Below are 115,343 nucleotides of genomic sequence, written 5' to 3'. Positions count from 1 at the left end.
TTAAATGTTGCGCGATCCTAACTCCCATATCATGCTCAGGATGGATAATTCGGTCTGCTCCTATTTTTTCGAGTACTTTGTGGTGATACGCGTTCTGTGCTTTCACCCAAACATTTTCAACTTCCATCTCTTTTAATACAAGAGTCGTTAAAATGCTCGATTGAATATTGTCTCCAATTGCAACTATGACATTTTCAAAGTTGCGAATACCTAGAGATTGTAATGAGTTTTCATCAGTAGAATCTGCAATTACAGCATGAGTAGAGAATTGTGCAAACTCATTCACCTTATGATCTCGATTATCGATCGCTAATACTTGGTGTCCCATTTTATATAGCTCTTTGCAAACACTACCTCCAAACCGGCCCAAACCGATAACAGCAAATTGTTTTTTTATATTTGCCATATTTCTCCACCTCTTTTGCAAAATAAAATAGACCATCACAAAGAAATGGTCTATGCCTCTTCTCTCTAAAAATAAAGCTGACTAGGTTAGTTGTCGGATTAGGGACTGAGAGAATCCCTTCTTACTAAGTAAAATTCACCCAAAGGTGGTAATTTAGCCACCAAGAATCGGTTACCTCGTTACCAGTACATTGATTAAAAGTTTCTATATGTTTTAACTAATAGAGAATTTACTCCTCTTTCTTCAGCTTGTCAATACATATTTTACTGGTTATCAGCAATAATAAACTATTTTGTAAAAGTTGGGTGCGCTGATCGAATACTGTTTTTTTTACTGCACAGTGGCTTCTTCATATTTTCTTAATAAATAAATGTTAATATCGTTACGGATGAATTAAGTTTTCACTAAAAGATTCTGTGACTTAATAAAGTGGGGTTAGTAGTATGTATGATGTATTTAATGCCATTAGCCGATTATTATATGACCCATTAATTCAACTGACGTATGGTACCGAGCACCTCCCAATTCTATCGGCGTTTGTTATAGGAGTGCTTGCTGCTGCTGCTCCATGTCAGTTTACAGGGAATATTGGAGCGATTACCCTATATGGGAATCGCTCCATTCAAAAGTCCATCCCTTGGTCAGAGGTGATTTTCTTTCAATTTGGAAAAGTTGTTGTTTTTTCAGGACTAGGGCTGATTGTCTGGATATTAGGGGCAGAATTTCAACAAGACCTAATTGGTTATCTTCCTTGGATCCGAAAAACTCTTGGGCCTATTTTTATCTTAATTGGTCTATATTTAGTTGGTGTAATTACGTGGAAATGGTCAATAGGCCTTAATTCAAAAATGATAGAGGGAAAAAAAGGAGGTAAGTGGGGGGCGTTTCTATTAGGCAGTAGTTTTTCCTTAGGATTTTGTCCAACAATGTTCTCTATCTTTTTCTTCTTGTTAATGCCATTAACACTTTCTACTTCATATGGGTTTATTTTGCCAACTGTGTTTTCGTTTGGTACTTCGATTCCTTTATTCATTACGATGTATTTGATCTGGACATTTGGTTTAAGTGGAGCATTTATGAAAAAAGGAAGAACGATCGGAAAGAGGATACAGCAATTTGCAGGAATCTTTTTAATTATATTGGGGGTTCTAGATACTATTGCTTATTGGGGGCTGTAAGCAGGTAAAAGGCTGGGGTGCAGTACCATGCTATGCTTTTCCCACTTAAACAGAAACAATGTGCATGTAACAATTGAACCTTCTATGCTTGTCTCAATTAAACCACCAATTAATATCATTTGTGTGAGGATAATCACATAAAATCTTCACATTTATTCGGTAAGATTTAAGAATAATATGATTCAGTTAATCTTTTGTAAAAGGGAGGTGTAAGCATGAGTAAAATGATGTTTTCTATTCAAGGTATGACATGTGCGTCTTGTGTGAATCGTGTTGAGAAAATGATATCTAAAGTTGATGGGGTGCATTCAGTCACGGTTAATTTAGCATCTAATCAAGCGCAAGTTGAAGGTGACGAAACATCTTTATCCTCAGAATTAATTGTAAAAGCGATTGAAAAGGCAGGTTATAAAGCAAGACGAATTGATCAAGATGAAACAGAAAGAAAAGTACTCTTGTCGGTTAAAGGGATGACATGTGCATCTTGTGTGAATCGTGTTGAAAAGGTAATTTCAAAAGTGGAGGGTGTACGATCGGTAAATGTTAATCTAGCTGCCAATCAAGCACAGGTTACAGGAGAAAAAGGAATATTGGACCAAGATGCTGTTATAAATCGAATCGCCAAAATAGGATACGAGGCATCCGTTATTGATGAAGACGATAAGAGGGAAGAGAATGATGATCAGGAGAAAGAAACGAAAAAGCTCTTAAAAGATTTTACGGTAGCAGGAGTATTAACGACGATTGTGTTAATTGGTAGCATTCCTCATATGATGCATGATTGGGGTGCATGGGTACCTGCATTTCTAGCGAATCCGTTATTTTTACTCATTTTAACAAGTTACATTCAACTCGTACCAGGTTGGAGATTTTATAAAAACAGCTATAAAGTGTTGAAAAATGGTTCAGCTGATATGAATGTGTTAGTAGCAATGGGAACATCGGCAGCATGGATATACAGTGGGGCAATGACATTATTTCCCACTCAGCTAAGTAGTATGGGCTTTCCTTATCAGCTTTATTATGATGTGACGACGGTCATTACAACGCTTATTTTGCTTGGACGTTACTTTGAAGCAAAGGCGAAGGGGCAAACTTCTACAGCGATCAAGAAGTTGATGAGTTTACAAGCGAAAACCGCAAGAGTGATAAGGGAAGGGCAGGAACGTGAAATTTCAGTTGATGACGTGAAGATTGACGATGAGGTAATTGTAAGGCCTGGAGAGCGAATTCCAGTTGATGGAGTTGTCATAAAGGGAAGGTCAACAATTGATGAATCGATGTTAACAGGTGAGTCAATTCCAATTGAAAAAACAGCTGGAGATGAAGTGATTGGTGCAACCATTAATAAGTCGGGGAGTTTTCGCTTCCGTGCAACAAAAGTTGGAAAGGAAACGGCGCTAGCTCAAATTATCCGAATGGTCAATGAAGCCCAAGGATCAAAGGCCCCAATTCAACGAGTCGTTGACTTGATATCTGCTTATTTTGTTCCAGCAGTTCTGATTATCGCTGTCTTATCATTTATCGTTTGGTATTTTGTCGGCCCAGATCCTAGTCTTATTTTTGCTTTGACGACCTTTATCGCTGTGCTCATTATTGCTTGCCCTTGTGCACTAGGTTTAGCAACGCCTACGGCAATCATGGTTGGGACCGAAAAAGGGGCTGAAAACGGCATTCTTATTAAAAATGCTACTAGCCTAGAGGGTGCCCATAAGATTAATACAGTTGTGTTAGATAAAACAGGTACGATTACAGAAGGGAAGCCAAAACTAACGGACATCATCACAACTGATATGGTAACAGAGGATGAATTATTACAAGTAGCAGCATCAGTTGAGACGGCTTCAGAGCACCCACTTGGAGAAGCGATCGTTGAGGCAGCAAAGCTTAGAGACCTTGCTATTAATGAGACAGACTCTTTTGAAGCAATCATCGGCCATGGTTTACTAGCTACATCCAATAATAAGGAAATTTTAGTTGGAAATTTAAAATTAATGAACAAATACAAAATTGATTTAGGGGATTACGAAGATAAAGCAACGAACTATGCTGATCAAGGAAAAACACCTATGTATGTAGCGATTGATGGCAGGCTTGCAGGTGTGATTGCCGTTGCCGATACATTAAAAGTAGGTACTATTCAAGCTGTAGAGGCTCTACATTCCATGGGAATTGAGGTCATTATGCTAACAGGGGATCACAAGCGAACCGCTAAAGCGATCGCTAAGGAAGCAGGAATAAAAACCTACATTGCAGAGGTATTGCCTGAGCATAAGGCAGAAGAAATAACAAAGTTACAAGGTCAAGGAAAAGTAGTCGCGATGGTAGGTGACGGTATTAATGATGCTCCAGCTCTTGCGCAAGCGAATATAGGAATCGCGATAGGTACAGGAACGGATATTGCGATGGAAACGGCTGACATCACGTTAATGAGAGGTGAAATTACAAGTGTCGTAACTGCGCTTAGACTATCGAAATCAACGATGAAAATGATTTGGCAGAACCTTGGTTGGGCATTTGGTTACAATATTGTCCTAATACCAGTTGCCGCAGGTTTACTGTATCCACTATTTGGAATTCTTCTAAATCCAATGTTAGCAGGGGCAGCGATGGCATTTAGTTCTGTATCAGTTGTCCTAAACACATTACGACTAAAAAAATTCAAATCAGCAGTTTAGTGTAATACTAAAATACTGTTTTACATTTTTGTTTAGAAAGGAACGAATAAGGTTGAAAAATTGGAAAATTAGTAAGTTTGGTTTATTTTTTACCGTGTTACTAGTCAGTCTTTTTATTGCAGCTTGTACTCAAGGGGAAGAAGAGGATGTAGCTCAAGGGAATGGTCATAGCGCCGATCATGCTGAAGAAGTGGAACATGGAGGAGATCATGGTGATCATGAATCACCAGTCGTTACAAACGATCGAAATGATTTCGAACAAGAAGCTGCAAAGGCTCCAGAACATATTAATGACTTGGCAATAGAAGGATTGAAAGTTGCGAATACAAAAAACATTACAAGATTAGATGAGGAAAATCCGATTCAACTGTCGATTCATGTATCTCAAACAGTTTGGCCAGCAACTCATGTAGAAAATCAACCAGGAACAGTTATTCTCGCACCACTTGATCAGTGGCAGTACTCTTTAGCGGCATTAACATTAGTTCATCATCCGAATGATGGCCCATTACTTTATTGGGATGGAGAAATTTCAGAGGATGTAGCAAACGAACTTGATCGCTTGCAACCAAAAGGCAATAATGAAGGAATTCAAGTACTAGTTGTAGGCGATCTTCCAGACGGGGAAATGAATAAATTAGATAATTATACCGTTGAACAAATTCAAGGTTCAAATGCAGCTGATTTTGCTAGTAAGATTGAAGAAGTATTTTCGGAAACAATTCATGAAGTTTACCCAAGTGTAATTATTGGCTCTTCAGAAGAAGAAGCAAAAGAATATACAATTCCAGCAGGAAATTGGATTGCTCATATGAACGAATCATTGCTATATGTTGATAATGATGGAATACCACAAGAAACTGCCGATGCTCTTACTAAGAGAGAGGATGGGGTAATGATTTATCTTATTGGACCTGAAGATATTATCTCTAAAGACATTGCAGATGAATTAGAAGCTTATGGAACAGTACTGCGCATTGAAGGAGATAATCCAGTTTCACAATCAATTGAATTTGCTTCTTTTAAAGATACTGAAACTGGCTTTGGTTGGGGAATTAAAAGTCCAGGGCATGGATTAGTTTTTTCATCTACAGCAACACCAGAACTTGCGATTGCTGCAGCTCCTTTTGCTCATTTAGGAAAGCATGCACCTATGATTTGGTTGGATGAAGGAAATATTCCAACTGAACTTTATCACTATCTAGCCAGTTTAAAGCCGGCATTTAGTGAAGATCCAACTGAGGGACCGTATAACCATGGGTATGTAATCGGAACTTTCGATATGATCACATTTACAACCCAAGGGATACTAGATGAAAAATTAGAAATCGCGTCAATTAGTGGTGATGATCATGGAGGACATGGACATTGATTGACATAGAAAGGAAGGCGACGTAGCCTTCCTTTTTTGTGTGGGGATTAAAGAAAATTCACTTTTAAAGTTTATTTTGTCCACAATAGGAATAATTTTGTTAATATGTTAATTAGGAACAAGATTAAAGGGTGTGTTTATATGTTGCTTAAAGAGTTTTTAGAAAGTGAGTCATCAAAAATACAAGAATTAAAGCAATTGTATCTATTTATTCAGAGAAACGGACCGATAACAAAGGCAAAACTAATGGAACTTACAAAAATCAAAAAAACAAAACTAAACAGAATGATTGATGAATTATTAAAAAATAACTTTTTAAGAGAGTATGGGATTGGTGATACCTCTATCGGAAGACCTCCCACTTACTATGATATCGTGCTAGAAAAGGATTATATTATAGGTATTCATATCTCAAGAATGGCTGTAGAAGTTGTTTTATGTAATGTACGTTATGAGATTATTGAAGAAGAGAGCTTCGTTATAACATCCATCCATACCCTAGATTTTATAATGAACAAGATTAAAAGCATTATAAGTAGATTAATGAAGGATCATAAATTACACATTGAACATCTATTAGGTATAGGTTTTGCTACTGTTGGTCCAATAGATAGGGAAGAAGGAAAGATTATAGTTAGAGAACCGGCTCTTGCCCCAAATTGGAAAAATACAGCTGTAGTTGAAATGTTACAAAATGAATTTCCAGTGAAGGTAATGCTTGAATTAGCCACGGAAACAGCAGTCGTTGCTGAATATGAGGCACATGATGCAGTGCATAAAAATATCCTCTATTTAATTTCTGGTGCTTGGGGATTAGGGTGTGGAGTTATCTTCAATGGAGCCGTTTTGCCAGGACAAAACTATAATTATGAGCACATGATAATAAACTTTGATGGGAAATCATGTTCATGTGGAAAAAGAGGATGTTTGGTTGCTTATTCTTCATTTAATGGGATTATTCAAGAGCTAAAAAATAATAATTCAATTGGGGAGCTAAGTAATGCACAAGTTCAACAAGCATCAGTAAATGATCTAATCGAATATTTTAAGCAAGGAGATGAAAAAACAAAAGAAATTATCTTGAATACAGCTGATTTTTTAGGAATTGGCTTATCTAATTTAATTAACATCTTTCAAGCGGAATTAATTATTCTTAATGGTCCTTTAATTTATAATTTTGACGGCTATTACAATCGAGTAGTAGAAAGTGCATTACAAAATTTAAAAGATAAAGGAAACAACCATATTTTCACAACAGGAAAAAGGAAAAATAGAGCGATGGTTGTAGGTGCGTGTATTACTCTCTTTGAGTCATACTTTCCAAAAACTTTGTAAAAAAACCCTTCATAATATATTGACTTTTCTGCAAATTCGATATATTATGAAGTTGTAATTAAGTCCGAATGGGGAAAAAGTAAAGATATGAACGAAGTGAATGTTCTTATTTTATTCATTTATTACCGAAACGGTCAAAATGTTTAGTGATGATTTTTATACTAATAAAGAGAAATTAAAATATAAAAAAGGAGTAATCTATGCAAACTAATTTAGTAATTGGAGGAAAAGAAATAAAGACTGACCATGAATATGTAGCACATGCGATCAACATCAATAAGGGAATGAACTGAAGTAATATAATGAAAATCAAAGTAGTTTATACATAGGTTTGTAAGTTCCGAGTTTTTAAATATAGAACTATGTTTTTCTGAAAAAATGTAAGCGCTTATAATTTCAATGAATCATTTTGAATTGATTTTAGTAAGGAGGTGGTTTGGGGGTTAAGAATCTAAAATGAAATATTGTTATTTCGAGAAAATGTAAGCACTTACAATTTAGATCTAAGAGGAGGGGAGATTTTGATGAAAACAATAAAAGTAGGATTGTTTTATATCGTATTCATGTTAATTGTCAGTGGATGTTCTGCAGGAGCGAATTCAGAATCATCTAATAAAGGGCCAGAAAACAAAGGGGAAGGCACAAGTGAGCAAACGGAAGTTATTCATTTGACGGCAAGTACTTATACACCGCAGGGAATTCCGGTTACTGTTGGTTTTGACACTTTGTTAGATGAGATTGAAGAAAGAAGTGAAGGTCGAGTCAAGTTTGAAAGGTTTTATAACGGATCATTGACAGATGCAGAGGATACAATTGATTCGGTTCAAAACCGGGTAGCAGATGTTGCCTTTATTATCCCGGAATTGCAATCGGGGAAGGTATCTTTAAGTACTGTTTCGACTAATCCGGCTATTTACGAAAACGTATGGACCGTCACTAAAGCACTTCATACTTTGTTTGAAGAAGAACCTGCAGTTAAAGAACAATGGGAACGTCATGGTGTGAAAAAAATAGGGATATATGCCGCTCCTCAATACCATGTTCTGTCAACTAAAGATGTCTCTAGTTTTGAGGATTTAAAAGGATCACGAACTTTGACAACCGGTAGATCTCAGGCTTTACTGGCTGAAGGACTTGGTATGATTCCCGTTCCAATGGTACAAACACAAGCTTATGAAGCTATGTCTAGAGGGACAATTGACAGCATGCTCATGAATTTTTCAGGGGGAGTTGCCGTTGGGGTTGATGAAGTAATTAATTCTGTTTGGGAACTACCAGTTTCGGGGCTAACTAGCATTATTGGCATGAATCTTGATGTGTGGGAATCTTTGCCTGAAGATATCAAAGAAATTATTGACGGAGTTCAACAGGATTTTGATGCTGAAATGCACCATGAACTTTTTATTGATTCGGATGAAAGGTCAGCGCAAACATATGCTGAACAAGGCGTTATCGTCAATGAAGCTTCGGAAGAGGATGTAAATAGAGTTAGAGAAATAGCAGCAGAACATGTATGGGAAGAATGGGTGAAAGAACAAGAAGATCTAGGTTTGCCAGGTCAAGAAGTCTTGGATACCTTTGTTGAACTAATTGAAAAGTATGAGCAAGAAATTCCTTATTAAACAAACCTACGTTAAAAATTGTTGGCCTCTCTTTGAAAAGATCACATTTTTGAGTGCCAAGATAACTATAAAATTAATTTAAATTATTTGGAGGATGATCCTATGAAAACCACTGTTGAATTGCCTAAGTACCATGAGTTGAGTGATGCTGAATTGAACCAATGGACACCCGAAGAATTTACACAAAAAATAATTGATAAATCTACCCAATTTGCTGAAGCGTTTTATCATGTTAATAATTGGGAGAAAGTTAATCTTGGTGAAGAGGAGAGAAAACAGAATTTAATGAAATTTTGTTCGCGAATCGGATGGCGTGAATTCTATCTAGGGGTTCATCCACCTTCCAAACAAATTGTGTTGCTCGAAAGTAACCCTGATGATATAGGGATACGCATTAGACTTGCCCAACAGATCATTGATGAAGTCAAGCACCAAAGAATCTGGGGGAAATGGGCTAAGAAATACGGAGGAAGTTCTAGAATTCAGGATTATGAAGTTGAACCTGACGTCTTGAAACAATTTCAATCAACAAGTGATTATGATGATCCAACTAAAATTGCTATAAACTTGCAATTGACTTCAGAAGTGACTTTACCTTACTTGCTTGGTTACGGAACTTTATCACCAGAAGAAAACATCACAGCTCAGATAATGCCAGAAGAATTGCGTGAGGGAATTAAAAAAGAGGTAGTAGATGATGAACCACGTCATATTGCAGTTGGCAGAGATATCATGATTAAGTATTGTGGGGATGCAGATAAACGAAGAACACTATTAGAGTTGCATAATACTCGTCTTAAAAACACAATGATATTGCAGTCAAATGAAGTGAATTTGCTAGGGGCGGAGAGAACAACTCCTTATCCAAATATCTAAACATAAGGTCGGTGTATAATATGTTCGATTTTGAAAATTGGAGTAAACAAGTTTTTCAGCTCACTTCACTGTTAGAAGATACTGATTCAACACTTGATAAAGAAAAAATTAATAAGTATCAGTCGGATCTACAAAAGTTGTGGGATGAAATGATACAAGATGAAGACGTGGGAGTTCATTTTTTAAAAATGTCACTAAAGATGTCAGAAGATTCACTTAAAGGCGAATTGTCGACAGAGCAATTAACAGAAACAATGGCTGCTATGAGGGAAGAAGCTATTTCAAAAGAATCATAAGTGGATATTTTTTAAAGGACAGTTTAAAGTTACTAATATTACAAGAAACTCTTCTCTTCGAGGGGCTGTAGAAGATCAAATCTTTTGAACGGTTATTGCTACCATCTCTCCACGAACATTTGGTTGTTCGTGGAAGGATGGAGTGAAAGCCAACTATTTTAAAATATTATATTTAAGAGCTCATTTAGTAAGGTGTTGAAGCTAAAAAATTATTTGAATATTCAGTATTTATAAGAGCGTACTAGAAAATAGAGTATGAAACATTGAAGGTTTTACAAATATTTTGGAACTTATATTATTCTTATATTTTTGAATAAGATTCTTTTTTCCAAAGAGAAAATAATGAATTGTTGGACGATACTAAACGATTTGAGAGACATTAACGTACGGGAGGGATCTCATGAATCTACTTTTTTTGAAAATAGATTATCAGTTAAGAAAGGTAGAATATTTCTTTGCATTAGTTGCAGGAATCATTGCTTTGCTTGTCATGTTCATGGTGACATTGGATGTATTATCTCGTAATTTATTCAATGTGCCTATAGTGGCTGTTTACGAATTAGTAACATATTCATTTATTGGAATGATTGCTCTTGGTTTTCCTTATGTACAGGCTCAAAATCAAAATGTTGTGATCGAAGTTGCCACAAGCTCTTTGCCAGCGAAGTATAAAAATGTTCTTGACTTAATTGGTACCCTGATAGGTCTGCTTGTCATCGGTGTCATTGCGTGGCAAACAGGGATTTCCACCATATCTTCTTTTATAGGAAAAGAGTATAGTTCTGGGTTAATAAGAATACCCATTTGGCCGGCCAAATTAGTTCTTTTCATAGGAGTAACATTTTTGGCTATAAGACTTTTGCTTGACTTTTTCCTAATCGCAACTAACTCAAAGAATAAAAAAGACGAATCTGAAACTACTACGATCCAATAGCTGCAAAAGTAGATAGGAAGGTGCTGTCGATTGTTTGAGTCTTTATAAATGAGTTAATACCAGCACGGGGGAGGATGAATATGACATTAGATCCACAGATTATTGGTTACGTCGGCATCATCGTGATGATACTGTTAATGTTTTTAAGAGTACCTGTTGCGTTCGCTATGGCTACTGTTGGTTTTGTAGGCTTCTATTTGATTAATGGGTTAGTCCCTGCTTTAAATATAATGCAAACGACTTTTTATGGAGTATTGAGGAGTGAAAGTTTTGTTGCTGTGCCTTTGTTTATCCTTATGGGTTACTTTGCTTATCATTCAGGTATTGTGACTAATCTGTTTAAAACCGCTGCGAAGTGGGTAGGGCATGCTCCCGGAGGTGTAGCACAAGCCACTATTTTAGGAGGAGCGGGATTTGGAGCTACGACTGGATCGGGTTTGGCATCCACTGCGACATTAGCCAAAATTGCATATCCGGAAATGATTAATGCAGGGGTGGACAGAAAGTTAGCTTATGGAGCTATAGCTTCAGTCGGGCCACTTGCTGTTATGATACCACCGAGTATTTTAATGATTGTCTTTGCTATTATCACACAACAGTCAATCGGGAAGTTATTAATTGGAGGTCTAGTGCCTGGTCTATTGGCAGCCGTGGTCTACATGGTGCTGGTTTATATTTTGGTAAAAAGGAATCCTGCGATTGCACCATCAGTTGCTAAGCCTCCTTTACAAGAACGGCTACAATCATTAAAAAATATATGGGGATTTTTCATTTTAGTATTTGTTATTCTTATCGGGTTATATTCTGGATTTTTTACACCAACTGAAGCTGGATCGATAGGTGCCTTCGTTGTTTTTGTTATGTTACTGTTCATGAAAGGTTTCAAATGGCAGATCATCAAAGATTCTATTATACAGACAATTATGACATCAAGTATGATCTTTTTGTTGGTATGCAGCACTTATATTTTCAGTTACTTTATTACGGTGACTAGAATACCTACCAATTTATCAAATCTTTTGGTTTCACTTCCAGTTGACCCCATTGTGATTTTGTTAGCTGTCATCCTTATGTATTTGATCATGGGGATGTTCATGGATATGATGTCAGCTATGTTCCTAACTCTGCCTATTCTATTTCCTTCCATTATTGCTTTGGGATTTGACCCGATTTGGTTTGGGGTTATGCTAGTATTTTTGGTTGAAGTAGCATTGGTCACACCACCATTTGGACTCAGCTTGTTTATTCTTAATGGTGCGGTACCAGGCAGTGATATGAAGGAAATTTATCGAGGGAGCATTCCGTTTATTATAGCTGACTTCTTTATTATAGCATTATTTATCATGTTTCCACAGATTATTACCTTCTTACCTTCATTGATGTAAATGGGCTTAGTTAGATGGATCAATTATATAACAAAAAACGAATTTATAATATGTAAGGATGATTTTTCTTATCAATAAACACAACAGAAATACATTTTATTAAGAAGGAGTTTTTGACATTGAATATTAAAGCAGCGACTACTTTTGATAAAGGTTCTGAATTTACGATATCAGATGTCTCTCTTGATAAACCAAAACATGGAGAAGTACTAGTTCGAATAAGTGCTACTGGAATCTGTCATACGGATCTTAGAGCGCGCGATCAACTTAGGCCAGTACCACTACCTATTATACTCGGGCATGAAGGTTCTGGTATCGTTGAAGAAATTGGTGAAGGGATCAGTAATCTAGAGCCTGGTGATCATGTCATTATGAGTTTTAATTCCTGTGGAACCTGTGATGACTGTTTAAAAGCAAAACCTTATGCTTGTGAAAACTTTCCTCATTTGAATTTTTCAGGGAAAATGAAGGATGGGACCTATAGGCATTTCATTAATAATGAACCGGTAAACACTTTTTTTGGCCAATCTTCCTTTGCAACTTATTCTATTGTATCAGAAAGAAGTATTGTGAAAGTTGATAAAGAAGTACCAATCGAATTATTAGGTCCACTTGGTTGTGGGATTCAAACCGGAAGTGGAACTGTTATGAATAAATTAAAGCCTAATGTTGGGGAATCAATTGCCATCTTTGGTTGTGGAACTGTTGGTTTAAGTGCACTGATGGCTGCTAAGTTCTTAGATTGTGGAGAGATTATTGCAGTAGATGTTCACGAAAATCGTTTGAATTTAGCAAAGGAGTTAGGTGCAACACAAACGATCAATGCTAAAGAAGTTGATGTTGAAGAAAGAATACTTGAGATTACGAAAACAGGAGTAGATTATGCAGTGGATTCAAGTGGTTCTCCAGATGTTTTGACCCAAGCAATGAATAGTGTTTCTCAGTCTGGGACTGTAGCAATGGTTGGTGGAGCGTCTCCTGGAACAATGGCTCAAGTAGATATGGGGAAGCTATTATTTGAAAGAACTATCACAGGTGTTATTGAAGGAAATAGCATACCTCAGGTGTTCATTCCTAAACTGATACATCTATATAAAACGGGTAAATTCCCATTTGATAAATTAATTCAATTTTATAATTTTGATGATATTAATTCTGCAGTACATGATATGGAAGCTGGGAAAGTCATTAAACCTGTGATCAGATTAATATGATGCTTCAAATGAATAGCAATTACTTATTAAGAACGAACCCTTTTCAATGCTAGTTCAAAAGTAGAAATGATTGAACTAGGTCAAGCGATTCATGATATGGAATCTAGAAAGACTATTAAACTAGTTAGTTTATTTTCATACTAATGATGTGGAGGGACAACAAATGAAACTATTACTTCAAAATTTCACAAAACAATTCATTAACGGTCAATGGAAAGAAGGATCAAGTTTAGGTACCATCCAAAACTATAATCCGTATACTGGGGAAGAACTATTAACCATTCGAGCTGCAAATAATGATGATTTAAATGAAGCGTATTCAGCAGCTGAACAAGCTCAGCTAATATGGGAGGCCATGCCTTTAGGTGAGAAGCAACAGCTATTTGAACGTTTAGTGAAAGTGCTAGAAGAAAAAAGAGAGGAGATTATTCAATGGCTTGTTCAAGAATCTGGAAGCACGCTTTTTAAAGCAACGTTTGAATTCGAAGCTTCCGTTACCATGGTAAAAGAATCTGCGAGTTTATTGACGCGCATCACGGGAGACATTTTGCCTTCTTATGTACCGAATAAAGAAAATCGCGTTTACCGAACAGCAAAAGGAGTAATTGGTGTGATTGGCCCTTGGAATTTCCCATTTCAATTAACTATGAGGTCAGTGGCTCCTGCCATCGCTACTGGTAATAGTGTTGTGATTAAGCCTGCTTCTGAAACGCCCGTTACCTCAGGATTATTGTTTGGTGAAATATTTGAAGAAGCTGGTTTCCCCACAGGTCTAGTAAACGTCATTGTAGGCCGTGGCTCTGAAATTGGGGATGCATTTGTCACTCATCCTACACCATGCATGATTTCATTTACAGGATCGACTGAAGTAGGTCGTCGCATCGGAGAATTGGCTGGGAAAAATTTGAAGGAAGTTGCCCTTGAACTAGGTGGTAACAATGTGATGGTCGTTTTAAAAGATGCAAATATCGAACGTGCCGCAAAAGCAGCTGCTTTCGGTAAATTTTTGCACCAAGGTCAAATTTGCATGGCGTTAAATCGGATCATTGTGGATCAAGCTATTCATGATGAGTTTGTTGAAAAATTTACGGAAATCGTGGAAACGCTTCAAACAGGTGATCCCACTGATCGATCGACATTCGTTGGCCCCCTTATTAACAAACAACAGGTCGAAATCATTCAACAAGACATTCAAGATAGTGTTGACCAGGGGGCGACGATTCATTTTAAGGGAGTAGTGGATAGTTGTTTAATGCAGCCAGTGATTTTAACTAATGTCACAAACGATATGCCGATTGCTAAAAACGAAATTTTTGGTCCGGTTTCTCCTATTATTAAAGCAAAGGATGAAGAAGAAGCCATTAAAATTGCCAACGATTCACCTTATGGTTTAAGTGGCTCGGTCTTTACAGAAGATCTTCATCATGGTGTAGAGGTTGCGAAAAAAATCAAAACAGGTATGATTCACATCAATGATCATTCTGTGAACGCTGAAGCACATGTCCCATTTGGAGGCGAAAAAGCATCCGGTATTGGTCGCTTTAACGGTGAATGGGCGATTGATAAGTTTACAACCGTAAAATGGGTTAGCGTACAAAATGGTTATCGTGAATATCCCATTTAAAACTAGTGGGACAACTGGCTAAGTCATTGATATTTTTAAAAGAAACGATGTTTGATATCATTAAAACGTCATATTAAAATATTGCTCATTTAACAGTATATAAAACTGGAGGGAATGATAATGGCTAAATACACAATTGTAGATCAGGAAACATGTATTGCATGTGGAGCATGTGGAGCAGCCGCCCCAGATCTTTATGAATATGATGATGAGGGAATTTCGTTTGTCCTTTTAGATGATAATCAAGGAACAGCAAAAGTTCCAGAGGATTTATATGAAGATATGGAAGACGCTCAAAATGGATGTCCAACAGATTCAATAAAAGTTGACGATGAACCTTTTGATGGAAACCCATTGAAATTGGAGATGGAAATTTCTTCATAGAGAGTTACAAGCAAACGTTCAACATTAATAAATGAAACGATTCTTAAAATTCAGTATAATACCGATTTGCTAGTTGATGTCGAAACCATTTTCCGGAGTAAGAAACATAGTTATGGTGCGAAGGAGAAAAGCGAAATAAAACCCTTAAGTAAGTCAGTCGAATCTTTGGTTCGACTGACTTTTAACTTTCTCATGTTCTTCTTTCTTTTTTACGCTAAGCAAATTTCAACATAAATATAGCCAAAGTCTGTATTTTAAGTAATTTGGCTTATATATAGATTAATAATTTAATGTTCTTAGTTTATTAGCTGATATTGGTTTTGAATCAAATTTATGGTCTCCAAGAAGGTTGATATGTTCCTTGGGGAGGTTTAAGATTGAAAGAATCTAAATAAAACATAAAGAGGTAATGAATTATGGTTGAAATGGAAATTTTATTTGCGATCATCATTGTATTATTGGCAGCTATTATGCAAGGGCTAACAGGATTTGGTTTTGCGGTTGTTGCGGTTCCTTTACTTTCTTTGTTCCTTCCATTACAAACCGTTGTTCCTTTGGTGATGTTAGTTGCAACCATTATTGTTACGATGATGACCATCAAACTATGGAGACATATTCAATTTAAAGAAATGTGGGTTCTTTTGATAGTCGGAATTGCTCTTACACCATTGGGAGCTTATTTATTAATTATTATTGATGAAACGATTTTTAAAGTTGTTATTGCAATCATAACCCTCGTATTTAGCATTTGCTTATGGAAGGGATTAAGGGTTGTTATTAAAAATGAACGAATGGCATTAATCACCATAGGGGCATCAGCTGGTTTATTAAATGGGAGTTTAGGGCTAGCAGGTTTAGTTATTGCGCTATTTTTTAATAATAAAAATGAGGATAAAACCTCTTTTCGTGCAAATCTCTCTTTCTTTAACTTGTCTTTAACCGTCTTTGTAGTGATAAACTATTTATTGTTGGGTCTAATAGATAAAACAGTTATAGAATTTTCCGCCTGGTTATTACCAACATTAATCATTGGTTTATTTATTGGTTACAAAGTTGAAACGATTCTTGAACAAACAAAGTTTATGAAAGTTGTCCTTGCTGTTATTATGGTGGCATCCGTATCTACCTTCGTCTCAGTTTTTTAAGTGGAGGATGAGATATCTAGCTTCAAATAGTTAGAAAAGGGAATTTGAGCGTACTCAAATTCCCTTTTCTCTTTTTACGTGTAAATTCTTCTATTATACGATTTTAATAACTGATAAGTTTTATTGAAACCAACAATAAAATAACAGCAATGAACGAAGTGGAGTCAGGAAAATTTAGAGAAACAAGAAGGATAATTAGACTATTCTAATTAATATCAATAATACAAATACAGTACAAAAGAACTAACTAATAAATAATTCTGATATACTATTTCTCGAGACTCGTAGTGGAAAGGGAGATAAGGGGAGAATGTTCAGAAAAATACAAACGAAAATAATGTTTTTGATTGCAGCTATATTAGTTGTAACGATTGCAACAGTTTCATACATTACATACAATCAAACTCAAAGCGTCATTGAAAGAAATACACAACATGAAGCCAGCAATGTTGTGTATGAAATAGCAAAGTACACAAGTCAATATTTCGAAAATTTCTCTAGTCAATTAGTACTGTATAGCACAGATGAAAGAGTGATAGATTATATAAGGGCCATCAATCAGGAAGATTCGGCAACTATATCGTCATTTCAAGATTTTATCTCTGAACGTTTTACCTCTTACATGGATTTAAATGAAAGTATAGAGTTAATATATATCGGAAGTGAGAGTAAAGAAATGGACAGCACTCCTACTGTGAACCTGCCAGATAACTTTGATCCAACAAGTAGACCTTGGTATCTGGATGCAACAGAAAAGCCTAATGAGGTTATCTGGACTGCTCCTTATGTTACAGAAGATGGTGGTGGTATGGTCGTAACTGCAGCAAAAGCCGTTTTGGACCCTGTAAATAGTGACCTCTTAGGAGTGATAGGGTTTGATATTTCTTTAGATGGCTTAACGAGGATTATTAATGAAGTTGATATCAACTACCAAGGTTTTGCAGCTCTTTTTGATGCAAACGGTTCAGCTCTTGTGCATCCATCAAGAGTGGGAGAGGATCTTTCAGAAGATGAAATGCAACAAATGCTCTCAGGAAATGATAGTGGATACATTTCTTATCGATTTGATGGTATAGATCGCTTTATGTACTATAGTACGATACCAGAAACTAATTGGATAGTTAATGCTGTTTACGACTATAATCATATGCTCAGTGATTTGCATGACATCCGAAACAAAATTGTTTTGATTTCAATGGTTATGTTGGCTCTTTCTTTATTTTTAGGGTTTGTAGTTTGCAGAAACATTACCAATCCTATAAAACAGTTAAAAGAGCAAGTTAGCCAAGTTGCATTAGGTGATTTAACTGTACATGCAACGACAAGTTCACGTGATGAAGTAGGTCAATTAAGTAATGATTTCAATGAAATGATATTTAAAATGAAGAGTTTGATTGAGACTGTTCAACATTCAGCAAATGACGTAAATGAATCTTCTGAAAGTTTGAGTGCTCTTTCAGAAGAAACGATTGCCTCAAGTGAAGAAGTGTCAGCGGCTGTTGTTGAAATTGCAACCGGAGCATCAAAACAAGTAGATGATGTAGAGGGGACTCAAAAGCGCACAGTTGAACTATCTGCACAAATTGAAAAAGTAACAAATGAAACGTATCGTATAGAAGAACTTTCAACGGATTCAAAAGGTGTTAGTGAAAAAGGGACTATAAAAGTCGAAATATTACAGGGTAAGACAGATGAAGCTAATCTTGTACTCCTTAATGTTGAAAAGGTGGTTAGTGGACTGTACGCGAAAATAGCAGAAGTTGAACATGTGATCGGTACAATAAACGGGATATCAGAGCAAACGAATCTATTAGCTTTAAATGCTAGTATTGAAGCAGCTAGAGCAGGTGAACACGGAAAAGGATTTGCCGTTGTTGCTGCTGAAGTACGTAAATTAGCTGAACAATCTTCTAAGGCAACAGTTGGAGTGAGTGAAACGATCAGTGGAATTGTGTCTCAATCAGAGAAAGTAGTTTCTGAAATAAACAAAACCAAAGAAATATTTAACCTGCAAATGAATGCTGTTAATGATACGCACCTCGCATTTAACCAAATTGCGTCTTCTATTGAAAAGATTGTTTCATCACTTTCGATGATTCGAAGTGAAGTAGAAACGATGGCAAATCATAAAGATATGGTTGTTGATAGCATTCAAAATATATCTGCGGTAGCCCAAGAGGCGTCAGCTTCAGTAGAAGAAGTGAATGCTGCGAGCGACCAACAGGTTGATGCTCTTACACAAGTCGCTAGTTCGGCAGAGCAATTAAACGTTGCAAGTACGCAGTTATCTGATTTAATAAAACAGTTTAAAGTGAAGTGATAAAAAGTTACATACAACCATTTCTTACCATTACATATGGATGAGGGATGGTTGTTTTTTAATAAATAATGGCTATTTAAAGAACGTTATTGTGGCGATAATGTAAATAATGTTTAGGAAAAGATTGAATGGCATCCAAGTGATTTATACTTGAGTGGGAAGGTATATGTTGTAAGTTTAAGATAGTTTTAAAGAGGAGAGAAACATGCAAGATAAATTATTTGGGTTTAGAGTTGTTGAACGTTTGCAAGAAATTGAAAAAGACATTAAAACAAATGAACTTAAATATCATAATAAGAGAGTTCTGGTTAGCAAAGAGTTTACATTTGATGCTGCACATCACCTACATTGCTATGAAGGGAAATGCAAAAACCTTCATGGTCATACATACAAGGTAATCTTTGGATTAAGTGGTTATGTTAATGATGTAGGGTTGGTCATTGATTTTGGAGCTATAAAGAAAATTTGGAAAGAGGATATCGAAGTGTATCTCGATCATCGCTATTTGAACGAGACCCTTCCGAACATGAATACGACTGCTGAAAATATGGTTGTGTGGATTTATGAGAAAATGAAAGAGGCCTTGGAAAAGAGACAAGAACAGCATCGAGGAACTAGAGTAGAGTTCGTAAGGCTATTCGAAACACCAACTAGTTATGCAGAGATTAAAAGAGAGTGGATGGAGATTGATTAAGGGTCTAAATCGGCCGATTCATATTCATATGAACCGGTAAAAACGGCCCGTTTCTTATTGAGTATATAATTTAATCCTAAAAAGGTGTACCAGTTGGTATGCCTTTTTAAGTGTTGTAATGAATAAAGTCCTCACACATAGGAAAACTAAGCTTAAGAGGTGAGGAAAAAAATGGGATTACTTAATTCTATTAGTCAATGGATGGAAAAGCGAAAAGAGCAACAAATTGAACGTTCAAGGTTACAAGGTACCTGTCCAGAATGCCAAGGAAAAGGATTTAACTTGTTAGGAAGTGAAATGTATGTAGTGAACTCTCATTATTATGATTGTTCTGGTTGTAATGGGAGTGGTTCATACTCTGATTGGGTCGAATTACATTAATTCTTGGTAATCATATTGCCGAATGACCACTTTTTATTAGAAGTTTTGTCAAGTAGGAGGAAAATGGTCATATTCGTATCTAATATGTACCTCAAACAATTATTTTTTAAAAATAAAAATGAGGTGGGCATATGGCTAAAGAACAAACAAAGTACACGATCAAAGAGGTTTCGAAAACCTTAAAAATACCAGTGGGAAAGCTAAGAGAATGGGAGGAGTTATTTTCGAATTCTCTTGTTGTTCAACGCACGAAATCAGGGGCAAGGTTATATACAGATGATGATATCGAGATGTTGAAGAAAATAAAAATATTAAAGGATAATAATATAAACGAAGAGAAAGTTAACTTTATTCTTGATACGAGAAGTCAGACTGCTGGTACGAATAATGAGATTATGCATGAAGAAGAAGACAACAGCGACGAGAAAGAATACTATACGCTCTTATCTTTACAACATGAGACAATTGAAAACATTCAAAAATTAAATGAATCATTTACAGAGCTAAAAGATGAGGTCATTCAAGATGTTAAAGAAGAATTAAAAACGGAAGTGACCACTGGTCATAACAAAACGAAATCACTTATCCAATCGTATTCAAATATGGTCGCAACCACAGCAGAAAACACACAAGAAGAATTAGTGCGTTTAAGACAGGATATTCATCGTGAGGAAGAAGAGAAACTCTTTATTCAACAGAAACTTGAAGAAAGGGAAGAACAATTTCAAGAATTTGTACTTGCATATAGAGAGGCTGCTGCCACAAAACAAAAACCTCGATTTGCTAATTTATTTAATATGTTCAAACCGAAAAAAGATCATACGATTGAGTCAATAAGTGGTACAAATCCTAAATTCTAATGTATTAGCAGTCCTTTCCAAAAGTATTTAACTACTTTTGGAAAGGACTTTTCTATTTCATTTTGCCAAGTGAATCCAGTGAAATTTGCTCTATTCTACACCAGGGAACCAGCCAGGAGTATTAACGATTATATTCCAAAGTGGGTCCGGGATGACAAGTCGCGCTTGGCCATTGAGGTCTATTTTCTGTTCAATCTCGGATTCTTGTCCTTCTTTTATTTTCTCAACCCAATCTGGATCGATAATCAGTTGGCGTCCTACTGCTACTAACGGAACACCCGTATTCAATACTTTTAAGGCATCATCTGCAGTTTGAATGGCACCTACTCCAATTACAGGTACTCTATTAGCTGCTTTTTCTTGTACTAACTCAAGGCGTGACTTCTTGCTTTCTACCCCACGCCGTGGTTTTGAATCAAATTCCATTAATGAAATATGAAGGTAATCAAGTTCCTTGTCAGCTAATGTATCGACTAATTCAAGTGTATCTGCCATTGTAATTCCTGGTGTGGTTGGTTCTTCTGGAGAAAAGCGATAACCAATAATAAAAGGATCTTTCGCATGCAGATCAACTATCCTTTTTACCTCACCTACAATTGCTAAAGGGAATGCCATTCGATTTTTTAAACTGCCCCCCCAACGATCTTCACGACGGTTCGAGTGTGGAGAGAAAAACTGTTGAACCAAATAGCCATTCGCCCCATGTATCTCTACCCCATCAAAGCCCGCTTCTATTGCACGGCGAGTCGTTTCTCCGAAAGCTTTGATGATTTCTTCCACTTCTTCTTCATGTAAAGCCGTAGGAACATGACCTGTACCACCATCTTCAAGTTCTGCAGCAATGGCACTAGCACTGACAGTCTCACCCTCAGGTACTAATTCGGGAGGGCACATACGACCTCCATGAAAAATTTGCAGTACTGCCTTTGCTCCTTGTTCTTTTATAGCAGTTGCTAACTTATGAAAGCTTGGAATGACCTCGTCAGAGTCACCTGCGAATTCCCCGGGAAACCCCTTGCCGTTTGCTGTAACATATGTACATGCTGTTATTACCATGCCGACTCCTTTAGAACGACGACTATAATAATTCACTTCATCATCTGAAACTGTACCGTCTAAATTTGCTGAGAAGGTGGTCATAGGAGCTAAGACAATGCGATTTTTTAACTGATGGCCCCTTCTGAAATCGATTGCACTGAATAATTCACTGTATTTTGGTTTCATATAAATTTCCTCCAATTAAAGCTTTGTCTACTTATAACTCGCTCTTAAGATTTTGGTCATAAGTAAATGCTATATTAGGCTTCCCTTAAGCGATTAGTCAAATAAACTGCTTGAGTAATCTTTGTAGCACTTAGGCGACTACAGATTCCAATCATGCATCCTGTTCTCGCCAGTCCTTTTTGTAGAGCAAGAGAAACAGGAGCCTTGGCTTTTGGAGAGAGCTTTGTTCAAGTTGACCCTTTTTGGATTGATATCTATAGATTGAGTGGTCTTTTTGACGTGAATGAGCAGGTAAGAATATTAACCAATCTTCAATCAGCTTTAGAGAGTCAACCATCGCCTGGATATAATAGAGTAATCATCGCTCATAGTTTTCCACCAGGGGTTGGATTAGGACGGATTCCAAATATGGGGACGGTCGTGGTCAAACCAAATGGACAGGGGAATGGTTTTGAAGTAGTTGCACAAATAGCATTAGAGAATTTAATTAGTGAACTTGGGTGAAAAGGATACGACTATAAAATTAAAAGCATCGAAAGGCTACTGAAATAAGTTGAACTACACCTTATTCGTAGCCTTTCTTAATTGTTTATTCAGAAGTGATTATAAGGAGCTTCTCTAAAGGGGACAACTCCTCCTTTGTCTACAAAAAACACTTATTGTATGTTTCACTTCTAAATCTCAATAGCTCCACCATTAACACGTCTATAGCCACGTACCTTTGATAACTCTTCAACAAAATTTAGAGCAGCTTTATCCTTTCCTTTTGCTTCTATCATTATGTCAGCAGACTTGTTATAAGATTTTAATGCTTTAATAAAAGGAAGAGCGAAATCTAAGTCTACATACTCGGCATGTGCTCTAAAATCTTTATCGGATTTTGGTGAGGAGAGATGAAACTTTGGTGGATAATTTGTCGCCTCCCACGTCGCGAAAATTCTCGGCAGCATGTCTGCCAGTTCTTCCTTTCCAGGGTTAGCCCAATGGTGATGATAATCAAATACGAATGGGAGTGAATGATACTCGCAAACATGTAGGGTTTCTTTTGCTGTATAAGTTTTATCATCGTTTTCAAGCGTTATTTGCGTTCTAACTGGCTTCTCTAGTTTGCTGAAATTATTATGAAAGCGATTAATCGCAGCTTCTTTATCACCATAAGCTCCTCCGACATGGATATTCATCGTTGCATCTTCGTTGATTCCCATTAATGAAAGCATCTCGTAATGATACTTCAGATCGGTTATCGCATTTTCTGTTATATGCTCTTTTGGACTTGTAAATAATGTGAATTGATTAGGGTGGAAGCTAACACGCAAAGCGAAACGTTTAACCAATTCTCCTATCTCTTTAAAAGTAGATTTAAAAGGAGTTACATAATCCCATTTTACCTCTGGATGGGTAGCAAGAGGCACAATAGATGAAGACATTCGATAAATGGAAATTCCGTGAGCGATATTGTAATAGAGTGCGCGAAGTGTGTTTTTTAAGTTTTGCTCTGTTGCATAATACAGTTTTTCCTTACGTTGATCAAAATTCAACTTTTTCCAGTTTGTAAAAGTTAAAGTGCGTGAAGGGGAGGCTTCCCACAAGCTTAGAGCTGTTGATACATATCCGAACCTAAGAATCATTGTGTCATTCCACCTTATATCATTAAAGATATCCTTTAGTATGAACGATCGATGGAAGTTCATGAAAAGAATATTTGTGTTTCTTGATAGACAAGAAAAGAATAACAATGTATTCGTTCTATTCAGTTATAATATCCACTGTTGGTATATCGGCAGGTGCCCACTCAAGGTCTTTTAGTTTGTCTTTTGAGAGCCATTGAATTTTACGATGTTCTTTTGCGACAGGTACTCCCGATTTATACAAGCACCAATACGTATATAAAAGCACTTCTACATCATCATAACGGTGTGAAACCTCTGTGATTTTATCTTTGACATAGATATCAACACCTAACTCCTCATGAATTTCCCGAGTTAAAGCTTTTTGGTGACTTTCTCCAGTTTCTACTTTGCCACCAGGAAATTCCCAGTAATTAGCTTGGCTCATTGTTGGTGAACGTAAAGCGCATAATATTCGGTTTTGTTTATCTAGGATAACAGCTCCTACTACTGTTACTTTTTGCATAGGTAAGACCACTCCTTTTTAGGGTAGAGACGATAAATTATGGTCTCCCTCTAAACGAAATACGTTTATTTTTTGTTGTTTTTTCCTTTGAATTTTATAAGCACAAAGATTATTATAGGCTACTTTTAAAGACGATATTTGCATCTACAAAAAATGTTGGAAGAGGGATTTGCTATCTCTTTCTATTAAAGAGTGTATAATTACAGTTGATATTTAAAGAAAATATGGAATAATGGAAATAAGTTAAATAGTAAAATAATAGTTTGGGGGAATCACTTTGTCAACAATTAACTCAGCCATTGTCGTAGGTGGTGGTATTGGAGGGCTTGTTACTGCTTTGAAACTTCACCGCGTTGGTGTGTCAGTGCGTGTGTTTGAGAGTGTGGAAACAGTTAGAGAACTTGGAGTGGGGATTAATTTGCTTCCTCATGCTGTTAGAATTCTAACAGAACTAGGATTAGCAGAAGAACTAGAGAATACCGGAATTCCTACTGCAGAACTTATTTACTATAGTAAATACGGTCAAAAAATATGGCAGGAACCTAGGGGAATAAATGCTGGTTACCATTGGCCACAATATTCAATCCACCGAGGGAAGTTACAGATGCTGTTATTAAAGGCAGTAAAGGAGCAAGTGGGAGAAGAATCCGTATATACGGGACATCATCTAGCTGGATTCGAAACAGTTGGAGATACAGTCTTTGCTCATTTTGAAAATCGAAAAACAGGTGAACGCATTGGTACCTATAATGCTGACATCATGATTGCAGCAGACGGGATTCATTCAATGGTGCGAAAATTTTATTACCCTAATGAAGGATTACCGAAATTTAGTGGCAGAATTTTGTGGCGAGGGATTACTGAGACGGATCCATTTCTAACAGGTAGAACGATGATTATGTCTGGTTATCAAGATCAGAAGTTTGTTGCTTATCCCGTAAGTCCAGAGTCAGCAAAAAGAGGGCGTTCACTTGTGAATTGGATTGCTGAATTGACTGTCGGTGATGAAATGCCTTCGCGTGCTGATTGGAATAGTAAAATTGATAAGCAAAAATTTGCACCAGCTTTTTCTAACTGGGACTTTGGTTGGTTGAATGTTCCTAAATTGATTGAGGAAACAGATGTAGTCTATGAATTTCCGATGGTTGATCGTGATCCACTTACGAAATGGACGTTTGGCAGAGTAACATTACTAGGGGATGCAGCACACCCAATGTATCCAATTGGATCAAATGGTGCATCACAAGCGATATTAGATGCCGATGCATTAGGAGAAGCGATACTCGAGCAATCGCATGCAGAAACAGCCTTGAAAGTTTATGAAAAGGCACGGTTAGCACCAACGGCGAATATTGTTATGACCAACCGAAAAAATGGTCCAGAGGTAGTGATGCAAATTGTTGAGGAGCGTGCACCAAATGGATTTGAACAGCTACATGATGTCATTAGCAAGCAGGAGTTACAGGATATTGCAAATAAATACAAACAGATAGCTGGATTTGATAAAAAAAGTCTTAATGCAAAAGTGGGAGTAGGGAAGTAATGGTCGAACATATTGTTTTATTGAAATTTTCATCAGAAACGACTGGACTGCAAAAAGAGGAATTAATTCGCAAAACTTATGCATTAAAAGAGGAAATTCCAGGAATTATTGATCTGCAACAAGGGCTTAATTTCTCAGAGCGTAGTAAAGGATATGATGTTGGGTTGACGGTTCGCTTTAAGGATCGGGAAGCGTTAAACAACTATTTGCCACATCCGAAGCATCAAGAGATCATTGCTTATGTAAAAGAAATTGGAGTAGAAGACACAGTGATTGTTGATTTTGATATTAAATAAATAACTTTTTTACGGTCGTGCTTTAAAACTCTAAAGCGACTACTCTTGAAAGTGTTGAATTAATTTTTTCTAGTACCTTCCATTTATTAGTGGTAAGGTACTTTTTTTGCATAAGACTCTCCTTTAATCGCATTATTACCTTTTTGGATTGTAGTGAAGCATAAGTTATTTTCCTTGTTATGTCTTACAATCATTGCTGATTTTTAATGTCATATTGTTAATTATCTCCTTTTTCTAAAAAAAAAGGGTTGTATCAAAAAACAATTAGTGGTAACATACTATTTAATTTACTGTATAACACATTTTGGGTATTACAAGAATTAGTATGACATATTTAGGTTTGGTAAACATTATAAAACACTATTAAAAAAGGGGATGAACTTTAGTAGATAGATTTATAAATATAGAGCGAAACATTATTTGTTTCAATGATTAATAGAAGACAGAAGTCAAAAAATAGAATGAAGACTCCAGTGCTAGTATTCATTATTTTTTCTGAATTGAGCTACATATTATAAGGCTGCGACTAAAAAATACTGTTCATGTAACATCGAACACACATCGGAAAAGGGGAATCGGTTGTGAATCAGGAGGAGATTGTCTATGTCGTTTCCGATTCAGTTGGGGAAACGGCTGAGCTAATGGTAAGAGCTGTTGCATCACAATTCAATGGTGGAAAAGTTGAAATTCAACATGTTTCTTACGTAGAGGATATTCAAGATCTTAATAATGTCATAGCTGCTTCAAAATATAGCAATTCTATCATTGCTTATACACTTGTGATTCCGTCTTTAAAGAAATATCTAGACGAGAAGGCGAGAGAAGAAGGGATTATTGCAATAGATTTAATGGACCCATTAATGAAAGCGTTTTCGACAAAGTTCAACAAAGATCCCAAAAGACAACCAAGGCTAATGAGGAAATTAGATGCGAACTATTTTCGGAAAGTAGAAGCGGTTGAATTTGCCGTGAAGTATGATGATGGGCAGGATATACGTGGGATAAAACGTGCCGATATTGTACTAATTGGTGTTTCTAGAACGTCGAAGACACCTCTATCTATGTATTTGGCTCATAAGAGATTTAAAGTAGCTAACGTTCCTTTAGTGCCAGAGGTATCACCACCTGATGAACTTTTTGAAATTTCTAAAAACAAGTGTGTAGGTTTAGTGATAACACCAGACAAATTAAATGAAATCCGTAAGGAACGACTTAAGAATCTAGGGTTATCAGTTGCGAAATACGCTGATTTAGATAGGATTTTAGAGGAGTTAGAATATTCCGAGAAAATTATGAAGCGGATAGGTTGTCCAATCATAAATGTTTCGAATAAAGCAGTAGAAGAGACCGCCGATTTAATCTTGGCTATGCTAAAAAAGAGAGGGGTATAAAAATCATGAATAAATTTGTTTATATGTTTGATCAGGGAAGTGGCGATAAAAAAGAACTCTTGGGAGGAAAAGGAGCAAATTTGGCAGAGATGACTCGAATTGGCTTGCCTGTTCCTTATGGTTTTACGATTTCAACGGAAGCTTGTAATGCTTATTATGATGCAGAGAAATCAATATCTCCAGAAATTAAATCACAAGTATTAGAAGCGCTTACTACTCTTGAAGAACAAACAGGTAAAAGATTAGGAGATCCAGAGAATCCACTTCTTGTTTCCGTTCGCTCAGGCGCTGTACATTCAATGCCAGGAATGATGGACACAGTGTTAAACCTTGGAATGAATGATGATACGGTTGAAGGAATGGCAAAGCTGACGGACAATCCACGGTTTGCTTATGACTCCTATCGTAGATTCATTCAAATGTTTAGTGATGTCGTTTTGAAAGTAGATGGCTTTTATTTTGAGCAATTACTAGAAGAGATCAGGGAAAAGAAGGGGTATCAAACAGATCCTGAAATGTCTGCAGAAGATTGGCAAGAGGTGATTAAGGGCTATAAAGAAATTGTGAAAAGTCATACAAAAAGAACGTTCCCTGAAGATCCAAAGGAGCAGCTATTTCTCTCGGTTAGCGCTGTATTTGATTCTTGGAATAATCAGCGTGCTATTGTTTATCGTCGCCTTCAAAAAATTCCGGGCCATCTCGGAACAGCTGTTAATATTCAAAGTATGGTCTTTGGTAATATGGGTGATGATTCTGGTACGGGAGTTGCATTTACGCGTAACCCTTCTACGGGTGAATCTAAACTTTATGGAGAGTATTTGATCAATGCGCAAGGGGAAGATGTTGTTGCTGGAATTCGCACACCACAGCCTATCCTGACTCTGAAAAATGAAATGCCAGAGGTGTATCAGCAGTTTGTAGATACTTGTCAATTACTTGAAAACCATTATCAAGACATGCAGGATATAGAATTCACTGTTGAGCGTGGTAATTTGTTCATTCTTCAAACGAGAACGGGAAAAAGAACTGCTCAAGCAGCAATCAAAATAGCAGTTGGCCTAGTCGAAGAACAAATTATTGATAAAAAAGAGGCGATTTTGCGAGTTGATCCTGAACATTTAAATCAATTGCTGCACCGGAGAATTGATGATAATGCTGAGCGTTCCTCTTTAGCGAAGGGCCTTCCAGCTTCACCAGGAGCAGCAACAGGTCAAGTTGTATTTGATGCTGATGTAGCAGAAAGGTTAGCAAAGGATGATAAGAAAGTTATCCTTGTACGTCCCGAAACGACACCTGATGATATTCATGGAATTGTTGCAGCTGAAGCAACGGTTACGAGTCGTGGAGGAATGACAAGTCATGCGGCAGTTGTGGCTAGAGGAATGGGGAAAGCTTGTATATGTGGCTGTGAAGCTTTAAAAATTGATTTGAAAGGGAAACAATTTAGAGTAGAAAATACAGTCGTGAACGAGGGAGAAATCATTACGATCGACGGTTCAACTGGTGAAATCTTCTTAGGTGAAATTGAGATGATTGAACCACAGCTCTCTGATGAGTTTCAATTGCTACTTAGCTGGGCAGATGAAGAAAGGAAATTGGGTGTTAGAGCCAATGCTGATAATCCAGAGGATGCGAAAAAAGCTTTTGAATTCGGTGCAGGTGGGATTGGGCTATGCCGTACAGAGCATATGTTTATGGATGCAGCTCGTATCCCGATTGTACAGGAGATGATTCTTGCTGACACTTACGAGCAACGTGAAGTTGCATTGAGTAAACTTTTACCAATGCAACAAGGCGATTTTGAGGGGATTTTTGAAGCAATGCAAGGTTATCCTGTTACGATACGTTTATTAGATCCCCCGCTACATGAGTTTTTACCGGATAAAGAAGAACTTCTTGTTGAAGTGACCAAATTACAAATGACTAATCCAAGCTCTGAACAATTGAAAGAAAAGGAACAACTGTTACGAAAAGTACGTCAGTTAGACGAATTTAATCCAATGCTCGGTCACCGTGGTTGCCGACTAGGGATGATTTATCCAGAGATATACATTATGCAGGCAAAAGCAATTTTTTACGCGATTGCTAATGTATTGAGAAAAGGCATTGACGTTAAACCAGAAATTATGATTCCTTTAGTCGGCCATGTAAATGAATTAAAACAAATGCGTCAACTAGTCATTAATGCTGGTCAACAGGTGAAAGAAGAAACTGGAGAAAATTTCAATTACCTTATTGGTACGATGATTGAAGTTCCAAGAGCTGCATTAACAGCTGATGAAATCGCACAAGAAGCAGACTTTTTCTCTTTTGGAACCAACGATTTAACACAAACAACGTTTGGATATAGTCGTGATGATGCTGAAGGCAAGTTCCTTCAAGCCTATATTGAAAACAAAGTGCTTCCAGAAAATCCATTTGCTACACTAGACCAAGATGGCGTAGGCAAACTAGTAGAAACAGGTGTGAAACTTGGTAGAAATACAAAACCAGAATTAAAAACAGGCATTTGTGGCGAACATGGTGGAGAAAAACAATCAATTCTATTCTGTCATGAAGTAGGCTTAGATTATGTAAGTTGCTCTCCGTACCGGGTTCCACTAGCGCGTCTTGCAGCTGCACAAGCTACAATTATACATGAACAAAAAAGCTCAACACCTAAACTTCAAACACAACAATAAAAATGCAGAAGCTGCCTTAATTGGGGCAGCTTTTTTTGTGCTTCTTTAGAACAATTCTAAGGAATAACGTTCGATTTTTTTCCTAATGATAAGTTTTCCTTTCATACCATGCATGAAGAAAAAAGAATAACAAATGGCAAAAAGCGAAAAAGTAAACAGACGAGGAGTGTATGTGTTATGAGATCATTGTATGAGAAGTTGATGAGGAAAACGTTAGAAGTTAGAAATGAGAATGATGTAAAAGCAAATGATAAAGAGGGACAAGAAAGAAATGAGTTTATCACGAAAGAGGCGATTGAACAGGAGTATGAGAACGTTGCTGATTTTACCAAAATGGAAATTGAGTTAAGTGATGAACGAGTCCAATTATATTTTTTGCAATCAATTATCGATGCATCGGTATTTCAGAAACATCTCCTCGTTCCTTTAAGTAAGTTAAAAGTCGACCAAGAGGTGAAAGAGGCCCTTCCTAATGCAGAGACAGTTGTTGAAAATGAGCTTACTCAACTTATTAGCGATATTAGCAATGGTTTTACAGTCCTATTTTTTGATAATAAGAAACTAATATTTAAGGTGGATACGTTTGGTCCTCCACAACGAGCTGTCTCAACATCTGATTCAGAGACGAACATGCTGGGACCAAAAGATGCGTTCACTGAATCATTACAAACAAACATTTCGCTTATTAAAAGAAGGATTAAAAGTCCTAAGCTAAAATCAAAAGAGTTTGAAATCGGTACTGAAACAAGAACAAATGTAACATTCATGTATCTTGATGGGATAGCCAATGAAGAAAACATTGAACAAGTAGATAAAAGGTTAAAGGATATTGACATAGATGGAGTGCTCTCAACGAGTGTCTTAAAGCAAATGATAGAGGATCAACCATTTTCATTGTTTCCTGTTTATTTATCTTCAGAAAAACCTGATGTCGCAATGTCTGCTTTGTTGGATGGCAGAATTGTAATATTGATGGACAATTCGCCAGAGGTAGTTATATGTCCAAGTACATTTGTTAACCTCTTTAATGCAACAGATGATTTCTACACACGATGGACGGTTGCAAATATGGTTAGATTAATTCGTTTTGTTGGTTTTTTTATTACGATATTATTAACTTCGACATATGTTTCTGTCTTGACGTTCCATCCGGAAATGCTACCACCTCATTTGTTGAACTTGCTATCAGAGTCTCGTTCTCAAGTTCCTTTTCCACCTGTTATTGAAGTAATCGGTATAGAACTTGTTATTGAAGTTCTAAGGGAAGCGGGGGCTCGAATGCCAACAAAGGTTGGTTCGACGATTGGTATCGTTGGAGGGATTGTTATTGGAACCGCAGCTGTTGAAGCAGGGCTTGTTAGTAATATTTTAATCGTAATTGTAGCAATCAGTGCACTAGTTTCTTTTTTACCTTCTAGCTTTGCAATGAGTAGTGCAATTAGGTTCATTCGATACTTTTTCATTGTTAGTGCTGGATTTTTAGGAATGTATGGACAGTTTTTAGTTTTAGCTTGGATGATTATTCATTTGACGAATTTAACATCCTTAGGGACACCCTATTTTGCTCCAGTCATTCCACGAAAATGGACGGATTATTTACGAGATGTCTTTAGAGTTCCTTACTTTCTTATTAATGTTCGTACGGGAGCATCACGAGCTAAAAAATTTCTCATTCGTCCGTATGGAGATGATTAGATGGATAAAGGAAGAATGCAAAAGTTAAACAATTATCACGTTCTATTTCTGGTTCAAAATGTGATGATTTCGATGAACTTTATCAGACTCCCACATGTCATACACGAAGCAGGTCATGATATGTGGATGATTCCTCTTGTTATGGGAATTATTGTTCAACTATTTTTGATACCGATGTTTTTGCTGTGTAAGAAATTTCCAAATGATACGTTGTTCACTATTAATAAGAAGATATTGGGGAAGATAATTGGTACGGTACTAAATGTACTGGTCGTTAGTTATGTGCTTATAGGTGTAACTAGTATCGTCGATAGTTTTATCCAAGTCATTCAAACTGTTGCATTGGCGAGAGTGAATAAACTTTTATTGTTCGCGCCTTTAATATTATTGGGATTATATATATTATCGGGTGGAATTAAAACTGTCGCGAGAATGTGTATTATCGCTTTTTTTATGACCATTTGGATGATTTATTTTCTAAAATGGACCTTTGATTTAGATAAAATAACAGCAATGATTCCATTGTTTGAAGTTGGAGCAAGAAATTTTTTTCAATCTTTATGGCTGGGATTTGAATCAATGCTAGGGTTTGAGATTATCTTATTTATTTACCCATATATTATGAACAAGCGAGAAGCATTTAGAAGTGCTTCGATCGGACTTTGGTTAACGGTCTTTTTATATGCACTAGTTAGTTTGTCCTGTGTGATATATTTTTCAAAATGGCAGTTAGCCAATATCCGTTACCCTATATTAAATATTTTTCGAGCAGTTGAATTCTCATTTATTGAAAGAATTGAAAATCTAGGAATAAATTTATGGGTTGTTTTAATTCTTTCAACAATCAGTGCTTATTTATGGGTTGCAAAAAGGGGAATCTCAGATATGTGTAAGGGGCGAAATCAATCATGGCAAGCTTATTTAGTGGTAACAATTGTTACAGTCCTGTTTTTTTCACCAATAGATAGCATAATCCGAGAAATGTTATACGATTGGAATCGATATTTTGGATTTGGGTTTGCATTATTATTGCCTTCCTTTTTGTTGATTATAAACAAGTTGAAGGGAGGGAGACACTTTGAAAGCTAATTGGTTTTACGTGATTTTCATTATGATCATAGCCACCGTAAGTGGATGTGGAGAAGAGGGCATGCAGCAGTTGTCGATTGAAAACTACGGGTTAGTCGGCGTTATTGGCTATGATCTAGAAGAGGATACTAAAAACTATAAAGTAACTGTCGCGCTCCCTCAGCCCAATCCAGAAGCGGAGGAGTTGACGCAGACGTATACGGTTTCGGATGAAATAGCATATGAAGCAATATTAGAAATTGCTAGAAAAACAGATCAAGCTTTAGACTTCTCTCAATTGAGGGTGATATTATTCTCAGAAGCATTAGTTCGAGAAAGAGGAAACAGAGAAATAATGGAACGACTATATCGCGATCCAAATATTGGGGCGAATGTTTATATTGGTATTACAAAAGGAGAGACAGAGGAAATTATTAAAGGAGAGTACAAAGACAAACCTCAAGTTATTATTTATTTGCATAAATTAATGGAGCCTCATCTTGAAGCGACTTTTCGTCCGTTTACAAGCATACATGATTTTATCTTTGAGTCAACGGATCAAACAACAGACCCTAAGGTGCCTTACCTAGAAAAAGTTGGTGATTCAGTTGATATTTCCCATGTTGCTTTGTTTAACGATGATAAAATGGTCGGCTTGTTAACGCCAGATGAGAGTAAATACATGCAGGCTATGTCTAGGATGAAACGTTTGCCAACCATTGGGTTTAACGTTCCGGAAGAAACAGGTGAGGAGCCATATGTTGCCTTAGATTTAATCAATTCAAGGAGTGAGATTAAATCAAATGGTGATTTAAAGAACCCTAAAATTCAAATCCAATTAAGTTTAGATGGGATGTTAATGAAATATACAGGAAGACAAAATACAGAAAAAGCGAGATCACGAAAAGTTGTAGAGGATGCCATTGCAAAACGAGTAGAAGAGGAATGTAGGAAGGTAATTGAAAAACTCCAAGAGCTAAAAGTTGATCCAATCAGGTTTTCAGAAGCATTCAGAAGCAGAACGAGGGGAGATTGGTCAAAAGAAGAGTGGATGAACAGGATATACCCTGAAACAATGTTTGAGGTGGATGTTCATGTAGAAATTAGTTCTACTGGAACATTGGAATAAGCTCGGATTAGCAAACCTGATTTCCGATTTTTAACAAAGGAAAATTTATACCAAAAGATGTTAATCTGTACAACAAGTTGGGCATACTTTAGGTAAAAGAATCCGAAGTGAGGAGGGGCATACCTTGAAAGTGCCAACAAAGCCATGGACATTGTTGTATAAAATCTATCGCCAAGTAATACCGGACGCACATCAGTATTTAAATGAGTGGAGGAAGATGGCAAATAAGATCCCTAATGACGAATTACGAGAACAAGCGTTAGCAAGTTTGAAAGACAAGGCTTTTCACTGTGAGGGTGGAGCGGTTTATGGACTATTAGCTCGGGAAAATTGTCAGAAAGTTATTCGTTTTATCGTAGCTTATCAAACGATAAGTGATTACCTTGATAATTTATGTGATAGAAGTACTTCTTTAGAGGAAAAAGACTTTAGGGCGCTACATCAATCTATGCATCATGCCTTGAGTCCAAGCGCAGAGCCGGTAAATTATTATCGATATCGAGATGATCAAGATGATGGAGGATATTTGGTGGCCCTTGTGAGAACATGCCAAGAGGTTCTCAGTGAGCTGCCCGGCTTCAAAAATGTGCAAGATGCAATGCATCAATTAGCAGGATATTATTGTGACTTGCAGGTTTTCAAACATGTGGAAATACACAAACGTGAGGAGTTATTAGAGGAGTGGTTTGAACGACATAAACATGAGGTACCTCCTATGACATGGTATGAATTTTCTGCGTGTGCAGGTTCAACCTTAGGCATTTTTTGTTTTGCTGCTTATGCGTCTAAAGGTACGATGACAAAACAACAAGCGTCTGTTCTTAAAAATGGCTATTTCCCTTGGGTTCAAGGCCTTCATATTTTACTCGATTATTTTATCGACCAAGAGGAAGACTTGGAGGCAGACGACCTAAATTTCGTTTTTTATTATGATACGAAAGAAAAAATGGTAGATAGAATCAGGCACATAAGAGAAAAAGCAGAGGAAAGTATTCAAAGTCTCCCTGATTGGAAATTTCATCGTTTAATTAATAAAGGATTAATTGCAATTTATTTAGCTGATGAGAAAGTACAAGCGCATAAGGAAATTAAAAAAACAGCCAAACAATTTATTCGTTTTGGAGGATTGCCGACTGTATTTTTTTACGTTAACAGCTGGGTGTATCGTAGAGCTTAATGGAACTGTAGCTTTAGTATATGAAAATATAACAGACTAATCTTTACAAAGATGGTGTACCTAAAAATTTGGTACACCATCTTCTTTATCTTCATATACTGTATTATTTGTACTCGATCAAACATTCATTTGATTATTTGATTGACAATTATTTGTACTACTACATATAATTTAATCAAATGATCATTTGATTAAAGGTGTGTAGAATATGAGTCAAAAAGTTAAGAAAAGCCAAGATGTATGTGAAATTTTTTGTTTCGATGAGACAAAAGTGAACCGTGTTACCTCACTACTACAAGAGGAGAATCTAACTCCCGTTGCAAATATTTTCAAGGCTTTATCAGATGAAACAAGATTGAAGATTGCTTACGCGTTACTGCAAGAAGATGAGCTATGTGTATGTGATGTAGCTAATATTATTGGCGCGTCAATGGCAACGGTCTCACATCATTTGCGCCACCTTCGTAATTTGGGGATAGCAAAAAGTAGAAAGGAGGGAAAGCTAGTTTTCTATTCTTTAGACGATGATCATGTGAGAATGATTGTAACAACAGCAATTGTTCATGGAAATGAGGTGAATGATCGTGCGTGAAGAAAAAGTAATAGAGAACGACAAAAAAGTTTATCGTGTTGAAGGATTTACTTGAGCAAGCTGTGCAAATACGTTCGAGCAGAACGTAAAACACCTGGATGGTGTTCGGGAGGCAAAAGTAAATTTTGGTGCTTCAAAACTAACCGTTTATGGCGAAACAACGATAAAAAGGTTAGAAGAGGCTGGTGCATTTGAAGGCTTGAAACTCGTGCCTGAGAATCAAGAAATTCAATTTCAAGTAAAGAAAGAACCGTTTATAAAGAAATATTTTAACGTTATAATGGCAACCATCTTTGTATTGATTGGATACATTACTCAATTGATGTATGGAGAAGGCCATGTTATCTCAGTTTTCTTTTTTGTTGCGTCCATTCTAATTGGTGGTTATTCACTATTTAAAGTTGGTCTTAATAACTTGATCCGTCTGAAATTCGACATGAAAACATTGATGACTGTAGCGATCATCGGTGCAGCCATAATTGGAGAATGGACAGAAGGTGCGATTGTTGTAATCCTATTTGCGATTAGTGAGGCTCTTGAGCGATTCTCGATGGATAAAGCCAGACAGTCCATACGCTCCTTGATGGACATCGCACCAAAAGAAGCGTTAATTCGTAGAAATGGTCAAGAGATGACAGTGAATGTTAATAATATAAAAATTGGCGACATCATGATAGTTAAGCCTGGACAAAAAATCGCAATGGATGGAGTAGTTAGAAAAGGATACTCCGCTGTGAATCAGGCTGCGATTACAGGTGAATCTGTACCAGTTGAAAAAAGAGAAGAAGATGAAATTTTTGCCGGTACCTTAAATGAAGAAGGGTTGTTAGAAGTTGAGGTAACAAAACACGTAGAGGATACAACGATTGCAAAAATCATTCATCTTGTTGAGGAAGCACAAGGGGAACGTGCTCCTTCTCAAGCTTTCATAGACAAATTTGCAAAGTATTATACACCAGCAATCATGGTTGTCGCTCTATTAGTCGCGATTTCCCCCCCTATATTATTTCAAGGAAGTTGGGAAGCGTGGATTTATCAAGGATTAGCCGTTCTTGTAGTAGGTTGTCCTTGTGCTCTTGTCATTTCAACACCGGTTTCGATCGTGACAGCGATAGGCAATGCAGCTAAAAATGGAGTTCTTGTTAAAGGTGGTATTTATTTAGAAGAAGCTGGGGCATTAAAAGCAGTTGCTTTTGATAAAACTGGAACATTAACAATTGGAAAGCCAGCTGTCACAGACTATATTTTGTACGGGGAGAAAACCAATAAGCTAGAACTGCTATCTATTATTGCTGCTATGGAATATCGTTCTCAACATCCTCTGGCTTCAGCTGTTATCAAAAAGGCTAAACAAGAAAATGTTTCATTTACCGAAATTGCAGTTGAGGAATTTGCCTCGATTACGGGTAAAGGGATCAAAGGAACTATTAATCAGACAGACTATTACATTGGCAGCCCTTCGCTGTTTAGCGAGTTAGTAGAAGGCAATTTATCTTCGCAAGTCGAAATAGATATCAAAGCACTTCAAGAACATGGGAAAACAACTATGATTGTTGGGACAGCATACGAGGTTTTAGCTGTCATTGCTGTGGCTGATGAAGTAAGAGAAACGAGTAAAGAAGTCATTAGAAAGTTACATGAGTTAGGGATTAAAAAAACAATTATGCTTACTGGTGATAATAAAAAAACAGCTGCTGCAATTGGCAATTATGTTGGAGTGACTGATGTGAAGGCAGAACTCATGCCAGCAGATAAACTCGAATCTATCAAACAACTCCGTTCTGATTATAAGAACGTTGCGATGGTTGGAGATGGCGTAAATGATGCACCGGCTTTAGCTGCCTCTACTGTTGGAATTGCAATGGGGGGAGTTGGAACAGATACTGCATTAGAAACTGCAGATGTTGCATTAATGGGAGATGATTTAACAAAACTACCATATACAGTTAAATTAAGCCGAAAAGCGTTGAATATTATTAAACAAAACATCGCCTTCTCTATAGGTATTAAACTATTAGCTTTATTGTTAGTGATCCCAGGTTGGTTAACACTTTGGATTGCTATTTTAGCAGATATGGGAGCAACTCTCCTCGTAACATTAAATGGGTTACGTCTATTGAAGGTAAAAGATAAATAATGTTAATAAAAGAGTAGGAGGATCCTGCTCTTTTTACAATTTTGTTTATAAGTTGCAATTTAATTAATGGTTTCATTAACAACTTTTTTAGTTTTACGTTGTAGTTATGAGAGTGGAGGAAACTGTAAAATCTAATAAGTATTAAAATACCATCTCAATGACGGAAAGGAAGAGTATATTTGATATGAGTGTTAACTGGGAAACAAATATTACGCAACTTGTTCACTACCTGAAAACATCTTCACAAACAGTTATTCTTACTGGGGCTGGAATGTCAACGGAAAGTGGAGTGCCAGACTTTCGATCAAAGTCAGGATGGTGGGAAGACATTGACCCACGTAGTGTTGCTACAATTGAGGCTTTGGAGAATGAGTACGACGTTTTTCATGATTTTTACAGCATGCGAATAAAAGCTCTCTCTCAACTAAAACCCAATAAAGGACATCGCATTTTAACAGAGTGGCATAAAATTGGCTTGATACAATCAATCGCCACCCAAAATGTCGATAACTTCCATCAACTTGCCGGATCTGCTAACGTCCAAACTCTACATGGATCGATTCGATCATTTCGCTGTCATGATTGTGGAGCTGATTCGAGTGAACATGCCTTTCTTAAAAAGGAGCGATGTTCGAAATGTGAAGGGAAGCTTCGACCAGAAGTGGTCTTATTTGGGGAAATGCTACCGGTAGATGCTTGGGAAAAAGCATTACATAATATTTCTAGAGCAGAGCTTGTTGTTGTAATTGGAACAAGCTTAGAAGTATATCCAGTAAATCAACTACCAACAATGACAAACGCCATCACTGTCTTGATAAATTTAGATAAGATCGAAGGAAATGATTACTTTGATTTAACGATTCATGGAAAGGCTACGGAAGTGTTGGAGAGAGTAGATGAATTACTGAATATAGATTAGTGTGCAAAGCAGTGGCGAGTTCCCCTCATTATATCTCTCAAACAAATTTTCGCTTGAACAACTTCTTCAAGACGATAATCAGCGAAAAAGGCAGATATACCGATCTGATTTCGTTTTCATACGATTTGTTTTCGTTTTCATCGAAAATGTTGCCGGTTCCATGAACATTGAGAATGAAGATAAAATATTTCATAATATAGTCACAAATAATAAAAAGGAAAGTGATCATCTATGCTGAAAAAAGTTGTTGAGTCTTTTAAAGAAGGATTTGAACTTTACGCAATTGCGTATAGTAAAATTGAAGCAAAAGGTAAAATAAAATAAAAGAAGAAACAAAGATGTATCTGGTCGAAGCCATAAACGTAAGGGTGATTCTATGAATGTAATCCAAGTAATACAAAGTGACCCACTCACCGATTCTCATTTCTAAATAGAGAATCGGTTTTTTGTTTGTAGTAGCCATTATTTACCGAAAAATGAAAGCATGGTATGGTAATGAAAATAAAGATTACGAATCAAGTCAATTATAATAGGAGGGGTATATTAGTGGAGATAGGTGTAAGCACATTTGTAGAAACAACTCCGGATGTAAACACGGGTGAAGTAGTAAGTCATGCACAGCGATTACGAGAAGTGGTGGAAGAGATTGTCCTAGCAGATCAAGTAGGGTTAGATGTCTTTGGTGTGGGAGAGCATCATCGTAAAGATTTTGCAGCCTCAAATCCAGCGATTGTTTTGGCAGCAGCTGCGTCACAAACAAAACAAATACGTTTGACGAGTGCAGTAACGGTTCTTTCTTCAGCCGATCCTGTACGTGTTTTTCAAGACTTTGCCTCGCTCGATGGTATTTCAAATGGGCGTGCTGAAATTATGGCAGGGCGGGGTTCCTTTATTGAGTCATTCCCGTTATTTGGGTATGATCTTCGTGATTATGATGAATTATTTGAGGAGAAACTCGACTTGTTATTAAAAATAAGGGATTCAAAGAAAGTGACTTGGACGGGAAAACATCGTCCGGCAATTCATGATTTAGGTGTGTATCCACGTCCGATTCAGGAACCTTTACCAGTTTGGATTGGCAGTGGTGGTAACTCTGAATCAGTCGTTCGGGCAGGGCTACTTGGCTTGCCACTCGTACTTGCGATTATTGGAGGCCATCCATTGCAATTTGCGGCGCTTGTAAAGCTATATAAGAAGGCGGTTCTTCATGCAGGACATGACATTTCCAAATTAGCAGTGGCATCACACTCACATGGATTTATTGCAGAGGATGCTGAACTTGCAGCTGATAAATTTTTTCCGTCAACGCAGCAAGTGATGAACAAATTAGGACAAGAACGTGGATGGCCTCCTTATGATCGAACTAGCTTCGATGAGGCTCGCAGTTTTGAAGGGGCGTTGTATGTAGGTGATTCAGACACGGTTGCAGAGAAAATCATTCACTTAAGAAAAAATGTAGGGATTACACGTTTTATGTTGCACGTACCTGTCGGCTCGATGCCACACGATGATGTAATGAGAGCGATTGAACTATTAGGAAAAGAAGTTGCACCAAAGGTTCGAAATGAGATAGCTAAGTGGGAAGCTGAAGATAAAGACAAGTAGGCTATTGTCATAAACCATAGTTATGTCTAAGTATACAGTAGAAAATAAAATCAAGTGTGTAGAAGCGTTTAATCATAGTTATTAAAGCTGACTTGGACTGGACATTATGAGCAATGGAATGCTGAAGGTGAGACTAAGGAAAAGTTAAAGCAGAGCTTTTTTATAAAAGAGACTCTGCTTTATGTATGCACGATAGAAAACAGATGCAAAGACAGGAGCCGTTTATTAATATACATATCCTAAACTATTTGATAATTCTTTTGCTGTTTTTAATAATTCTATTGTTAAATCAGAATCGGGCGATATATCTATAACGCTCGATAGACCAACTACGCTAAGAGCGGCCACTAATTTGTTGTTTTGGTCAAAAACTGGAGCTGATACCGCAGCAATTCCAGGAATATACGTTGTAGTATATGCATAACCTGCATCTTTTACAGAAGTTATCATGTTAGTGACATCGGCTGGATCAATATCTAAATGGCTAATTTCTTTCTCTATAAAGCTTCTCGTTTTCTCTACGTCGAAATAAGCAGCAAAGATGTTTCCACTAGCACTAGTAATTAAAGGAGCAGATGAACCTACTTTTACATTTACATTAATTGGCTTTTTACTTTCTTCCCAACTAATAAAAATGGGTCCCACACTATCAACCCAAATGGCTAAAGAGACGGTTTCATCTACTAAAACATTTAATCGTTTAATATATGGCAAAGCTTTTAAGCGAATATCGACTTTTTCTAATCCTCTTAAACCAATTAATGCTAGTTCACTTCCTAAAGAATAGCGTAAGTCTTCACTTTTTTCTAAAAATCCAATTCTACATAAACTAATTAAATATCGATATAGCTGGCTTTTTGGCATGTCGCATAATTTTGAGATCTCTGTAATCGTTAATGGATCACTTGCATTCGATATTACTTTAATTATTTGAAATCCAGATTCAATCGATTGGATTCCTTTTTTCTTTGACTCTTCCACTATATTTTCCCTCCTTGCATATATAAGACTGTTAAAACCAACTTTATCATATAGTTAAACATAGGTAAACAAAACATATCTTTGTTTAACAAAAGTTAGCGAAAAGTATTTTATTGTTGCCGAGGGAATATTTCGAAAAGTAAAAAAACAGAATTGACGTTTCGAGACTCGCTCTATATACTTTGATTAACAACATATAGTTAACTATGATAACTATTGTCAAAATAACATACTGTGGTTGGCTTCGAGATGAAAAGACGCAAGTTTATTTGTGGATGAAACAGAGACCATGATCCGACGTCATATTGTAATTAGGGGGAGAGAAAAATGAAGCTAATTAAAAGAGATATAAATTTTGATAATGCTTATTTACTCCTCATTTTCGCAACCTTTTTTTGGGGAAGCAATTTTGTGCTGGGGCAGCAAATTGTAGAGGTAGTTCCCCCTTTTCTTCTCACACTGTTTCGATGGATAGTAGGATTTGTCATTCTTACTGCTATTGTAAAGATGGATTGGGTTCCATATTTTGATGTAATGAAAAAGAATAAATTACGATTATTTATTCTTGCGTTGACTGGAATCGTTGGATTTAATTGTTTCATATATATAGCAACTCAACATACATCCTCTATCAATGCTTCTTTAATCAATTCATTGACACCCATTTTACTTGTGCTATTTGCTTCTTGGTTTCTAAAGGAACATTCCATATGGGTCCATTATATAGGTACAGTTATATCATTAGTGGGTGTTCTTTGGATTGTTTTGGATGGTCAGCTAACAAGATTACTAACATTATCGTTTAATGTTGGTGATGTATATATTATTATGGCTGTTTTATCTTGGTCTACATATTCGCTCTTGTTAAAGAAGTGGGGAGCTTTCTTACCACCAAGGATCTCGTTGCTTACTACGATTGCAATTGGAATTGTAATTTTACTTCCTTTTTCCATAGTAGAAGCATACATTTCTTCTTTCTCACTAACTCAAGTTTCATTAAGTGCTGTAGTAGGAGTTATATATTTAGGTATTTTCCCAAGTGTCATTTCATTTCTTTGTTGGAGTAAGGGAGTCATGCAAGTTGGCCCGGCAAGAGCTTCAAATTTTTATCATTTAGTAGTTTTATTTACGATTCTTTTAGCTGTTCTTGTAGGTGAGAGCTATACTTTTGTTCAATTTGTTGGAACGGTGCTTATTTTGATAGGGGTTTTGTTGTCGACAAACGCTAATATGATTCAGACATTTTTGAAAGAGTCAAAAAAGGTGGATCGGAGTGTTTCATAGCTTTTGCTTTAAAGGCAAAACAAAAAATAATGTCTTTTCCAAGAAAAGACATTATTTTATTATTAAATCCAAATAATTTAATTTGATAAATGAACTATTAAAATAGTGAGAAAATTATGTTTCTAATCCCTTTTCATCTTTAAATTCGAAATTTTAGTTAGATCAGGAATTCCAGAAAGTGCAAGGGACACTTCTGTTTCTTGAATAAATCGTTCAAGTACTTTTTCTACCCCTGGTTGCCCAAATGCAGCTAGACCGTATAGAAATGGTCTTCCAATTAAAATCCCGTCTGCACCTAAAGCTAAAGCTTTGACTGCATCGATTCCTCGTCTGATACCACTGTCTAATAATACAGGAATCTTGCCATTGATAGCTTCCACGATAGTAGGTAATGCATCAATGGACGCAATAACCCCATCAAGTTGGCGACCACCGTGATTTGAGACAATAATTCCATCAACCCCGTATGTCATCGCTAATTTTGCATCATCAGGATGTAGTATTCCTTTTAGTAAAACAGGTAAGTTTGTACGCTTTTTAATCTCAGCAATATTCTCCCAGGTTAGGGAAGGGTGTTGGATATTTTCTAAAATCCCCTTTATGATAGTGTCTGGATCTTGGTTAGGCAAGGAATTCATGAAGACAGGGTCGTTTAAATAATTCCCTTTGCCAAATCCTTGTGATAATGGGGAGAGCTTACTTCGGATGTCTCCTTCTCTCCAGCCGGCCATCACTGTATCAACGGTAATGACAATGGCTTCATAACCGGCTTTTTCTGCCCTTTCTACCATACTATAGGAGATGGCAGGGTGATGACTTGAAAAGTATAGTTGAAACCATTTAGGGCTGTTCGGAGCAGCCACTGATATTTCTTCTATCGAAAAGCTTGAGATGGTACTCACGATAAATGGTACGTTGAAAGTCGCTGCCGCTTTTGCCGTAGCAAGCTCCCCTTGTTCATTTGCAAGCAGATGCATTCCGATAGGAGCCAGGAAAAATGGAGTATCATAACGGCGACCGAAAAGAGTAATACCCATATTTACATTTGAAACATCGTTTAACATTCTCGGTACGATCGCCCATTTAGAAAAAGCTTCTGAATTTCTTTTTGCTGTTTCTTCTCTGCCAGCACCAGTGCTTGCGTAGCCGTAACCGGCGCGCATGTTTTCAGCTGCTTTTTGTTCCCATTCTTCAAAAGTTAGTGGGAAATCTGTTTCTTTGCTTATATTCATCATTAGCATATCGCGGTTTTCAATAGTCATTTTCAACTCCTACTTTCTACATATCATGTGGTTCTATAGCTGTGTGAAAAAAATTCATTCGTCTGATCGATTTTTTAGTAAAAACAGAGGATAGTTCCCTGTTTTTCTTATGTGTTAAGTGAACTGCTGCTCAGCAAATTCACGGTACAATGGGTGAGTATCGACTAATTCTCGATGGCTGCCCATTCCTGTTATTTGGCCTTTTTCGATGAACACAATTTTATCAGCATTAACTATGGTGGATAAGCGATGGGCAATGACGAAGGTTGTCCGACCTTCCATAAGTCGTGTTAAGGCTTTTTGTACAATTGCTTCAGATTGACTGTCTAGACTAGCTGTTGCTTCATCCATCATGAGAATCTTTGGATCCCGTAGAAAAGCACGAGCGATAGCAATTCTCTGTCTTTGACCTCCGGAGAGCTTAACGCCACGTTCGCCAACTTCTGTATCTAACTGTTGTGGAAACTCTTTAATAAATTGATCAGCGAAGGCCATTTTCGCCACTTTCCATAAGTGGCTATCTGATATATTTGTAGCATTTTTCAAGCCATAGCAAAGGTTTTCACGAATGGTCCCTGCCATCATCGGACTATCTTGAGAAACATATCCAATCTGACTTCGCCATGAATTCATTGATAACTCCCTTATAGGCGTAGTGCCAATCCGAATTTCACCAGAGGTAGGTTCATAAAAGCGCTCAAGCAAGCCAAACATTGTTGTTTTCCCTCCACCACTCGGGCCTGCGAACGCGAGCATATTCCCAGGTTTGACCTCAAAAGAGACATTTTTTAAAACTTGCTCTTCCTCACTATAGGCAAACGAAACATTATCAACTTGAATAGGCAGGTTGGTTATATCCATTGCCAGTCCTTGTTGTCCTTCCTCTACTTCGAGATTTAAAATTTCAATGATTCGTTCTGTTGCACCTTTTGCTTTTTGAAGCTGAGTAAAAAACATCGCAAAGGATGTTATAGGGAAAATGATTTGAAACAGATAAAGTAAAAAGGCAACGAGAGAGCCTGTAGTCATCGTACCCTCAGACACACGAATACCACCATAGCCGATAATAATTACAATGACCACCATTATGATAAGGTAAATCAATGGTCCAATGAGTGCAAAGATACGCGCTTCTTTTAGCCCGTACCCCAGTAATGCGCCGATCCCTTTCCTTCCTTTAGCTTCTTCAACATTCTCAGCATTGGAGGCTTTCATTAAGCGAATCTCGCTAAGTGTTTGTTGAATGTTCCCGGTAAATGACGCAGTTTCATCTTGAAGACCACGCGAGATTTTCGCCATTTTCCGTCCAAGTGGAAACATAATGAATGCAGTGATAGGAACGGCAATTATTAGGAGGAGTGTCATTTTCCAATCCATTATCGCTAAAATAGTAATCGCACCAATGATCGTAATAATACCTGTGATAAATTGAGGGAAATGTTGTGATATAAGATCTTTTACGATGCCAGTATCATTTACAACACGACTGACGGATTCGCCACTTGTTTTTTTATCGAAGTATTTTACAGGTAAGCGTAAAAGTTTGAACCACATTTGTTCACGTAATTTGGATACAATCTTCTGCCCTGTATATGCTAGTAAATAGGTTGAGAAACCATCTATCACAGCCTGTACGATAAAGACGACCCCAATTAGCCCGATTAAGAGCCAGTTTAAAGACCCTATAGCAAACCCATCTACCATTTCTCTTGCTAACAGTGGAATAGTAAGGCCGACAAGAGTCGTAATAAGACTTCCGATTAATCCAAAAGAAAGGGCTAGCTTAGGAATGTTTGTTGATAAAATGAGAGACAAAAATGGCTTAAGGTTGGTAGTTTGTTCTTTTTCCATTAGGTAAACTCCTTATATGGTGTTCTAACTTTATCATCATAACACGGAATAAGGATGAAACTATATTTTGGTGTGCCTAGAAATTAGTACTATGGAATACATGATTTTATTCAATGTTGTATATCTTACAACTAATCACCAAATTACATTATGGAAGGACCTTCTTGTAATGAGAAATAGAAGATCTAATAAGTATCCCTATCTTATATTAGGGATTATCCAAGCTGTTTTTTTAATACTTGTTTTTATGAAAAGCAAAGAACGGAAGAAACATATAACCCTATTGTTCTCATATACTGGATTTGCTTATTTCTTTGATTATTTTGTTGTTGCTCTTTTTAATGGATATGTCTATAAGCCGGGCTTTGTAAAACAGAAAGAATTAGATAATATATTAGGTTCTGTTGGGTCACAATTTTTTTATGTACCTATTGCAGCGTTATTTATAAATGTTTTTAAGCTTGGATGGAAACTAAAGTTGTTCTGTAGTTTGTGTTTTGTATTAATTGAGAAGCTATTTTTACGATTAGGAGTATTTCAACATAATTGGTGGCGAACAAAGTACACATTTATTTTAATATTTGCTTCCTTTATTTTTAATGATTTATGGCAAAAAGGGTTAGAAAGAAAAAATCCGTTTATATTATTTGTTTCTTTTTTTAATATGATCCAAACAACGTGGATGAATATGGTTTTTTTATTCGCTTTACTAGGGAAGGTTAAGTACGGGAAAGGGAAAAAGTTTAATTGGAAAGAACACTTTATAGTTGCACCTATTATTGGTGTTGTTGTTACTGGGTTAACTGCATGGTTGTTAAAAGGTAAAGAAAGTAAAAGAAAAATAACCACCTTTATAACAATGTTGTTCATTGATGTCTTTTTAATGCGCATAGGGATATTGAAAGTAAGGAATTTATTTGTGCTTCCTTGTATTTATCTAGTTACTATTTTTTCGGCTATTTATTCCAGAAACCTGGTGTTTTCTCAGGTGGGAAAACAATCTGATTAAAAAGGCCAATCATCTATCCATTAGTGAAAAACTACTATTAAGGCTCATGTCGAAAGTATCCTTTGACAAGAGCTTTTTTACGTTAATCACCTAACAGACTATTAGCTCGAGTTAAGCTTCATACTATACATTAAAAAAAACATAAAAACTTCGCAACAGATGTGGCTTTTATTGTGATGCACCTCACTATCTATGATCGGCTAGAAGCTTATAATAGAAGTGATCTGATAGGAGGGACCCAGATGTTTAATCGTGATTTCAACAAAAATCCATTTATTGTTATATGGGAACTAACAAGAGCATGTGAACTAAAATGTCTTCATTGTCGAGCAGAAGCTCAGTACCATCGTCATCCACTTGAACTAACATTTGATGAAGGAAAAAAACTGATAGATGACATAGTTGAAATGGATAATCCAATGTTGGTGTTTACTGGTGGAGATCCACTTATGCGTCCAGATGTATATGACATTGCAGAATATGCAATCAAAAAAGGTGTTCGGGTTTCAATGACTCCAAGCGCAACTCCAAATGTCACTAAAGAAGCTATTCAGAAAGCGAAGGAAGTTGGGCTTGCTAGGTGGGCATTTAGTTTAGACGGACCCACAGCTGAAATACACGATCATTTTAGAGGGACGGAGGGTTCGTTTGAGTTAACAATGAACGCTATTTCCTATCTGCATAAGCTGGAAATTCCAATTCAAATAAACACTGTCGTTTCTAGGTATAATGTTGATGTACTTGAAGAGATGGCGAAATTAGTAGAGGAGCTAGGATGTGTACTTTGGAGTGTGTTTTTCCTTGTACCAATAGGTAGGGGAAAAGAAAACGATATGATTTCACCAGCAGAACATGAGCAAGTGTTTCGCTGGCTTTACAAGCTAAGCAAAAACGTTTCATTTGATATTAAAACAACTGCGGCTCAACATTACAGACGTGTCGTAATTCAAGAAAAGATGAGAGAATCCATCACTCCTGATCAAGTGATTCATTATGAGGACGCATTGACAAAAGGTCTGACTGGACCATTTGACGGGTTAGGAAGAGCGCCAAAAGGAGTCAATGATGGAAATGGTTTTGTATTTATTTCACATACAGGAGACGTATTTCCGAGTGGATTGTTGCCAGTAAAAGCCGGAAATATTCGTACTACTCCATTGGCTGACATTTATCGGGATTCACCTATTTTTAAAGACTTACGTAATCCAGATAAATTTAAAGGCAAGTGTGGGGTTTGTGAGTTTCGCCAAGTGTGTGGGGGATCTCGGTCTCGAGCATATGCGATGACTGGGGATTACATGGAAAGCGAACCGTTCTGTGTATATATTCCTAAAGTAATGAGGAAACAGAGGAAGAGAGAAAAAATAGGGCATGGACAATAGCGTCCATGCTTTTATTATGTGAATCAAATAGATCGAGAAATTACAAAAAGGATCGTCAAATGATAGACAATCCTTTTTGTATTGTGAGAATAGATTGTGGAATAACTAGTTAGTAAAAACTTATGCTTCAGCGATTGCTCGTGGGAACAACACATTATTTTCTAAATGAATATGTTGGAACATATCTGCTTCAAGCTGTTCAAGACGTTGATAGACGAGACGATACGTACCACACGCTCCTTCTGGAGGATTGAAATCATCTGTAACGTCACGAAGTTTCTTTAGAATGTCACCAGCGTGACTATGTTCGTTTTCAAGCTCATCAACGACTTTTTGTAACTTTTGGATGTTTTCTTCTGTGCGATTTTGTTCAACTTCTAAAATAAGTGGGAAATCTTCCGTTTCCTCTTTAATTAGGTGTTGCTCCAGTTCAACACGTAACTCATTGAACAAGCGATGAATGTCAGCTAAATGTGGCTGCGCTCCACCATGCACACGTAGTACTTTTGTGACATAAGGACTTAATTGAGGCAATTCTTCCTTAAGGTAGCGATGATGTTTGTGAATAATGTGGTCAATTAATTCACTATACGATGCCTTTTCCCATTCGATTCTAGATGCATGAAGAGCTGATGTTTCTTGATAAAGTTTATTTAGGTTATTTAATACTTCCTCAGGAGATAATTGTCTCTCATTAATTGCATCTATAAGTGGACGGTTTCCCCCACAACAAAAATCAATACGATAAACTTTAAAAAGGTCACCAGCCTTTGGGAATTTTGTGACGATATCGCCTACAATCGATGTTTCAGTAAATGTATGTTCCATGATAATTCCTCCATAAATTAAAGTTTTGGATGTAGCTTTTTGGATCTAGCTAAAGAATAACAATAATTTATAAAAGACATTGTGAGATAGATCACTGGTCTAGAATTCGCTAGTACTTGAAAACATTCATCTTACAAACAGTGACAGTGATCACAGTTTTAGCTCTGTTAAGTTAGTACAATTGAAGGTAAAATGTAAGCTGCTTGCTAATAAGGGGGTTTAAAGATGAAGTTAGCAATGATAAAAAAACATTTACAAGCTGTTTCGCTCTTTAAAGAGCTTTCGGAAACCGAGATCCAGCCAATCGTTGATATTTCACAATTACGGACATATACAGCCAGATCATTTGTTTTTATGCAGGGAGAACCATTAGATCGAGTGTTTTTTATCCATTCTGGTAAAGTGAAAATACACAAAACAGATTTATCAGGAAAAGAACAAATTGTATCCATTCTCCAAGCCGGTGATATGTTTCCACACGCAGGCTTTTTCCGGAAAGGGGACTTTCCAGCGCATGCTGAGATTCTTGAAACTGCTGACTTAATTGTCATTCCGGTTGAACAGTTTGAAGCAATCCTACTTAAATATCCAGAACTATGTATTAAAATGTTCAAAGTGTTAGGTGAAAAGATCGTTGACCTTCAAAATCGATTAGAACAAAAAATTTTACGTGACACGTATGAACAAATTGTGATGTTATTCATCCGTTTAGGTAAATCAAATGGAATAAAGTTTAATGAAAAATACAAACTCACTTCACAATTTACGAATCAAGAATTAGCTAATATGATTGGCACATCAAGAGAAACGATGAATCGTACGATTAATCGTTTGCGAAAAAAAGAACTAATCGACACCGATGAAGAAGGGTATTTCCTTATCCATTCAAAAAAATTAGAAGAAGAAATTATTTAAAAGGCTCCGGAAAAAGGTTGACTTTCACCTTTTCCGGAGCCTTTTGTAAAGAACAAAAAAGGTCGCTTTATAATCGGATTTATTAAAGGAATGGTAACGTAGAAGCCCTTGGGAACATCATTGTAAAGAGAGGGAATACTAACGTATGAGACAACCAAATATGAAGCAAAAGGCCGGACTGAAGCCTTGAAAGTGCAGAAAAAGAGAAAAGAGGGACACAGAAGGCCGGAGTGATACCCTTAAGATCCAAGATAAGATAAATCAAAATAAGCTAGTGTGTTCTTCCTAAATCTATGTCAGAATAGTATAATATATTGTCTAATTAATCATTTATAAATTTATTTGGATTTTAAGAAAGGAGTTCTTTGTGAAGAAGATTAGAGTTGCTTTGTTACATCTATTGCCTATAGCCGGTGATATAGCCTACAACCAAGATCTGATTGAAACAGCTGTATTGGGTGCAGCAGAGGAAAAGGTTGATTGGATTATAACACCAGAGCTTGCTACAAGCGGGCTACAATTTTCTCGGAAGGTTGGAACGGATTGGATTAATGAACAACCGGATAAATGGATGACACACCTTCAGAACATTGTTAAATCGATAAATGCAACTGTATTCTTAGGTTGCGCAGAAAGATCGAAGGCAGATGAATTATACAATACTGTCTTTGTGATTAATTCAAAAGGTGAATTAATTGGCAGTCAGAAGAAAGTCGCTAAAGTAGATAACTGGTCTACATCAGGTGAGGTTGTTGAACCGGTTGAATTAGAGGATATAAAAGCTGGTGTTTTAATATGCGCAGATGCATATACAAAAAATGTGGCTGATACATTATTGGCAAAAGGAGCGAAGATTCTAGTTGCTCCTTCATCATGGGGGCCTGGTTTACATGGGCCGAATGGTGAATGGGAACAAAGGTCGATAGATACAGGCTTGCCCGTATTTGTTTGTAATCGTACTGGGGAAGATGAAACAGTCTCCTTTTGGGAAGCTGAAAGTTCTGTAATTAAGAATGGGAAACGACTGCTTTCCTATAAATCAGCTGAATCGGCAATTATCATTTTTGAATGGGATCTAGAAGAGATGAACTTAATTTCTGCTAATTTTAAAGTTATTAAGGTTAATTAAAGAATGTGTGTATCTCTAGTCAGCATTCATCAGTTCCTATTTCATTCTTAATTAATATTTCTACATATTAATTAAATGCTATTGTTTTTTTGAGTATTCGATTTGTCTTCAGCTTAGTAAATTAGTTAGAATTAATGTAAAGATTAAATAGTTAGGTAGGTCTTTCATGATATATGAATACATTCTTGTTTTTCTAGCTGCAGCTATTCCATGGTTTGAGATAGCCTTAGTGATCCCGGTTGGAATTATCCGGGATTTATCGCCTTTTTGGGTAATGCTTCTTGCGTTTTTAGGTAATTTGAGTACAGTTATTCCATTAGTAATCGGGTTTGAAAAGGTAAAAGTCTGGTTCGCAAATCGTCAAAAAAAGAAGGGAAAAGCACAATCAAAACGTAGTATGCGTGCAACAAACGTATGGAATAAGTACGGGCTGCCAGGTCTTGCTTTGGCAGGCCCTATTTTAATAGGTATCCATATCGCTGCTTTTATTGGGTTATCTTTAGGTGCGACTAAAAATGGAACATTAATTTGGATGACAGTCAGTTTAGCATTATGGACATTGATTTTTGGGATTATTACGATGCTTGGTTTTGACTTGTTTGTTCAATGATTGTAATAGATAGATAGCTGCTTGATAATAAAATGCTAAAACCTCCTGTCTCAATTCGTTAACTCGTTTTGAAGCAGGAGCTTTTTGCTTTAAAGAGGATTAAAAATTGCTAACTGTTTTTTTATACTACCCATACATATTATAAATTTTACTTATTTTGTCTTGTAAAGAATCTAAATGTACAAACCGAGCTTCTCTTATAAATTCTTTTCCTTCAACATATAAAAGGAGGGCGGGTACAGTAAATATGGAAAGCTCTCCAGCTATTTCTTCAACATGATCAGCATTAATATAACCTAAATGGATAGTAGGAAATTGTAACAACATTTCTTTTACTTGGGGTAATAAAGCTTGGCATACCCCACAATTAGTTCTTGATATGTATAAAAAACTAAGCGAATTTCTGCTAATAAATGTTTTTACCATGTTGAGTGATGTTAGTTCATTCATTGAATGTTCCCTCCTAATTCGCTTTCATTGTGTTAATTCTATTTAATTTTACTTATTTGGATTGACGGTTAAAACTTAGAATAACTCGCCTTCTTAGTAAAGCGTACTTTCAATTGATTTTATGATGTATGTCATTCAATGAAAAAATGCAATAAAATTTTTTTTTAGCATGTAAGAACATTCATTGAACATGATTGTAGAGACGAAAGATTGTTTATTATAATGAATATAAATATTAAAAGGAGAGTGTGTGCTATGAATGAACAACAGCAAATGGTAACAAATTATCTTATTAAACATAAAGAAAAGCAATCGATAGAAGAATTTGCAAGCTTTCTTGAAACGATTGCTCGCAAGTTAAAGGAAAATGGAGAGTTTGTATTTGTTCAAGACGGAGAGGAAATTAAGGTTGCACCAACCCAGGTTGTCAAAACAGAAATCGAGTACACGCAAAAGGGTGACAAGCATTCGTTTGAAATAGAATTTGATTGGTATGAAGGGGATAACCAAGGGCCTGGGAAAATTGAAATAAAATAATAGCTCAAAAAGGTAAACAACAAGATAAAATTTTGCAGGCACATTATTAATTTCTATAAAAAACCAATCAAGTATTGACACATCAGAATTATCGGATTAATATAATGTAAATATCAAATTTATTTATACTTGAGCTGATTGGAAAAACCAAAGGCACATACTTCTTCTTGTAAAAAGTATGTGCCTTTTTTTATTCATAAATCATAGTAAATCGATATGAATTACCAGTATAGTATTTGATTTGATGAGAAGAGAGAATTTACATATAGAGATTGTGAAAGATTGGAGAGAGGGAAATGACTATCGAAATAGCACTTGTCATAATTGTGGTCCTTGGAATGCTTGTCTGCTTAATGAAAGAAGTGGCTAGGCCCGATTTCATTGTTTTTTGTGCACTTGCTGTTCTTCTTTTAAGTGGTGTATTATCACCCTCTGATGCGTTAAGGGGTTTCTCGAATGAGGGGATGCTGACTGTCGCACTTCTTTTTATTGTTGCAGGGGCAGTAAAACAAAGTGGCGTTTTAAATCAAATCGTTACAAAATCCTTAGGTGCGGGAAAGAGTCCGAGAAAATCCCTATTTCAAATGATGGTTCCACTCGCAGGTTTATCTGCATTTTTAAACAATACACCGATTGTTGTTATGTTTACACCTATTGTCCGTAAGTGGTGTAAAGAAAAAAATATTTCACCGTCAAAGTTTTTAATTCCACTTTCTTATGCGACTATTTTTGGAGGGACCTTGACATTAATTGGTACATCCACAAACCTTGTTATACATGGATTTATGCTAGAGCAGGGTTTGGGTGGATTTTCGATGTTTCAATTAGCAATTGTGAGTCTCCCTGCAGGTATTTTAGGGATAATCTATATAACTACAATTGGGTATAAGCTTTTGCCAACTAGAAAAACATCTGAAGAATCTTTTAATGAAAGTTCAAGAGAATATCTTGCAGAAGCGTTTATTGAGCCTAACTCACCTTTAAAAGGGAAGACCATTGAAGAAGCTGGGTTAAGAAGTCTTAGTGGATTATATTTAATTGAATTAATTAGAAATGGAGAACGGACAGCTTCTGTGCCTTCTTACAAAAAGCTTATGGAAAATGATAAGCTGATCTTTACAGGAGTTTTATCAACGATTGTAGAGTTACAAAACATAAAAGGTCTAAGGGTAGAGACCGGAACAAATTTGAAACTAGAAGATTTGCAAAATGGAAGTGCTTCTTTAGTAGAAGCAGTTGTTTCCCATCAGTCTTCATTAATTCAAAATACAGTGAAAGAAAGTAAATTTCGCAGTAAATACGGTGCAGGAATTGTTGCTGTACATCGAAATGATGAGAGAATTAACAACAAAGTCGGTGACATTGTATTAAAGCCGGGAGATACATTACTACTGTTAGGGAGTAAGGACTTTGTAAATAGTTGGTCTAACTCTAGAGATTTTTATTTAATTTCTCCACTTGAAGATCCGGAAATTAATGATCCGAGAAAATCGATCATTGCCATGGCAACATTGGTGATCATGATCTTGCTTGCAGCCTTTAATATTTTACCGATGTTTAATGCAGCACTATTAGCAGTTATTGTCCTTTTCTTAACAAAGACGATTACTTTTGAAGGTGCCAAAAAATATATTCATTTTGATGTACTCCTACTAATTGCTTGTGCGATAGGGATAGGGATTGCGCTTGATCAAACAGGTGCAGCAGCACTTATAGCTAATAATTTTGTGGGCATAACAAAAGGAGCGGGTGTACTAGGGGCGATTATAGCTGTTTACCTCCTAACAACGCTATTTACAGAAGTTGTTACAAATAATGCAGCAGCAGTCCTGATGATACCGATCGCGTTAGAAATGGCTAATCAGTTAGCCGTTGAGCCGATGGCGTTTTTTGTGACGATTGCGATTGCAGCGTCTGCTAGTTTTGCGACGCCGATTGGTTATCAAGCTAATTTAATAGTGTACGGACCAGGTGGTTACCGTTTTTCTGATTATCTGAAAGTGGGAATACCTCTTAATATTTTATATTGTATTGTAACGGTAGTGGTTGTAAATATCGTATGGTTAACTTAATGGTAGTAGGCAACGCTTCATTTTTTTGAAGTGTTGTCTTTTTATATATTAAAGGAAAAAATTGAAACATTTTCTTATTACAAAGCGTAATTATAGTAACTGTGTATTTTAGGGTAAAGGAGGGAGCTAACATGAAAAGAACAATGGTACTTTTTGTGATGGTTATCATAGTTCTTGCTGCATGCTCTACTGATGAAGTGATTAACTATGAATATACATTTAAAGGGGAAGGTGAGTACTGGGAAGCTGAATATCTTTTTGAAGGCACCCAAATATGGGGAGAAGATGACGGGAAAACGACTTACACTCATGAAAAAAGCGATATATTCTCAGTAACATATATAGGACCGTTAGAAAAGTTTGAATCAATCGAAAAACTTGAATACTTCTACGAAACGTCAGCTGGAAGTGGGGGTGCTTATCGGGAATTTGAGGAACCACCTAAAGAGGTTACATTTAAAATGAGCGGTGGTGGGACCGGAGCGAAAGTGAGTGAAGATGAGATGGTTCAAGTAAATGTGAAGTGGAATGATAATGAAGAATCATTCGAACTTATGAATCAACAACTTAAATGAAGAAGGAGTGATACTTGTGAAAATGCCTGCGTGTTGGTCTTGTCATTATGGTTTTAAGTGGAAAGAGTTATTGTTTGTAATTGACGGCCGAAAAAAGTGCCCCCATTGTGGGAGTAAACAATTTATGACCACTCACGGTAATTGGAGAACGGGTATTGCTGGGCTTCCTTTATTGATTTTCCCTTTTATAATGAGACTACTTAATTTGTCTTGGATTTTTATTGTTTTAATCACTTTTTTGGCAATTATCATTTATATTGTTCTTCTGCCATTTCAATACGAATTCACAGACAAAAAGCAGCCGTTGTTTTAATGGATGTAATTTACATACTTGATGTTAATAAGGAGGTGTTACTTTGAAAGTAAAGACATTTAGTGGATGGACCGAACACGGGCTGGATAAAAAAATCAATACATTCCTAAAAGACAAATCAATTGAATTAATAGATGTGAAATTCGCTTCACCTTTTTTTACCTTTAGTGCGATGATCTTATACAAAGAAATAGAGGAATGAGTAGATTGAAGGAGTTAGGATTATTTAAAGATATTGACTGTACACGTATAGTATATTTACTATTTGCTGTCTTAACTGCTTTGTTCTCATTGGGTAATGGTAGTTATGTTTAACAACCTTTGTAATTTGGAGTGTTTATGCAAATGACGAACTGAAGAAAGAGATATACAAAGTATTGAGCGGTTTTCTTGAGGAGTGTTTGTTATGAAGGGAAGCACATTTCTTTTATTCATTATTATCATCATGCAAGTTTCAACGCTTATTAACATTACTGTCTTTAATGGGGAGTGGAACGGGATTATTATAGCGTTACATACAATCTTGTTTATCTTGGCAATTGGGACTTACTTGGAAGGGAAGCGTCATAAAAGTTAGGTGAAAACGAAAAGTGAGAGGTATTTCACAATCGCAGGTCACCAAAGAATAAAATAAAAATGAAAGCTTACCGTAATTATAAAATTTTGATTATAAGTATATATTTTCACTGAGGAATAAGAGATAAGAAATTTAATAAGTGTGAGAAAGGCGAATTGCTTGGTCAGCAATTCTCTTTTTTTGTCGTTAAAGAAAAAAACGATATGATTCCGCATAGAAGAATAATAAGTTTCTCTTTTTTATAAGGCGTGTTAATATTCTAAATAAATGAAATAACATGTAATTAGCGCTAAGAATGAAAGCGCTTTTTTAGAAAGGGAGTTGGAATAAGATGAGTGATATCGTATTAGTAGAAGGAGCGCGTACCGCTTTTACTGAAATGTCTGGGACATTTAGAGGCATTTCTGCAACAGATTTAGGAGCAGAGGCAGCAAAGGGAGCGATTCAAAAAGCGAATATCAATCCTGAGGACATCGATCAAGTTGTGTTTGCAAACGTTCAGCAGTCTAGTAAAGATGCGCATATACTTGCTCGTCATATTGGGTTAAAGGCGGGACTTCCTATTCATGTTCCTGCTATTACTATCAATCGTTTGTGTGGGAGTGGAGTAGAAGCAATTTTAACAGCGGCTCGTTATATTATGACTGGGGAAGCAAAGGCGGTGCTTGCTGGAGGAACAGAAAGTATGAGTAACGTCCCACATGTCATTCCAGGTATGAGATGGGGAAGTGGACTTGGTGGACCTCAAATTGAAGATTGGGTTTGGGATGGATTATACGATACCGTTGGTGGCTGCAGCATGGCTGAAACAGCTGAAAATTTGGCAGCAAAATATGAAATCCCTCGCGAAGAAGTTGATAAGCATGCATTAACAAGTCATGAGCGTGCGCTAGCAGCGATTGAAAAAGGCTATTTAAAAGAAGAGATTGTGCCAGTCACAGTCAAGGGAAGAAAGGGTGACCAAGTTGTTTCTGAAGATGAACATGTCCGTCAAACGAGCATGGAGAAGCTTGGGAAACTAAAAGCTCGTTTTATTAAAGACGGTGTGGTAACGCCTGGAAATGCTAGTGGAATGGTAGACGGAGCAGCAGCGGTGATTGTCACGTCAAGTGAATATGCAGCTGAAAAAGGGTTAAAGCCAATTGCAAGACTTGTTTCTTGGGATGTCGTAGGGGTTGATCCAAAATATATGGGGATTGGTCCAGTACCAGCGATTCAAAACTCTTTGAAAAAAGCTGATTTGAAATTAGAAGATTTAGATTTAATTGAAATCAACGAAGCTTTCTCTGCACAATATTTAGCGTGTCAAAAAGAGTTAGGGTTTGATTTAGAAATAGGTAATGTAAATGGTGGAGCGGTTGCTTTAGGGCATCCACTTGCAGCAAGTGGCACAAGAATTACACTTTCTCTTGCTTATGAATTACAAAGACGTAATGCGAAATATGGTGCTTCTGCTGTCTGTATTGGTGGAGGACAAGGCATCGCATCGATTTGGGAGCGTTTATAATAGGTCAGATTCTTATTGCGTGAAACTTGTGGGTTTCCACAAGTTTCACGGTTTACTAGATGTCAGAATATATTTAATATTGAATTTAAAAAGGAGCTATGCTAAGATGGTAATTAATCAGTATGCTGAATAATATTTAAAATGTATTAAAGTTCTACCAAGAAACAAACAAATTAATTGATAGGAGTCATTTTGATGTTTGAACTAGACGATAGTTTATCTTTTTTGCTTTCTAAGTGTAATCAAAAAGCTTTGGCGCTTTCTCAAGAACGATTATTAGATTTTCAACTTACACCGGCTCAAGCAGTAGCACTTACTTACCTTTTCAAAAAAGATGGAATTAACCAGTTGCAATTAGGAGAAATGATTCAAAAGGACCGTACTACGATTAGTGGTATCTTAAATAAACTTCAAGCGTTAGGTTATGTAAGGAGAGGAACGAATCATTCTGACAAAAGGTCTAGTTTGATCTACGTAACAGAGAAAGCACTTGAAATTAAAGATGAAATGATGGCCCAAGCCGTTGAGGTTAATCAAATGTTAGCAGAGGGCTTTACCGAAGAGGAGAGACAATCTTTAATCAGCGCTCTTAGAAGAATAAGGAACACAAGGTAAAAATTAAAAATTGGTCATTTGATTAAAATATTTTAAACCCAATTAGTCAGTATACTGATTAATTGCGATAATATAAAGGGGAGTGAGTATGATGGCAAGTGTATTTGATAGTCCTAATAAAATGCTTTTTGGCAGTGGAACTTCTGAATCTGTAGGAGAAAAGTTGAAAGAATTGGGTGTTGCGAAAGTTCTTTTTATCTATGATAAAGGCATTAAATCTGCTGGAATCGTTGATAAAATAGCTGACTATGTTTCCTCGAGTGGAATAGAAATTATTCACTATGATCAGGTTGAAGCCAATCCTCCTGACTATTCGGTAAATGAAGCTGGGGAACTTGGGTTACAAGGGAAAGTAGATGGTATTGTAGCAATAGGAGGGGGAAGCTCGCTTGACACGGGAAAAGGGGTAAGGATCCTCTTGTCATACCCCGGTCCCATTAGTAACTATTATGCAAAACTAGATTCCAAACCTTTAGATGAAACCATTATGAAACCTCTTATTGTTATCCCTACAACTGCGGGAACTGGAAGTGAAGCGACACCTGGTGGCGTTATCACTGATACAACCACTCATACTAAGAAACCGATTATATGTGGAGTCAGTTTAGCAGTTATTGATCCGACACTTCATGTTAAGCTCCCACCGTCGATTACGGCAACAACTGGATTTGATGCCCTATGTCATGCTGTAGAGGCAGTAACTTCAAAGCGTCATAATAAACTAAGTGAAGTGTTGGGGCTTGAGGCCATCACACTTGTTGGAAAACACTTACGTACAGCAGTAACAAACGGTACCAATATTGAAGCGCGTGAAGGGATGGCTTTGGCTGCCACTCTAGCCGGTATGTCACTACGAGGGCCGTTTGGAGGGATTCCACATGATTTAGGTTCACCTCTTAGTAATATTTATCCAATCCCACATGGAACAGCTGTAGCTTTTCTGTTAGCTGAAGCTCTTTCTTTTATCGCACCTGCAACTCCAGATAAAGTTCAATTGGTTGCAGAAGCTTTAGGAGCAAACATTCCAGCTCAAGCATCAGCCGAAGAAATAGGCGACATTGCAGCTAAAGTTATAAGGCGTTTGTATCAGGATGTGAATATGCCAACGATGCAATCATACATCTCGAGTAAGGAAGAGATGCTTGCTAACATCGACGAATTCTACAAACCTTCTGTATTTTCTCCAAGACCGTTAGAAAAAGAAGATGCAATACACATTCTATCTGTCTCTTATGATAAAAATTAACGAATTAAGAGGAGGACAATCCAATGTACAATAATATTGATTACACGGGAAAAAAAGTAGTGATTACCGGAGCTGCATCTGGTATGGGGGAATCTGTTACAAGGCTAATAGGTGAATTAGGTGCTGAGATTTATGCACTCGATATAAAACAAGTTGAGGGAAAAATCAAAAAGTACATTCCTATTAATTTAGGAAATCAAGCTTCCATAGATGCGGCAGTAGCAGAACTTCCAGAATCTATTGACAGTGTCTTTCATTGTGCAGGTATTGCTGGCAGCACGTACTTAGGAAAAAGGTTTGCCCCTCTTGATGTAGTAACGATTAATTTTATAGGAGCAAAATATTTTGTTGAACAACTAATACCTAAAATGCCGGAGGGGTCTTCAATTGTTCTTGTATCCTCTATCGCTGCAATGAACTGGAATTCTCATATTCAAGATTATTTAGAATTTGTGAAGCTAGATGATTGGAATTTCGCTCAAAACTATCTGTTGGAACGGAAGGATGATCCTTTATTCGTCGGAGGTCCGGAGAAAGCAAATAAGCCATATACGTTTTCAAAAGAATGTATGATTATTTATTCGACTCTTCGTTGCTGGGAATTGGCAGCTAGGAAAATACGAATAAATACGGTTAGTCCAGGAGCGACAAAGACACCGATGCATGACGATTTTAATGAGATTGTGGGGAAAGAAAGAGGATCGCAAATGCCTGTTTCACCTGTTGGATATGAGGCTAGCCCCGAACAAATGGCGTCAGTGATGTTGTTTTTAAATAGCGATATGGCTAACTATGTAAGCGGTGTCAATGTAGGTGTCGATTATGGCATGGTAGCAGGAATTACAATGAAAAACGAAGCCCCTTCACCTGTTATGAGTGATCGTAAATAAAGACTTTATCATTTTGATTAATAAAAACAAAAAACAGAGAGTGGTGAAGTAAATTGGATAATACTAATAATTTTATTCAACAAATTGATATACGGATTAATAATGAAGATGTGAAAACAGATCAATACCGAGAAGTTGTTGATCCTGGAAGGTTAACAGATGTTGTTGGGCTCGTTGCTGTAGGAAATCCTAGTCATGTCGATCAAGCAGTTGAAGCAGCCCATCAAGCATTTCTTTCTTGGCGAGATACGACTCTTGAACAAAGGAGCCGGCTACTTTTGGATGCAGCAGATATCCTAGAGCAAGGTAGGGATCATTACGCTACCTTACTAACACGTGAAACGGGCATGCTTTTTTCTGGATGTACCGGAGATATTCAGATATCTATCATGTCAATTCGTGAAACGGTAAAAATTGCACAAGATTTTTTCGAACCACAACAAGCTGAAGATGATCACACGCATATTAGTATTGAAAAGGTTCCACTTGGGGTAGTAGCTGCGATTACCCCTTGGAATGTCCCGATGGCGATAGCGATGAGCAAAATTGTACCGATTTTGATTACAGGAAATACGGTTGTTTTAAAACCATCTCCAAACGCTTCAATCGCTGTTTCTATAGCCTTAAGAGAGATCTCTAAATTATTCCCACCAGGTGTCATTAACATTGTTCATGGGGATATTGATGTAGGTGAAGCATTAACATCCCATCCACTTGTTCGAAAAATCACATTGACTGGTGGGGAAAACACAGCTACTAATATCATGAAATCCGCTGCTGATTCGCTAAAGCGAGTGCATTTTGAACTAGGTGGTAATGATCCGGCTATTATTTTAGATGATGTGAATCTTGAAAAAGTATTACCTGAAATCGTAAATTTGACATTTAGGCGATCTGGTCAAGTATGCGTTGCTACAAAAAGAATTTATATTCCAGAATCAATCTATGATGAAGCATGTTCCATTTTTTTAAATCTTGTCGACCAATATAAAATTGGCCACGGTCTTGATAAAGAGGCGACATTCGCTCCTGTTAATAATAAACAGCAATATGACTACGTTACTACACTCATACAAAAAGCAAAACAATATGCAAGAGTAACGGAATTGGGTACTAAATTAAATCCAGATCAGTGGAATAACGGTTATTACATTCAACCAACAGTCATTACTCATGTGAAAAATGAAGAAGAGGTCGTTCAATGTGAACAGTTTGGACCAGTTGTACCATTAGTATCCTATAAAAATGAAGATGAAGTAATTCAAATGGTTAATGATACTGAATATGGCCTTGGTTCATCTGTTTGGACATCTGATTACGAAAGAGGCTTACGTATTGCAAGGAAAATCGAAGCTGGTTGTACAGGAATAAATGGAAGTGTCGATTCTCCTCTTGGAATGAATCTAGTTCCGTTTGGTGGTGTTAAAAGAAGTGGAATCGGCTGGGAAAGAGGTATTTCTGGCTTGAATGAGTATGTGAACTATCATAGTATTACGTATCATAAAAGTTTGGAGTAAGATTACTAGTATAGGTTAATAGATGGGAGGGGCAGGGGTTCTTTCTTCCCCTTAGCCACCTCCTTATTAATAAAGTAAACGCTTCATTTTAATGAAGAATACCTCGTCGAAACAGCTCGGCAACAGCTTGTGTACGATTTTGTGCATTTAGTTTCTGAATAGCTGATTTTACATACTGCTTAACGGTTGCTTCACTTATATACATGGAAGCAGCCATTTCTTTTGTACTCTCTCCAGAAGCTACTCGTCTCATTACCTCCATCTCTCTTCTGCTTAATAAAACTGTATCTTCTGATCGATAGAAATCCTCTAATGTCTTCCCAACAAGTTTTCCGTACAAGGTACATGCAGATAGAACCCTCTCATCTATTTTTGATCCCTCAACAAACTCATTTGTGCATATATAGCCAATTGTCATTGAGCCGAAGAAGATAGGAGTAACAAGTAAGGAGTTAGTAGAGCTTGATAATACATATTTACTGCTTATATTAATGAAATGTTCATACCCTGTACAAAACTTTGCTTTTCTTTCACGAATTGATTTATAGATGATGGGTAATGACCTAATATCATCGCGAATGTCTCTAATTTGAGTAAGACCAGATGTAGAAAAGGAAATAATACCTTCCCCAAGGTAGCCTAAAGGGGAGAACCTAAATAAATATGCATTCGAAACGGGGAAAAGGTCCAAATATACTTCAAGAGCTTGGTACAATTGCTCTTCTTGACTAGAAGCAGTTTCAATTTTTCGCACAGTTTCCTGAATGGTACATTGGGACGTCACCTATATCATCTCCTTTTTGAGGTAGTAATATATTCAAAATTAGGAATATTTTTATTATACAGAAAATTATATTATTTAATTAAGCAACTTAGACTAACCTGACTATAAAAAATCCTGATTAATTTACTAGAAAGGATGATTTCGATGGCTAATTTAGACCCACAAGCAAAGGCTTATTTGGAGGCTTTTAATGCAATGCCAGCTTTACATGAAATGGAGGCGCAAGCTGTAAGAGATATGTTCGCACAAGCCCCACCGGTAGAAGTAGAGCTAGCACGACTTGCAAAGGTAGAAGACCAGCTTATTTCCGTCAGCGATGATGCTGAAATTAAAGTAAGGATCTACACACCAGAGGGTGAAGGGCCTTTTCCAATATTTGTCTACTATCATGGTGGAGGCTGGGTCATTGGGGATCTTGAAACATCGGATGCAAGCTGTCGAATGATTGCAAATAAAACGGGTAGAATTGTTGTTTCTGTAGATTATAGGCTTGCTCCTGAATATAAATTTCCGGTTCCTGTGGAAGATTCTTATAGTGCCTTGAAATGGGTAAGTGAACACGCTGCGTCATTAAACGGAAGCGCTTCCAATTTGGTGGTTGGTGGAGATAGTGCCGGTGGGAACCTTGCTGCAGTCGTATCGTTGATTTCAAGGGATAACAACGGTCCTGAAATTGCAGGTCAAGTTTTAATTTATCCAGTGACAAAGCTCAGTTATGATACAGGATCTTATCAGGAATTTGAAAAAGGTTTTGGTCTTGATCGGGATTTGATGATTTGGTTTGGAAATTATTATATTAACAATGATGAAGATACGCAAAATGTTCATGTCGCCCCGTTATTAGCTGATGATTTAAGCAATTTACCTCCAGCTTTTGTGATCACAGCAGAATGTGATGTTCTTCGCGATGAAGGAATTGAATATGCTAATCGCCTTAAAGAGGCAGGAGTGAAAGTTGCAACGACTTGCGAGTTAGGATTAGTTCACGGGTATTTTACTAATATGGCTGTATTCCCAGACCGTATTAAAGGATCTATAGACAAAATGAAGCAGTTTTTACGTGAACTAAAATAGTAAATAATAAAATGTAAGGGCTTACAAGCGAGGAACAAGTGATCAACTAACAATGCAAAGTTCGGGAGGTAGGTAGAATGGCAAAGAAAAATAAAGTTATTAACTTAGATGCAGTTGTTGTTGGGGCGGGGTTTTCAGGTCTTTATATGCTTCACCGTTTACGTGAGGCTGGCTTTTCTACCCGTGTTTATGAGGCAGCAGATGGTGTAGGTGGTGTATGGTATTGGAATCGCTACCCAGGCGCTCGCTGCGACTCTGAGAGTATCTATTATAACTACACTTTTTCGGAGGAGCTTTACAAGGAATGGACATGGTCTTCTCGTTATCCGGCACAACCTGAAATTCTTCGTTATTTAAACTTTGTAGCTGATAAATTTGACTTGAGACGTGATATTCAGTTTGAGACGCGTATTACATCTGCCCGTTATGATGAAGAAAGAAATAGGTGGTATATCCAAACAGATGATGGAGTTTCTTTGTCAGCTAAGTACTTTATAACAGGAGTAGGCTGCCTTTCTACTTCTAATATTCCTAATTTTAAAGGTTTAGATAACTTTAAAGGGGAATGGTACCATACCGGGCGTTGGCCGAAAGAAGGTGTAGATTTCAAAGGGAAGCGTGTTGGGGTTATCGGAACCGGATCAACAGCTGTTCAAGCGATTCCAGTCATTGCTGAAGAAGCTGGACATCTTTCAGTTTTTCAAAGAACTCCACAATATACGGTTCCAGCACGAAATCACCTATACGATCCTGAATATATACAAAGAGCAAAAGAGAATTTCCAAGAAATTAAAGAAACCATTCGTAAGTCAACAGGTGGACTTCCGACAAAGCAGCCAAAGCCTTCTGCGATAGAAGACTCTGCAAAAGAGCGTGAGAAGGTTTATGAGACTGCTTGGCAACACGGGGGGTCTGGATTTTTCACAGAAACGTATCAAGATATAACGATTAATGAAAAATCAAATGAAACTGCTGCTGAATTCATTCGGGCTAAAATTAAAGAAACTGTTCATGACCCTAAACTTGCTGAAAAACTGTTACCTACTTACTATTATGGTACGAAAAGGCCAATTTTAGATACAAATTACTATGAAACTTTTAACCGCGAAAATGTATCATTGATTGATGTAAAGAATGCGCCGATTGTGGAAATTACAGAAAAAGGGATCCGAACGGAGGAAGCTGAATACGAACTAGATGTTATTGTGTTTGCGACAGGCTATGATGCGATGACAGGAACATTATTTAAAATGGACATTCGAGGCAGGGATGGGATTACGCTTAAGGAAAAATGGGAAAACGGAGCCGCAACAAGAACATACCTTGGTATTACAACAGCTGGATTTCCAAACATGTTTATGATTACTGGCCCTGAAAGTCCTTCTGTTCTAAGTAACATGCCTGTATCAATAGAGCAGCATGTAGAATGGATTTCTGATTGTATAGAATACCTTAGAAAAGAAGATATCGGGACAATTGAGGCAAAAGTTGAGGCAGAAGAGGCATGGAGTAAGCACTGTAGAGAGGTTGCTGAAGCAACACTGTTTACTAAAACAGACTCCTGGTACACCGGACAAAATATCCCTGGTAAGGCACGCAGGTTTTTAATCTACCTTGGAGGAGTTGGAGCTTACCGCGAAAAATGTAGTGAAGTTGCAGCTAGGGGGTATGAAGGATTCTCGTTAGTAAATAAATCTAATACAGTGAAGTAAGGTAATATTATGTGAACTAACCAAGTTTTCTTGGTTGGTTTTCTTTATTAATCTACTTCTAAAAGTTACTTAGAATAGAGTAAGCTTATTGTGGTAGTACTTTAGAGATCTATTTTCTATTTAAATTGACCTTTCTTTAATTATTTTCAAAAAAAGGTTGCTAATGCGTTTTTATTATATTAATATGTTTTGTGTCGGCTTTTAAATTTGAAAAAAAGTTCTAATGATTGATTTAATTGCTGAAAAGTACTTGCGTGGAATTTTGTTTTATGCTAAGATTAATTTTGTCGTCGCAATAGACTTTTCAAATGCATTTCTAGAGAGGACCCTTAGCTCAGTTGGTCAGAGCACTCGGCTCATAACCGATTGGTCGTAGGTTCGAGTCCTACAGGGTCCACCATTCAAATGGAGGATTAGCTCAGCTGGGAGAGCACCTGCCTTACAAGCAGGGGGTCGGCGGTTCGATCCCGTCATCCTCCACCAGTTATTATTGCTTTTTGGCAAAAATGTGGAGAAGTACTCAAGTGGCTGAAGAGGCGCCCCTGCTAAGGGTGTAGGTCGGGCAACCGGCGCGAGGGTTCAAATCCCTCCTTCTCCGCCATTAATCTTTTCGGTTTTTATGGCCCGTTGGTCAAGCGGTTAAGACACCGCCCTTTCACGGCGGTAACACGGGTTCGAATCCCGTACGGGTCACCAACTTTTTAAAACATAAGGTATAACAACTATACATACCGTGCTAGATGGGGAGATGGCGGTGCCCTGTAATCTGCAATCCGCCTTAGCAGAGTTGAATTCCATCCAGCGGTTCGTTACATGTAAGGTTTGCCTTATGCAAGCGGTGTTGACAATTGGGGTCTACGCAACAGAAGCCTATGAACTTGGTCAGGTCCGGAAGGGAGCAGCCATAAGTAGATTATTCTGTGTGCCGTAGGTAACCCTGATCGAGCTGGCTGCATAAGTAACGCTTATGTGTGCGAATCAATGGTTGGTGCACGGTTATAATTTCTTGGGGCCTTAGCTCAGCTGGGAGAGCGCCTGCCTTGCACGCAGGAGGTCAGCGGTTCGATCCCGCTAGGCTCCACCATTACAATTGATTGCGGGTGTGGCGGAATTGGCAGACGCGCTAGACTTAGGATCTAGTGTCTTATGACGTGGGGGTTCGACTCCCTTCACCCGCACCATTTTGCGCTCTTAGCTCAGCAGGATAGAGCAACGGCCTTCTAAGCCGTCGGTCAGAGGTTCGAATCCTCTAGGGCGCGCCATTATGCAATTATACATAAATACTTTTGAAAAGGTCAGCAAAAATTGGCCTTTTTTGTTTTGTCGTAATAAGGTGTACTTATTACTAGGGTAGTGAGTGGAAGTAGACGCAAACTCGGAGTAGATCGGAAGGGACCGGAAAACAGAACCGGAAGAACGAATTGAGCATCAATTTTAATTCGAATTGCGATCGTCATTCAATCAATGGGTGTTCAACTTCGAGAGGTAGTAATAAGGTTGAAGAGTGATTAGTGATTTTAAAAAAGAGCTTACCTGAATTTTTCGGGTGAGCTCTTTTTGGACTTGTTGATTGAAAACTCGAGTAATGATAATACATTGCTAATTTATTTCAATTCTAAATGCGAAAATTCCACGCTTTTAGTAGTTGACCTAACTATGCAAAAAATAACCCTGCAACATACATTGATAATGCGAGGGTGATACTCGCAAAAAGTGATGAAAGGAGGGCTTGGAATGTCTCACGGTTATAAACCAGCTACAGGTTTCGCGTTAATCGTAGTGCTGTTTATTCTATTAGTTATCGTTGGTACAGCGTATGTTTACTAGTAAGATGGAATAGTGCACGCCACTTCCAGGTAAGAGTCGATCATCTCCATTAGAAAGTAAAAGGCAAAGTCATTATATGGCTTTTGCCTTTTAAATTGTCATTGTCTTATGTTCACTTTTGGTTGCCCAAACAAAGCTTGTATTAGCAATTTAAAATTTGTAGCTATATGTATAAATCTGTCGCAAGTTTGAATTTTCAAAAATTAATAAATAAAGCAACTCCTGTGTTATACTCCTTATGTAAGCGCATACACATCAAAAACCTTGGGGAAATGAGTGAGTTGCTATGAAAGTAGAAGATCTAATTAATCGTTTTGTACTAGTTGAAAAGCGTGAGCCGTTCGATGAAAATGAATTATTAGACCATATTCAAAAAAGTTATATTTTCGGGCAATTATCTTTAGTGGAATACAAAAACCTATTTTGTGAACTTGACAAACGTGGAGCCAAAAAACCAGACTCGCTGTATTTTAAAACAGAGTTTTTATATTTTGATGAGGTAAATTAAAGCTAATTATTACTCAGGGGGAGCGATGCTTCGCCTTTTTTGTTTCTGAAATTATTTGTAATATGAAGAGGCAGAGCTTCGCCACAGGCTCTGCCTTTTAATATCTCTATAATCCCCTTAGCATAGTTGCTAAAGTTATCATTAATATACTTTATCTTCAATTGAGACACCACTCGGTTTATAATGAATCTTTATATTCGTGATACATTCAGATGCGCCGGTGTTAATTCCTAAAGTTTGTGCTTCCTTAATGACGTCAAATACTTCATGTAAATCACCCTCTATAACGGTCTCCATTGGACCGATATAAAATTCAAGACCTGATTCTTTTACTAAATTCAGGACTTCAGGAATCATTCCATCAGTGTACATATCTTTTCCGTTCGGCAAAACTTGGAATCCAGCAGTAACGGTAGCCATTCTATACCAATCCTTTCTATAAAATTACTTTCTATTCTTTAGTTTTTCTTTAATGGATCTTGGATCTTTTATGAAATTGTTTTTCGGGCTTAATGCCGAATACAGTGTGGCTGGTAAACCAACTCTGTGTAACTGTAAGAATTACGACGCTTTTCTGATGTTGTTTTACGACCAACCCCTTTCTTTTTGTATATTAGTTTGATACCCTGTCTGATAGTTGTTAAACCTCTATAGAAAAAAGTAGAAACGTTAAGAAAGTAATGGACGAAAGGGGAATTAGATGAAGACAATGTTATTGATGGCATTACTATCAATTTTAGTAGCTACAGGTTGTAGAGTAGATGAGAATCTATCGACTGAAAAAATACTCGAGCATACAATTGAAAATATGAATGAAGTAGAAAGTTATCTTTTTGAAATTAATTCCGTGTATATTGATGGGGTTGGGAATGAAACGGTTTCGCACTTACAAGGGGAGACGCTTGTTTCGCCATTTAGAGCATTTTTAGTGAAAGAGCATGACCTATTTCTATCAGAATTAGAAGTGTATCAATTAGGGAATGAAATTTATTATAGGGAAGCATCAAGTGAGGAACCGTTATTAAAAGCTGAGAATAATCAGCGACCAGACCACATGATTGATGGCTTAGAAAAATTCAAGGTTATGTTGGATCAATTAGAGTTTACCGAGGAAGAGCAAGAAGAGTATTACAGCTACGGATATTCCGTGAAAAATGAAAAGAATAAAAACTTATTTTCCTCGTTTTATCCTTACTTTATTTCAACCGATCCGATGGAAAAGTCAATTAATGATCTTTATTTAGAGCATAGTGAAATTGAGGATTTGAGTATCGTGGTTTTCATAGATAAGCAATCATTTTTAGTTAAGGCTATGGAGATTAACTATGTGCTTCAATATGATTTGTTAGATAGTGGAGATCCGGTACAGATTTCTGAAAAGATCGATATGACATTTAGTGGATACAATGAAATTGAGGAAATTCAACTATCTGACGAAGAGATTGAATCAGCATTGACGTTCCAAGAATATCTTGAACATATTGAAGAGGAAGTAAAGAAAGATAGGGAGAATCATGAACCTGAAGTGATTGACGAGGATCTTGGCAACTCTGGTTCCAATTTAATGAATGATGGACGTTTTACAACGGATGGCGAGTGGATCTATTACTCTTCAAGAGATGAAGGTCTATATAAAATGAAACTAGATGGTAGTGAAAGACAGCAGCTATTTGAAAATGAAGTGGCCAATCTGAATATTTCTGATGAGTGGCTTTTCTTCATCGATAAAACAAGAGGGAATCAAGTGTACAAAATGAAAACTGATGGTACAGAAAGTAGACAGATTACTGATACATTCACAGAAAACTTGGTGGTTGTTGATGATTGGATGTACTTTAAGCCAATTACGAACACACCAACAGGAGAAACAAGAGTTTACCGTTTGCAGACTGATGTAACGAAACATGAAAGACTGCTGGATGATGCTTATCAATTCATTGTGGGTCAAGGGTATTTCATTTACCAATATGAAAGTGGGGGAAATTTGTATTTTCTGGAGTTGGATGACGTTGATTTAGTGCCTGTTATGCTACTAGGTGTTGAAGCAAATCAATTTTCTATTTCGGGTGGGTGGCTCTATTTCGAAAGTGTTGATGATAATAGTCGAATCTATAGACAAAGTGTAGAAAGTGGACAAACCGAGCAGGTGACAGTTAATGGAAGTCAAGGTTTCAATGTACAAGACAATCTTGTTTTCTATAAAAATACAGATGATAATCAAAGTCTTTACCGATACAATGTGGCTACTGCTGAAAATACAAAATTGGAAGATGAAGTGTATTACCTTCATATTATTAATAATCAACTTTACTTTGCCAAGGCTGTTACGCGTAATAAACTAGAATGGTATAAAATGAATTTTGATGGAACGGGCAAAGAGCGAATCAGTTTTTAGTCCTATAAATAGAAGTGAGAATATTTATTATACAGCTCAATGATTGCATAATAATAGATCCCGAAAGAACAAAATATTTTGTTCTTTCGGGATCTATTCATGATTTTTACAAAATAAGATTAGTTTATTTTAACAAATCGACGAGAATGAAGCACTGATCATCACTTTTATGGTGGGAGTTTTTCTCTTTAGTTAGTGCTGTAATTATTTTACTCTTAATCTCTTTGATGGAGATTGATTGATTTTCCTTTAAAAGATTACATAGCTGCTCTGAACCGAGAGGCTCTGATACTCCATCAGTGTATAGAAGTAGTCTACCTCCGTTGGTGTAAGAGAGGGTATTGGTCTTAAAGTTAATACCTTCAAACGCTCCGATGGGAGGTGTTTTAGACTCCAACTGGTTCAATTTTCCGTCGGAGTCTAGCCAGAACGCGGGTGGGTGGCCTGCGTTGATATAATGAATTTCTTGTTTTTGGGTGTCAATTAAAAGATTAATAGCCGTACAATAATGCCATGCTTCTTCGTTATTTTGAAATAAGCTGTGGAGATGGTTATCCAACTCTTTCATAACAGTCTCGGTATGAACTCCTTTTGAGATCAGTCTTTGAAATAGAGAGTGCAGAGACATTGTAATCAATGCTGAAGATATTCCATGACCCATTACATCTAGTAAAATAATTCCGTAACGGTATGGGTCTAGTTCATAAAATCCATAAATATCACCAGATAATTCGTTAGATGCCTCGTAAAACGACTCAATTTGAATATGATCGTTCTCGATAGGTTCAGTCAATGATGTTTCTTGTATCTTTCTAGCTAGTTCTAATTCTTTTTTTGTGTTTGCTTTGTATGCTTGATTTTGCTTATTTAGCTCTAGTAATTCTTTTTGTTTGTATTCTAAATCCCTCAGAGTTGCTTCTGCTTCTTTTTTGGCTTTTAACAGTTCAGTTTCGTACTCATTTCTTTTACGCGTAGGGATAAAAATACAATTGATCTCCGTACGCTCATTTCTATTCATTAGGAGAGCGTTCATAATGACTGGAATTTCTTCCCCTTCAGAGGTTTTTAATGTTGTGTGCATTTCCTCAATGTGCCGTTCCAATTTAATAAGTGGAACAAAATAAAGTTGATGAAAAAGCTGGCCAGGTACTGTAAGGATGGAGTTGAGATGTTGTCCGTTTACCTGATCGAAAGTATAGCCGAGTAGTTTTAGTAATGTTTGATTTACTGATAAAATAAGCCCTTCATCTGATAAAGTCAGAAAGCCACAAGGAGCATGATTCAATTGTTCGTCCATTACATGTTCTCACCTCTGCTATTTTGTAATTCTGTTGAATGATTCTTTAAATAATTACGGATTAACTGTACAGTTTCCTCGGGATGACTCATATGAGGACAATGTCCGGTTGCCTCCATCTTAGCTAAGGTACTATTAGGAAGATGTTGATGAAGATATTCGCCTACTACATTTGGAGCTATTATATCATCTGAACATTGTAAAATAAGGGACGGTACTGTTACGTTTGCCAAATCTTCGCGATTGTCTGTAAAAAAAGTAGCTTCAGCAAATTGACGTGCGATAATAGGATCGGTTGAACAGAAACGATCTTTCAAATCACTCTTTATCTCCGGTCGATCAGGATTATTTATTAATGTGCCGGCGAAGGCCGTTGCCCAACCGATGTAATTTTTTTCCATCATTTCAATTAACCCCAATAGTTGTTCTTTTTCAAAACCACCATAGTATTCAGGAGGATCATTCAAATAGCAAGGTGAGGGAGCGAGCATAATGAGCTGAGAGAAATGTGTAGGATTGTTCAGTGACGCCAACATTCCGATCATACTTCCAACAGAATGGCCAATAAGAATTGTTTCTCTAAGGTTCAAAAAGGAACATACATCAAGTATGTCTTGGGCATAGCCATGAAGGTTACTGTATCGATCTAGATTATAGGCCTGTAAGTCGGAATTCCCTGATCCGACATAATCAAATAAAATGGTTTGATAGTCGTCTTCAAAAGCTTTGACAACTGACCTCCATACGCTTTGATCACAGCCGAATCCAGGCGCAAAAAGTATTGGGCGTGTCCCATTGCCAGTAACCTTAACGTTGTTGCGAGATAAAATGTTTTGGTTCATTAACGGGCTCCTTTGATATTTCATATATGAGATACTATAAACTATCATAACATTTAATGGTTTTTAGCTGTATCGTTTTGTTTTAAACCCTCTAGAGTAAAATACTTACCTTATAAAGTGAAGTTCATTATGTAATAAAGGGCAAGAGGAAAGTATCAGGTTTTTAAAATCTTTTTATACGCAGAATAAAATTACATAATGTGATTTATTCTTTTATTTTAAAGTTTACAGTGGGGTTAATTGCGTAAGAATTTATTCTGTGTTAGTGTAATTGTTGGCGCTATGGGCATATTCTGCAACGTGCGTTTTCTCTTCCCCTTTAGGATTGTCTTTCTATGTTAAAGATGACTACCAAGGGTGAACTTTCGATAGGTAAGTAACAATATAACCATTTTTCCACATTAGTGTGTTAGGGGCAATTAGACAAAATACGCATCTAATTCAAAAGGCCGAAAGGGTAATGGAGTTGACCTTGTTCTTTTAAAGAAATTAAGAAGACCTATATTTGTTGTTTATACTATATTAATGATAATTAACAAGATTAACTGATATAATAATAGAAAAGAAAATAGGAAGGGAAAAGTGGGGAGAAAAATGGAACTAAAAAAGAATGAAGAAGTGAAAAGTCAAAATGGTTCTTTAAGATCGAACATTAGACAGTTAGTAGAACATAAACATTTTCAACCGATTATTATTGGTATTATCTTATTAAATGGTCTTATTATCGTTAGTGAAACGTATTTAACTGGTAACAGTCTATTGCTGGCTTTAGATAGAATCATAGTCTGGGTGTTTGTGCTAGAGCTTATCTTGAAAATTATCGGTCTAGGTTTCAAAGGCTATTTCTCTGATAGGTGGAATATATTTGATTTTAGTATTGTAGTAGGAAGCTTAGTATTTTACGCAACACCATTCGTAAGCGTCTTGAGGTTAATAAGAGTATTACGTTTGATCAGAATGATTCCGGCAATTCCTGCATTGCGAAAGATAATCGACTCATTGATGAAATCTGTGCCAGCATTAACGGGAATTTTAGGGTTATCGATTTTAATCTTTTCAATTTATGCGATTATAGGAACAACTTTTTTTAGTGATGTTCTTCCATATGAGTTTTTTGGAAGTTTTCATACAGCTTTGTTCACTTTGATGCAAGTTGTAACGTTTGAATCTTGGGCTAGTCAGGTAGCTAGGCCGATTATCAATGAAATTCCGTGGGCGTGGGCTTATTTTGTGTCATTTATTATTATTGGAGCACTGGTCATATTAAATCTTGTTGTTGCAGTGATATTAAGTTATTTAGGCCAGGATGATGAAGCAAAGCGAGAAGAACAAATGGACAGATTATACAAAGAAAATCAGGACTTGAAAAAAGATATTCAAGACATTAAACAACTGCTGCTTAATAATAAAAATTTTAACGGATAGATAAAAGAAGGTGCGATCTTATAAGATCGCACCTTCTTTCAAATAAGCGATAATAAAAATCCACCAAATGCCCCTGATAATACAATAATCCAAGGTGGTAATTTCCAAAACAACAACATACTAAATAAGACTGCTGCAAATGCAAAATCAATTGGAGATAAAATTGAACTAGTCCAGATAGGATGATATAGTGCTGCAATTAAAATACCCACAACTGCTGCATTAACTCCCATTAGAGCCCCTTTAATTTTAGGATTGCGACGTAATGAATCCCAAAACGGCAGCGTACCAAGAATAAGGAGGAATGCAGGTAGAAAAATAGCTACCGTTGCTTGTAGTCCACCTTGCCAACCGTTTATCATGGCACCGATATAGGCGGCAAATGTGAATAAAGGTCCAGGTACAGCTTGAGCTGCACCGTATCCGGCTAGAAATTCTTCTTCTGAGAGCCATCCAAGTGGAACAAATTCCCGTTCAAGTAAAGGTAGTACAACATGTCCTCCACCAAATACAAGCGAACCCGCACGGTAAAAGCTATCAAACATGGCGATCCAATTTAGGTTTGTTGCTTCTCTAATAAACGGGAGAGCAATCAGCAACCCAAAAAATAATGTTAAACAAATAATTGCAAAGCGTCGGGAGATTGGAAAGTGAACGTCATTGGATTTTTCATCAAGAACTTGTTGACGGTAAAGTAGAAACCCAATCAAACCAGCTATTATAATAACCCCAACTTGAGTAAAAGCGGTTTGCCATAGCAAAGTCACGACAACAGCAAATAATGCGATGGTTTTCCTTTTAACGTCAGGAGTTAAGTTTTTCGCCATCCCTAAAATAGCGTGAGCAACAACGACTACAGCAACAATTTTCAAGCCCTGTATCCAACCGGAATCAGTAAAACCGAAACTATGAAGAAGTAATGCAAAGATAATGAGCGCAGCCACTGATGGTAGGGTGAAACCTAGAAATGATACGATGCCACCTAAAACACCAGCTCTCATAATCCCAATTCCTATCCCGACTTGGCTGCTTGCAGGCCCAGGGAGAAACTGACAAAGTGCAACTAAATCAGCATAACTTTTCTCATCCATCCATTTTCTTCTGCGAATGTATTCTTCATGAAAATAACCCAAATGAGCAATAGGGCCACCAAAAGACGTTAGCCCTAGTCTTGTAGAAACAAGCAATATTTCAAGCAAAGTCTTTAGTTTATTCTTTTTTTGTAACTGCATATTTTCACCTCTTTTGGTTGTCGAGTAGTATTTTCTTATTTTCCTCCCACTTTTTGCTCTTCCTTACTTAAAAGTCCGTCAGCTTCCATGTTGTAAAAAAATAGGATACAAGGTTCCTGCACTTATGTCATAACCATGTTCTTTTAATTCTTCCAGCATCCATAAACCGAAAATAGGATGCTCCTTTGCGTGATGAAGTATATGTATTTGAATAAAACCTAAAAACAGCTTACGTAAAACTCTGTCATCCAAAGTATCACCTTCTATTATCCTTTTTCGAAAACCAATATCGAAAATCGATATAGAAAATGCAACAAATTTCTGTCTTACAAGCAATAACGTTATAGCGATCTTAATAAAAGCTTTACAAAGTCATTTTACTATCGTTCCAGTCAGAAATCATACAATGATTCATAAAATTGTTTAGTGTCATGCAAACATAGTTATGAAATAATTGAAATGATACTTTCAAGAATACATTTTGATACAGACCGATTGGGGGCGAAATCATGGGTGAGAGAGCAGACCGTTTTTTGAGTGCTTTTAATTTGATTGAAAAGATGATGCAACAAGAACTAAAGATGAATAAGCACATCCCATTCCAATCATTAGTTGATAGGTTGAAAAAGAAACATCCAATTATAGAAAGATATGAATTTGATTTAAAACAGTATACGAAGCTTCGAAATGCAATTGTCCATGAAAGGACTGATTCATCTTTTGTGATTGCTGAACCTCATCAACAAACAGTCGAAAAGATTGAATTTATCATGGAGTGTTTGCTGAATCCGGAAAAAGTCATACCGAAATTTCAACGAAAGGTCCTTTCGTTTGATACATCGGAGCCAATTGAACGGATCATGTATTATATAAAAAAATTTGGTTATACCCAATTTCCAATATATAATGACAAGCAATTTATTGGACTTTTGACTGACAAAGGAATTTCGCAGTGGGTAGCCAACAATATTGTCTACTCATATGATCATGACTGTTCTATATCACTTGAAACAACTATAAGCGATGTAATAGCATATGAGGAAAATTCTTTGGAAATAAAATTTTTTAATAGAGAAAAAACTGTGTATGAAGCGAAAGATGCATTTCTTAAGCATTATGATCGTAGTATGGAGAAACTTGAAGCGATCTTAATAACGGAGAATGGCCGGAAAAATGAAAGATTGCTAGGGATTATCACTCCATATGACGTTGTAACAATTATATGAAATAAGTTGCCCACTGATACAGATATTTATACGCCAAAGTTCCTATAAATAAGGTTCATTATAAAATGAATAAGTTAATAAATTAATGAAAAACTAAGATGAATAACGTAAAGGGGGGATTACTATTGGCTACTGGAAAGAGCTTTAACCATAAAAGAAAAGGTCATCCCGGTGCATTTCCAAAAGGAAGTGAAATGAAAAAACCGAAAAACAATATAGAAGAAGATGGATACTTAGTTACGAAAGAGGCTTTTCGCAATCGAGTAACTGAGGAAGAGTAAAGAACCTTAGCATAATTTTCCACTAGTATGGAACAGAAAATCCACTAGTGAAATGTTTTCCTGCGCAATCTGGGTTGAGATTGTGCAGGTTTTACTTCCCTAATCTAAGGTTTCTATTGGTTCCTAAACAGTCTCTAAACATTTGGCAAATCGCCTAATAGCCTCTTTCATTTCTTCCTTCATTAATCTTATGTAGCTAAAACGAACGTACCCTTCAGTAGCTCCAAAGACACTGCCAGGCATAAAAAGAATGTTGTTTTTAATTCCCTCTTCTATTAATTTCTGATCATTAACAGTTTGATTGATCTTACACCAAATGTGAAATCCACCACTTGGTATAGTGAATTCTACTTTTTCACCCAATATCTCCTTAATGGTGGCTACCATATAACTTCGCTTATCATCTAAATCTTTACGAAGAAACCTCAAATGATTAGTGTAATTTTTTGTCGCTAAAAATTCATTAGCAATAAGTTGTGGAAAAACACTTACGCCAAAATCCATTTGTTGTCTAGCATCAGCCAACCTTTGTATAACAGAATTAGGGGCAATAATCCATCCGATTCCTAAGTTAAATGCTACAGTTTTCGCCAAAGAACCTACAAATATAATGTTTCCATTCTTATCATAACTTTTAACTGGTTGGTGATCTTTTGCAGAGGAAGCAAGGATGCTGTATGGGTCGCCCTCAACAATTGGGATGTTTAGTTCAGAAGAAATCTCTGCAATTTTTCTTCTGCGCTGAACTGTTAGAACGGTTCCTGTAGGGTTCTGGAAAGTTGGATTGATAAAAATCATTCGAATACCATGTTTTCGATGTAGCTTTAAAATATCATCAGGATTCACTCCGTTTTTATCTACTGGCAGACCAAAAATACGAATTCTAGCTGATTGAAATAATGGAAATGTATACAAGTAAGATGGTGATTCAATGGCAATTGCATCTCCTGGATTTAATAAACACTGTGCGATTAAATACAGAGACTGCTGTGTTCCAGTTGTTACAAGAATAGAAGAACTAGTAGTATTTACGTTATAAAATGTTTTCATATGTTTCGCTAGTGTTTCTCGAAAAACAGGATGCCCTTGTGAATAATCATGGCCAATATCAAAATGAGCTAACTGTTCAAGGTCTTTTAAAGATGTTTGCCACAAATCAGGAGGTGATAAATCAATAGGCAGTTCATTACTTGCTAAATCAAACCCGTCTTTTAACTTGATTGCCTCTGAATCGACAAGCTTTTTAAGAGGTACCATTGGCAAAATTGACCCACTTTTAATGTAGTGGTCCCAGTTTGTCACTTTTGCTGGAGCTATCCCCCATTTGTTTGAACAGACCCTCGTACCACTTCCTTGCTTTCTTTCAACCAGGCCAGATGCTTGAAGCTCGTCATAAACACGAACAATTGTCATACGATTGACCCCTAGTTGAGCTGCTAGCTTACGTTCAGGGGGCAACAGACTATCCGGTGGCAGCTCTCCAAAAAGTATTCTACTTTCAAAATATTTTTTAACTTGAATATAGACCGGGGTTTTTTCATTTCTCTTAATTTCAATCTCCAAAACAATCGCTCCTTTCTATAAAAAATATATAAGGGTTCGAGTACATTTAACGTGAAAGTGTAAATTGTCTTAAGATTTCAAATTGGATTAATAAAAAAACATCCAATTGGATGATTACTGTAAAAACATTGTACTGTAGGATTGTTGTAAGCGCAATCAATAAAAAGAATTTTCTAATAAATTAATTGAAGAGGAGGGTTAATTATGTCTAGAAGAGATATTGAAGAAAAAATGTTAGTGCAATCAACTGATGAAATTATAGTTCCTGATACAACCCTTATAAATATTTTTGAACAAACAGTTATCGAATTTCCTAGCAATCAAGCTATTTCTTACTATGGAAAAACATTGTCGTATTCAGAATTAAAAGTACAGGTTGATGCTTTTGCTTCTGCACTTCAACAAAAGGGGATAAAAAAAGGGGATCGGGTTGCAATTATCTTACCTAATTGTCCTGAGTATTTGATAGCTTACTACGGAATTTTACGTATAGGTGCTATTGTTGTTCAAATTAACCCACAATTATCAGTTCGTGAGTTACAGTTTATCATTGAAGACTCAGGAGCAAATATAGCTATAGCAATGAGCTCTTTAAAGGTAAAGTTTAAAGAGATGGAAACAAGAGTCGATGTAGATGGTATTTTTGTTCAGGTCGAGCCAGGTAATGAGGTAGACAAACAAAGTTATGAGACTTTTATAAAGCAAAGTGTTGGACTTATTGAAGATGTATCGATAAAACCAGACGATATTGCCATTATCCAATATACAGGTGGGACAACTGGGCGATCAAAAGGAGTTATGTTAACGCATCGCAACTTGGTTTCTAATGTAGAACAGCACAATGAATTGTATAAGGGAATGTTAGACCCAGGGGTTGAGAGAGTACTAACAGTTCTTCCGTTATTCCATGTTTATGGGATGACAATTTGTATGAATTTAGGTATTAGACAAGGGTCATGTTTAATCCTTTTGAATCGTTTTGACCTTGAGGAAGTTCTTCAAACAATTAAAACTGAAAAGCCAACACGCTTTCCGGCGGTACCAACAATGTATGTTGCGATTAATAGTCATCCTCGCTTGGAGGATTATGGATTAGAGAGCATAAAATTGTGTCAATCAGGGGGAGCGTCCATCCCGGTAGAAGTAGTTGCTGAATTTGAAAGAAAGTCAGGAGCAATCATTTCTGAGGCATATGGATTGACAGAAGCAAGCCCAGGTGTAATTGTTCAGGCCCCTCAAAAAGTAAGAAAAGTTGGTTCAGTAGGTAAACCACTTCCACTAACAGAAATAAAAATTGTTGACCTAGCAACGGGAAAAAAAGAAGTTCAAAAAGGAGATGCAGGCGAGCTATTAATTAAAGGACCACAAGTAACAAATGGTTATTGGGAACTAACGGATGAGACTAATGCTGTACTTACCGATGGTTGGTTACATACAGGAGATGTAGCGAAAATGGATGAAGATGGCTATATCTATATTGTTGATCGAAAAAAAGATCTTATTATTGCTAGTGGCTTTAATGTTTACCCTCGTGAAGTTGAGGAAGTCCTGTATGAACACCCAGCAATTTTAGAGGTTGCAGTTGTTGGAGTTAAAGACGAGTACAGAGGGGAAACTGTCAAAGCTATTGTTGTTAGAAAAGATGGTCAAGAAGTATCCGAACAAGAGCTAGTTGAATTTTGTAAAAATAACTTAGCGCCTTATAAAGTCCCAAAAATAGTAGAGTTTCGTGCAGAGCTTCCAAAAACACAAGTTGGTAAAATTAGTCGAAAAGCTATAAAAGAAGAAGTAGAACAAAGTAAATAATTTAATTAGTCTAAATTAATCTAAATTAATATTTATGTAAGGAGGGTTAAGTATTCAAATGGAACAAATACAGAATATTTCTCTAGAAGAGCTTAAAAGCAATCAGAAAGTGGTTTTTTCTAATTCGGGTGCTAGCTTAATAGACATAGGTGATGATGTTGTTTGTTTGGAGTTTCATACTAAGGGGAATGCGCTCGGTACAGAAATTACTGAGATGATGGCCCGGACCATTGAGGAAGTACGTCAGAATTATCGGGGTCTCGTTATTGCGAATGAAGGAAAAAACTTTTGTGCAGGCGCTAATATAAGTGAATTTCTAACTCTGGCAAAAAATGGTGATTTTGCATCGGTAGAGAGTAAGGTACAAGAAGCTCAACAAATGATGCTAGACCTTAAGTATTTAGAGAAGCCGGTAGTAGCTGCTCCACATCAAAAAACGTTAGGTGGAGGTGCAGAAATTTGTTTGGCCGCTGATCAAGTTATTTTCTCTCCAGAAACTTACATTGGTCTAGTTGAAACAGGTGTAGGTCTCATACCAGGCGCTGGAGGTTGTAAGGAAATGATGGTTCGTGCTAGCGCTAGGATTACCGAACCTTTACTACAATTACAACCTGCCTTAAAAAAAGTCTTTCAAACAATTGCGATGGCTAAAGTTTCAAAGAGTGGAGAAGATGCCAAAGAACTAGGTTTTGTAAGAGCGACTGATTCTCTTATTGCAAAGACAGAAGACCGGATTAAAGAAGCGAAAAAGGCTGTAGTAATGATGGACTTTAGCGGTTATACACCAATGAAAAAGAATAATATACCTGTTGTTGGTGACGAAGGTAAAGCTGTACTAGAGTTATTAACGTATGACATGAAAATTGGCAATTTTATTTCTGAATATGATCAATTTATCTCAAATCAACTAGCTCATATTCTTTCTGGAGGAACTGTTCAACCAGGCTCACTGGTCACAGAACAGTATATATTAGATTTAGAGCGAGAAGCATTTATTTCCTTACTTCGTGAAGAGAAAACACAAAAACGAATTGAAGCAATCTTAACAACAGGTAAACTATTACGAAATTAGTAATCTAAAGGGAGGCAGATAATATGCAGGAAGCTGTTATCGTTTCGGCTGCTAGAACAGCAGTGGGTAGAGCTTTTAAAGGCAGTTTAAGTCAAACGAGAATTGAAGATCTAGGAAAAGCCGTCTTAAATGAAGTAATCAATCGTGCGCCAGGATTGAGTAAAGAAGAGGTTGAGGATATTATTATGGGCTGTTCGATGCCAGAAGGTGAGCAAGGGTTTAATTTTGCCCGCACTATGGCATTGTATGCCGACTTTCCTGTATCTGTACCAGGCTTGACGATTAATCGGTTTTGCTCATCTGGATTACAGTCAATCGCGTTTGCTGCAGAGCGAATCATGTTAGGTCATGCGAATACGATTGTAGCAGGGGGAGCAGAATCAATGAGCCATGTTCCTATGGGAGGCTTTAAGTTTTCTCCACATCCACAAATTGTTAAAGATAAGCCGGAAACATATATAGGAATGGGTATGACAGCTGAGAACGTAGCAGAGCGCTTCGGAATTTCGAGGGAAGACCAAGATCGATTTGCTATAAATAGTCACCGAAAAGCTGCAGAAGCAATCGCTTCAGGGAAGTTTATAGATGAAATTGTACCGGTTCAGACTATCAAAAGAGGAATATCTGAAGAGGGAGAACCTTGGGAAGAGACTCTTATTTTTGATACGGATGAAGGGGTGAGGACTGATACTTCTGCAGAGAAATTAGCAACATTAAAATCTCCTTTTAAGTTAGGTGGAACGGTGACAGCCGGAAACACTTCACAAATGAGTGATGCAGCTGCTGCAGTTGTTGTAATGAGTAGAGAGAGGGCTGATGAACTTAATTTAAAGCCACTAGCAGCATTTAAGTCGTTTGCAGTAACTGGGATTGAGCCTGACATTATGGGGATTGGTCCAATTAAAGCGATACCAAAAGCTTTGAAGATGGCTGGAATTTCAAAAGAGGACGTAAAGCTATTCGAGTTGAATGAGGCATTTGCATCTCAGTCTATACAAATTATCCGTGAATTAGACTTAGATGAAGAGATTGTGAATGTGAATGGGGGCGCAATTGCTTTAGGACATCCTCTAGGTTGCACAGGTACAAAGTTAACGGTGTCATTGATAAATGAATTACAGCGCCGTGGCGGAGGATACGGTGTTGTCACAATGTGTATAGGTGGAGGAATGGGTGCTGCAGGAGTTTTTGAAGTATTCGCTTAAAAAAGGAGGAAATAAAAATGGTAGCTACAAAAGAGGTTGGTGGAAGTTTTGTTTTCGATTATTCTGGAAGAGAAAACTTTGTAACACCGGAGGACAAAACAGAAGAACAACAAATGATCTACGATATGACAAAAGATTTCATTCAGAATGAGATTGTGACACTTGATGAACAAATAGAAAAGTTAAATTATGATTTATCTAAAAAGTTACTAGAGAAAGCAGGAGATTTGGGTTTACTAGGAGCCAATATTCCTGAACAATTTGGTGGGCTAAGTCTTGATAAGGTAACGGGAACCTATATTACAGAGTTGATTTCTAGAACTTCTTCATTTGCACTTTCTATGGGGACACAAACAGGTATTGGAACATTGCCGATTGTATTTTTTGGAACATACGAACAGAAAGCAAAATATTTACCAGACATCGTGACTGGAAAAAAAGTTTCAGCTTATTGCTTAACAGAACCGTTATCGGGATCAGATGCTCTAGGAGCAAAAACAACAGCAACTCTATCAGAGGATGGAAAAAGCTATATTATAAATGGCTCAAAGACATTTATTACAAATGGAGGCTTCGCTGATATATTCATCGTATATGCGAAGGTTGATGGAGAACATTTTACAGCGTTTATCGTTGAAAGAGGTATGAAAGGGTTTACGGTGGGCCCGGAAGAGAAGAAGATGGGTATCAAGGGATCATCAACATGTCCATTATTTTTTGAAGATGTTCATGTACCTGTTGAGAATTTATTAGGTGAAGTAGGAAAAGGTCATCAGATTGCCTTTAATATATTGAATATTGGTCGGCATACGCTCGCTACCAACTGCCTTGGTTCTTCAAAAGAGGCAATTGAATTAAGTTCAAAATATGCAAATGAGCGTACGCAATTTAAGACATCAATAGCGAAATTTCCATTAATAGGTAAAAAACTAGCAGAAATGAATATTAGAGCTTATGCGTTAGAGACAATGGTTTATCGTATTTCTGGTTTGTTTGATGATTTATTAAAGGAGCTGGATCACTCTAGCCCAAATGTCTCAGAACAATTTGTTAGCAGTATGGGTGAATATGCCATTGAATGTTCATTAGCGAAGGTTTTCGGTACTGAAGTGCTGGACTTTATTGCAGATGAAGGGGTACAGATTCATGGTGGTTATGGGTTTACCCAAGAGTATAAAATTGAAAGGATTTACCGTGATTCTCGCATAAACCGTATATTTGAAGGGACAAACGAAGTGAATCGTTTGCTCATTTCTGGAACACTGTTTAAAAAGGCAATGAAAGGACAGTTGCCATTAATGGAACAGTTAAAACGTATTGAAGGTGAATTCGAAGAATGGGTGCCTGTTGATTCATTTAATCAAGTTCTTGAGAAAGAAGCTTATCTGGAGTCTGTTTCTAAGAAAATATTCCTCATTGTTAGTAAAGCTGCACTTGAGAAGTATGAAGGGAAGATTGAGAGAGAACAGGAAGTATTAGCAAATCTTTCAGATATACTAACCGAAATTTATGCTATAAATGGAGTTCGAAGTCGGACTGAAAAGATAATGGCTAGAAGGGGAGAAGACAGTTCTATTAATGCAATTGAAATGACCCAAGTATTTGTACATGAAGCATTTGAACGAATCCTATCAATAGCTAAGGAATCTCTAGCAACCATTTCGGAAGGTGAAGAGCTTGTTAGACAGTTAGCTAATATTAGTCATATTGCTCAGTCTACACCAATTAATGTGGCGCAGCTAAAGCGTAACATAGCAAAGCGTGTCTCTAATGCAGAGGAGTATATTGTATAGGCAGGTAATATTATCATTTCTTGTTTATCCAAATGTGCATTTGTCTTGTAGAGTTTATGACCAATATTATGATGATAGAATAAGAGACTCTAATTATTAAATGAGGTGTTAGGGTAATGATCAAAAGGTGCTTGCTAGTTATTTTTGTCTTGGCATTGTTTAGTTTAGTGGTAGCATGTAATACAGAAGGGAGTACCTCTACTACAGATATAATAGATAGTTATCCAGAAAAAACAATTACGATTGCCGTAGGTTTTGAAGCTGGTGGAGGTGCTGATACACTAGCACGTATTATTTCACAAGAGTTAGGAAAGTACTTTGAAAATGATGTAAATATCATCGTAGAGAATAAGCCTGGTGGTGCTGGAGTTGTAGCAATGACGGATGTAGTTAATGCAAATCCTGATGGTTATACTATTGGCTTTACACCGGTAGGACCATTAACAATACAGCCACATTTAGGCCAGACAACCTATAATATTGATGACGTAGAACCAATAAGCCAGGTTGCTTCGAGTGATTGGATGATAGCTGTTCATAAAGATGCACCATGGGAAGATTTCGATTCTTTGGTTAAGTATATAAAGGATAACCCAGGTGAGCTTTCATTTGGAATGCCGGGCGCCGGTACTCTTGGAGAACTTACTTTATTGCATCTGGAACAAAACGAAGGCCTTGATATGAAGATGGTTCCTTTTAGTGGAAGTGCGCCTACACGAACGGCATTATTAGGAAAAGATGTTGATGCGATTGTTGTGAATGATGATGATATCGTTCCGTATTATGAAAATGGAGATGTAAAGATTTTAATGAATTTTGGTCGAAAGGAGTTTGAAAGCTTACCTGATCTGCCAATAGCAGAGGAAGAGGGATACAATTTTTATGCGAACTTTGGCTATATATTATATGGGCCTAAAGGTCTTCCAATCGAAATTCGTGATAAAATTGATAGTGCCGTTAAAAGTATGTTAGATGATGGGAGTATTGAAGAATCATTTGATAGGGTTGGAGTTTCTGTAGACTATATGAATGCCGAAGACAGGAAGCAAGCGATTGAAAAAGAATACAATATAAACAAAGAGATTATTGAAGAAGCAAAGAAATAGGTATGAATTTTAGCAAAAGCATATGCAAAACCCGTTATGAGTTTTCTCATAGCGGGTTTTGCATTGAGCAGTGTTTTTTATCTACAGTAGAGGAAGTAATTACGTTTAAATAAAATTTTCTTCTCTTAAGTGACAAGCTAATTGAATTTTTAACACGTCTTCGGCTTTATTAAAATTGATATCAAGTATGTCTTCAATTTTCTTAAGACGCTGATAAAGTGTATTTGGATGAATATGAAGTTCTTTGGCTGTTTGTGCAGGGGAACGATTCGTTTTCATGTAACAAATTAGGGTTTTTTCTAGTTCTACATTTGCTCCATCTATTAAATCCGAAAGTGAGTCTTTTAAAAATTTATGAATGTCTTGTGGATTTTGATTAAGAAACAAACTATTAATGCCTATATTCTCATAACGAATAATTTCAGCTCTGTTTCTATTTAATAAATATGTTAATGATTTTTGCGCTTCATCGTAACATTTACTAAGATTCTCGATCCCGAGATAAGGAGAGCTTATTCCAATACTAAAAGGTACACCATCGTTCTCGGCCCACTCATATTTTATTTGGTCTAGTTTTTTGTATAAATGAGAGATTTGAGCTTCATTTGTAGTTGAGAATAGCAAGGTTATTTTATTATGAGAACCGAAAATGACTGTATCAAAGTTTTTTAACTCTCTTTTTATTAATGATACAAGTTGGTGAATATTCGCTTCTAAAAGTTGTAAGTCTTGATATTTTAAGATTTGCAGTAATACAACCGCTAAGTGGGTTGAACTGTCTAATCCGAGTTCTTTGCTTTGATCTACTATATGGTCTGAACTTCTATTTTCTAGTAAGTCATTAAAGTATTCTTGGGTTTTTTTATAGTAAATTTCGATTAAAGTTTGCTTCTTTATAATTTCAAGGTGTAAAAACCGTCCACATTGTTCAATGGTAATTTTATCAAATGGTGATAATGGCTTGATACAATTCAAGATTAAACATCCAAGAAAAACACTGCCATTAAAGATAGGATAAAGATAAAATTGATCCACCTCATGGTCCCTTGTCATGATCTCTACGTAACGTGGATATCTGCTATCACTAAATAGTTTTGTTATCTCAAAAACACTTAGGACAGAGCGTGTTGAATTAACTGAGTAATATTCATTATGTAAAACATCAAAATAAGTTAACTCTAATTTTATATGCTTATTTAAGTCGATCATAATGGCATGCAAATCTTTATTTTGCATTGAGATAGCACCTAATAATTTATGAATGTTATTTCTCTTTTCTAAGCTTGCATTTTGTTCTTTTAACTGTTCACTTAACGTAGTAATTTCATTTAACTTACTGTTCAATTCTTTGTAAAATTGAGCATTTTGGATTGCAATTGCTGCTTGTGCAGCAAATCCTTGTAATAATTGTGAATCATGCTCATTGATCTTGGCCCCTGTGTAAAATTGATGTAGAGAAACAACGCCAACTCGATTCTCTCCAATGGCAATCGGAACTGAAACCCCTCCGATGACAACAGATCTGTAAGGGGCTGAAGACATCATAATTTCGAAATTGTTATCGGTAACTTTAAGGTCATACATCGCCTCAATTATTTCAGCGTTAGAGTTGAAAACTCTCGCTTTTCCATCAGCAAATACCTTTCCTGATATTGATTCGCCTACTTTTAACTTATAATTTAAAACGCTTTCATTATAGCTGATATATGCCTTTGGAATTAGTCTCTCAAGGGCAGGGTCATATAATAGCAAGAAACCTGCATTACAAGATGGAATCACCTTTAAGGCATTCTTCAAAATCTTTTCTAATACTTCATTGAGGTCAAGAGAGGACGTAATCGAACGAACTCCTTCAATCATGGTTTCTAATTCATTTTCTTTTATAAGCACTTTTTCTTCATAGAAAAAACGGTAGAAGATCTGATAGAGATCTTCCAGTTCATCTTGCTTAAAATCAACAAAGTCAGTTGGAAAACATACAGTAACTTTAAAATCATTAGGATAAAAGAAGTAGAGAATTACTTGATCATCAGCTTCTTCAATAAAATATTTCTTATTTAGCTTTCCTTGACTCAATGTGGGAGGGTCAGGTTGTAGATTGCCCTGACTATAAACTAAGCGAGAATAGTTAAATTGTTGGGAATGAATCCAGATATTAAGTGGTGAAGATGGTAGCTTTTCTTTCAAAAGTAATGGGATCGTAGATAGCATATTTTTAACTCCTCCATATGTGTAACTCCCCATATAATGAAATGATATTATAGTGGGTTGCACATTGTGTTGATCTTACGTTAACTATATACTAACTATAGTTATTTTAAAAGTCAGAAAAGTGAAGTAATTGGAATTTTTCATAGATAAAGAAAATTATTTAAGCGCTACTGATTTTTACCAGCGAAATCATACTTGTCTAATGTAAGGAGGTTTTCATATATGAATATAGTTGAATTACTTTTATCTTCAAGTGACAGATTACCTCATCATACAGCGATAGTCTATCAAAACCAAAAGATTACTTATTCAGAATTGAAAAATGAAATTGTAGTAACAGCATTCAAGTTAAGAATGTTGGGGATCAAGCCCGGAATGCATGTTGGTTTAATGCTAAAAAACAGTCCTGAATATATTTACTCCTATTTCGCGTTATTATCAATTGGGACCACTATTGTACAGATGAACCCACGTTTTAAAGAAAAAGAAATTATTTATATTGTTAATGATTCAAAGGCTAATGGGTTAATTATTGATGAAGTTAGCGCAAAGTCTGTACAGAACTCTGAAAGCGCTTTCGATGAAGAGGTATCAATCATTTCATGGGAGGGGAAAAATCAACATACATTTGCGACATTTTCTTCCTTACATCCAAGAGGGGATATTCCATTTGAATTAGCTAGTTGTAAATATTCGGATATCGCTCAAATTATTTATACTTCAGGAACTACTGGTTATCCAAAGGGGGCGATGATTACGCATGCTAATTTAAATTGGATGGCCATTACCATTGCAACTAAAGATGAAGTGAATATCGAAGATCGATTTTTAACTGTTCTACCTTTATTTCATGTGTACGCAAACATAAGTGGTTTGTTAAGTCCTCTATTACAGGGAGCTATTATTTATTTGGAAGAGAAATTCAAACTGGAAGAAATGATAAAAAAAATAGAAGAGCATCAAATTACTGTGTTTTTAGGTGTTCCAACTATGTTTACCTTGTTAGTAAACTTTCCAGAAGTAGTAGAAAGAGATTTTTCTTCCTTACGGATATGTTTTTCAGGGGGAGCTAGTATCCCGGTAGAAATAATAGAGAAGGTAAAAAGATTAATGGGAGTTGACATCATAGAAGGGTATGGACTAACAGAAGGCACGGTTGGGTTAGCTAGTAATCCTTATCGAGGAATGAGAAAACCAGGTTCCGTCGGGCTGCAAATAGCAGGGGTTGTTATAAAAATTGTAAATGAAGACAGTGAAGAAGTTGAAATTGGTGAAATTGGTGAAGTCATCTTTACTGGCCCTAATCAGATGAAAGGATACTTTGAAAACGAAGAGGAAACCAAAAAGACAATACGGAACGGATGGGTGTATACGGGTGATGTGGGTTATTTAGATCAAGAAGGCTACCTGTACATTGTAGACCGAAAAAAAGACATGATTATCCGTGGTGGCTACAATGTTTATCCTCGTGAAGTGGAGGAAGTTTTATATCTACATCCCGATATTATTGAATGCGCTGTGGTGAGTAAACCTGATGTGATTCTGGGTGAGGAAATTGTAGCCTTTATTGTCACTAAAAACGATATAGCCGAGGAAGAACTAACTTCTTTTTGTAAGAAACAGTTAGTGCATTATAAGGTTCCTCGTGACTACTTCTTCGTTGATGAACTGCCTAAAAATAGTTCGGGAAAAATATTAAAAACAAATTTAAAAGAAATGGTAGAACAATAAGTTGTATCTCTATTAGAGGAAGTGAGAAGGATGAAAGTAATAAAATGGCTAGACCGAAATTTCGAAGTTTTTCTAATCGGTATTATGTTATGTAGTCTTGTTGTCATTATGGCATTACAAGTATATATGAGATATGTCATGAATTCATCACTAGCCTGGCCGGAAGAGTTAAGTAGGTATTTATTTATTTGGATGTGTTTTCTAGGGATTAGTTATTCGACTAAAGAGGACTTACATTTGAAAATTGATATTATTTTAGAGTATGTCAGCCCAAGAATTAAAGCATTTTTTGCAGTGTTACGAGACTTGTCTCTATTAGTTTTTAGTGTATTTATGATTATCGGGGGGATTGACGTTTACATGAATATGTCTCAAACCATGCAAACGAGTTCAGCTCTTCAAATACCATTTAAATTTGTTTATCTTTCTTTGCCTGTTGGGTTCGCACTTACCTTTTTGCGAATTATTCAAAAATATGCGATGAAAGTTACAAACAAAAAAGACCGTACAGCGAAAGAAGAAAACACGCTTAGTATGTAGAGGAAATGTGAAAGGAGGAAAATATTTTGATAGCGATAGTCATTGGCGTAATTCTATTAGCCATTACGATACCAATTGGAATTTCATTAGGGATAACATCAGTTCTATTAACCTATTTTACTGATGTAAATGCAAACTTAGCCTTTATTGTTAGGAATATGGTTTCGGGATTGGATAGCTTTCCACTACTTGCAGTTCCGTTATTTATTTTTTCTGGAACAATAATGGCAAAAGGTGGAATGTCTGAACGACTTTTTAACGTTTTCATTTATTCATTTGGAAACAGAACGGCAGGTATTCCGATTGCTGCTATTACAACATGCTTATTTTATGGAGCAATTTCAGGGTCGAGTCCTGCAACAGTAGCTGCAGTTGGAGCGATGGCAATTCCCATTTTAACAAAGCTCGGTTATGATCGGGGTTTTAGTACAGCGATGGTAGCAACAGCCGGTGGATTAGGGGTGGTTATCCCACCGAGTATTCCATTTATCATTTATGGGGTTTCGGCCAATGTATCAGTAAGTAGTTTGTTTATTGCAGGGATAGTTCCTGGGTTAGTAATTAGTTTTGCTCTAATGGCGTACGCATACTTTTATTGTAAAAACAAGGGTGAAGATAAAGAACAAATCCAGAAAGTTTACAATGAAATGAAGAGCAAAGGCTTTTTGAAAACAGTAAAGGATGGCTTTTTCGCTCTATTAGCTCCCGTCATTATTTTAGGAGGAATCTATAGCGGGATTGTAACTCCGACGGAAGCAGCTGTTATTTCAGTTATTTATGCACTTGGTATTAGTGTTGTCGTTTATCGAACAATCAATCACAAAAATTTTGCAAAGATTGTTTCTGAGTCTATTAAAGTTACGGTTCCAGCCATTTTGGTTATCGCTGCAGCGACTGTCTTTGGACGTCTTCTAACGTTATTAAAGGTTCCACAAACGGTTTCACAAGCCATTACATCAATTACAGATAATAAATTTTTAGTTTTATTATTAGTAGTGCTATTACTCTTACTTGTCGGGATGATTATGGAAACTCTAGCATCTATTCTGATTTTAACACCTATTTTAGTTCCAGTTGTAACGGCTGTTGGAGTGGATCCTATTCATTTTGGGGTTATTATGATTGTTTCGTTAGCGATAGGTTATGTTACTCCACCAGTAGGGGTTAATTTATATATTGCAAGCGCAATGACCAATATTCCGATTACAGTTATTGGAAGGAAAGCGATGCCGTTTATTATTGCATTTTTGATCGCACTAATGGCTATCACGTTTATCCCACAGTTAAGTTTATTCTTTGTTTAAATTAGCTATCACTCATGATAGATACTAATTTTAGTTAAATTACATTCGAGGGGGAAGTAAAAATGAAAAAAGGATTAAAGCGTTTTCTGGTAATGAGTTTTGTTTCAACTGCATTGATTTTAGGAGGGTGCTCATCTTCTGACAGTTCCGGTGACGGAGATAGCACAAGTGGGGCTGACAATACAGGGGGAAATGAGTCATATACATTAACATACGCAGATGTAGCTGCTGAAAATAGTACAACAATTCAAGAAATAGAATTATTAAATGAGAGATTAGAAGAAAGAACAGATGGCAGACTTACAATTGACATCTTCCCAGCTGGACAACTTGGCGGCGAGAGAGAAATTTTAGAAAGTGTGCAAACTGGTGATGTTACATTATCAATTAACTCTACTTCCGTTGCAGTGAATTTCATTCCAGAATTAGAAGTGTTTGATATTCCATATCAGTTCAATTCAGTTGAGCACGGAAGACATGTTTTCAGAACGGATGGCCCATTATTTACAAAACTAAATGATAAGTATGAAGAAAGAGGCTTTAAATTATTCAGCTATCTTGATAACCGGTTTCGTTTACTAGCAACCAATGTAGATGTGCAAACGGCTGAAGATCTTGAAGGGTTACGAGTTCGAACACAAGAAAACCCAATACAAATTAACACTTGGAGACTACTTGGTGCCAACGCTACACCACTTGCATTTAATGAATTATATACAGCACTTGAACAAGGTACAGTGGATGCTTATGAGAATTCATTTGAATTAATCACGACAATGAAATTATATGAGCCAATTAGTCAGGTTATTAAAACAAATGTAGGGTTCCAATCGATTCATCTAATTACAAACTTGGATTTTTATAATAATCTTCCAGAGGATTTAAGAGAAATATTGGACGAGGAAATTAAAAAGACATCAGAAGCTATTTTAGAGCGTTACTCAGCAGAACAAGACGAAGAGTATACTCAAGTTCTAGAAGAGCATGGAGTAGTAGTTTCTGAGTTAGCAGAAGAAGAGGTTGCGAAACTTCGTGAAAAAACAGCTCCAGTTATTGATGATATTCGTGAGTCTATTGGGGATGAAATAGTTGATGTGTTCTTAGAAGAGGTTAAAAACTTCGAGCAATAATTAGATTTATGACAGAAGAAGGTAGACAAAGTGATACCGGGTACCCAGTTGTGGGCCCGGTATTGCTAATTGGATAGCTAGTTATCAATAGTTGTAAATTATATCATTAAGTTAGTTCTAATAAGAGGAGAAGATGACATGAACAATTTACTAGAAGGTAAAGTTGCGATTGTTACTGGTGGTTCATCGGGTATGGGAAGGGAAATAGCACTGGAACTTGCAAAGCAAGGTGCAAATGTAATGATTTGTGGTAGAAGTATCGATAGACTCCTACCAGTTGTAAAAGAAGGAAAGACTCTTAAAGGTGTCATTGACGCTATCGAGTGCGATATTCGTAACTCTGAGATGGTAAAAGAAATGGTGAGAAAAACAGTTGAACGTTTGGGAAAAATCGATATCCTTGTAAATAATGCAGCAGGGAATTTTGTAGCGAAAGCAGAAGAAATAACCATAAACGGTTGGAACGCAGTAATCGATATAGTGTTAAACGGAACTTGGTTTTGTTCACAGGAAGTTGGCAAACACATGATTGAGTCAGGAAATGGTGGATCAATAGTAAATATCGTTGCCACATATGCTTGGACAGGTAGCCCAGGAGTGGTTCATTCTGCCTCCGCCAAAGCTGGAGTCGTAGCTATGTCACGAACACTAGCTGCTGAATGGGGGAAGCACAATATTCGTGTAAATTGTATTGCGCCTGGTCCGATTGAGGATACTGGTGGATCTAGTAAACTTTGGCCTAGTGAAGAAATAAAACAAAGAGTATTAGAAGATGTACCATTAGGACGATTGGGAACAAAAGCAGAAATTGCGAGGTTAGCTCTTTTGCTAGTATCTGAAATGGGTTCGTATATTACAGGAGATGTTATCACTGCTGATGGTGGTGCATGGCTGAATAAAGGGTTTTTGCCTATGTGGAAAGATTAGCGTAATATATAACCACCGGATAAGTGTCAGTACTTGTTAATAAGGAAATTCTTGGAGGGCTTGATGAATAAAAGAATATGTTTTTTTATGATGATCATGGTCACCATGATGATTGGCTGCTCTGAAATTACAGAAAAAGAGTTGGACCTTGCTGATAATGTTCAGGAAGGGTATGTAGTAGATATTAGCGATTCACAAATTCTTGTAGTAAGTGAGATAACAGAAGAGCAAGCTCTGGGTCTAACGCAAGAAAAATTACTTGAAGGAGGGATTGGTGGGGAGGCTGTTTGGTACTCAGTAAAAGATCATTCTCATTATCAGGTAGGACAATTAGTAAGGGTAGAATCGGAATTTATGATGGAGAGCTATCCTGCGCAATCCGAGGCTGTAAAGGTTCAGATTGTAGAGTAACCAAGAGCGTGTACGACGGACCACTTCATTTAAAATCTATACCTCCCAATCACAATTATACTGGATGATTGGGAGCTTTTTTATTGTGTAATTTATTACGATAACAAGAGAGATGACTAAGCATGTATTTGCAAACCGGCATACATATATAGAGTTCCATTATAAAAAGTATGTACTGCTAAAAATGAGGTGAACATTATATGAAGAAAATTGCTGTTTTTTCACCCGTGCCTCCTATGAGATCTGGCATTGCTGATTATATGATGCAAATACTCCCGGAATTATTGAAGCAATATATTGTACACATTTATATAGATAACGGATATGAAGCCGATATGGATAAGTTTAATTTAGAAAATGTGAAAGTCTTTAATCACCAATCCTTTAATGGTAGAGTTCAGGAGTATGAACATATCATTTTCCAACTTGGGAATAATGAGCAACATATTTATATGATCCCGTATCTAAAAGAATATAGAGGAATTGTTATTTTACATGATTATAATCTTCATGGCATGGCGCGAAGGTTTGTATTAAATATAAAAAAAGACAGAAAAAAACGGACTAAACAATATCTATCCATCCTTAAAGAAAACTATGGAGTAGAAGCAAGAAATATATTGCGTAAAATGAGAAAAGGAAAGTTTGAAAATAAAATTTACGATGTTGAGGTGAACAAATACTTTTTAAGAAAATCAAAGGCAGTCATTGTTCATAGCGATTATGCAAAAACTGAATTATTAAAAAAAGGGCTAGACCATGTTTACCAAACAAAACTTCCTGTCAACTTGCCGGAGTTATCCAAACAGGAAAGGAAACAAACTTTTTTAGTCGGCTCATTTGGATTTATCAATAGCAACAAACGTATCCATGTTGTTCTAAAGTGTATAAGAAGGTTACTAGACTTCGGTTGTACAAATGTTAAATATATTATTGTCGGACAGGAGAACGATTTACAGTATGTTGCAAAATTAAAATCAATGGTACATGATTTGCAACTCGAAGATGCTGTTACCTTCACGAGCTTTGTGAATGATAATAAATATTCAAAATTAATCCAGCAAAGTGATGTATGTGTGTTATTACGTTATCCAACAGTTGGAGAGACTTCCGGTGCTACATTAAATGCTTTATCTTACGGAAGGCCGGTTATCGTATCAAATGCTGATACATTTAGCGAATTACCAGATGACACCGTCATTAAAGTACCGGTTGACAACAACGAGGAAGATGTATTGTTTGAAAAAATGTTGAGCTTATATCAAGATCAAGAAGTTCGAAGAGTTACAGGTGAAAAAGCAAGAAGTTATATTGCTCAAGAGCATTCATTGAAGAAGTACGGTGAAAGGTTAAGAGAGGTTTTAGGAAGTGTTGAATAATAGTGAATACGGATCAAAAAAATTAAAAGAGTATAAAAGTAAGCACATTGCAAACTTCAATGTGCTTACAAGTATTTTCCATTATTTTATAATTATTATTAACTTAACTATTGTTTTATGAAACGAATTGTTTCATTAGAAACATTTTGTTTCAAAAGAAACGTAGTTTACGTTTCATTGTATAATACCCTTCTTGCTATTAGGAGTTATTAATGTCTAGATTATAGCCTTAAGTAGATATAATCAGGGTGGCATAGAAATTGCATTGGATAAAGTGACTTTAAAATTTGAAAGGGGGAATATACAAGTGGATGACTGGATGATGGTGAGAGTAGCAATGTATGAATGTAAAAAAAGCATGTGGAAAGGCTTTGTACCGGATTTTATTGAAAGCGCTTTCCTTGGGTAGGTCATATCATTATGTGAAATAAGGGAGAGTTATATCATGACTAAAAGAGTTAAAATTAGTGCTATATTTTTCAGTCTTATTCTATTGGGATTCACTATAACAGCTTGTAGCTCATCAGAAGAAAGTTCGACCTCTACTGCAAATGACAGTGAATCGGGAGTTTCTGAAAATTACCCTGACAAGGTAATGAATGTTATCTTGGGTTACGCAGCTGGTGGTGGGTCAGATACGAGTGCAAGAAAGATGGTAGAGGTTTTATCTGCAGCAGATATAATCGATCAATCATTTGTAGTTGAGAATATGCCGGGGTCTGGAGGGGCTCTAGCTATGCGTGAATTGGGAACAAATCGGAGTGGTGATGAGTATACATTGCTTTTTGAAGCGGCTTATGGAATGTCGTTATGGAACGGTGGAGTAGGAAACTTAACCTTATCTGATTTTCAACCTATTGCTCAATTAGCTGCCGATTATGTAGTTTTGGTTGCGCGAGCAGATGCTCCATATGACACAATGGAAGAATTTATGGAGGCTTGGCAAGGTGACGCTCAATCTGTTGCAATTAGTCTGGGGGCCTCGTTAACAGGGGATGATGCATGGTTATGGAATAATATTAAAAATGAAAGTAGTGTCACTGAGGATATGAGAGCCATTTCACATGATGGTACAAACCCTGCGTTAATGACGCTTCTGTCAGGCGATGCTGATGTATCATTGCTTACCCCAAACTTAATTAAAGATTATATTGAAGAGGGAACATTAAAAGCGCTGGCAGTATCCACAGAAGAACGAGTGGAATTGTTTGAAGATGTTCCGACATTAATAGAATCCGGTCTAGATATTTCTTATTATAGACCTCGGGGTGTTTGGATGGGAGCAGAAGTATCGGATGAAGTCGTTACTTTTTGGGAGAAGGTATTAAAAGAGATGGTGGAAACGGATTACTGGGTCGAATATGTTGAATCCTCTTACATGCTACCTATTTATAAAGATAGTAATGAATATATGAATTATATTCAAACAGATGGGTCTTCCTATCAGGAGTATTTTGAAAGTGTGAATTAACAGAAGGGAGGTGTAAGCCTTCCTTTTTTTAACAAGGATTATGTGAAGGGAGACGTGGAAAAGTTGTTGCGATTGGTAAACTTATTTCCTTTCATTCTATTATTAATTGGTTGTGTTTTCTTTATAGGCTCCTTTCAATACCCGATGTTCTCTCAAGCTGGTGGAATTGGTGCAGCTTTTCTACCACGTAATATGTCAGCGTTGTTAATTACCTTTATGTTATTTATGGTCATAAGAAATAGAGAACAAAATAATAAGACTCTTTATACAAAAAAAGTAGTGATAAAACAATTGGTCCTAATCCTTTCTTTATGTCTAGTTATTTTTTTATTAGAGATAATTGGTATGTTCGTAACTTTAGGAATCTTTTTAGTTGGGAGTTTATATTATTTTGAAAGGGTTTCATTGTTGAAATCCATATTATTTAGTTTGATAACGGTTGTTTCAATGTATTTGATATTTGTATTGTGGTTAAACATCTCATTACCACCAGGGCTGTTGTTTTAGTTACTTCATAACCCTTAAAGCAGGAGGTGTATAATGGAAACAATTACCGAATTGGTCAATGGTTTTGTGATGCTTATGCGTCCAGAATACCTTTTTTGGTGCATTGTTGGTATAACTTTAGGAACCCTTGCGGGAGCTTTGCCGGGAGTAGGGTCAATTACAGGGATGGCAATTTTGCTACCAATTACATTTAGCATGGAAGTTACAAGTGCTTTATTGCTGTTAATGGGTATTTATCAAGGAGCAATGTATGGTGGGCGAATTAGTTCAATATTATTAAATGTTCCAGGGGATGCACCGGCTGTAGTATCAACGTTTGATGGATACCCCCTTACTAAAAAAGGGCGAGCAGGTTATGCATTGACCTTGAGTGCGTTCGCATCTTTTGTTGGAGGAGTCATTGGGATTATAGGCTTAGCTTTCTTAACAGGACCAATTATTGATTTTGCGCTATTATTTGGTGCTCCTGAATATTTTGCATTAATGGTATTTGCTTTAATTGCGACTACTGGTCTGGTGGAAAAGAAACCCTTTAAATCGATTGTTTCAATTATTTTAGGTCTGTTGATTGCTTATATTGGAGTAGAACCAGTTACAGGGACTGAACGTTTTACTTTTTCTATTGTGGAATTATGGGACGGTATAAATTTTGTTGTCCTAGCAGTGGGTTTGTTTGGTTTATCAGAAGTATTTCTACGTATCGAACAAAGTGGAAGTGTATCAAAAATGAAATCGAAACTATCATTTTCTGAAATCTTTCCAAAAGCAAGTAAAGTAGTGAAAGATTTTGGGGCAATGATAAGGGGAGCTATATTAGGATTTATTATAGGTGTCTTGCCTGGTGCTGGTGCTGTGATTGCAACTTTTATGTCCTATAGCCTTGAGAAGAAAATTTCAAAAAAACCTGAAGAATTTGGTCACGGTGCTTCCAAAGGATTAAGTGGACCGGAAGCTGCCAATAATGCTACAGTCGGAGGTTCTTTAATCCCTTTATTTTCGTTAGGTATTCCTGGCTCAGGAACTGCAGCAATTCTCTTAGGTGCTTTGTTAATGTTCGGACTACAACCAGGACCACGTTTGTTTGAGAATTCAGGTGATATCATTTGGACAGTTATTGTAGGCTTATTTTTAGCCAATATTTTGCTTCTTATACTAAATACTGCTTTTGTTCCTTTATTTGCCAAGTTAATTACAAAGTCTGATCCATATCTAGGACCAATAATTACGGTGCTTTGTGTATTTGGCGTTTACATGATTAACTATCGTATTTTTGATATAGGGATTATGGTTGTTTTTGGAATCCTTGGTTATATGATGAGAAAATTAGATTTCCCATTATCCCCATTAGTATTAGCGGTGGTTCTTGGACCGTTGATGGAGAGTAATTTTATGCAGTCAATGATGATTTCCAATAATGATATGGCTATTTTCCTAACTCGGCCTATTACATTGGTCTTACTCCTTGCCAGTGTGGCTATTCTATTATCTGTTGTTATTAGAAATTTAATTGCATGGAAAACGAAAAGTTCATAAAGGGGTTGTAAGAGTTGCATAAAGCTGTTTTAGTTACAAAGTATGGAGATTCAGGGGTTTTGCGTTATACAGACGTAGAAATGCCACCACTAGAACCCAAACAAGTTTTAGTAAAAGTGGAAGCTACAAGTATCAACTTTGCTGATATTAAAGGAAGACTTGGAGTTTATCATGGTACAGAGAAAATTCCCTATATTCCGGGACTGGATTTAGTAGGCATTGTTAAGAAGGTTGGATCGAAAGTGAGTTCTTTAGAAGTAGGACAGAAGGTAATAGCATTTCCTGTTAGTGGATCATACGCAGAATACGCTGTTGCTGTTGAAGAACTAACATTTCCTATAAGTAAGAGTCTTGATACAGAAACAGCTGCAGCATGCCCGACTGTTTCATTTACCTCTTATCAATTACTTACAGATTGTGCCAGAATAACAAAAGGTGAAACTGTTCTAATTCACTCTGCTTCGGGTGGAATTGGAACTACAGCCATTCAATTAGCAAAATTATTAGGTGCAAAAACCATTTTTGGTACGGTAAGTAATAATTTAAAAAAGACTGTTGCAATTGAAGCAGGTGCAGATTATGTATTTAATTATCGAGATGAAGATTTTACTAAGAAAATTCGTAAACTTACCAATAATCAAGGGGTCGATATTATTTTAGACTCATTATCAGGTGAAGTATTTAATGAAAGCCTTACTTGTCTTTCTATGTTTGGTAGAGTTGTCAATTTTGGAAATGGAAAAGGAGCTGCAGGGGGAGAAGTAAATACATTGGACTTGCATGGAAGTTGCCGATCTGTAATTGGCTATAGCCTAGGGACAACGATAAAACATAGAATGGAACGATTAAAGGATACAGCAAATGCTATTATTCCACTTTTAGAAAGTGGACAATTAAAAATGTTTGTAAGCAAGAGTTTCAAATTAAAAGACGCTGCATTGGCGCAAAACTGGGTTGAAAATAGGAATAATGTTGGGAAGGTTATTTTATATCCTTGATAAAACACATGAATAATATTCATTTCATCGAAACAAACCACTTTTTAGTTGTTTGTTTCTTTCGAATTAAATTTGCCTCACCGACTAAAAAAATGGACGATCGTAACAATCCCATTCTCTGTGAGATGGTTGCGATCGTCTTTATGTTCTGTGCTACCGGAGCCCTTTTTAAAGAGATTAATAGTAGATTTTGTCATTTGCGAGCTCAAATGCCAACCTAGTTTTCATCTAAAATAAATATCCATGACTGAGGCTAATAGCTAGCCTTCTCTTGTCTAGTTATATAGAATATATCAGCTATCAAGAACTTATAGATGTCTTACATTAAATCGATGTTTAATGATTACCCTAGGTAGGGAGTTTATGTTTGTAGTTCGTTTCACTGTATAATTTTTTTTTTTGCTTACTTTTCTCCTAAACGCCGAATATTGTCGAATTCGATAAAGTATCTTTTGATAGTGTGAGATAGATTACAGATTGGATTTTTCTGTTGCAATAGACTTTAGTGTAGGGAGGTGCTTTAACATGGAACTGAATATATCTAAACAAGCAATGGAATGGTTTTCAAAGGAATTTCAATTTAATACGGAAAGGAGCATTCGTTTATTTCCACGATATGGTGGCTTAGGACGAATGTATAATGGTTTTAGTATTGGAATCTCAAATGAGGCTCCTGTAAATTATGGGCCAAGATTCGATAGCGAAGATAAAACGTTTTATGTTGAAGAAGTTGATTCTTGGTATTTTAATGATTGCACAATACAATTAGATGTAGAACAAGATGAACTAAAGATCATGGTAGTTTAATATCATTTGTGAAGTTTTTAACTAATAAGCCGGTTTAATGCGAGGCTACTGAAAAAGGGTGCCTTTCCCTTTTTCAGTGGTCCTTAGGCAATGTGCAGAGCCGTTACCCTTTTTTGAAAGCCTTGCCATGAGTGGGTTTCTCATAGTAAGGCGCGTAACGTGTGGAGCCATTGCGCTTCTTCGAGGTACTTTTTCAGCGCCTCAGTTTAATGCTGGCTTATTAGAAGTACTGTTAATACAGTGTTCTGATTCAACAAATGTTCAAACTTTTTGCTTAGTAAGCATGCTATAATGTAGTTAGAAAGAAAGATAAAAACAGAAAAAAGTTAACACTGTAGGAGGCTCAACCATCTGCGTTGGTTCCGTTAAAAAAACGTAAAACCAATACTAGCTAAGAGTGGTTAGAATTTTGAAACATTTAATCTAACGGCAATTAGTACGGGCATGAAGTCCATGGATGAATGAGCAAAAGATTTTATCAATGTAAAAGTGTTTAGAAAATCAATCAAGGTATCGTGATGTATGGATATGGTATTTCAATAACCTACGGAACGAACAAACATCACAATTAAATGCTTTATAAAATCAATTTTACCACTGATGTACGGATCGAAAAATAAAGCAATGATTTTAAAAAGTGATGTTAGACTGGTTGGGTCTCCTAAGGTGTTAACGGTTGAAAATCTAGCTAACAATAGCTGGATTTTTTTTACTGAAAACTAGGTGGAAGAGGTCATTGGGGGATACGACTCAATCGAATATCATTAACCATTTTTCTTCTTTATTTGACAAATTGTCTGAAGCCTTGTGGAAAGAACCTTTCAATAGTGATATGATATGAGAATATAACATGAGTTTCTTTTTGCCACTGGGGGAGCTGTATTGGCTGAGATTAAGGTATTTCCCTTAAACCCTTTGAACCTGAACTGCGTAATCGTAGCGTAGGGAAGTGGACATCATATTATGAGCTATTTTTTGAATACATAGTTTTTAAGTGATGACCACTTTCTACATAGAAAGTGGTCTTTTCATTTATTTAATTAAAGAATATTGTTTAGAATGGGAGTGTTACGTATGGTAGAAGGTTATATAGCCCTAAAACAAAAATTAATTAATTTTATTAATCAGCCGAGTTCAACTGAAGAGGAATTTAACAGGATGGCATTACAGTTGTTTCAGTTTCAATATGAACATAATCAGCCTTTTCGTAAATTTTGTAGAAAGCGTCGTGTTTCTCCAAGAAAAGTGAAACATTTTCTGGAGATTCCTCCTGTTCCAATTGATGCATTTAAATTAACAACTTTATCATGTAATCCAATTGAAGACGCTGAAGCCGTTTTTATGACAAGTGGGACAACGAATCCACAGAAGCGTGGGAAAAATTATCATCGTGATTTGGACGTGTATGACCTTTCGATGAAAACTCATTTTAAACCATATGTTTTACCTGATCTTGATAAAGTAAAAATGTTTGTCCTCTTTCCTGAGAAAGACGAGATGCCGAATTCATCGTTAGCTCATTATTTACATCTTGCGAAAAAAGTGTTCGGCACAGATGACAGTATGTATGTATTTTCTAAATGTGGTTTTGAAGTAGAAAATCTTATTAAGGAGATTCAATTAGCAGAGAAAAAGGACGAACCCGTTCTTTTAATTGGAGCAACATTCTCGTTTATTCATTTACTAGATGAGTGTAAAAGTAGAAGTCTTCAATTCAAGTTACCTAAAAAAAGTAGAATCATGGATACGGGTGGAGCGAAGGGACGCTCGCGCGAAATTGAACCAATGGAGTTTAAAAAAGAGATGAGCGATTTGTTTACGCTGCCACTAGAAATGTGTATCAATATGTATGGGATGACGGAGTTAAGCTCGCAGTTTTATGACTCGAATCTACTTCCTTTTAACCAAGGAGGAAAATTAACGAAACAACAAGCGCCTCATTGGGTGAAAACGGTGATTCTTGATATCGAACGGATGGAAGAAAAACCTGTAGGAAAAAAAGGAATTATCGTTCATTATGATTTGGCCAATTATAATTCAGTCATGGGGATTCTGACAGAGGATATCGGGATAAAAGAAGAAGACGGTTTTTATTTATTAGGAAGGGCTGAAGGTGCAGAAGCAAAAGGATGTTCGTTAGCTGTTGAGCAATTTATGGCTTCTGCACAATCAAGTTCAGGGGAGAAGTTAAAAAGATGACAACAAGCTTCTCATGTTTTCATGTACCCAAAAAATGTGAAGGTCTTTTTGCTGATGCCCCCTCCCATACATTGCAATTTGAACATTATGGCCAGAAGTTAGAGTTGAATGTTCCAGAGCTTACTCCGTTTATGATAGAACATGTTATTGATACGCTCAAAGTGCAACAGGAAGAGTATTTACGAAAGCGTCATACAAACGAAATGATTGATCTTTTAAGTGAAGCAGTTGAGAAGTGGTTGGATCCCCGTTATAAATACCGTCAACTTGCCGAAGAGATGCTCCCGGTTATCACGGGGTATGATCAAGAGATGGTTCGTTTATACATAAGCCGATATTTAAGAATATTCCGGAAAGAGAAACTGCAACGTATGGTAGATGAAGATTTCCCGAATCCACTTATATTAGATGAATTTCGGCCACGAAAATCAGGGGGATTATATAGGGCATATGGACCGGAGTTGATCACTCATATTTTTTCAGGAAATGTACCGGCTTTACCACTTTGGAGTCTTGCTGCTGGTATATTACTTAAATCGGCTACGCTAGGGAAAGTGTCATCATCAGAACCACTTTTTCCAGTATTGTTTGCTAAAACATTGGAGGAAATCGATCCAGAGCTAGGAGATGCATTAGCTATTTTGTGGTGGAAGGGTGGTAATGAATCACTAGAAGCGGTAAGTTTTTCGAAATCGAATGATGTTATCGCCTATGGTGGAAAAGAAACGATTGAAGCAGTTCAACAAAAAGTACCGGCGCATGTCCGTTTTCACTCTCATGGGCACAAAGTAAGTTTTGGTTTAATAACAAAAGAGTGTTTGGCCACTACAAAAGGCTGGAATACAGCCCGATTAGCAGCTCATGATGGGTCCTGGTTTGATCAGCAAGCCTGTCTATCTCCACATGTTTTTTTTGTTGAACGAGGTGGTGACTATTTGCCTGAAGATTTTGCTCAAATGCTCGCAAGCGAAATGAGGAATTTTCAGCATACGCACCCACGAGCTTCTTTAACAGAAGAAGAGCATCATGCCATCGTCAAACAGCGTTCGGCACTTGAGTTTGAAAGCTTTAATAATAATCAAGTGCACATGATAAAAAGTGAAGGCGACACGTCTTGGACTGTAGTCTACCGTGAATTAAATGAAAGTGGAGAAAGGGAATCATTTCCGTTATCTCCATTGAATCGCTTTATAACGGTAATTCCAATAGACAAAGTGACTGATATTAAGCCACATATAAAAGGGTTAAAAAAGTATATTCAAACGGTTGGTGTAGGCTGTTCACCTCAGAAATTCTCAGAAATTATTTCAATTCTGGGAGAATGTGGTGGAAATCGGATTTGTGCACTGGGATCCATGTCAAGACCCCAACCTGGTTGGCATCACGATGGACGGTTTCATTTAGCTGATTTAGTACGCTTTTGTGATGTAGAGGTATCACTAGAGGAACAGGTAGAATTTTTTGATCCTTATAGAGAATAAGAGGAGAGACAAGCATGGCAACGATTATTGAATGTCAGGATGTTTCCTTGCAATTTAAAGGGAATAAACAGCGCATTATTACGGATCTTAACTTCCAGGTTCAAGCTGGTGAGTTTGTTAGTATTGTTGGTAAAAGTGGAAGTGGGAAAACAACGTTATTACAAATGATCGGTGGGTTATTACCTCCTACAGAAGGGGAAATTAAAATCAATGGCCACTTAATCGAGAAACCCATTGATCAAATAACGTATGTGTTCCAAAAACCAATTCTACTTGAGTGGCGAAATGTATTAGAAAATGTTCTATTACCTATTGAATTAAAAAGAAAACCAAATGTATTAGATAGAGAGAAGGCTAAAGAAATGATCGCCTTAGTAGGTCTGTCTGGTCATGAAGACAAATATCCTCACGAGCTATCTGGGGGCATGATGTCTAGAGTTACTTTAGCTAGGGCTTTGCTAACAGAACCGAGAATTTTATTAATGGACGAGCCTTTTTCAGCATTAGATGCCTTGACAAAGGAACAGCTTCAACTAGAACTGATGGAGCTTTCTTTGCGATTTTCCACAACGGTTCTTTTTATTACACATGATATTACAGAAGCCGTTTACCTATCGGACCGGGTTGTGCTGTTAGGCGATCAACCTGCTCAAATAGTCAATACGATGCAAGTACCTTTTTCTAGACCGAGACCAAAGAAGCTAAAATTCGAACGTCCGTTCACTACTATTGTAAAAGAGATCTATGAGTCGATTGAACAAGTAGGGGAAACGTCACGATGAAAAAAACAAAGATTTATTCAATGCTACTTTTTTTCTTGGTGTTAGTTATTTGGGAAGCAGTTGTACGGGTGAGAGAGGTTTCAACAATCATTTTACCGGCCCCATCTGATATTGCTAGTAACCTGTATATTAATTTTAAAAGTGGTTATTTTTATCCACATATTTTTGCAACTACGATTGAAGTATTGGCAGGGTTTCTAGTTGGCGCTATTCTCGGTATAGGACTTGGATTTATTGTTTCACAATCTAAAGCAGTTCAAGAAATTCTTCAACCTTATATTATTGCTTCACAGGCTATGCCGAAATTGGCACTTGCACCACTTTTAGTGCTGTGGTTTGGCTTTGGGTATACACCTAAAATTATGATTGTCGCACTCGTCTGTTTTTTCCCATTATTTGAAAGTACTGTTACAGGACTATCCTATGTAAACCGGGAAAAGTTAGCTCTGTTTCGCTCATTACGAGCAAGCTCGTATCAAACGTTAATAAAACTTCGCCTTCCAACGGCGATTCCGTATATTTTCTCTGGCTTGCGTGTCGCAGTTATTTTGAGTGTAGTGGGTGCAGTTATTAGTGAGTTTATTGGTGCAAATAAAGGGTTGGGTGCACTTATCATTGCTTCACAAGGAATGTTAGATACTACATTAATGTTCTCTGTGTTTATTTTGCTTACAGTAAAGGGAATTTTATTGTATCAATTGATTTATTGGATTGAGAAAATCTTGTTTAAAAAATATATGTATTCAAGGGGAGAAACTAAATGAAACAATTTATAAAGAGAATAAGTTCAACGTTCTTTATAACTACCTTATCAATTAGTTTAGCTGCATGTGGCAGTCAAGATAATGAAATTCAAGAGGATGAAGGACAAGATGAAGTTACCACACAGGCCAATGATCAAATTAAGATGGCTTCATGGAGTCAAGCGATTACAGAACAAAGCAATCTTTACTTAGCAGATGAAAATGGCTGGTTTGAAGAAGCGAACATTGATTTTGAATTCATTCCTGGTGCAGGTGGGGGAGATGCTATACGAAATATTATCGCTGGAAATGCTGATATTGCGTTTGCCAATGTTGAGGCTGTTCTTTTTGCTCTTGAGCAAGGGGAAGAGCTAAGAGTCATTTATAATATTTATCCTGAAAATGTATTTAATCTAATTTCTCTTAAGGAAAATCAGATTAAAAGTGTCGAAGATTTGCATGGCAAAGATGTAGGGGTGTATAGCCTAAGTAGTGGTACGTATCAGAATCTTCTTGTTCTCCTTCATCAAGCTGGAATGAGTAAAGAAGATGTTAATATTATAGAGACGGGTGTATTAAACTTTGGTCCTTTAATGAATAACCAGGTTGTCGCTACAGCCGCAACGGATACAGGTCTTTTTGATGCTAAGCAAAAGGGGTTAGGTGAGGTTAATATTATTGAAGTAAAAGAAGTTTTAAATACCCCTTCTGATGTTTTTGTTGTAACGGAAGAAACCTATCAAGAAAGAACAGACATGCTCGTTCGTTTCTTACAAGTGTACCGTGATAGTGTTGCGTATACGATGGAGCACCCTGAAGAGGCGGCTGAGGTTGCGATGTCGGCAGCGATTGATGGTCAAGATAAGGAGAGAAATATTGGAATTATTAATCTTCGAAACGAGACTTCAATCAATGAAGAGATGGAGGAAAAAGGATTAGGATGGTTGAGCTTAGATATTTTAAAAAAGGTAGAAGAAACGTATTATGATTTAGGTTTACTTAATGAAAGAGTGAATATCGAGGAAATAACTACGAATGAATTGGTTGAACAATTAAAGTAGGTGATAAAATGGATACACAATTACAAGAAAAGGTAGTACTTATAACGGGATCGAGCCGTGGAATAGGAGCTGCCATTGCCAAAAGTTTTGCAAAACAAGGTGCAACAGTTGTCATTAATTATGTGAAGAGTAAGGGTCATGCTGAGCAATTAGCTGAAGATTTAATGGATCAATATGACATTGAAGCATATGCCATACAAGGTGATGTAACAATAGAGTCTGACATGAAAGCAATGATAACTGAAATTGTTTCAGAATTTGATGCAATTGATATTGTTGTAAATAATGCTTTGCATGGTTATACCTTTGATCCAGATAAGCGTAAATTTGCGTGGGAGCTTGAATGGGAAGATTATCAATATCAAATCGATGGTGCGTTAAAAGGGACCTATAACGTTTGTAAGTATGTCATTCCTGTTATGAAAAAGGCAAGCTTCGGCCGTATTGTCAATATGGTAAGTAATTTAGTTTTTCGCCCGGTTGTGCCGTACCATGATTATAATACGGCAAAAGGAGCGGTGCTTTCATATTCGCAAAACTTAGCAGTGGACTTAGGGCCGTTTGGAATCACAGTCAATACAGTAGCACCGGGACTTGTGTACCCAACAGATGCTAGTCGGGCGACAAAGGAAGAAATCAAAGAAATGATAAAGAGTCAAACTCCTCTTCATCGAATTGCAAAACCAGAGGATGTTGTCGGAAGTGTCTTATTCTTTGCAAGTAGTTGGTCTAATTTTGTGACTGGCCAGTGCATGATTGTTGATGGTGGATTTGTAATGAAATAAAATGATATCTTTTTCCTGCATAGAGAGTAAATGGCTTTTTGTTAAGACTGGAGGACTTTAAGCAAATAGTATAAGGATTATTGGATTGAAAAAAGACGCCCTAAAGGACGTCTTTTTATGCGTATTGCGGCGAGAGACAGCACTCCACATTTGTGCATTGCCTAATAGGCGCGTCAATCTCGTCTTATGCAAATTAGCTCATCGCTCAATTAGTATACCACTGTTTACGTAGAAAGAGAAGGTAGATTTATGTTGGATGGTTATTATTATTTTACAAACAATGAAGAAGGTGGAAGGGTTTCTTCACACATACTATAACCATATGGTAGTTACAAACTTGTAGATATCATTGGCAAACTTTAAAACTATGCGATAATAATACTCTACGAAAAAAGACATTTATACAGAGGTGATCAGTGTGAATGAAATTTTATACGATTTATTTTTAGTTGTTTTTGGTATTGTGCTTGGTGTCATTGCAAGTGAACCACTAAAGAAGATTTTTACAGGAAGATATAAAGAAGAGGCACGTCAGAAAAAACGTGTCAAACTTCTACTTCATATTCGAGAAAGCAACACGAACCCATCAACGGAAGAATTAGCTATAAATGTCTTTGGAGAAAAGTTAGACATATCGACGGTTAATCAACTTTTAAAAGAAATTGAAGAAACCGGTCTAATTAAGGCGATTCCTAGTAAAGATCACGATGCTAGAAAGACAAAATGGACTTATCTAAAAAAATAATTGTAAAATCAAATGTTTCCATGTGAATGAAGGAACAGGTAGTTAATAATGCAAATGAAAAAACCTCATTACGAATGAGGTTTTTTCATTTGTTTGTAGTCAAGTTACATGCTTTTTGTTTTTTTATACTTTTTTAAAGTTTAAACAACAAAATTAAAGAGGTTTTAGAAAAGATGGAAAGCTATACTAACAATAAGACGATCGGTTGCGCGTCTTTTGCAAGCGCTTACTTGATTGTAAAAACCATTTTAGAGGAGGGAAGGCAGAAACGTTATGTAACGTGTTCTGTAAAAACAAATGAAAATTATTGACATGACAGTTGAAAGGTATGTCCAGATGGGGAAGTCGGATATGGCATTTAGTGGCCACGAGGTAGTAGTCGTTAACGTTAAAACAGATCAAGAAATTACTGGTACGGGATTTTTAAGTACACCGATCTTTCCTCATGGGGTGACAAGTGACATTGCAGCAACATTACTAAAAAGAAATATTAGAAATATTATTCTTGGGGAAAACCCACTTCATACTGAACAGCTCTGGAAAAAGATGTTTGATGCACCATGGCGACTAGGAATGAGAGGAATGATACGTGATTGTATTGCTGCTGTTGACTTCGCACTTTGGGATATTAAAGCAAAATTGGCAGGTGTTCCACTTTCTGATTTATTCGGTTCACGGCGGGAGAAAATTGTAACGTATGCGAATGTAGGGCATCAGCTACCTCCTGATGAGTTAGCTCAAAAAGCAGCAGAGTATGTTGAAAAGGGTCATTCAGCAATTAAAATTAGAGGTGGTTCTTCTGCCGTTCCTTTAGAGGAGGCAAATAAACGGATTCAAGCAGTACGTGAAGCGATTGGTCCGGATGTTAAGTTAATGGTTGATATAAATGGTTCCTGGGATACAGAGACAGCCATTCAACAGTTAAAAGTATGGGAAAAATATGATTTATATTGGCTGGAAGAACCGGTAGCTCCTGAGGATATTAATGGATATGCTAGAGTGCGTGAATACGCCGGGAACACGTATATCGCAGGAGGAGAGCAAAATAGTGGGCTGCATGAGTTTAGGCAGTTCATTGAAAAAAAAGCGATTGATATCATTCAGCCTAACGCAATGGCTACAGGAGGAATTACAGATTGGCTAAAAATATACAATTTCGCCACTGCGTACAATATTCCGATTTCACCTTGGAACCTTCAGCAAATTCATATTCATTTAGCAGTTGGGCATCCGAATGTAAAATGGATTGAATACTTTGCCACAGACCGTGAATATTTTCAAGACAGCTTAATCAAAGGCCCAGAGTTGAAAGAAGAAAGGGGAGAAGATGGAGTCTATCTTATTGCACCTGAAGGGCCGGGAATAGGCATAGAAATTGATGAAGAGATTGCTGAGAGAACCCACATCAAAGAGGATTAGTCATTATGCTTTCATCAACGAATAACAAAAATAAAGTTTGAAAGCCTGGTAGATTAAGAGAATGGGGGAGAAGGAATGAAAAAAACTTTATTAATGGTCTTGTTTTCTCTATTAGTGATGATCACGATGATCGGGTGTTCAGATGAAACAACTCAGTCAAATGAAAGTGAAACTGAGGCAAGCCAAAATGATGAAGACCAAAGTACAGAAACGGCTGATAACACGGATGCAAGTGAAGGAATCACGCTAGATGGGGATGTTGAATTTATTGTCCCTGCAAGTGCCGGTGGGGGAAGTGATATTAACGTTAGGATGCTTGCTGAAGTAATTAGAGAAAACGGAATTATCGATGCCAATGTCGTAGTAGAAAACAAGCCTGGGGGAAGTACGGCAATTGCCAACTCATATACTTATAACAGAAAGGGTTTTAATAATACCATCCTGAGCTGGAATTCAAGTCAGCTAATCAGCCCTATTATAAATGATAACGATGTAACAATTGAAGATTTAACACCTTTAGGGACCCTTACGATTGATAGTTATTTGTTTGTTGTGAATGGAGATAGTCAATTCGAAACATTTGAAGAGATAGTCAGTGAGGCTACGGAGAATCCTGATACTATTTCAATTGGTGGAACGGGTACGGGAACAGAGTTACACATCTTAAGCCATTTAATCAATAGATATACAGAGGCGCAATTTAGTTACGTTCCTTTTGATAGTGGAGGAGAAACGATCTCAGCACTTTTAGGAGGACATATTGATGTCATTTTATCGAACCCGAACGAAGTTGCATCACAAGTTGAAGCCGAAGGTGTTCGTGCATTGGCTACTTCTAGTGAAGAGCGCTTAAGCGGTTTGTTCAGTGATGTCCCTACATTTGAAGAGCTAGGATATGGGGACATTCAACTTGCCTCTTTCCGCGGATATGTAGGTCCACCGGAGATGTCTGATGAAGAAATTGCATATTGGGAGGATGTATTAAAACAAGTTCATGAATCCGAAATGTGGCAAACTGACTACATTGAAAGATATCAATTAAATCCTCAATTTTTGAATGCAGAAGAAAGCAAAGAGTTTTACCACGAAGTTCTTGAACTCTATTTACAAGCATCAGAAGAAATGGGACTGCTAGATTAATTATTACAAAGGCCTATCTCATAGCAAAGGTCTGACCCCAAGTTCAGTTTGGGGTCAGACCCCTATTGAGACAGAACCTTAATACTAACAATTACTTAAGGGAGGAACGCAAATGACAAGAGGAATTTCACTGGTTCTTTTCTTAGTTTCACTCTTTTGGATACAACAAGGGATCTTTCGCTACACCTTCTGGGAAAATAATATGCCTGGAGGTGGCTTTATTCCTGTGCTAGCTTCACTTTTATTAGCCGTTTGCAGTTGTTATATATTTATAAAAAATCCTCGGCCGGCTTTTTCTTTTAAGAAGAAACATCTTTACCCGGTTGTAGGTAGCTTACTATTGATAGGGTCTATCTATCTTATAGGAATGATCCTATCCATTTTAATTTTTGTGTTCATTTGGTTAAAGGTAATAGAGAAATATCGGTTTTCTAGAGCTGCTATTTACGGGGTTGCGACAACCTTTGTCATTTATTTTGTCTTCAAGGTTTCTCTCAATGTTCGTCTACCAGAAGGATTAATAGGAATATAAATGAAAGGATGAGAAAATGGATACCATACAACTGCTCCTAACTGGCTTTGGAGAAGCGATAACAATACAGAACATGTTTGCCGCGCTAATCGGTGCAGTTCTAGGTATCATAGTAGGTGCGATACCTGGTTTAGGCTCTGCTTTAGGAGTTGCTTTACTGCTGCCATTGACTTTTGGGATGGACCCGATTACAGGTATTATTATGCTGGCTGCAGTTTACTACGGTTGTTTATATGGGGGTGCCTATAGTGCGATTTTAATCAATATTCCTGGTGATGCTCCGGCAATTACGACTGCGTTAGATGGGTACCCGTTATCAAAAAAAGGGCGATCAGGAAAAGCTTTATTTATTGCAAATATTTCTTCGTTTATTGGGGGAACGATTGGAATCATTGCTTTAACGTTCCTTGGACCTAAATTGGCAGAGATCGGCTTAGCTTTTGGACCTGCAGAGGTGGCATTGCTTATTTTGTTAGCCTTATGTTCGGTTGGTTGGCTGCTTGGAGAAAATCCTGCAAAGGGGATTGCTGCAACGGTGTTTGGCGTTGTATTAGCGACTGTTGGTGTGGACATTATTTCTGGGCAGGCACGGTTTACTTTCGGGTCAGATAATTTACTTAGTGGCCTATCGCTTATTCCGATGATTATTGGAATGTTTGGCTTTAGCCAAGTTTTAGTCATGTGCGCTAATAAATTATATATCAAAGACGATAAAAAAATTACGTTAAAGGAAAGTGTTCCAACAAAGAAAGATGTAAGGAGAATATTTTTTCCTTCTCTTCGTTCAGGTGTCTTAGGGAATTTTCTAGGTGTTTTACCTGGTGCGGGAGCTACAACAGGGGGACTGCTTTCATATGTTCTAGAAAAAAGGATAGGAAAAAATAAAAAACAAATGGGTAAAGGGGCAATAGAAGGGGTTGCCGCTGCTGAATCAGGAAATAATGCAGCATCTGTTGGTGCATTTGTCCCATTATTATCATTAGGAATCCCTGGATCGGCAACAACAGCTATTCTTTTGGGAGGATTAATTATGTGGGGGTTAGACCCAGGTCCTCTTTTATTTCAAAACAATCCAGACTTTGTATGGGGTTTAATTTCATCTATGTATATCGGTAACATTATTAGTTTGTTAGCTGGTTTAGCGTTTCTGCCATTTCTTATGAAGGTCATTCGCATTCCTAATTCATTGATGATACCGATTATTACAGTAGTATGTATGGTAGGGGCTTATAGCGTGAATAACAATATCTTTGATGTCTGGGTAATGGTCATTGCTGGTGTGGTTGCTTTTGTCCTCCAATCTAATGATTATCCAATTGCCCCTTTATTATTAGCATTTGTACTCACTCCACGATTAGAGATGTCAGCTCGCCAAGCATTAAACATCTCTAATGGAAGCCTTGAAATATTTGTAAGCAGTGTCATTTCGGTTGTGATTTTGTCATTGATTACATTTTTTATTATCGCACCACCTGTTGCCAAGTTACTAATGAAAAGAAGGAAGAAAGATGAAAATCTGCCAATGTAATAAAAGGATAATTTTGTAAGCGCTTTAATAAAAGTTAATCACTAAAGACTTATTTCTTTATAGAGTATAGTTTTTTTGGTCTTCCCTTTTCAGAGTATTCTAAATCCAGTTCGATTTCATTATGCTGGATCATGTATTCGATATACTTTCTAACAGTAAGTGTAGAAATTTTCACTTGCTTACTTAACTCGTTAATCGTGTATGGCAACATCGTTTTCTTTAATTGATTTCTAATAACTTTCAACGTGACTGGATCGATCCCTTTTGGAAGATTCAGATCCGTATTCTCATCATCTTCCTGCAAAGAAAAATAAAGTTGATCAAGGTCTGACTGTTTAACTTTATTTGATGTATGAAAAACTGACTGTCTCTTTTCGTAAAACGAAAGCGAGCTTTTAAATCTGGCATAACCATAAGGTTTGAGGATGCAGTCGACTACACCTAGACGCATGGCTTCCTCAATGATTTCCGGTGCATCTGCAGCAGTGATTAGTATAACATCAATGCCAAGGTTATTAGCTCGCAACTTTCTTAGTAATTCAATCCCGTTAAAGCGGGGGAGGTAGACATCTAACAAAATAAGTTGGGGCTTCAATCGTTTAATTTGATCGAATGCCTCTTGCCCATTTTTTGATGTACCAATTAGCGAGAATGAAGGTAACTTATTGAGGTATTCGGCATTAATGTTAGCGACCATTGGATCATCTTCGACAATAAAAGTTGAAATCAATTGGTAACCCTCCCTATTTTTTTAGATTAGCAACTTTAGGAATTTGTATAGAAAATGATACACCTTCATCTTGTGACAAATGAATCGTTCCACCTAACAAATTCTCGGTATGATGTTTAACAAGGAATAACCCGTAACCTATTGTTCCTTTGGTAGAAAAGCCTTTGTTGAAAATTTCATTGAAGTTCGAATCGTTAATTCCGTCGCCGTTATCTTCAACTAGAATGGTTATTTTGTCTTTTTTATCTATAAGAGTAATCTGGATTTCCCCGGCCGTTTTTTCTTTTACAGCGTCAATCGCATTTTGCAGTAAATTTCCTATTATGAGAGCCACGCTGTCTACAGAGATATTGGCAGGAAGTGGCCCTAATTTACTTCCCGGTGTAAAAGTAATTTCTATATTTAATTCTACAGCTTGTTGAATTTTTCCTAGCAGGAGTCCTAATAATCTGGGCTCACGTACATTTTGAGTCAGAGAATCAAGAAGTTGTTGCTGCTGCAAACTTGTATTAGATATGTAATCAAGAACCTCATCGTAATGCTTTAGTTCAATCAACCCTGACAGCGTTTGCAATTTGTTGGCAAATTCATGAGTTTTAGCTCTTAGCCCATCTACATATTGGTTTACACCAGTAAGATCTTCTGCTAGATTTCGAACTTCTGATATATCGTAGAATGTAATAATGTAACCCCATGTTTTATTTTTTTCAGTAATAGGGCAATAGGTTGCTAAAATAGTAGTACCGTTAACAAATAATTCTATATTCGATTTCTTATAGGGGGATTCAACAACCTTACCAAGAGAAAAATCCTCCATCAGGTCATAGGCTTTATTTTCATTTAGGGTCTCGGGTAAATTTAGAATGTCTCTCGCTGCTTTGTTGATTAACGTAATGTTGTTATTGTGGTCTATAGCAATAATGCCTTCACTTAAAGATTCGAGCATTGCTTCTTTTTCTCTAAAAAGTTTGGCGATTTCTTCAGGTTCATGATCAAATAGGATTCTTTTAATTTGTTTTGCCAGTACGGTAGATGTAATAATTCCAAATAAAAGGGCGACCATCAGCCAAAATATAAGATTTTGTAAATTGTTCTGAACCAAATGGCTTATACTTTCTTGTGAGAAGCCAAGTGCAAGTACACCCAACTGTGTATTGGTTTCGGGATCAATAACTGGTACAAAAGTACGCAAAGTAGGGCCGGAAACCCCGTCTGCTGTTGAAATGTATGCTTCACCAGAGAAGGCTTTTTCAACATCATTTCCTGTGATATGCTGGCCGATTAAAGCAGGGTCTCGATGAGTATGACGAATGCCATCTTGGTCAACAAGGACTAGAAAAAAATCACCATCCATATCTTTTAAGTACTCTTCATAAATGAGTTGGAGTTCGCTGCTATTCTCACTTTCTGTTAAAGCTTCTCGAACAACAGATAACTTCGATAAAAAGGATGTCATCTCAAGGGCGTTTTCTCCCACTGTATGTTCAATCGATTTTGATAAAATGTTATAAAATGAGAATCCAGCTACAGCTAAAATGATTAGTATGACTGAAATAGAGTAAAACATAATCTTTACTTTAAGGGGGAGGTGTTTTGGCGTTTTTTTATACATATATTTTACCTCGTATCCTTTTAGACATATAAATCCACTTTATGATATCAGAATTTAATGAAAATAACAAAAATTTATTTGGGAGGTATTAAATTATAAGAGAATTTAAGCTATCTACCAGCCTATTTGGTCATAGATAGCTTCTTTGATGAATATAATTAGTAAGTGAATCCGTTATATACTAAAATTCCTCAGTAAGAAACCGTAGCAATGCTCTGACGGCGAAGGATTGGTAACTATCCTTTCTAGTAATGATTCCAAGTTCCCACATTGGAGGAGAGTGTAAAGGCGTCATATTAATGGCCTGTTTATCCATCTTTGCATAAATCGATTTTGGTAAAAGCGTGATACCTAATTGTTCATTGACGAGTTCAGCAATCAAATCCCATTGTGAGCTTTCGAAGGCAATGTTTGGGGTGAATTTTGCTTGTTGACAATGCTGAATAACAAGGTCATGTAATGCAAACTCCCGGTTAAAAAGAATAAAATTTTCCTCTTTCAAATCCTTGAGTTTTACCTCTTTACGCTCGGCTAGAGAATGTTTCGTGCTTGTATAAAGCATAAACTCTTCTTTGATAAAGGGAGATATATTGAATCTCTTATAATCAGTCGGTAATACGATAATTCCTACATCAACTTGTCCCT

General features: G+C 36.7%; 102 protein-coding genes, 7 tRNA genes, 1 other RNA gene, 1 pseudogene and 2 riboswitches (2 of these 113 running past the window's edge). Of the genes and pseudogenes, 91 read left to right on the top strand and 20 right to left on the bottom strand.

Features of this window, described 5'->3' with window-relative positions:
* Positions 1 to 406, bottom strand: partial view of a potassium channel family protein gene (locus AC1FXZ_RS09745; RefSeq protein ID WP_480052992.1) — the 5' portion only. It extends 260 nt beyond the left edge of the window; only the first 406 of its 666 coding nucleotides appear in the window; it begins with the start codon at positions 404 to 406; the stop codon falls past the left edge of the window.
* 60 nt (positions 407 to 466) lie between these two features.
* Positions 467 to 619, bottom strand: a riboswitch (cyclic di-AMP (ydaO/yuaA leader).
* Positions 620 to 849: 230 nt separating this feature from the next.
* On the opposite strand from AC1FXZ_RS09745, the gene AC1FXZ_RS09740 reads away from it, so the two are divergent.
* The 17 genes from AC1FXZ_RS09740 (at position 850) to AC1FXZ_RS09660 (ending at position 20,704) form a co-directional block, all read left to right on the top strand.
* Positions 850 to 1,584, top strand: coding sequence for a cytochrome c biogenesis CcdA family protein (locus tag AC1FXZ_RS09740; protein WP_480052990.1), 735 nt, complete (start codon positions 850 to 852; stop codon positions 1,582 to 1,584).
* A gap of 215 nt (positions 1,585 to 1,799) precedes the next feature.
* Entirely contained in the window at positions 1,800 to 4,262 is a 2,463-nt protein-coding gene (locus AC1FXZ_RS09735) for a heavy metal translocating P-type ATPase (RefSeq protein WP_480052988.1), read from the top strand.
* A 52-nt stretch (positions 4,263 to 4,314) separates the two neighbouring features.
* The gene (locus AC1FXZ_RS09730; protein ID WP_480052986.1) at positions 4,315 to 5,634 is read left to right on the top strand and encodes a cell wall-binding repeat-containing protein; all 1,320 of its coding nucleotides are present in this window, start codon (positions 4,315 to 4,317) and stop codon (positions 5,632 to 5,634) included.
* A gap of 141 nt (positions 5,635 to 5,775) precedes the next feature.
* Entirely contained in the window at positions 5,776 to 6,969 is a 1,194-nt protein-coding gene (locus tag AC1FXZ_RS09725) for an ROK family protein (RefSeq protein ID WP_480052984.1), read from the top strand.
* Positions 6,970 to 7,493: 524 nt separating this feature from the next.
* The gene (gene dctP / locus AC1FXZ_RS09720; protein ID WP_480052982.1) at positions 7,494 to 8,591 is read left to right on the top strand and encodes a TRAP transporter substrate-binding protein DctP; all 1,098 of its coding nucleotides are present in this window, start codon (positions 7,494 to 7,496) and stop codon (positions 8,589 to 8,591) included.
* Between the two features lie 102 nt (positions 8,592 to 8,693).
* Entirely contained in the window at positions 8,694 to 9,467 is a 774-nt protein-coding gene (locus AC1FXZ_RS09715; protein WP_480052980.1) for a hypothetical protein, read from the top strand.
* A 20-nt stretch (positions 9,468 to 9,487) separates the two neighbouring features.
* The gene (locus tag AC1FXZ_RS09710; RefSeq protein ID WP_480052978.1) at positions 9,488 to 9,763 is read left to right on the top strand and encodes a hypothetical protein; all 276 of its coding nucleotides are present in this window, start codon (positions 9,488 to 9,490) and stop codon (positions 9,761 to 9,763) included.
* A gap of 400 nt (positions 9,764 to 10,163) precedes the next feature.
* Positions 10,164 to 10,697, top strand: a complete 534-nt coding sequence (locus AC1FXZ_RS09705) for a TRAP transporter small permease subunit (RefSeq protein WP_480052976.1) — start codon at positions 10,164 to 10,166, stop codon at positions 10,695 to 10,697.
* Positions 10,698 to 10,777: 80 nt separating this feature from the next.
* Complete coding sequence (locus tag AC1FXZ_RS09700) at positions 10,778 to 12,082, top strand: TRAP transporter large permease (RefSeq protein WP_480052974.1); 1,305 nt, start codon at positions 10,778 to 10,780, stop codon at positions 12,080 to 12,082.
* A 119-nt stretch (positions 12,083 to 12,201) separates the two neighbouring features.
* Complete coding sequence (locus tag AC1FXZ_RS09695) at positions 12,202 to 13,296, top strand: NAD(P)-dependent alcohol dehydrogenase (protein WP_480052972.1); 1,095 nt, start codon at positions 12,202 to 12,204, stop codon at positions 13,294 to 13,296.
* 163 nt (positions 13,297 to 13,459) lie between these two features.
* A complete protein-coding gene (locus AC1FXZ_RS09690; protein ID WP_480052970.1) occupies positions 13,460 to 14,920 on the top strand; it encodes an aldehyde dehydrogenase family protein in 1,461 nt (486 codons plus the stop codon).
* A 120-nt stretch (positions 14,921 to 15,040) separates the two neighbouring features.
* Complete coding sequence (locus AC1FXZ_RS09685; protein ID WP_480052968.1) at positions 15,041 to 15,304, top strand: ferredoxin; 264 nt, start codon at positions 15,041 to 15,043, stop codon at positions 15,302 to 15,304.
* A gap of 416 nt (positions 15,305 to 15,720) precedes the next feature.
* Positions 15,721 to 16,449 (top strand): sulfite exporter TauE/SafE family protein, encoded by a 729-nt coding sequence (locus tag AC1FXZ_RS09680; RefSeq protein ID WP_480052966.1) that lies wholly within the window; start codon positions 15,721 to 15,723, stop codon positions 16,447 to 16,449.
* A 310-nt stretch (positions 16,450 to 16,759) separates the two neighbouring features.
* Complete coding sequence (locus AC1FXZ_RS09675) at positions 16,760 to 18,769, top strand: methyl-accepting chemotaxis protein (protein WP_480052964.1); 2,010 nt, start codon at positions 16,760 to 16,762, stop codon at positions 18,767 to 18,769.
* A 205-nt stretch (positions 18,770 to 18,974) separates the two neighbouring features.
* The gene (gene queD, locus AC1FXZ_RS09670; RefSeq protein ID WP_480052962.1) at positions 18,975 to 19,463 is read left to right on the top strand and encodes a 6-carboxytetrahydropterin synthase QueD; all 489 of its coding nucleotides are present in this window, start codon (positions 18,975 to 18,977) and stop codon (positions 19,461 to 19,463) included.
* Positions 19,464 to 19,634: 171 nt separating this feature from the next.
* Complete coding sequence (locus AC1FXZ_RS09665; protein WP_480052960.1) at positions 19,635 to 19,844, top strand: methionine aminopeptidase; 210 nt, start codon at positions 19,635 to 19,637, stop codon at positions 19,842 to 19,844.
* A 131-nt stretch (positions 19,845 to 19,975) separates the two neighbouring features.
* The gene (locus AC1FXZ_RS09660) at positions 19,976 to 20,704 is read left to right on the top strand and encodes a MerR family transcriptional regulator (protein ID WP_480052958.1); all 729 of its coding nucleotides are present in this window, start codon (positions 19,976 to 19,978) and stop codon (positions 20,702 to 20,704) included.
* 90 nt (positions 20,705 to 20,794) lie between these two features.
* Here the strand turns inward: AC1FXZ_RS09660 and AC1FXZ_RS09655 are convergent, their stop codons facing one another.
* Entirely contained in the window at positions 20,795 to 21,928 is a 1,134-nt protein-coding gene (locus AC1FXZ_RS09655; protein WP_480052956.1) for an NADH-dependent flavin oxidoreductase, read from the bottom strand.
* Positions 21,929 to 22,132: 204 nt separating this feature from the next.
* Between AC1FXZ_RS09655 and AC1FXZ_RS09650 the strand changes: the two genes are divergently transcribed.
* On the top strand, positions 22,133 to 22,432 hold the full coding sequence (locus AC1FXZ_RS09650; RefSeq protein WP_480052954.1) for a hypothetical protein: 300 nt from the start codon (positions 22,133 to 22,135) through the stop codon (positions 22,430 to 22,432).
* 170 nt (positions 22,433 to 22,602) lie between these two features.
* Here the strand turns inward: AC1FXZ_RS09650 and uvsE are convergent, their stop codons facing one another.
* Together uvsE and AC1FXZ_RS09640 are read right to left on the bottom strand one after the other, a co-directional pair.
* Positions 22,603 to 23,556, bottom strand: coding sequence for a UV DNA damage repair endonuclease UvsE (gene uvsE / locus AC1FXZ_RS09645; protein WP_480052952.1), 954 nt, complete (start codon positions 23,554 to 23,556; stop codon positions 22,603 to 22,605).
* 118 nt (positions 23,557 to 23,674) lie between these two features.
* Positions 23,675 to 24,061 carry a (deoxy)nucleoside triphosphate pyrophosphohydrolase gene (locus tag AC1FXZ_RS09640; RefSeq protein ID WP_480052949.1) on the bottom strand — a complete coding sequence of 129 codons (387 nt, stop codon included), beginning with the start codon at positions 24,059 to 24,061 and terminating at the stop codon, positions 23,675 to 23,677.
* Between the two features lie 277 nt (positions 24,062 to 24,338).
* Here AC1FXZ_RS09640 and AC1FXZ_RS09635 point away from each other — a divergent pair, with 277 nt between their 5' ends.
* The 12 genes from AC1FXZ_RS09635 to AC1FXZ_RS09580 all read left to right on the top strand — a co-directional run bounded on the left by AC1FXZ_RS09635 (position 24,339) and on the right by AC1FXZ_RS09580 (position 40,294).
* Positions 24,339 to 25,604, top strand: coding sequence for a flavin-dependent oxidoreductase (locus AC1FXZ_RS09635; protein ID WP_480052947.1), 1,266 nt, complete (start codon positions 24,339 to 24,341; stop codon positions 25,602 to 25,604).
* Positions 25,604 to 25,900, top strand: coding sequence for a Dabb family protein (locus tag AC1FXZ_RS09630; RefSeq protein WP_480052945.1), 297 nt, complete (start codon positions 25,604 to 25,606; stop codon positions 25,898 to 25,900). The genes AC1FXZ_RS09635 and AC1FXZ_RS09630 overlap by 1 nt, the downstream gene beginning before the upstream one ends.
* A gap of 581 nt (positions 25,901 to 26,481) precedes the next feature.
* Positions 26,482 to 27,291: a pyruvate, water dikinase regulatory protein gene (locus AC1FXZ_RS09625; RefSeq protein WP_480052943.1), complete on the top strand. Its 810-nt coding sequence runs from the start codon at positions 26,482 to 26,484 to the stop codon at positions 27,289 to 27,291.
* 5 nt (positions 27,292 to 27,296) lie between these two features.
* Positions 27,297 to 29,972, top strand: a complete 2,676-nt coding sequence (gene ppdK, locus AC1FXZ_RS09620; protein WP_480052941.1) for a pyruvate, phosphate dikinase — start codon at positions 27,297 to 27,299, stop codon at positions 29,970 to 29,972.
* A 177-nt stretch (positions 29,973 to 30,149) separates the two neighbouring features.
* Positions 30,150 to 31,667, top strand: a complete 1,518-nt coding sequence (locus AC1FXZ_RS09615; RefSeq protein WP_480052939.1) for a spore germination protein — start codon at positions 30,150 to 30,152, stop codon at positions 31,665 to 31,667.
* A complete protein-coding gene (locus AC1FXZ_RS09610; protein WP_480052937.1) occupies positions 31,668 to 32,756 on the top strand; it encodes a GerAB/ArcD/ProY family transporter in 1,089 nt (362 codons plus the stop codon).
* Complete coding sequence (locus tag AC1FXZ_RS09605; RefSeq protein WP_480052935.1) at positions 32,746 to 33,864, top strand: Ger(x)C family spore germination protein; 1,119 nt, start codon at positions 32,746 to 32,748, stop codon at positions 33,862 to 33,864. Before AC1FXZ_RS09610 ends, AC1FXZ_RS09605 begins: the two co-directional genes overlap by 11 nt.
* Positions 33,865 to 33,988: 124 nt before the next feature.
* On the top strand, positions 33,989 to 35,041 hold the full coding sequence (locus AC1FXZ_RS09600) for a tetraprenyl-beta-curcumene synthase family protein (RefSeq protein WP_480052933.1): 1,053 nt from the start codon (positions 33,989 to 33,991) through the stop codon (positions 35,039 to 35,041).
* Positions 35,042 to 35,249: 208 nt separating this feature from the next.
* Complete coding sequence (locus AC1FXZ_RS09595) at positions 35,250 to 35,633, top strand: ArsR/SmtB family transcription factor (RefSeq protein WP_480052931.1); 384 nt, start codon at positions 35,250 to 35,252, stop codon at positions 35,631 to 35,633.
* Positions 35,620 to 37,770 carry a heavy metal translocating P-type ATPase gene (locus AC1FXZ_RS09590; protein ID WP_480052929.1) on the top strand — a complete coding sequence of 717 codons (2,151 nt, stop codon included), beginning with the start codon at positions 35,620 to 35,622 and terminating at the stop codon, positions 37,768 to 37,770. Before AC1FXZ_RS09595 ends, AC1FXZ_RS09590 begins: the two co-directional genes overlap by 14 nt.
* A 184-nt stretch (positions 37,771 to 37,954) precedes the next feature.
* Complete coding sequence (locus AC1FXZ_RS09585) at positions 37,955 to 38,689, top strand: SIR2 family NAD-dependent protein deacylase (RefSeq protein WP_480052927.1); 735 nt, start codon at positions 37,955 to 37,957, stop codon at positions 38,687 to 38,689.
* Between the two features lie 546 nt (positions 38,690 to 39,235).
* Positions 39,236 to 40,294 (top strand): LLM class flavin-dependent oxidoreductase, encoded by a 1,059-nt coding sequence (locus tag AC1FXZ_RS09580; RefSeq protein WP_480052925.1) that lies wholly within the window; start codon positions 39,236 to 39,238, stop codon positions 40,292 to 40,294.
* Positions 40,295 to 40,519: 225 nt separating this feature from the next.
* Here AC1FXZ_RS09580 and AC1FXZ_RS09575 read toward each other — a convergent pair whose 3' ends face one another.
* The gene (locus AC1FXZ_RS09575; protein ID WP_480052923.1) at positions 40,520 to 41,275 is read right to left on the bottom strand and encodes an IclR family transcriptional regulator; all 756 of its coding nucleotides are present in this window, start codon (positions 41,273 to 41,275) and stop codon (positions 40,520 to 40,522) included.
* A gap of 327 nt (positions 41,276 to 41,602) precedes the next feature.
* On the opposite strand from AC1FXZ_RS09575, the gene AC1FXZ_RS09570 reads away from it, so the two are divergent.
* Complete coding sequence (locus AC1FXZ_RS09570) at positions 41,603 to 42,559, top strand: DMT family transporter (RefSeq protein WP_480052921.1); 957 nt, start codon at positions 41,603 to 41,605, stop codon at positions 42,557 to 42,559.
* Positions 42,560 to 42,681: 122 nt separating this feature from the next.
* On the opposite strand, the gene AC1FXZ_RS09565 is transcribed toward AC1FXZ_RS09570, so the two are convergent.
* Together AC1FXZ_RS09565 and AC1FXZ_RS09560 are read right to left on the bottom strand one after the other, a co-directional pair.
* On the bottom strand, positions 42,682 to 43,821 hold the full coding sequence (locus AC1FXZ_RS09565) for an alpha-hydroxy acid oxidase (RefSeq protein WP_480052919.1): 1,140 nt from the start codon (positions 43,819 to 43,821) through the stop codon (positions 42,682 to 42,684).
* 114 nt (positions 43,822 to 43,935) lie between these two features.
* The gene (locus AC1FXZ_RS09560; RefSeq protein ID WP_480052917.1) at positions 43,936 to 45,672 is read right to left on the bottom strand and encodes an ABC transporter ATP-binding protein; all 1,737 of its coding nucleotides are present in this window, start codon (positions 45,670 to 45,672) and stop codon (positions 43,936 to 43,938) included.
* 169 nt (positions 45,673 to 45,841) lie between these two features.
* On the opposite strand from AC1FXZ_RS09560, the gene AC1FXZ_RS09555 reads away from it, so the two are divergent.
* Positions 45,842 to 46,681, top strand: coding sequence for a hypothetical protein (locus AC1FXZ_RS09555; protein ID WP_480052915.1), 840 nt, complete (start codon positions 45,842 to 45,844; stop codon positions 46,679 to 46,681).
* A gap of 242 nt (positions 46,682 to 46,923) precedes the next feature.
* Positions 46,924 to 48,063 carry a TIGR04053 family radical SAM/SPASM domain-containing protein gene (locus tag AC1FXZ_RS09550; protein WP_480052913.1) on the top strand — a complete coding sequence of 380 codons (1,140 nt, stop codon included), beginning with the start codon at positions 46,924 to 46,926 and terminating at the stop codon, positions 48,061 to 48,063.
* 120 nt (positions 48,064 to 48,183) lie between these two features.
* Here the strand turns inward: AC1FXZ_RS09550 and ric are convergent, their stop codons facing one another.
* The gene (ric, locus tag AC1FXZ_RS09545) at positions 48,184 to 48,891 is read right to left on the bottom strand and encodes an iron-sulfur cluster repair di-iron protein (RefSeq protein WP_480052911.1); all 708 of its coding nucleotides are present in this window, start codon (positions 48,889 to 48,891) and stop codon (positions 48,184 to 48,186) included.
* Positions 48,892 to 49,116: 225 nt separating this feature from the next.
* On the opposite strand from ric, the gene AC1FXZ_RS09540 reads away from it, so the two are divergent.
* From AC1FXZ_RS09540 to AC1FXZ_RS09530, 3 genes are all read left to right on the top strand, one after another.
* Positions 49,117 to 49,806, top strand: a complete 690-nt coding sequence (locus AC1FXZ_RS09540; protein ID WP_480052909.1) for a Crp/Fnr family transcriptional regulator — start codon at positions 49,117 to 49,119, stop codon at positions 49,804 to 49,806.
* A gap of 367 nt (positions 49,807 to 50,173) precedes the next feature.
* Entirely contained in the window at positions 50,174 to 50,935 is a 762-nt protein-coding gene (locus tag AC1FXZ_RS09535) for a carbon-nitrogen hydrolase family protein (protein ID WP_480052907.1), read from the top strand.
* 166 nt (positions 50,936 to 51,101) lie between these two features.
* Positions 51,102 to 51,545 carry a small multi-drug export protein gene (locus tag AC1FXZ_RS09530; protein ID WP_480052905.1) on the top strand — a complete coding sequence of 148 codons (444 nt, stop codon included), beginning with the start codon at positions 51,102 to 51,104 and terminating at the stop codon, positions 51,543 to 51,545.
* A gap of 126 nt (positions 51,546 to 51,671) precedes the next feature.
* On the opposite strand, the gene AC1FXZ_RS09525 is transcribed toward AC1FXZ_RS09530, so the two are convergent.
* A complete protein-coding gene (locus AC1FXZ_RS09525; RefSeq protein ID WP_480052903.1) occupies positions 51,672 to 51,995 on the bottom strand; it encodes a thioredoxin family protein in 324 nt (107 codons plus the stop codon).
* Between the two features lie 255 nt (positions 51,996 to 52,250).
* On the opposite strand from AC1FXZ_RS09525, the gene AC1FXZ_RS09520 reads away from it, so the two are divergent.
* The 11 genes from AC1FXZ_RS09520 (at position 52,251) to AC1FXZ_RS09470 (ending at position 61,844) form a co-directional block, all read left to right on the top strand.
* Complete coding sequence (locus AC1FXZ_RS09520) at positions 52,251 to 52,532, top strand: amphi-Trp domain-containing protein (RefSeq protein WP_480052901.1); 282 nt, start codon at positions 52,251 to 52,253, stop codon at positions 52,530 to 52,532.
* A 296-nt stretch (positions 52,533 to 52,828) separates the two neighbouring features.
* Positions 52,829 to 54,604: an SLC13 family permease gene (locus tag AC1FXZ_RS09515; protein ID WP_480052899.1), complete on the top strand. Its 1,776-nt coding sequence runs from the start codon at positions 52,829 to 52,831 to the stop codon at positions 54,602 to 54,604.
* A gap of 131 nt (positions 54,605 to 54,735) precedes the next feature.
* The gene (locus AC1FXZ_RS09510) at positions 54,736 to 55,179 is read left to right on the top strand and encodes a hypothetical protein (RefSeq protein ID WP_480052897.1); all 444 of its coding nucleotides are present in this window, start codon (positions 54,736 to 54,738) and stop codon (positions 55,177 to 55,179) included.
* A gap of 22 nt (positions 55,180 to 55,201) precedes the next feature.
* Positions 55,202 to 55,492 carry a TIGR04104 family putative zinc finger protein gene (locus AC1FXZ_RS09505; RefSeq protein WP_480053089.1) on the top strand — a complete coding sequence of 97 codons (291 nt, stop codon included), beginning with the start codon at positions 55,202 to 55,204 and terminating at the stop codon, positions 55,490 to 55,492.
* 43 nt (positions 55,493 to 55,535) lie between these two features.
* The gene (locus AC1FXZ_RS09500) at positions 55,536 to 55,694 is read left to right on the top strand and encodes a sporulation protein Cse60 (protein WP_480052895.1); all 159 of its coding nucleotides are present in this window, start codon (positions 55,536 to 55,538) and stop codon (positions 55,692 to 55,694) included.
* Between the two features lie 204 nt (positions 55,695 to 55,898).
* Positions 55,899 to 56,069 carry a hypothetical protein gene (locus tag AC1FXZ_RS09495; RefSeq protein ID WP_480052893.1) on the top strand — a complete coding sequence of 57 codons (171 nt, stop codon included), beginning with the start codon at positions 55,899 to 55,901 and terminating at the stop codon, positions 56,067 to 56,069.
* 331 nt (positions 56,070 to 56,400) lie between these two features.
* Positions 56,401 to 57,576, top strand: coding sequence for an acetyl-CoA C-acetyltransferase (locus tag AC1FXZ_RS09490; protein ID WP_480052891.1), 1,176 nt, complete (start codon positions 56,401 to 56,403; stop codon positions 57,574 to 57,576).
* Between the two features lie 195 nt (positions 57,577 to 57,771).
* Positions 57,772 to 58,191, top strand: a complete 420-nt coding sequence (locus AC1FXZ_RS09485) for a MarR family winged helix-turn-helix transcriptional regulator (protein ID WP_480052889.1) — start codon at positions 57,772 to 57,774, stop codon at positions 58,189 to 58,191.
* A gap of 91 nt (positions 58,192 to 58,282) precedes the next feature.
* Positions 58,283 to 59,437, top strand: coding sequence for an iron-containing alcohol dehydrogenase (locus AC1FXZ_RS09480; RefSeq protein WP_480052887.1), 1,155 nt, complete (start codon positions 58,283 to 58,285; stop codon positions 59,435 to 59,437).
* A 23-nt stretch (positions 59,438 to 59,460) separates the two neighbouring features.
* The gene (locus AC1FXZ_RS09475) at positions 59,461 to 60,327 is read left to right on the top strand and encodes an SDR family oxidoreductase (protein ID WP_480052885.1); all 867 of its coding nucleotides are present in this window, start codon (positions 59,461 to 59,463) and stop codon (positions 60,325 to 60,327) included.
* 53 nt (positions 60,328 to 60,380) lie between these two features.
* The gene (locus tag AC1FXZ_RS09470) at positions 60,381 to 61,844 is read left to right on the top strand and encodes an aldehyde dehydrogenase family protein (protein ID WP_480052883.1); all 1,464 of its coding nucleotides are present in this window, start codon (positions 60,381 to 60,383) and stop codon (positions 61,842 to 61,844) included.
* An 88-nt stretch (positions 61,845 to 61,932) separates the two neighbouring features.
* On the opposite strand, the gene AC1FXZ_RS09465 is transcribed toward AC1FXZ_RS09470, so the two are convergent.
* On the bottom strand, positions 61,933 to 62,628 hold the full coding sequence (locus tag AC1FXZ_RS09465; protein WP_480052881.1) for a response regulator transcription factor: 696 nt from the start codon (positions 62,626 to 62,628) through the stop codon (positions 61,933 to 61,935).
* Between the two features lie 144 nt (positions 62,629 to 62,772).
* Between AC1FXZ_RS09465 and AC1FXZ_RS09460 the strand changes: the two genes are divergently transcribed.
* The 12 genes from AC1FXZ_RS09460 (at position 62,773) to yppF (ending at position 67,749) form a co-directional block, all read left to right on the top strand.
* Positions 62,773 to 63,702 carry an alpha/beta hydrolase gene (locus tag AC1FXZ_RS09460; protein ID WP_480052879.1) on the top strand — a complete coding sequence of 310 codons (930 nt, stop codon included), beginning with the start codon at positions 62,773 to 62,775 and terminating at the stop codon, positions 63,700 to 63,702.
* Between the two features lie 77 nt (positions 63,703 to 63,779).
* On the top strand, positions 63,780 to 65,414 hold the full coding sequence (locus AC1FXZ_RS09455) for a flavin-containing monooxygenase (protein WP_480052877.1): 1,635 nt from the start codon (positions 63,780 to 63,782) through the stop codon (positions 65,412 to 65,414).
* 323 nt (positions 65,415 to 65,737) lie between these two features.
* A tRNA-Ile gene (locus AC1FXZ_RS09450) sits at positions 65,738 to 65,814 on the top strand.
* A gap of 7 nt (positions 65,815 to 65,821) precedes the next feature.
* Positions 65,822 to 65,897 (top strand) — tRNA-Val (locus tag AC1FXZ_RS09445).
* A gap of 27 nt (positions 65,898 to 65,924) precedes the next feature.
* Positions 65,925 to 66,015: transfer RNA gene (locus tag AC1FXZ_RS09440), tRNA-Ser, on the top strand.
* A 20-nt stretch (positions 66,016 to 66,035) separates the two neighbouring features.
* Positions 66,036 to 66,110 (top strand) — tRNA-Glu (locus AC1FXZ_RS09435).
* A gap of 35 nt (positions 66,111 to 66,145) precedes the next feature.
* Positions 66,146 to 66,410: signal recognition particle sRNA large type (gene ffs / locus AC1FXZ_RS09430), an RNA gene on the top strand.
* Between the two features lie 12 nt (positions 66,411 to 66,422).
* Positions 66,423 to 66,498, top strand: a tRNA-Ala gene (locus AC1FXZ_RS09425).
* 12 nt (positions 66,499 to 66,510) lie between these two features.
* Positions 66,511 to 66,595 (top strand) — tRNA-Leu (locus AC1FXZ_RS09420).
* Positions 66,596 to 66,599: 4 nt separating this feature from the next.
* Positions 66,600 to 66,676: transfer RNA gene (locus AC1FXZ_RS09415), tRNA-Arg, on the top strand.
* A 472-nt stretch (positions 66,677 to 67,148) separates the two neighbouring features.
* The gene (locus AC1FXZ_RS09410) at positions 67,149 to 67,241 is read left to right on the top strand and encodes a YjcZ family sporulation protein (RefSeq protein ID WP_480052875.1); all 93 of its coding nucleotides are present in this window, start codon (positions 67,149 to 67,151) and stop codon (positions 67,239 to 67,241) included.
* 286 nt (positions 67,242 to 67,527) lie between these two features.
* Positions 67,528 to 67,749: a YppF family protein gene (gene yppF, locus AC1FXZ_RS09405; protein WP_480052873.1), complete on the top strand. Its 222-nt coding sequence runs from the start codon at positions 67,528 to 67,530 to the stop codon at positions 67,747 to 67,749.
* 141 nt (positions 67,750 to 67,890) lie between these two features.
* On the opposite strand, the gene AC1FXZ_RS09400 is transcribed toward yppF, so the two are convergent.
* Positions 67,891 to 68,169 carry a thiamine-binding protein gene (locus AC1FXZ_RS09400; protein ID WP_480052871.1) on the bottom strand — a complete coding sequence of 93 codons (279 nt, stop codon included), beginning with the start codon at positions 68,167 to 68,169 and terminating at the stop codon, positions 67,891 to 67,893.
* Between the two features lie 280 nt (positions 68,170 to 68,449).
* On the opposite strand from AC1FXZ_RS09400, the gene AC1FXZ_RS09395 reads away from it, so the two are divergent.
* A complete protein-coding gene (locus AC1FXZ_RS09395) occupies positions 68,450 to 70,144 on the top strand; it encodes a DUF6612 family protein (protein ID WP_480052869.1) in 1,695 nt (564 codons plus the stop codon).
* A gap of 124 nt (positions 70,145 to 70,268) precedes the next feature.
* On the opposite strand, the gene AC1FXZ_RS09390 is transcribed toward AC1FXZ_RS09395, so the two are convergent.
* On the bottom strand, positions 70,269 to 71,441 hold the full coding sequence (locus AC1FXZ_RS09390) for a SpoIIE family protein phosphatase (protein ID WP_480052867.1): 1,173 nt from the start codon (positions 71,439 to 71,441) through the stop codon (positions 70,269 to 70,271).
* Positions 71,441 to 72,283, bottom strand: coding sequence for an alpha/beta fold hydrolase (locus AC1FXZ_RS09385; RefSeq protein ID WP_480052865.1), 843 nt, complete (start codon positions 72,281 to 72,283; stop codon positions 71,441 to 71,443). The genes AC1FXZ_RS09390 and AC1FXZ_RS09385 overlap by 1 nt, the downstream gene beginning before the upstream one ends.
* Positions 72,284 to 72,877: 594 nt before the next feature.
* On the opposite strand from AC1FXZ_RS09385, the gene AC1FXZ_RS09380 reads away from it, so the two are divergent.
* Positions 72,878 to 73,708 (top strand): ion transporter, encoded by an 831-nt coding sequence (locus tag AC1FXZ_RS09380; RefSeq protein WP_480052863.1) that lies wholly within the window; start codon positions 72,878 to 72,880, stop codon positions 73,706 to 73,708.
* A gap of 38 nt (positions 73,709 to 73,746) precedes the next feature.
* Here the strand turns inward: AC1FXZ_RS09380 and AC1FXZ_RS09375 are convergent, their stop codons facing one another.
* Positions 73,747 to 74,895 (bottom strand): chromate transporter, encoded by a 1,149-nt coding sequence (locus tag AC1FXZ_RS09375; protein WP_480053087.1) that lies wholly within the window; start codon positions 74,893 to 74,895, stop codon positions 73,747 to 73,749.
* 3 nt (positions 74,896 to 74,898) lie between these two features.
* Positions 74,899 to 75,192, bottom strand: a pseudogene (locus AC1FXZ_RS09370) (PadR family transcriptional regulator); the annotation flags it as partial.
* Positions 75,193 to 75,449: 257 nt separating this feature from the next.
* Between AC1FXZ_RS09370 and AC1FXZ_RS09365 the strand changes: the two are divergent.
* Both AC1FXZ_RS09365 and AC1FXZ_RS09360 read left to right on the top strand, forming a co-directional pair.
* The gene (locus AC1FXZ_RS09365; protein ID WP_480052861.1) at positions 75,450 to 76,166 is read left to right on the top strand and encodes a CBS domain-containing protein; all 717 of its coding nucleotides are present in this window, start codon (positions 75,450 to 75,452) and stop codon (positions 76,164 to 76,166) included.
* Between the two features lie 125 nt (positions 76,167 to 76,291).
* Positions 76,292 to 76,447 carry a hypothetical protein gene (locus tag AC1FXZ_RS09360; RefSeq protein WP_480052859.1) on the top strand — a complete coding sequence of 52 codons (156 nt, stop codon included), beginning with the start codon at positions 76,292 to 76,294 and terminating at the stop codon, positions 76,445 to 76,447.
* 123 nt (positions 76,448 to 76,570) lie between these two features.
* On the opposite strand, the gene AC1FXZ_RS09355 is transcribed toward AC1FXZ_RS09360, so the two are convergent.
* The gene (locus AC1FXZ_RS09355) at positions 76,571 to 78,010 is read right to left on the bottom strand and encodes an aminotransferase-like domain-containing protein (RefSeq protein ID WP_480052857.1); all 1,440 of its coding nucleotides are present in this window, start codon (positions 78,008 to 78,010) and stop codon (positions 76,571 to 76,573) included.
* A 204-nt stretch (positions 78,011 to 78,214) separates the two neighbouring features.
* Here AC1FXZ_RS09355 and AC1FXZ_RS09350 point away from each other — a divergent pair, with 204 nt between their 5' ends.
* The 5 genes from AC1FXZ_RS09350 (at position 78,215) to AC1FXZ_RS09330 (ending at position 84,992) form a co-directional block, all read left to right on the top strand.
* Complete coding sequence (locus AC1FXZ_RS09350) at positions 78,215 to 79,816, top strand: long-chain-fatty-acid--CoA ligase (protein ID WP_480052855.1); 1,602 nt, start codon at positions 78,215 to 78,217, stop codon at positions 79,814 to 79,816.
* 58 nt (positions 79,817 to 79,874) lie between these two features.
* Entirely contained in the window at positions 79,875 to 80,888 is a 1,014-nt protein-coding gene (locus AC1FXZ_RS09345; protein ID WP_480052853.1) for an enoyl-CoA hydratase/isomerase family protein, read from the top strand.
* A 23-nt stretch (positions 80,889 to 80,911) separates the two neighbouring features.
* The gene (locus tag AC1FXZ_RS09340) at positions 80,912 to 82,093 is read left to right on the top strand and encodes an acetyl-CoA C-acyltransferase (protein WP_480052851.1); all 1,182 of its coding nucleotides are present in this window, start codon (positions 80,912 to 80,914) and stop codon (positions 82,091 to 82,093) included.
* Between the two features lie 17 nt (positions 82,094 to 82,110).
* Positions 82,111 to 83,886, top strand: coding sequence for an acyl-CoA dehydrogenase family protein (locus AC1FXZ_RS09335; RefSeq protein WP_480052849.1), 1,776 nt, complete (start codon positions 82,111 to 82,113; stop codon positions 83,884 to 83,886).
* Between the two features lie 116 nt (positions 83,887 to 84,002).
* Positions 84,003 to 84,992, top strand: coding sequence for a Bug family tripartite tricarboxylate transporter substrate binding protein (locus tag AC1FXZ_RS09330; protein ID WP_480052847.1), 990 nt, complete (start codon positions 84,003 to 84,005; stop codon positions 84,990 to 84,992).
* A 105-nt stretch (positions 84,993 to 85,097) separates the two neighbouring features.
* Here AC1FXZ_RS09330 and AC1FXZ_RS09325 read toward each other — a convergent pair whose 3' ends face one another.
* Positions 85,098 to 87,203 (bottom strand): helix-turn-helix domain-containing protein, encoded by a 2,106-nt coding sequence (locus AC1FXZ_RS09325; RefSeq protein WP_480052845.1) that lies wholly within the window; start codon positions 87,201 to 87,203, stop codon positions 85,098 to 85,100.
* A gap of 222 nt (positions 87,204 to 87,425) precedes the next feature.
* Here AC1FXZ_RS09325 and AC1FXZ_RS09320 point away from each other — a divergent pair, with 222 nt between their 5' ends.
* From AC1FXZ_RS09320 to AC1FXZ_RS09210, 23 genes are all read left to right on the top strand, one after another.
* The gene (locus tag AC1FXZ_RS09320; RefSeq protein WP_480052843.1) at positions 87,426 to 88,934 is read left to right on the top strand and encodes an AMP-binding protein; all 1,509 of its coding nucleotides are present in this window, start codon (positions 87,426 to 87,428) and stop codon (positions 88,932 to 88,934) included.
* A gap of 30 nt (positions 88,935 to 88,964) precedes the next feature.
* Positions 88,965 to 89,474 carry a TRAP transporter small permease gene (locus AC1FXZ_RS09315; RefSeq protein ID WP_480052841.1) on the top strand — a complete coding sequence of 170 codons (510 nt, stop codon included), beginning with the start codon at positions 88,965 to 88,967 and terminating at the stop codon, positions 89,472 to 89,474.
* 26 nt (positions 89,475 to 89,500) lie between these two features.
* Positions 89,501 to 90,778, top strand: a complete 1,278-nt coding sequence (locus AC1FXZ_RS09310; protein ID WP_480052839.1) for a TRAP transporter large permease — start codon at positions 89,501 to 89,503, stop codon at positions 90,776 to 90,778.
* A gap of 62 nt (positions 90,779 to 90,840) precedes the next feature.
* Positions 90,841 to 91,908, top strand: a complete 1,068-nt coding sequence (locus AC1FXZ_RS09305; RefSeq protein WP_480052837.1) for a TRAP transporter substrate-binding protein — start codon at positions 90,841 to 90,843, stop codon at positions 91,906 to 91,908.
* A 138-nt stretch (positions 91,909 to 92,046) separates the two neighbouring features.
* On the top strand, positions 92,047 to 92,835 hold the full coding sequence (fadH, locus tag AC1FXZ_RS09300) for a 2,4-dienoyl-CoA reductase (protein ID WP_480052835.1): 789 nt from the start codon (positions 92,047 to 92,049) through the stop codon (positions 92,833 to 92,835).
* 63 nt (positions 92,836 to 92,898) lie between these two features.
* A complete protein-coding gene (locus AC1FXZ_RS09295) occupies positions 92,899 to 93,246 on the top strand; it encodes a YobA family protein (RefSeq protein ID WP_480052833.1) in 348 nt (115 codons plus the stop codon).
* Between the two features lie 200 nt (positions 93,247 to 93,446).
* The gene (locus AC1FXZ_RS09290; RefSeq protein WP_480052831.1) at positions 93,447 to 94,625 is read left to right on the top strand and encodes a glycosyltransferase family 4 protein; all 1,179 of its coding nucleotides are present in this window, start codon (positions 93,447 to 93,449) and stop codon (positions 94,623 to 94,625) included.
* Positions 94,626 to 95,070: 445 nt separating this feature from the next.
* Positions 95,071 to 96,096: a tripartite tricarboxylate transporter substrate binding protein gene (locus AC1FXZ_RS09285; protein WP_480052829.1), complete on the top strand. Its 1,026-nt coding sequence runs from the start codon at positions 95,071 to 95,073 to the stop codon at positions 96,094 to 96,096.
* Positions 96,097 to 96,150: 54 nt separating this feature from the next.
* Complete coding sequence (locus AC1FXZ_RS09280) at positions 96,151 to 96,603, top strand: tripartite tricarboxylate transporter TctB family protein (protein ID WP_480052827.1); 453 nt, start codon at positions 96,151 to 96,153, stop codon at positions 96,601 to 96,603.
* 33 nt (positions 96,604 to 96,636) lie between these two features.
* Entirely contained in the window at positions 96,637 to 98,136 is a 1,500-nt protein-coding gene (locus AC1FXZ_RS09275; protein WP_480052825.1) for a tripartite tricarboxylate transporter permease, read from the top strand.
* Between the two features lie 14 nt (positions 98,137 to 98,150).
* Positions 98,151 to 99,134, top strand: coding sequence for a quinone oxidoreductase family protein (locus tag AC1FXZ_RS09270; protein WP_480052823.1), 984 nt, complete (start codon positions 98,151 to 98,153; stop codon positions 99,132 to 99,134).
* Between the two features lie 525 nt (positions 99,135 to 99,659).
* A complete protein-coding gene (locus AC1FXZ_RS09265) occupies positions 99,660 to 99,941 on the top strand; it encodes a HesB/YadR/YfhF family protein (protein WP_480052821.1) in 282 nt (93 codons plus the stop codon).
* Positions 99,942 to 100,801: 860 nt separating this feature from the next.
* Positions 100,802 to 100,906: riboswitch (TPP riboswitch) on the top strand.
* Between the two features lie 109 nt (positions 100,907 to 101,015).
* Positions 101,016 to 102,140 carry a LuxE/PaaK family acyltransferase gene (locus AC1FXZ_RS09260; protein WP_480052819.1) on the top strand — a complete coding sequence of 375 codons (1,125 nt, stop codon included), beginning with the start codon at positions 101,016 to 101,018 and terminating at the stop codon, positions 102,138 to 102,140.
* Positions 102,137 to 103,621: an acyl-CoA reductase gene (locus tag AC1FXZ_RS09255; RefSeq protein WP_480052817.1), complete on the top strand. Its 1,485-nt coding sequence runs from the start codon at positions 102,137 to 102,139 to the stop codon at positions 103,619 to 103,621. The genes AC1FXZ_RS09260 and AC1FXZ_RS09255 overlap by 4 nt, the downstream gene beginning before the upstream one ends.
* Before the next feature lie 14 nt (positions 103,622 to 103,635).
* Entirely contained in the window at positions 103,636 to 104,403 is a 768-nt protein-coding gene (locus tag AC1FXZ_RS09250) for an ABC transporter ATP-binding protein (RefSeq protein WP_480052815.1), read from the top strand.
* Positions 104,400 to 105,167 carry an ABC transporter permease gene (locus AC1FXZ_RS09245; RefSeq protein ID WP_480052813.1) on the top strand — a complete coding sequence of 256 codons (768 nt, stop codon included), beginning with the start codon at positions 104,400 to 104,402 and terminating at the stop codon, positions 105,165 to 105,167. The genes AC1FXZ_RS09250 and AC1FXZ_RS09245 overlap by 4 nt, the downstream gene beginning before the upstream one ends.
* Positions 105,164 to 106,207 (top strand): ABC transporter substrate-binding protein, encoded by a 1,044-nt coding sequence (locus AC1FXZ_RS09240; RefSeq protein ID WP_480052811.1) that lies wholly within the window; start codon positions 105,164 to 105,166, stop codon positions 106,205 to 106,207. Before AC1FXZ_RS09245 ends, AC1FXZ_RS09240 begins: the two co-directional genes overlap by 4 nt.
* 8 nt (positions 106,208 to 106,215) lie before the next feature.
* A complete protein-coding gene (locus AC1FXZ_RS09235) occupies positions 106,216 to 106,992 on the top strand; it encodes a 3-oxoacyl-ACP reductase (protein ID WP_480052809.1) in 777 nt (258 codons plus the stop codon).
* 418 nt (positions 106,993 to 107,410) lie between these two features.
* Positions 107,411 to 107,737 (top strand): hypothetical protein, encoded by a 327-nt coding sequence (locus tag AC1FXZ_RS09230; RefSeq protein ID WP_480052807.1) that lies wholly within the window; start codon positions 107,411 to 107,413, stop codon positions 107,735 to 107,737.
* Between the two features lie 297 nt (positions 107,738 to 108,034).
* On the top strand, positions 108,035 to 109,156 hold the full coding sequence (locus AC1FXZ_RS09225; RefSeq protein WP_480052805.1) for a mandelate racemase/muconate lactonizing enzyme family protein: 1,122 nt from the start codon (positions 108,035 to 108,037) through the stop codon (positions 109,154 to 109,156).
* Between the two features lie 75 nt (positions 109,157 to 109,231).
* Positions 109,232 to 110,296, top strand: coding sequence for a tripartite tricarboxylate transporter substrate binding protein (locus AC1FXZ_RS09220; protein ID WP_480052803.1), 1,065 nt, complete (start codon positions 109,232 to 109,234; stop codon positions 110,294 to 110,296).
* A gap of 112 nt (positions 110,297 to 110,408) precedes the next feature.
* Positions 110,409 to 110,828, top strand: a complete 420-nt coding sequence (locus AC1FXZ_RS09215) for a tripartite tricarboxylate transporter TctB family protein (RefSeq protein ID WP_480052801.1) — start codon at positions 110,409 to 110,411, stop codon at positions 110,826 to 110,828.
* Positions 110,829 to 110,844: 16 nt separating this feature from the next.
* Positions 110,845 to 112,356, top strand: a complete 1,512-nt coding sequence (locus AC1FXZ_RS09210; RefSeq protein WP_480052799.1) for a tripartite tricarboxylate transporter permease — start codon at positions 110,845 to 110,847, stop codon at positions 112,354 to 112,356.
* 49 nt (positions 112,357 to 112,405) lie between these two features.
* On the opposite strand, the gene AC1FXZ_RS09205 is transcribed toward AC1FXZ_RS09210, so the two are convergent.
* From AC1FXZ_RS09205 to AC1FXZ_RS09195, 3 genes are all read right to left on the bottom strand, one after another.
* Positions 112,406 to 113,086, bottom strand: coding sequence for a response regulator (locus AC1FXZ_RS09205; protein ID WP_480052797.1), 681 nt, complete (start codon positions 113,084 to 113,086; stop codon positions 112,406 to 112,408).
* A gap of 13 nt (positions 113,087 to 113,099) precedes the next feature.
* On the bottom strand, positions 113,100 to 114,698 hold the full coding sequence (locus AC1FXZ_RS09200; RefSeq protein ID WP_480052795.1) for an ATP-binding protein: 1,599 nt from the start codon (positions 114,696 to 114,698) through the stop codon (positions 113,100 to 113,102).
* A 181-nt stretch (positions 114,699 to 114,879) separates the two neighbouring features.
* Positions 114,880 to 115,343 carry the 3' portion of a LysR family transcriptional regulator gene (locus AC1FXZ_RS09195; protein WP_480052793.1) on the bottom strand. Its footprint extends 412 nt past the window's final position, so the window shows 464 of its 876 coding nt (coding positions 413-876); the start codon falls outside the window, past its right edge; its stop codon occupies positions 114,880 to 114,882.

The organism is Halalkalibacter sp. HAAS-P014 (assembly GCF_056619965.1).
This window is presented reverse-complemented; position numbering and strand designations above follow the sequence as displayed.

Excerpts from the sequence above, each read along its gene's own strand:
- AC1FXZ_RS09395 (WP_480052869.1), top strand. The coding sequence starts at position 68,450 with ATGAAGACAATGTTATTGATGGCATTACTATCAATTTTAGTAGCTACA.
- AC1FXZ_RS09680 (WP_480052966.1), top strand. The coding sequence starts at position 15,721 with ATGGTTGAAATGGAAATTTTATTTGCGATCATCATTGTATTATTGGCA.
- AC1FXZ_RS09385 (WP_480052865.1), bottom strand. The coding sequence starts at position 72,283 with ATGAACCAAAACATTTTATCTCGCAACAACGTTAAGGTTACTGGCAAT.
- fadH (WP_480052835.1), top strand. The coding sequence starts at position 92,047 with ATGAACAATTTACTAGAAGGTAAAGTTGCGATTGTTACTGGTGGTTCA.
- AC1FXZ_RS09350 (WP_480052855.1), top strand. The coding sequence starts at position 78,215 with ATGTCTAGAAGAGATATTGAAGAAAAAATGTTAGTGCAATCAACTGAT.
- AC1FXZ_RS09315 (WP_480052841.1), top strand. The coding sequence starts at position 88,965 with ATGAAAGTAATAAAATGGCTAGACCGAAATTTCGAAGTTTTTCTAATC.
- AC1FXZ_RS09520 (WP_480052901.1), top strand. The coding sequence starts at position 52,251 with ATGAATGAACAACAGCAAATGGTAACAAATTATCTTATTAAACATAAA.
- AC1FXZ_RS09485 (WP_480052889.1), top strand. The coding sequence starts at position 57,772 with ATGTTTGAACTAGACGATAGTTTATCTTTTTTGCTTTCTAAGTGTAAT.
- AC1FXZ_RS09495 (WP_480052893.1), top strand. The coding sequence starts at position 55,899 with ATGAAGGGAAGCACATTTCTTTTATTCATTATTATCATCATGCAAGTT.
- AC1FXZ_RS09515 (WP_480052899.1), top strand. The coding sequence starts at position 52,829 with ATGACTATCGAAATAGCACTTGTCATAATTGTGGTCCTTGGAATGCTT.
- AC1FXZ_RS09255 (WP_480052817.1), top strand. The coding sequence starts at position 102,137 with ATGACAACAAGCTTCTCATGTTTTCATGTACCCAAAAAATGTGAAGGT.
- AC1FXZ_RS09235 (WP_480052809.1), top strand. The coding sequence starts at position 106,216 with ATGGATACACAATTACAAGAAAAGGTAGTACTTATAACGGGATCGAGC.
- AC1FXZ_RS09380 (WP_480052863.1), top strand. The coding sequence starts at position 72,878 with ATGGAACTAAAAAAGAATGAAGAAGTGAAAAGTCAAAATGGTTCTTTA.
- AC1FXZ_RS09285 (WP_480052829.1), top strand. The coding sequence starts at position 95,071 with ATGACTAAAAGAGTTAAAATTAGTGCTATATTTTTCAGTCTTATTCTA.
- AC1FXZ_RS09690 (WP_480052970.1), top strand. The coding sequence starts at position 13,460 with ATGAAACTATTACTTCAAAATTTCACAAAACAATTCATTAACGGTCAA.
- ric (WP_480052911.1), bottom strand. The coding sequence starts at position 48,891 with ATGGAACATACATTTACTGAAACATCGATTGTAGGCGATATCGTCACA.
- AC1FXZ_RS09390 (WP_480052867.1), bottom strand. The coding sequence starts at position 71,441 with ATGGACGAACAATTGAATCATGCTCCTTGTGGCTTTCTGACTTTATCA.
- AC1FXZ_RS09660 (WP_480052958.1), top strand. The coding sequence starts at position 19,976 with ATGGCTAAAGAACAAACAAAGTACACGATCAAAGAGGTTTCGAAAACC.
- AC1FXZ_RS09475 (WP_480052885.1), top strand. The coding sequence starts at position 59,461 with ATGTACAATAATATTGATTACACGGGAAAAAAAGTAGTGATTACCGGA.
- uvsE (WP_480052952.1), bottom strand. The coding sequence starts at position 23,556 with ATGATTCTTAGGTTCGGATATGTATCAACAGCTCTAAGCTTGTGGGAA.
- AC1FXZ_RS09250 (WP_480052815.1), top strand. The coding sequence starts at position 103,636 with ATGGCAACGATTATTGAATGTCAGGATGTTTCCTTGCAATTTAAAGGG.
- AC1FXZ_RS09585 (WP_480052927.1), top strand. The coding sequence starts at position 37,955 with ATGAGTGTTAACTGGGAAACAAATATTACGCAACTTGTTCACTACCTG.
- AC1FXZ_RS09260 (WP_480052819.1), top strand. The coding sequence starts at position 101,016 with ATGGTAGAAGGTTATATAGCCCTAAAACAAAAATTAATTAATTTTATT.
- AC1FXZ_RS09685 (WP_480052968.1), top strand. The coding sequence starts at position 15,041 with ATGGCTAAATACACAATTGTAGATCAGGAAACATGTATTGCATGTGGA.
- AC1FXZ_RS09565 (WP_480052919.1), bottom strand. The coding sequence starts at position 43,821 with ATGACTATTGAAAACCGCGATATGCTAATGATGAATATAAGCAAAGAA.
- AC1FXZ_RS09560 (WP_480052917.1), bottom strand. The coding sequence starts at position 45,672 with ATGGAAAAAGAACAAACTACCAACCTTAAGCCATTTTTGTCTCTCATT.
- AC1FXZ_RS09265 (WP_480052821.1), top strand. The coding sequence starts at position 99,660 with ATGGAACTGAATATATCTAAACAAGCAATGGAATGGTTTTCAAAGGAA.
- AC1FXZ_RS09615 (WP_480052939.1), top strand. The coding sequence starts at position 30,150 with ATGAGATCATTGTATGAGAAGTTGATGAGGAAAACGTTAGAAGTTAGA.
- AC1FXZ_RS09710 (WP_480052978.1), top strand. The coding sequence starts at position 9,488 with ATGTTCGATTTTGAAAATTGGAGTAAACAAGTTTTTCAGCTCACTTCA.
- queD (WP_480052962.1), top strand. The coding sequence starts at position 18,975 with ATGCAAGATAAATTATTTGGGTTTAGAGTTGTTGAACGTTTGCAAGAA.
- AC1FXZ_RS09245 (WP_480052813.1), top strand. The coding sequence starts at position 104,400 with ATGAAAAAAACAAAGATTTATTCAATGCTACTTTTTTTCTTGGTGTTA.
- AC1FXZ_RS09400 (WP_480052871.1), bottom strand. The coding sequence starts at position 68,169 with ATGGCTACCGTTACTGCTGGATTCCAAGTTTTGCCGAACGGAAAAGAT.
- AC1FXZ_RS09335 (WP_480052849.1), top strand. The coding sequence starts at position 82,111 with ATGGTAGCTACAAAAGAGGTTGGTGGAAGTTTTGTTTTCGATTATTCT.
- AC1FXZ_RS09200 (WP_480052795.1), bottom strand. The coding sequence starts at position 114,698 with ATGTATAAAAAAACGCCAAAACACCTCCCCCTTAAAGTAAAGATTATG.
- AC1FXZ_RS09530 (WP_480052905.1), top strand. The coding sequence starts at position 51,102 with ATGATATATGAATACATTCTTGTTTTTCTAGCTGCAGCTATTCCATGG.
- AC1FXZ_RS09665 (WP_480052960.1), top strand. The coding sequence starts at position 19,635 with ATGGGATTACTTAATTCTATTAGTCAATGGATGGAAAAGCGAAAAGAG.
- dctP (WP_480052982.1), top strand. The coding sequence starts at position 7,494 with ATGAAAACAATAAAAGTAGGATTGTTTTATATCGTATTCATGTTAATT.
- AC1FXZ_RS09460 (WP_480052879.1), top strand. The coding sequence starts at position 62,773 with ATGGCTAATTTAGACCCACAAGCAAAGGCTTATTTGGAGGCTTTTAAT.
- AC1FXZ_RS09510 (WP_480052897.1), top strand. The coding sequence starts at position 54,736 with ATGAAAAGAACAATGGTACTTTTTGTGATGGTTATCATAGTTCTTGCT.
- AC1FXZ_RS09540 (WP_480052909.1), top strand. The coding sequence starts at position 49,117 with ATGAAGTTAGCAATGATAAAAAAACATTTACAAGCTGTTTCGCTCTTT.
- AC1FXZ_RS09220 (WP_480052803.1), top strand. The coding sequence starts at position 109,232 with ATGAAAAAAACTTTATTAATGGTCTTGTTTTCTCTATTAGTGATGATC.
- AC1FXZ_RS09655 (WP_480052956.1), bottom strand. The coding sequence starts at position 21,928 with ATGAAACCAAAATACAGTGAATTATTCAGTGCAATCGATTTCAGAAGG.
- AC1FXZ_RS09325 (WP_480052845.1), bottom strand. The coding sequence starts at position 87,203 with ATGCTATCTACGATCCCATTACTTTTGAAAGAAAAGCTACCATCTTCA.
- AC1FXZ_RS09490 (WP_480052891.1), top strand. The coding sequence starts at position 56,401 with ATGAGTGATATCGTATTAGTAGAAGGAGCGCGTACCGCTTTTACTGAA.
- AC1FXZ_RS09715 (WP_480052980.1), top strand. The coding sequence starts at position 8,694 with ATGAAAACCACTGTTGAATTGCCTAAGTACCATGAGTTGAGTGATGCT.
- AC1FXZ_RS09320 (WP_480052843.1), top strand. The coding sequence starts at position 87,426 with ATGAATATAGTTGAATTACTTTTATCTTCAAGTGACAGATTACCTCAT.
- AC1FXZ_RS09640 (WP_480052949.1), bottom strand. The coding sequence starts at position 24,061 with ATGCAAAAAGTAACAGTAGTAGGAGCTGTTATCCTAGATAAACAAAAC.
- AC1FXZ_RS09740 (WP_480052990.1), top strand. The coding sequence starts at position 850 with ATGTATGATGTATTTAATGCCATTAGCCGATTATTATATGACCCATTA.
- AC1FXZ_RS09610 (WP_480052937.1), top strand. The coding sequence starts at position 31,668 with ATGGATAAAGGAAGAATGCAAAAGTTAAACAATTATCACGTTCTATTT.
- AC1FXZ_RS09550 (WP_480052913.1), top strand. The coding sequence starts at position 46,924 with ATGTTTAATCGTGATTTCAACAAAAATCCATTTATTGTTATATGGGAA.
- AC1FXZ_RS09525 (WP_480052903.1), bottom strand. The coding sequence starts at position 51,995 with ATGAATGAACTAACATCACTCAACATGGTAAAAACATTTATTAGCAGA.
- AC1FXZ_RS09330 (WP_480052847.1), top strand. The coding sequence starts at position 84,003 with ATGATCAAAAGGTGCTTGCTAGTTATTTTTGTCTTGGCATTGTTTAGT.
- AC1FXZ_RS09410 (WP_480052875.1), top strand. The coding sequence starts at position 67,149 with ATGTCTCACGGTTATAAACCAGCTACAGGTTTCGCGTTAATCGTAGTG.
- ppdK (WP_480052941.1), top strand. The coding sequence starts at position 27,297 with ATGAATAAATTTGTTTATATGTTTGATCAGGGAAGTGGCGATAAAAAA.
- AC1FXZ_RS09365 (WP_480052861.1), top strand. The coding sequence starts at position 75,450 with ATGGGTGAGAGAGCAGACCGTTTTTTGAGTGCTTTTAATTTGATTGAA.
- AC1FXZ_RS09630 (WP_480052945.1), top strand. The coding sequence starts at position 25,604 with ATGGTCGAACATATTGTTTTATTGAAATTTTCATCAGAAACGACTGGA.
- AC1FXZ_RS09455 (WP_480052877.1), top strand. The coding sequence starts at position 63,780 with ATGGCAAAGAAAAATAAAGTTATTAACTTAGATGCAGTTGTTGTTGGG.
- AC1FXZ_RS09555 (WP_480052915.1), top strand. The coding sequence starts at position 45,842 with ATGAGAAATAGAAGATCTAATAAGTATCCCTATCTTATATTAGGGATT.
- AC1FXZ_RS09675 (WP_480052964.1), top strand. The coding sequence starts at position 16,760 with ATGTTCAGAAAAATACAAACGAAAATAATGTTTTTGATTGCAGCTATA.
- AC1FXZ_RS09340 (WP_480052851.1), top strand. The coding sequence starts at position 80,912 with ATGCAGGAAGCTGTTATCGTTTCGGCTGCTAGAACAGCAGTGGGTAGA.
- AC1FXZ_RS09705 (WP_480052976.1), top strand. The coding sequence starts at position 10,164 with ATGAATCTACTTTTTTTGAAAATAGATTATCAGTTAAGAAAGGTAGAA.
- AC1FXZ_RS09570 (WP_480052921.1), top strand. The coding sequence starts at position 41,603 with ATGAAGCTAATTAAAAGAGATATAAATTTTGATAATGCTTATTTACTC.
- AC1FXZ_RS09305 (WP_480052837.1), top strand. The coding sequence starts at position 90,841 with ATGAAAAAAGGATTAAAGCGTTTTCTGGTAATGAGTTTTGTTTCAACT.
- AC1FXZ_RS09275 (WP_480052825.1), top strand. The coding sequence starts at position 96,637 with ATGGAAACAATTACCGAATTGGTCAATGGTTTTGTGATGCTTATGCGT.
- AC1FXZ_RS09345 (WP_480052853.1), top strand. The coding sequence starts at position 79,875 with ATGGAACAAATACAGAATATTTCTCTAGAAGAGCTTAAAAGCAATCAG.
- AC1FXZ_RS09290 (WP_480052831.1), top strand. The coding sequence starts at position 93,447 with ATGAAGAAAATTGCTGTTTTTTCACCCGTGCCTCCTATGAGATCTGGC.
- AC1FXZ_RS09725 (WP_480052984.1), top strand. The coding sequence starts at position 5,776 with ATGTTGCTTAAAGAGTTTTTAGAAAGTGAGTCATCAAAAATACAAGAA.
- AC1FXZ_RS09210 (WP_480052799.1), top strand. The coding sequence starts at position 110,845 with ATGGATACCATACAACTGCTCCTAACTGGCTTTGGAGAAGCGATAACA.
- AC1FXZ_RS09225 (WP_480052805.1), top strand. The coding sequence starts at position 108,035 with ATGAAAATTATTGACATGACAGTTGAAAGGTATGTCCAGATGGGGAAG.
- AC1FXZ_RS09735 (WP_480052988.1), top strand. The coding sequence starts at position 1,800 with ATGAGTAAAATGATGTTTTCTATTCAAGGTATGACATGTGCGTCTTGT.
- yppF (WP_480052873.1), top strand. The coding sequence starts at position 67,528 with ATGAAAGTAGAAGATCTAATTAATCGTTTTGTACTAGTTGAAAAGCGT.
- AC1FXZ_RS09295 (WP_480052833.1), top strand. The coding sequence starts at position 92,899 with ATGAATAAAAGAATATGTTTTTTTATGATGATCATGGTCACCATGATG.
- AC1FXZ_RS09240 (WP_480052811.1), top strand. The coding sequence starts at position 105,164 with ATGAAACAATTTATAAAGAGAATAAGTTCAACGTTCTTTATAACTACC.
- AC1FXZ_RS09215 (WP_480052801.1), top strand. The coding sequence starts at position 110,409 with ATGACAAGAGGAATTTCACTGGTTCTTTTCTTAGTTTCACTCTTTTGG.
- AC1FXZ_RS09595 (WP_480052931.1), top strand. The coding sequence starts at position 35,250 with ATGAGTCAAAAAGTTAAGAAAAGCCAAGATGTATGTGAAATTTTTTGT.
- AC1FXZ_RS09480 (WP_480052887.1), top strand. The coding sequence starts at position 58,283 with ATGGCAAGTGTATTTGATAGTCCTAATAAAATGCTTTTTGGCAGTGGA.
- AC1FXZ_RS09505 (WP_480053089.1), top strand. The coding sequence starts at position 55,202 with ATGCCTGCGTGTTGGTCTTGTCATTATGGTTTTAAGTGGAAAGAGTTA.
- AC1FXZ_RS09700 (WP_480052974.1), top strand. The coding sequence starts at position 10,778 with ATGACATTAGATCCACAGATTATTGGTTACGTCGGCATCATCGTGATG.